Below are 113,355 nucleotides of genomic sequence, written 5' to 3'. Positions count from 1 at the left end.
GAGGCGCCGTTGAGGTGCAGGCCGTAGCCGCCGCCCGCGGTGAGGACGGCCCGCGGCGAACCGGTCAGGACGATGCGCGCGGAGGCGGTGGCGGGGACCGTCGCCTTGAAGTTGCCGGTGTACGTGCCGTCGGCGAGCCGGATCGTGTCGCCCGGCCGCGCGGCGGCGAGGGCCGCCTTGAGCTGCGCGGCCGTCGAGACGTCGACGACGGCGGCGGCCCGCCCGGCGGAGGGGGCCTTCGCGGTCGCGGTGGCGGACGCGGTCGTGGACGTGGTGGCGGTGGCGGTCAGGGCGAGGGCGGCGGAGAGCAGGGCGGGGAGCAGCGTGCTGGTGCGCATGGTGGGGGTGCCTTCCCGTGGAGTTCTCGTACCTGGACGCCGGGCGGGATGCTGAACGCGCGCTGCCCCGAGACGGTAGGGACAGGGTGTGGGCATGTCAAGGTCTGTACCAAAGGGTGCGTGTCGCCCGTGACATGGCGCGCTCGGGAATGCCGGGGGCCCGTCCGACGTTCTTCCGTGGGAAGACGAGAAGGAGCGGTAATCGTGCTTGATCCGCAGGATTTGTACGCATGGGATCCGAAGGGCCTGGCGGTCGCCGACATGGCGCTCGCGCAGGAGTCGGCCGGCCTGATCATGCTCTATCACTTCGACGGATACATCGACGCGGGAGAGGCCGGCGAGCAGATCGTCGACCGCCTGCTGGAGACCCTCCCGCACCAGGTGGTGGCCCGCTTCGACCACGACCGCCTGGTCGACTACCGGGCGCGCCGCCCGCTGCTCACCTTCCGCCGCGACCGCTGGACCGGGTACGACACCCCGGCCATCGAGCTCCGGATCGTCCAGGACGCCACCGGCGCCCCCTTCCTGCTGCTGTCCGGGCCCGAGCCCGACGTGGAGTGGGAGCGCTTCGCCGCGGCCGTGCGGCAGATCGTGGAGCGGCTCGGCGTGCGCCTCGCCGTCAACTTCCACGGCATCCCGATGGGCGTCCCGCACACCCGCCCCGTCGGCCTCACCCCGCACGGCAACCGCACCGACCTCGTACCGGGGCACCGCAGCCCGTTCGACGAGGCGCAGGTCCCCGGCAGCGCCGTCGCGCTCGTCGAGTACCGGCTGATCGAGGCCGGGCACGACGTGCTCGGCATCGCCGCGCACGTCCCGCACTACGTGGCGCGCTCCGCCTACCCCGACGCGGCGCTCACCGCCCTCGAGGCGATCACGGCGGCGACGGGCCTGGTCCTGCCGGCCGTGGCGCACCACCTGCGCACCGCGGCGCAGCGCACGCAGACCGAGATCGACCGCCAGATCGGCGAGGGCGACGAGGAACTGGTCGCCCTGGTCAAGGGGTTGGAGCACCAGTACGACGCGCTGGCCGGCGCCGAGACCCGCGGGAGCCTCGTCGCGGAGCCCGTGGAGCTGCCGTCCGCCGACGAGATCGGCCGCGAGTTCGAGCGCTTCCTCGCCGAGCGCGAGGGCGACACGCCGTAGCGAGCGGACGCCGGCCGCCGCCAGGGGCGGCCGACGTCCGCCCCGCCCCGGCGTCTAGGCTTCCGCTCATGCTGACCGTAGGTCTCACCGGAGGAATCGGCGCCGGCAAAAGCGAGGTCTCCCGCCTCCTCGTCTCGTACGGCGCCGTCCTCGTCGACGCCGACAGGGTCGCCCGCGAGGTCGTCGAGCCCGGCACGCCGGGGCTCGCCGCCGTCGTGGAGGCGTTCGGACCCGGTGTCCTGACGCCCGAGGGCGCCCTGGACCGGCCCAAGCTGGGCTCCCTCGTCTTCGGTGACGCCGAGCGCCTCGCCACCCTCAACGGCATCGTCCACCCCCTCGTCCGCGCCCGCTCCGCCGAACTGCAGGCCGCCGCCGCGCCCGACGCCGTCGTCGTCCACGACGTGCCCCTCCTCACCGAGAACGGGCTCGCCCCCCTCTACGACGTCGTCGTGGTCGTCGACGCGTCCGCCGAGACCCGCCTCGACCGCCTCGTACGGCTCCGCGGCATGACCGGGGCCGAGGCCCGCGCCCGCATGGCCGCCCAGGCCACCGCCGAGCAGCGGCGCGCCATCGCCGACTACGTCATCGACAACGACGGCCCCATCGAGGCCCTGGAACCGCAGGTCCGCGAGGTGTGGGAGCGACTGGAGGCCCGCGCGGCCCGCACCGGGCCGGAATAGGCCGGCCGCCGGGGATGTTGAAGGGCCGCAGCGAGGGGAAGGATCCGACCGTGCCCGACAGCAACCCGGAAACCCATGTCATCGACTACCGGGCGGCCGAGCAGCTGCTCGCCGCGCGGGACCCGCGCGGCGCCGTCAAGCTGCTCGACTCGGTGATCGCGGCCCACCCGGAGAACACCGCCGCGCGCCTCCTGCGCGCCCGCGCCTTCTTCGCGGCCGCCCAGTTGCGCCCCGCCGAGCTCGAGTTCGAGCTGGTCCTGGAGCGCGAGCCGGACAACGCGTTCGCCCACTTCGGGCTGGCCCGCACCCTGCAGCGCGCCGGCCGCCCGCAGCACGCCAAGCGGCACTTCCGGCTGGCCGCCGCCCTCGACCCGAAGCCCGAGTACGTCGAGGCTGCGCGCTTCGACGCCACCGACTGACGCCGCGCCCGGGAGGCACCGCGGCCCGCGGCGTCCCTGCGGCACGCCCCTACGGCGCGCCCGGGCCGCCGCGCCGCCGGTCCGGGCGGCCCGGCCGGTACGGCTCGTACGGCTCGTACGGGGGCACGTCCGGGCCCGGCTGGTAGTGGGCGCCCTGCCTCATGTGGCGCAGGACCAGCGCCACGTCGACCGCCACCACCAACAGCAGCACCCCGCAGGCGACCGCCCAGCCCGTCCGCCCCACCAGCGCGAACGCGACGGTGCCGCCGAGGGCCCACAGCAGGCCCCACACACCCAGCCCGAGCCGCAGCCGGAGGGGGCTGCGCGCGGTGACCGGTTCGTTTCCACTGCGCATGGCCATCGTCCTCCCGTCCGGCGGGTACCCCGAACCGCCCTTCGATCCCGGCGGCCGGGTCCGTTGTCAGACCCCCGCCGTAAGGTCGGTGAGCGCAGGACCCCGACCGCCGGGGGGACACGTCAGGGGAGGTGAACGGCTCATGGGCGACGACACGCCGCAGGTGGACGCGGTGCACGGGAGCGCCGCCGTGTTCCTGCCCGCCGCCCTGCCCCGCGACGGCCGCGTCGCCTTCTGGTCCCCGGACGGCGGCCCCCTCCCGGCCGTTCCGGCGGGACGGGCCGGGACGCTCACCGTCGTGCGGCGCCACGGCGACGGAGCCCGCAGACGGCAGGTCCCCGCCCTCCTCCTGCCCGTCGCCGACGCCCTGCCCCTGCTCGCCACCGCCCGCCACGCCCCGCGCGCCCACCCCGCGACCGCCTGCTGGGGCGCCGCCGCCCTGCACGGGCTGCACCTCGTCGCGCGCGGGCGCCTCCTGCCCGGGCTCACCGCCGACGACCTCGACACCTGGCGGGCCGGCCCCCTGGACGCCGACGACATCGCCCACCTGCGCGCCGTCGCCGCCGCCATGCCGTACGAGGCGCACGCCGTGCCCGTACCGGGCCTGCGGCCGCTGCGGCTGCCCGAGCCCGAGGCGCTCGTCCGCGCCTTCCTCGACGCCGTCGCGGACAGCCTGCCGCGCACGCCCGCGGCCCCGTACGCCGCCGGGGCGCCGTTCGCCGCCCGGGAGCCGCAGCGGCTGCCCCACGCGCGGGCCTGGGCCGCCGAGGTCGCCGCCGGGACGGACGCGGGCGTCCGCGTCTCGCTGCGGCTCGACCTCTCCTCGTACGAGCTGTTCGACACGGACCGCGAAGGCGGCGGCGAGCGGCGGGCCGCCGCCGCGGTCGTCCAGGTGCACGGCCTCGCCGACCCCGCCCTCGTCGTCGACGCCGTCGCCCTGTGGGCCGGCGACGAGCACCTGGGCCCCCGCGCGCGCGTCGACGCCCTCCTGGCCCTGCGCCGCGCCGCCCGCGTCTGGCCCCCGCTCGGCCGGCTCCTGGAGCGTCCCGTGCCCGACGTCCTCGCGCTCACCGAGGACGAGCTGTACGAGCTGCTGGGCCCCGCGGCGGCCCGCCTGGACGCGGCGGGTGTCACGGTGCACTGGCCCCGCGAACTGGCCCGCTCCCTCACCGCCACCGCCGTCGTCCGGCCCGCGCCCGGCTCCGCCACGGACGGGACGGCGTTCTTCGACAGCGCCGAGCTGCTCCGCTTCGACTGGCAGCTCGCCCTCGACGGCGACCCCCTCACCGAGCGCGAGATGGACGCCCTCGCCGAGGCCCACCGGCCCGTCGTGCGGCTGCGCGACCGCTGGGTCGTCGTCGACCCCGCCCTCGTCCGCAAGGCCCGCAAACGACAGCTCGGCCTGCTCGAACCGGTCGACGCGCTCGCCGCCGCCCTCACCGGCACCGCCGAAGTCGACGGCGAGACCGTCCCCGCCGTCCCGGTCGGCGCGCTCGCCGACCTGCGCGACCGGCTGACCGCCGGACCCGCCCGGACCGCACCGCCGCCCGGCCTCGACACGACCCTGCGCGACTACCAGCTGCGCGGCCTGGCCTGGCTCGACCTGATGACCTCGCTCGGCCTCGGCGGCTGCCTCGCCGACGACATGGGCCTCGGCAAGACCGTCACGCTGATCGCCCTCCACCTGCGCCGCGCCCGCCGCGAGCCCACCCTCGTCGTCTGCCCCGCCTCCCTCCTCGGCAACTGGCAGCGCGAGATCCGCCGCTTCGCCCCCGGCGTGCCCGTGCGCCGCTTCCACGGCGCCGCCCGCACCCTCGACGGCACCGGCGGCGGCTTCGTCCTCACCACGTACGGCACGATGCGCGCCGGTGCCGCACAGCTCGCCGCCCACCCCTGGGGGATGGTCGTCGCGGACGAGGCCCAGCACGTGAAGAACCCGTTCTCCGCCACGGCCAAGGCACTGCGCACCATCCCCGCCCCGGCGAGGGTCGCGCTCACCGGGACGCCCGTCGAGAACAACCTCTCCGAGCTGTGGGCCCTGCTGGACTGGACCACGCCCGGGCTCCTCGGCCCGCTCAAGGCGTTCCGCGCCCGGCACGCGCGCGCCGTCGAGAACAGCGAGGAGATCGAGAACGCCGAGGCGGTCGAGCGGCTCTCCCGGCTCGTCCGCCCCTTCCTGCTGCGCCGCCGCAAGACCGACCCCGGCATCGTCCCGGAGCTGCCGCCCAAGACCGAGTCGGACCACCCCGTGCCCCTCACCCGCGAGCAGGCATCCCTCTACGAGGCGGTCGTCCGCGAGACGATGGCCGCCGTGGAGGGCGCCCGGGGCATCGCCCGCCGCGGCCTGGTCATGAAGCTGCTCACCTCCCTCAAGCAGATCTGCAACCACCCGGCGCAGTACCTGAAGGAGGACACGCGCCGGCTCGCCGGCCGCTCCGGGAAGCTGGCCCTCCTCGACGAACTGCTGGACACGATCCTCGCCGAGGACGGCTCGGTCCTCGTCTTCACCCAGTACGTGTCGATGGCCCGGCTCCTCACCGCCCACCTGGCCGCCCGCGCCGTCCCCGCCCAGCTGCTGCACGGCGGCACACCGGTCGCGGAGCGCGAGCGGATGGTGGACCGCTTCCAGTCCGGCGGCGTCCCCGTCTTCGTCCTGTCCCTGAAGGCCGCGGGCACGGGCCTCAACCTCACCCGCGCCGGACACGTCGTCCACTACGACCGCTGGTGGAACCCGGCCGTCGAGGAACAGGCCACCGACCGCGCCCACCGCATCGGCCAGACCCAGCCCGTCCAGGTCCACCGGCTGATCGCCGAAGGCACCGTCGAGGACCGCATCGCCGAACTGCTCGCCGCCAAGCGCGCCCTCGCCGACGCGGTCCTCGGCTCCGGCGAGGCCGCCCTCACCGAGCTGACCGACCGGGAACTGGCCGACCTGGTGTCCCTGAGGAGGCCGTCATGACCCCCCGGCCCGGCCCGCGCCGCCCCGCCCCCGGCGGCACCGGCGCCCCGGCGCCCGCCCCCGACGACCGGCGCCGCACGTTCCCGAGGCTCCCGCCCGTCCCCGGCGGCGACGGCGCGCCCGCCGCCACCTGGTGGGGCGGTGCCTGGGCGGCCGCCCTGGAGGAGACCGCCCTCGACCCGGCCCGCCTCGCCCGGGGCCGCGCCTACGCGGGCCGCGGACTCGTCGACGCGATCACCATCACGCCCGGCCGCGTGACGGCGTACGTCCACGGCAGCCGGGCCCGCCCGTACCGCGCGCAGATCCGGCTCGGGGTCCTCGGCGACGACGACTGGGAGAGGTTCCTCGACGCCGCCGCGGCCCGCCCCGACCACATGGCGGCCCTCCTCGACGGGGACGTCCCGCACGCCCTGGCCGACCTCACCGACCTCCTCCCGCGCGCCGGGGACCTGGCCCCCGACTGCTCCTGCCCCGACGACGGCCACCCCTGCAAGCACGCCGCCGCGCTCTGCTACCAGGCGGCCCGGATCCTCGACGAGGACCCCTTCGCGCTGCTCCTGATGCGCGGTCGCGGAGAGCAGGAGATCCTCGCCGCGCTCGGCCGCCGCAGCGCCGCCCGCGCGGCCGCCGAGGCCGCCGCCGCGCCGCCCCCGCCCGTACCGGGCGTGCCGGCCCGCGACGCCGTCACCGCCGCACCCGCCGCGCTGCCCCCGCCGCTGCCGCCCCCGCCCCATCCCGGCCGCCCGCCCGCGTACCCGGAGGCGCCCGGCGCGCCCGACCCCCTCGCCCTGGAACTCCTCGCCGGCGAGGCCGCCGCCCGCGCCCACGCGCACCTGACCACCGGCCGCGACCCGGTCGCCGGCCTCACGCCCTGGCAGGACGCCGTCCGGCTCGCCGCCGCCCACCCCGGGTCCGGCCTCACCGCCTCCACCCGGGCCCTGTACCGGGACCTCGCCGCCGCCGTGGACCGCACCCCGGCCGACCTGGCGCGCGCCGTCGCCGCCTGGCGGCAGGGCGGCCCGGCCGGCCTCGTCGTGCTCGAGGAGCCCTGGGACCCGCCCGCGGGCCCCTTCGACCGCGCCCGGCCCGCCCTGACCGCCGCCGGCTTCCCGCACTTCCGGCCGTGGCGCAACCGGCTCTCCACGGACGCGCTCCAACTCCGCCACGGCCGCGACGGCCTCTGGTACGGCTACGAGTCCGACGCGGGCCGCGAGGACTGGTGGCCGCGGGGCACCCCGGATCCCGATCCGGTCGGCGTACTCACCGGACTGCTCGGCACCTGAGCGCTACGCTGCTGGCCTGTCGTCGATCGACCCCGAAGGGGGCTTTGTGGAAGCGGAGTTGGTGGCACTGGCGTCGGCGGGGGCGGCGGCCCTCGTGCAGCAGATGGTCGGTGAGGCGTGGGAGCAGGCCCGGGGCCGGGTCACCGCGTTCCTCGCCCGCCGCTCGGGCCAGGACGCGGCGGTGATCGGCGAGGAGCTGGACGAGGCGAGGGACGAACTCGTCGAGGCCGAGCGGTCCGGCGACGAGGAGGCCAGGACCGAGGCGCTCGCCGAGTGGAGGGGCCGCATGCGCCGCGCCCTGCGCAACGACCCGGAGGGCGCGGCCGAACTGCGCGCGTGGCTGGACGAGCTGGAAGACGCTTCGGCCGCACCCCGACAGGTCGTCCGGACCCACAACACGATCAGCGGGGGAACGCAGAACGGCACGGTGATCCGGACCGGCACGGTCGGCCGCATCGACCTCGGCGGCACCCCGACCGGGTGACGTGACCACCCGGGAGGATGAAAACAGGAGAGATGATGTGAGAGAACGATTGAAACGTCCCTCGATGGGGTGATTGCGGGATCTGTCATAACCCGCCCGGGATCAGCGCGTTAACCGGAGTGCGGGCGAGCGCCCGTGAACATCTCCGGAAGGCAGGAAGCCATGAGGCACATTCGCCGAAATGGTCTGATCACTCTGATGGCCACGGGCGGCATGCTCGCCCTGGCCGCCGGCTCGGCACAGGCCGACGCCGACGTGTTCGACTCGGCGTTCGACCCGGCCGGGCTGGTCAGCGGCGACGAGACGCGGTCGGCGCACTCCCCGGCCGGCGCCTGCGGCGACACGATGAACACCGAGGGCCTGCTCAGCCCCGCGGCCGGGGGCACCTGTGCCGACGAGGGTGAGAGGCACGGCTCGCACAAGGACGAGCACGGCAACTCCCACCGAGGCGACGAGGGCGGTAAGAACCCCGTCACCGGTGTGGTCGACTCGCTCGGCCTCTCCGGCGACGACCTCCGCCTCCCCGTCGACCTGCCGGGGAAGGACTCCAGCGGCGCGGTCAGCATCGTCGGCACCGACGACCCGGCCCCCGAGGGCGGTGGCGAGGCGCAGGGGCAGCCCGTGACGCCGCCGAAGTCCGCCGAGGCGGTCGCGACGGCCGAGGTCGTCGAGCCGGTCGAGGAAGCGCCCGCGCCGACGGAGGCCCCGGCCCTCGCCGTCACGGGCAGCGGCGACCTCGTCGGCATGGGCCTGCCCGCCGCCGGCCTGGTCCTCGCCGGGACGCTGCTCTACCGCCGCTCCCGCGCGTCGGCCACGCGCGCCTGACCGGACCGGGCCCCGCGAGGTGCCCGTCACCGCCGCCAGGCCGCCAGCACGGCCTCGACGGCCGGGGCCACCCGGACGCGCGCCTGGCGGCGCGGCACCCCGCTCGTCAGCAGCGCGTCGTACGGGGTGTCGCGGTGCCGTACCGACGCCCGGACCGCCGCCGCGACCGCGCCCTCGTCCAGGGCCCGCCCGGCCGCCGTACGCCCCACGCGTCCGCTTCCGCGCACCGAGGCGTGCGCGGCGATCTCGGCGGCCCGGTCGGCCGGGCACCCCGGGAACAGGCGCCGTATCCGCGCCTCCAGCGCGGCCGTGAACCGGACGTCCTCGGCCGCGCGCCGCTCCGCGTCCCTGGCCCGGCGGCGGGCCCGTGCCCCGGCGTCGGCCCGGCACGCCGCCTCCGCCCGGGCCAGGGCCGCCTCCTCGACGAGGATGCCCTGGCGCTCGTACCGGGTGCGGCGCCTGTCGTGCCGTACGACCACGGCCCACCGGCCGCTCGCCTCCCGGGCGCGCCGGGTGAGCGCCGCGTCGCCGCGCGGCAGGTAGACCAGGTGCCCCAGGCCGGCGCAGTCCAGGCAGCGCGGCGCGGAGAGCTCCAGCACCATCCGCCGCAGCGGGCCCCGGCGGCACTGCGCGCAGCGGGCGCGCGGCCGGAGCGGCTCGACGACCACGACCGGGTCTCGCTGCACCGCGCCCCACCACCCCGTCACGCGTACGTCGGTGGGGTTCTCCCCGCGCCGCGCCCACCCCGAAACCGCGCCGGAGCGGCCCGGTACCGCGCCGCCCTACTGCCGGTAGCCGCTGAGGAACCGTCCGATCCGGCTGATCGCCGCGTCGAGGTCGTCGACGTACGGCAGCGTGAGGATGCGGAAGTGGTCCGGGCGCGGCCAGTTGAACCCGGTGCCCTGCACGACCTGGATCTTCTCCCGCAGCAGCAGGTCCAGGACGAACTTCTCGTCGTCGTGGATCGGGTGCACCTTCGGGTCGAGGCGCGGGAACGCGTACAGCGCGCCGCGCGGCTTCACACAGGACACGCCCGGGATCTCGTTCAGCTTCTCCCACGCCCGGTCGCGCTGCTCGTACAGCCTGCCGCCGGGCGCGGTCAGCTCCTCGATGGACTGGCGCCCGCCGAGCGCCGCCTGGATCGCGTACTGGGCGGGGGCGTTGGGGCACAGCCGCATGGAGGCGAGCATCGTCAACCCCTCCAGGTAGTCGCGGGCGTGCTGCTTGGGTCCGCTGACGACGAGCCAGCCGGAGCGGAAGCCGGCCACGCGGTACGTCTTGGACAGCCCGCCGAAGGTGAGGACGACCAGGTCGGGGGCGAGGACGCCCGCCGGGTGGTGGACGGCGTCGTCGTAGACGATCTGGTCGTAGATCTCGTCGGCGAAGACCATCAACTGGTGACGGCGGGCCAGATCGAGGATGCCCTCGACGACTTCGCGCGGGTAGACCGCGCCCGTGGGGTTGTTGGGGTTGATGATGACCACGGCCCGGGTGCGGTCGGTGATCTTCGCGGCCATGTCGTCGAGGTCCGGGTACCAGTCGGAGGACTCGTCGCACAGGTAGTGCACGGGTCGTCCGCCGGAGAGGGTGGTGACCGCCGTCCAGAGCGGGAAGTCGGGGGCCGGGATGAGGACTTCGTCGCCGTCCTCGACCAGCGCCTGGACCGCCATGGAGACCAGTTCGGAGACGCCGTTGCCGAGGAAGACGTCGTCGACGCCGACCCCGGTGAGCCCCATGGCCTGGTAGCGCTGGGCGACGGCGCGCCGGGCGGAGAGGATGCCGCGCGAGTCGGTGTAGCCGTGCGCCCGCGGCAGCATCCGGATCATGTCCTGGAGGATCTCCTCCGGCGCCTCGAACCCGAACAGGGCCGGATTGCCGGTGTTGAGGCGCAGGACGCTGTGGCCCGCCTCCTCCAGGGCGTTGGCGTGCTCGATCACCGGGCCGCGGATCTCGTAGCAGACCTCGCTCAACTTGCTCGACTGCCGGAACTCCATACGGCGACCTCCACGGAAAGGGTGTTGCTTGGTTTTACCAAGTGGGAGCTTGGAAAGTCCAACAAGACGTCTAGACTGCGTCGCATGCCACGTCCGAGCACGCGTTCCGCCGACCGCCGCCGCAGCTACGACCAGTACTGCGCCGCTGCCCGCGCCCTCGACGCCGTCGGCGACCGCTGGACCCTGCTGATCGTCCGCGAACTCCTCGCCGGCCCCCGCCGCTACACCGACCTCCACGCCGACCTGCCCGGTGTCAGCACCGACATGCTCGCCACGCGCCTGAGGGACATGGAGCGCGACGGCCTCGCCACCCGCCGCCGCCTGCCGCCCCCCTCGTCCGCGTACGTGTACGAGCTCACCGGCCGCGGCCGCGAACTGCTGCCCGTGCTGCGCGCCCTCGCGCGCTGGGGCGCCCCCGCGCTGGACGGGCCCCGCCCCACGGACGCCGTGCGGGCGCACTGGTGCGCGGTGCCGCTGCTCGACGCGCTGGAGGCGGTCGGCGAGTCCGGGACGGTGGAGGTCCGCCTGGACGAGGGCGTGTTCCACGTCCGCCTCGGCGACGACGGCGGGCCCGCCTACGGGGACGGGCCCGCCGAGGCGCCGGACGCGCGGCTGCGCATGGACGCAGCGACCTGCGTGGCGGTGGGCGGCGGCGAACTGACGCTGGCGGCGGGGGTGAAGGCCGGGCGCGTCGAGGTGGCGGGGGAGAGCCCGCTGGCCGCCGCGCTCCGGGGCGAGACCGGCCGGGGCTGACCGGCCGCCGCCCGCTGTCGTTCGCTTTCCGCCGTCGGCCGTCCGCCGTCCGCTGTCGTCCGCCGTCCGCGGTGCCGGCCCTCCTTGGCAGGATGGGGGCGTGCGACTGGAACCGATCACCTGGGAACGGCTCACCGACGCGCTCGCCGAACGCCTGGACGGCCTGAGCCCCGCCGACGGGGGCCCCTGGCTGAAGGTCGCCGTGGACGGCGCCCCCGCCGCCCGGCCCGGCGACCTGGCGGACGGCGTGGCGCAGGAACTGCGGCTGCGCGGGCGGGAGGTGATCCGGGTCGGCACGTCCGGGTTCCTGCGCCCGGCGTCGCTGCGGTTCGAGTACGGCAAGGAGGACCCCGACGCGTACTACGACGGGTGGTTCGACACCGGCGCGCTGTGGCGGGAGGTGTTCGGACCGCTGGAGCCGGGCGGCAGCGGACGCGTCCTGCCCGACCTGTGGGACCCGGTCACCGACCGCGCCACCCGCAGCCCGTACCGGGAGCTCGCGCCCGGCGGCGTCCTGCTGCTGCACGGGCCGTTCCTGCTCGGGCACTGGTTCCCGTTCGACCTCACCGTGCACCTGCGGCTCTCGCGCGCCGCGCTGGCCCGCCGCACGCCCGAACGCTGGACGCTACCGGCCTTCGAGCGGTACGAGGAGGAGGTCGCCCCGGCGGACGCCGCCGACGTGGTCGTACGCGCCGACGACCCGCGCCACCCGGCCTGGACCGGCCTGCCGTGACCGGCCGCGCGGCCACCGCGCCGCGACCGGCCCGCCCGGCGTCTTGCCGTCACCGCGCCGGGCGCCCGCCCACCACCGTCACCGCCTCCGCGCCCGCCCGGCACCCCGCCGCCGCGGCCTCCGCCACCGTCGCGCCGGCCAGCCGGGCCGCCAGGAAACCGCCCGCGAAGGCGTCGCCCGCGCCCGTGGTGTCGACCGGCCGCACCCGCGGCGCCGGCACCCGCGCGACCACCGCGCCGGCCTCCGCGACCAGCGCGCCCTCCGGGCCGAGGGTGACCGCGACCAGCCGGTGGCGGCGGCTCAGCGCGGCGGCCGCCGCCTCCGGAGCGGGCAGGCCCGTCAGCAGCGCCGCCTCGTCGGCGTTCGGGAACAGCACGTCCGCACCGGCCACGGCCCCCAGGAACCGGTCGACGCCCAACGCGCCGACGAACCCGGTGGACGCCGGGTCCACGCTCACCGGAACGCCCCGCTCCCGCGCCGCGGCCGTCGCGAGCACCGCCGTGTCCCGGCTGGTCGCGGCGAAGAACAGATAGCCCGACAGGTGCAGGTGGGCCACCCCGTCCAGCAGCCGCGGCGAGAAGTCGGCGGGGGCGAGCCGCAGCACCGCGCCGCTGTCCGTGAGGAAGGTCCGCTCCCCGCCGGCCTGCCCGTCGACCAGCGCCACCACCGTCCCGGTCGGCGCCACCGCGTCCCGGACGAGCAGCGGGCGCACCCCGGCGCGGCGCAGCGCGGCCTCGTGCCAGGCCGCCTCGTCCACGCCGACCCGCCCCAGCAGCCGTACGTCGGAGCAGCCGGAACGGGCCGCCCAGCACGCCGCGTTCGCCGCCGCCCCGCCCGGCAGGATCCGGATCCGGGCGGCGGTGTCGGTGCCCGGGGCGAGGGGCTCGGCGTGCCGGGCCACCACATCGGTGACCACGTCCCCCACGAGCAGCAGACCGCTCACCGCGCCTCCGCCGCCCCGGTGCCCCCGCTCGTCCCGGGCGTCTCTTCTGTCCCGGGCCCTTCTCCTGCCCCGGCCGTCCACGCCGACGCGATCCGCGCCGCCAGCCGTACGTTGCCCCGTACCGCCGCCAGGTTCGCCTCCAGTGACGCCCCGTCCGTGTGCCGCACCAGGTACTCCAGGAGGAACGGCGTCACCGCCTGGCCGGTGATGCCCCGTTCCCGGCACTCCGCCAGGCCCTCCGCCAGCACCCGGTCGTGCAGTCGGGGGTCCAGTTGCTCGTCCTCCGGCACCGGGTTGGCGACGACCAGCGCCGCCCCGGGCCCGCCGAGCAGGTCCTGTGCCCGCATGACCGCCGCCACCTCCTCCGGCGACCCCACCGTCCAGTCGACCGGCTCGCCCGACGACGCGAGGTAGAAGCCGGGGAAGCGGTCCGTCCCGTACCCGGCCACGCCCACGCCGAGCGTCTCCAGCCGCTGGAGCGTCGCCGGCAGGTCGAGGATCGACTTCACACCGGCGCAGACCACCGTCATCCGCGTCCGGGCCAGCAGCCGCAGGTCCGCCGACTCGTCCTGCGTGCGCGCCCACTCCCGGTGCACCCCGCCGAGCCCGCCCGTCGCGAACACCCGCAGGCCCGCCCGCGCCGCCAGGAACGCCGTCGCCGACACCGTCGTCGCCCCGCTCGCACCCGCCGCCACCGCGAGCGCCAGGTCCCGGTGGCCCAGCTTCCGCAACGAAGCGTCCGCTGCGACCCGTTCCAGTTGGTCCCCGTCCAGGCCGATCCGGGGCACCCCGTCCAGCACGGCGATCGTGGCCGGGACGGCGTCCTCGGACCGTACGAGCGCCTCCAGCTCCTCGGCGACGGCCAGGTTGCGCGGGCGCGGCAGCCCGTGCGCGATGATCGTCGACTCCAGGGCGACCACGGGGCGGCGCGCCTCCAGCGCCTCCCGCACCTCTTCCGACAACACCACTGCGGTCTGGGACATGCCCCCATCCCTGGCGCGCCGGCCACACCCCCAAACATCGGCGGCCCCGCCGCTCCCCGCCCGTACGCCCCTTTCCCGCGCCCCCTCACGCCCCCGGTACTCCCACGGCGCCCCGGCAGCCGACCGCGACCTGCTCCACGCGGACCGGGACGCGAGCGTCGCCCGGCAGGGCACGGCCCCGGACGACCGGGTCACGCGCGCGCCGGTCCCCGGCACGTACGACGTGCCGGACCGCGCCCGCGACACCGGCCACCCAGGCCCTCGACCTCGCCGCCCGCAGACACCGGGCCACCGGTACGGGCCACCGGTACGGGCCACCGGGTCACCGGTGGGGACGCCGGCCCCGTCGCCGCCGCCCGCGCCCGGCCACCCGCGCCGACCGCCCGCGCCGACCGCCCGCGCCCGGCCGCTCCGCCCGCCGGAACAGCCGTCAGAACAGCGGCTCCGGAAGAACCCCCTCCAGCACCAGCAGCCGCCGCTTGGTCTCCAGCCCGCCGCCGAACCCGCCGAGCCCGCCGCCCGCCTCCACCACGCGGTGGCACGGCACGACGACCGGCAGGGGGTTGGCGCCCATCGCCGCGCCCACGGCCTGCGCGGCACCGGGCTGCCCGACCCGGGCGGCCAGCTCCCCGTACCCGACGAGCGTCCCGTACGGCACCCCGGACGCCAGCTCACGCAGCACCTGTCGGTTGAACCCGCTGGTCAGCGACCAGTCCAGGGGCAGCCGGAACTCCCGGAGGCGGCCCGCGAAGTAGGCGTCCAGCATCCGTATCGGCTCGGCGAGGCGTCCCGCAGCAGTCTCCACCGGCTCCGCCCCCAGCCGCGCCGCGAGCCGGGTCGGCGTCTCGCGCCGGACCCCCTCGCCCGCGTGGAAGACCACGCCGACCAACCCGTCGGCGGTGGCCGCCAGCAGCAGCGGCCCGATGCCACTGCCGACGACCGCCCACTCCACGGTCCGCCCCTCACCCCGCGTGCCGCTGTCCATGCCGCCACGGTACGCGCCGCCACCGACAACGCGGTCGGCGAGACCGCCCACCCCCCGCCGCCCGGCCGCGCGGGCGCCGCCCGGGTGGACTACCCTCCACGCTCAGGTTCGCGGCGGAAGGCCGAGGGGTGAGGGGCGCACGGGTATGCGGGGCACAGTCGACGGATTCAGCCACGGGCTGATCACGCCCGTGGTGGCCTACCTCATGGCCTGCCTGGGCGGGGCCCTCGGCCTGCGCTGCACGACCAGGTCCCTGCGCGCCTCCGGAGCCCCCCACCCCGGCTGGCTCGCCCTCGGCGCCGTGTCCATCGGCGCCGGAGTGTGGACCATGCACTTCGTCGCGATGACGGGCTTCCGCATCGAGGGGGTGCCCATCGGCTACGACCGCCCGATCACCTTCGCCAGCCTCGCCGTCGCGATCCTCATGGCCGGCGTCGGGATCCTCGTCGTGGGGCTGCGCGGCCGGACCGCGATGGCCCTGGTCACCGGCGGCACCATCACCGGCCTGGGCATCGCCACCATGCACTACCTCGGCATGGCCGGCATGCGCCTCCCCGGCCGCGTCGAGTACCACACCCCCACCGTCGCCCTCTCCGTGGTGATCGCCGTGGCGGCGGCCACCGCGGCACTGTGGGCCACCGTCAGCGTCCGGGGGTTCGCGGCGAGCGTCGGCGCGAGCCTCGTCCTGGGCCTCGCGGTGACCGGCATGCACTACACCGGCATGGCCGCCGCCACCGTCCACCTCCACGGCGGCGCCACCGCGGCGTCCGGTCGCTCCGGCCCGGCGGACCCGGCCGGAGCGGCGGGCGCGGCCAAAGCGGCGGGCGCGGCCGGAGCCGCCGGGACCGCGGACGCGGCGGGCGCGGGAGCCGCCGGCGCCGCGGGCGGCGCGCCCGACGTGACCGTGGCGGCCGACGGCGGTACGGCGCCCCTCGTCCCGCTCCTCGCCGGACCGGCCGCGTTCCTGGTCCTCGCGGGTGTCGTCGTGCTGTTCGACCCGACCCTGGTCGGCGGCGACGGGCCCGGGCGGCACCCCGCCGACCCGCGCGCGCACCGCCCCGGCGTCCCCGCCCCGCGCCACCGCGACCACGACGCCGGCCGCTGACCGGGGGCCGTGCGCCGCGGGCCCGGCGGACGACCCCCGGCTGTCAGTGCGGGGTCGTACGGTGGAGTCATGCGGCCCGTAACCCAGATCGAACGCTCGGTGGCGCCCTTCGAGGTCGTCAGCCCGTACCAGCCCAGCGGTGACCAGCCCACGGCCATCGCCGACCTCGAACGGCGCATCCGCGCAGGTGAGAAGGATGTCGTCCTGCTCGGTGCGACCGGCACCGGCAAGTCGGCGACCACGGCCTGGATGATCGAGCGGCTCCAGCGGCCCACGCTCGTCATGGCGCCGAACAAGACCCTGGCCGCGCAGCTGGCGAACGAGTTCCGCGAGCTGCTGCCGAACAACGCCGTCGAGTACTTCGTGTCGTACTACGACTACTACCAGCCCGAGGCGTACGTCCCGCAGTCGGACACGTACATCGAGAAGGACTCCTCGATCAACGAGGAGGTGGAGCGCCTGCGCCACTCCGCCACGAACTCCCTTCTCACCCGGCGGGACGTGGTCGTCGTCGCCTCCGTCTCCTGCATCTACGGCCTGGGCACGCCCCAGGAGTACGTCGACCGGATGGTCTCCCTCAAGGTCGGCGACGAGATCGACCGGGACGAGCTGCTGCGCCGCTTCGTCGACATCCAGTACACGCGCAACGACCTCGCCTTCACGCGCGGCACGTTCCGGGTGCGCGGCGACACGATCGAGATCTTCCCCGTCTACGAGGAGCTCGCCGTCCGCATCGAGATGTTCGGCGACGAGATCGAGGCCCTCTCCACGCTGCACCCGCTCACCGGCGAGGTCATCAGCGACGACCGGCACCTGTACGTCTTCCCCGCCAGCCACTACGTGGCGGGCCCCGAGCGCATGGAGCGCGCCGTCAACGGCATCGAGCGCGAGCTGGAGGGGCGCCTCGCCGAGCTGGAGCGGCAGGGCAAGCTGCTGGAGGCCCAGCGGCTGCGCATGCGCACCACGTACGACATCGAGATGATGCGCCAGATCGGTTCCTGCTCCGGCATCGAGAACTACTCGCTGCACTTCGACCAGCGCGAGCCCGGCTCCCCGCCCAACACCCTCCTCGACTACTTCCCCGAGGACTTCCTGCTGGTCATCGACGAGTCCCATGTCACCGTGCCGCAGATCGGCGCCATGTACGAGGGCGACGCCTCCCGCAAGCGGACCCTCGTCGACCACGGCTTCCGGCTGCCGTCCGCGCTGGACAACCGGCCCCTGAAGTGGGAGGAGTTCCAGGAGCGCATCGGCCAGGCCGTCTACCTGTCGGCCACGCCCGGGCCGTACGAGCTGTCCCGCTCCGACGGGTTCGTCGAGCAGATCATCCGCCCCACGGGCCTGGTCGACCCGGAGGTCGTCGTCAAGCCCACCGAGGGCCAGATCGACGACCTGGTCCACGAGATCCGCCTCCGCACCGAGCGTGACGAGCGCGTCCTGGTCACCACGCTCACCAAGAAGATGGCCGAGGACCTCACGGACTACTTCCTGGAGCTGGGCATCCAGGTCCGCTACCTGCACAGCGACGTCGACACGCTGCGCCGGATCGAGCTGCTGCGCGAGCTGCGCGCCGGCGAGTACGACGTCCTGGTCGGCATCAACCTCCTGAGGGAGGGCCTCGACCTGCCCGAGGTGTCCCTGGTCGCCATCCTCGACGCCGACAAGCAGGGCTTCCTGCGCTCCGGCACGTCCCTCATCCAGACCATCGGCCGCGCCGCGCGCAACGTCTCGGGCCAGGTCCACATGTACGCGGACACGATCACACCGGCGATGGCGCAGGCCATCGACGAGACCAACCGCCGCCGAGAGAAGCAGGTCGCGTACAACAAGGCCCACGGCATCGATCCGCAGCCGCTCCGCAAGAAGATCAACGACATCGTCGTCACCCTCGCGCGCGAGGAGGTCGACACGGAGCAACTGCTGGGCACGGGCTACCGCCAGTCGAAGGACGGCAAGGGCGCCAAGGCCCCCGTCCCCTCCCTGGGGTCGGCGGCGAAGGCGGCCAAGGACGGCGGCAGGGCCGGCAGGGGCGGGACGGCCCGCGCGGGCGCCGTGACCAGCGACCGCCCCGCCGCCGAGCTGGCCGGGATCATCGAGGAGATGACCGAGCGGATGCGGGCCGCCGCCGCGGACCTCCAGTTCGAGGTCGCCGCCCGGCTGCGCGACGAGGTGGGCGAGCTGAAGAAGGAGCTGCGCCAGATGAAGGAGGCGGGCATCGCCTGACGGGCCTCCCGGCCCGCCGGGGCGCGCCGCCGCGGACGCGGCCGGGGACGCCGCGTCCGCTGTGTTGCAACACCGACACAAAGGGGGTCTTGCCGTGATGCCGGTGCCGCGCCCCCGCATAGGGTGCTCGCAACCGCGCCCCCACCACAGGGCGGCCGCGGGGAACGCTGAAGAGAGGGGACAGCGCGTGTCGGTCAACTTGACCAAGGGCCAGGCCATCAGCCTGCAGAAGAGCGACGGGGGGTCCCTGTCCGCGGTGCGGATGGGGCTCGGTTGGCAGGCGGCGCCGCGCCGCGGTCTGTTCGGCTCGCGCACCCGGGAGGTCGACCTCGACGCGTCGGCGGTGCTGTTCGCCGGCGGGGACCCCGTCGACGTCGTCTTCTTCCGCCACCTGGTGAGCGACGACGGCTCCGTCCGCCACACCGGCGACAACCTGGTGGGCGGCGCGGGCCAGGGCGGCGACGACGAGGCGGTCCTCGTGGACCTCCAGCGGGTCCCGGTCCACATCGACCAGATCGTCTTCACCGTCAACTCGTTCACCGGCCAGACGTTCCAGGAGGTGCAGAACGCGTTCTGTCGCCTCGTCGACGAGACGAACGGCCAGGAGCTCGCCCGCTACACCCTGAACGGCGGTGGCCAGTACACCGCGCAGATCATGGCGAAGGTGCACCGCACCGGCGGCGGCTGGACCATGACGGCCATCGGCGCCCCGTCCAACGGCCGGACGTTCCAGGACCTGATGCCGGCGATCCTGCCGCACCTGTAGCCGCACCCCGGCGTTACGCACCGCAGCTCCCGGAGGCCCGGCCGCCGGGAGCTGCCACGCGTGCGCCACCGACGCGTTCCGCGACGCACGCCACCCAGCCGCAACCACCGAGGGGACGACAGGCGATGACGGCCGAGCTGGTCCGGGGGCAGAACCACCCGCTGCCCGACACCCGACTCGAGATCCGGGTGTCGTCCGGTGTGCCGGTGGCGGTGGGGGCCGTGCTCTCCGACGCCGCCGGGACCGTCGCCGGAGCGGAGGGGGTCGCCCACCCCGGCGCGCCGGCCCTGCCCGGCGTCGAGGTGTCCCGCCGGGCGGCCACCGAGCACCGGCTCACCGTGGACCTGGAGGCCCTGGCCGCGCGTGTGCACCGCGTCGCCGTCCTGCTGGCCCTGCCCGCGGACACGGGCGGGCCCGGCCGCTTCGGCGCCGTCGCCGCGCCCTTCGTCGCGGTCGCCGCGCCCGGCGGCGCCGAGGTCGCCACGTACACCCTCACCGGCTTGGAAGCCGAGTCCGCCGTCGTCGCCCTGGAGCTGTACCGCCGACAGGGCGCCTGGAAGGTCCGCGCCGTCGGCCAGGGGTACGCGGACGGCCTCGCCGCGCTGTTCCGGGACCAGGGGGTGCCCGGCGCGGCCGAACTCGCCGCGGCCGTCCAGGACGCCGTGGCGCGCGGCCTGGACCGCGCCGCCGCCGCGCCCCCGCCCCGTACCGGGGAGGGCGACCGGACCCGCCACCCCGCCCCGCCCGTTCCGGCTCCGTCCACGCCTGCCCCGCCCGCGCCCGCCTCGCCCGTTCCGGCTCCGTCCACGCCTGCCCCGCCCGCGCCCGCCTCGCCCGTTCCGGCCCCGTCCACGCCTGCCCCGTCCACGCCTGCCCCGCCCGCGCCCACCCCGTCCGTTCCGGTCCGGCCCGCCCCGCCCGTCGGCCCCGTCGACTACACGCACCCCCGCCGCCGGACCGCCCCACCCCCGCCGGCCGCGTCCGCGCCACCCGTGCCGCCCGGCGCCCCCGCCGCCCCGGTCGCCGGCGACGCCGCCGGCTGGTCCATGGAGGAGCGCCTCTACAACCAGGTCTGGGGCATGTTCGAGGACCTGGCCCGTACGACCGCCGCCTACCGGGGCGCCGTCGACTTCGCGGAGTCCCGGATGGAGCGGGAGCTGGACAGCGCCCTGTCCGACCCGCGCAGCCGCCTCGGCGCGGGCGACGCCGCCCGCGCCGAGGCCGACGCCAGGTGCCGGGAGCTCACCGGCCGGGCGCGCGAGGCCCTCGACCGCGACCTCGCCCAGCTCACCGCCGAGTCCGACGTCGTCGAGCCCGCGCTCCCGCCCGCCTTCGCCCGCTGGGACCATCCGGTGTGGCACGCCTACCGTGTCCCCACACAGGCCCCGATGGCGCTGCGCCTCGGCGACCTCCACCTCCCGGAACGGCCCGAGCTGCGCATTCCCCTGCTGGTCAGGCTTCCCCTGGAGCGCGGCCTGTGGGTGGACAGCGGTCGCCGCGGCTCGGAGCGGGCCCTGCTCACGGACGAGGACCGGCTGCGCCGCCTCGCCCTCGACACGGCCGTCGCACACGTCGCGCGCCTCCTCGCCGTCCACCCGCCGGGCGACTTCACCGTCCACGTGATCGACCCGGCCGGCTCGGGCGCCGCCGCGTTCGCCCCGCTCACCGGCTCGGGCGTGCTGGCCGAGCCCCCGGCGGCGGGGCCCGGGGGAGTGGCGACGGTCCTGGCGCGGCTCACCCGGCGCGTGGACCTGGTGCAGATGGCGGTGCGCGGCGGCGCCGGCGCGGACGCGCTCCCGCCGGACCTGGACACGGCCGAGCAACTGCTCGTCGTCCACGACTTCCCGCACGGCTTCGACGACCGGGCCGTCACCCAGTTGCGGTACCTCGCCGACGAGGGCCCGGCCGTGGGCGTGCACCTGATGATGGTCGCCGACCGCGAGGACGCCCGTGCGTACGGGCCGGTGCTGGACCCGCTGTGGCGTTCGCTGCTGCGCGTCCCCCCGGTGCCGGACGACCACCTGGCGGACCCGTGGGTGGGGCACGCCTGGACGTACGAGCCGCCGCGGACACCGCAGGGCGGCCGGGTGCTGCACCAGGTCCTCGCGAGTGTCGCAGAGGCCCGCCGCACCCGGCGCCACTGACCGCCCCGCGCCCCCCTCCCGTCCCCGTACAACCTCGCTGAACTGGGCTTTTGGTCTCTCCTTTGCCAGGCACTTTACCTCTCCTTGGTATTTCGTGTACGGTTCCTTTACGCGGAGGGGAGTACTCCCACACAGCGGCGTGCCCGTCAGTACGGACCGGTCGGACGGAGACCTGTCCCGGGGCGCCGGCCCCCGCGCCGCCCGCACCACGGGCGGTGCCCGGGTGGAAGAGACCTCCGGCAGCGACGACGCTGATCAGTAGCCGTACGACGCCGGAGGCGCAATGGACGTTTCTATGACCTTGTGGGCGGTGACCGTTCTCGGTCTCATCGCCCTGATCGCGGTCGACTTCCTCATCGGGCGCAAGCCCCATGACGTGTCGATCAAAGAAGCCGGGATCTGGACGGCCGTATGGATCGTCCTCGCCGTGCTGTTCGGCCTCGGCCTGCTCTTCTTCGGCGAGAGCAAGGCGTCCGGCGAGTTCTTCGCCGGCTTCATCACCGAGAAGTCGCTGAGCGTCGACAACCTCTTCGTCTTCGTCCTGATCATGGCGAAGTTCTCCGTGCCGTCCCACCTCCAGCAGCGGGTGCTGCTGATCGGCGTGCTCATCGCGCTCGTCCTGCGGGCCGTGTTCATCGCCGCCGGCGCCGCGATCATCGCCAGCTTCTCGTGGGTCTTCTACATCTTCGGCGCGTTCCTGATCTACACCGCCTGGAAGCTGATCAAGGAGGCATCCTCCGACGAGCCCGACGAGGAGTACGAGGAGAATCGTCTCCTCAAGTCGATCGAGCAGCGCTTCGGCGTCGCCGACCGCTACCACGGCACGAAGCTGTTCCTCCAGGTCAACGGCAAGCGGGTGCTGACCCCGCTGATGGTGGTCATGCTCGCCATCGGCACCACGGACGTGCTGTTCGCGTTGGACTCGATCCCCGCGATCTTCGGCCTGACCCAGGACCCGTACATCGTCTTCACCGCGAACGCCTTCGCCCTGATGGGTCTGCGGCAGCTGTACTTCCTCATCGGCGGCCTGCTCAAGAAGCTGGTCCACCTCAGCTACGGCCTCTCCGTCATCCTCGGCTTCATCGGCGTGAAGCTGGTGCTGCACGCCCTGCACGAGTCGGGGGTGCACGTCCCGGAGATCTCCATCCCGTTCTCGCTGGCGGTCATCTGCGGTGTCCTGATCATCACCACGATCACCAGCCTCATCGCCTCCCGCCGGCAGTCCGCCGAGGGCGAGAAGGAGACCGACTCCACGAAGGTCTGACACAACCGGAAACGCACAGCACCGGCCGGGTCGTTCGACGACCCGGCCGGTGCCGTGCGTTCACCGGCGGGAGCCCCGGGCGGGCCGTCCCGCCCCGACCCTCACGCGGTCGCCGGCTCCCCCGCCCGGCCGCGCCTCCCCGCGCCCGCCGCCGGCACGGTCTCCGGGAGCAGCGCGAAGCAGCCCAGGCTCACCACCGCGACCCCCACCAGATACGCCGCCACGCCCCACGGCGGCCCGGAACCGCCCGCGGCGGCCGTCGCCACCACCGGCGTCAGCGCCCCGCCGAGCACCCCCGCCAGGTTGTAGCCCACCGCCGCCCCCGTGCACCGCACCCGCGGCTCGTACAGCTCCGGCAGGTACGCGCCGATGACCGCGAACATCGTGATGAACGCCAGCAGCGCCACCAGGATCGCCAGGAACATCAGCACCGGCCGCCCCGTGTGCAGCAGCCCCACCATCGGGAACATCCACAGCGCGCACACCGTGCACCCCGCCAGGCACATCGGCCGCCGGCCGTACCGGTCGCCCAGCATCGCCGCGAACGGCGTCACCGCGCCCTGCACGGCCACCGCCGCCATCACGCACCCCAGCATGACCGTGCGGCTCACGCCGAGCCGCTCCGTGCCGTACGCCAGCGCCCAGGTGGACACCGCGTAGAACACGGCGTACCCCACGGCCAGCGCCCCCGCCGTGAGCAGCAGCAGCCGCCAGTGCCCGCGCACCACCTCCAGGAACGGGGCGCCCGCCCGCCGCCCCGTCTCCGCCAGCTCCCGGAACTGGGGCGTCTCCGCCAGGGACGACCGCAGCAGCAGCCCGCCCAGCGCGAGCAGGCCCGCCGCCCAGAACGGCACCCGCCACCCCCACGACCGGAACGCCGCGTCGCTCAACCCCGCCGAGAGCGCCAGCATCACCCCGTTCGCCAGCAGGAACCCCACGGACGGGCCGACCTGCGGAAAGCTCGCCCACAGCGCCCGTCGCCGCCGCGGGGCGTGCTCCCCGGCCAGCAGCACCGCCCCGCCCCACTCGCCGCCCAGCCCCAGCCCCTGGAGGAAGCGCAGCACCAGGAGCAGCACCGGGGCCGCCGGCCCGATCACCGCGTACGACGGGACGCAGCCCACCGCGACCGTCGCCGCGCCGGTCAGCGCCAGGGACGCGAAGAGCACCGGCCGCCGCCCGCGCCGGTCGCCGACGTGGCCGAAGACCACCGCTCCCAGGGGGCGCGAGACGAAGCCCACCGCGAAGGTCCCGAAGGCGGCGAGCGTCCCCGCCAGCGGCGAGAACGTGGGGAAGAACAAGGGCCCCAGGACCAGCGCGGCGGCGGTCCCGTAGACGTAGAAGTCATAGAACTCGACGGCGGTCCCGGCGAGGGAGGCCGCCGCCAGCCGCCCCATGGGCGGCCCGGCCGGGGACCGCCCCGGCGGTTGCCCCGACGGCCGCCGGGGCGGCTCCGCGGACGCGGGCGTGTGACTGTGGCGCATGCCGCGCCAACCGTCCGGGCCGCGCCCCGGTCACGGGGCGCACGGGCGCGCGGGGGACGGTACCGGGCGCGCGGGGGCGGTATCCGGGCGCGTCACCAGCCCCGCGCGCGCCACTCCGGGAGCTGCGGGCGCTCGTCGCCCAGCGTCGTGTCCCGGCCGTGGCCCGGGTAGACCCACGTCTCGTCCGGCAGGGCGTCGAACAGCTTGGTCTCCACGTCGTGGAGCAGGCTCGCGAACGCCTCCGGGTCCTTGTGGGTGTTCCCGACGCCCCCGGGGAACAGGCAGTCGCCGGTGAAGGCGTGCGGGTGGCCGTGCGGGTCGTCGTAGATCAGCGTGATCGAGCCGGGCGTGTGCCCGGTCATGCGGCGCGCCGTCAGCTCCACCCGGCCCACCCGGACCGTGTCGCCGTCCTCGACGAGGACGTCCGTCGGCACGTCGATCCCCTCGGCGTCGTACCGCCCCGCGTACGTGCGGGCCCCGGTGGCCGCCACCACCTCGCGCAGCGCGTACCAGTGGTCGTGGTGGCGGTGGGTGGTGACGACGGCCGCGATGCCGTCGTCACCGATCAGCCGGAGCAGGGTCCGCGGCTCGTTGGCCGCGTCGATCAGCAACTGCTCGCCGGTGGCCCGGCAGCGCAGCAGGTACGCGTTGTTGTCCATCGGTCCGACGGCGACCTTCGAGATGATCAGGTCCGCCAGTTCGTGCACGTCCGCGGGTCCGCCGACCTTCACCGCTCCGCTGTACGTCATGGGGCCAGCCTATAGCGGGGGCAGCGCCGGGAGGGAGCCGTTCGAGACGTTCAGCGCGGAGCCGTCGCGGCGGCCCGCGAGCCAGCCGAGCAGGTCGGCCGCGGGGCCCCGGACGACGACCGGGCCGCCGGCCGCGCCGCCGCCCGTCGTCCACGTCCGGCCGTCGTCAGCGGTGACCGTGGTGGCGGGGACGTCCCGGTGGCCGGCGAACCGCTCCGTCAGGAAGACGATCTCCCGCTCGGTGAACTCCTCCGGCAGGTCCTCCAGCTCGTAGCCGACGCCCAGGTCGACGTGGTGGAGCTCGACCTCGACGAGACGGCGGAAGGGGACGCGGGCGGCCCGGTCGGTCACCCCGTTGCGGAGCTCCACGGTGCGGCCCCAGTCCGCCGGCGCGTCGCCCTCCGCCAGGAAGCGGGCGGCGCTGGACCGCAGGTCGTCGAGGTGGGCGGCGAGCGGGCGCCGGGCGTCGCGCTCGATGTCGGCGTCGCGGGCCTCGGCGCTCGTGTACATGGGCAGGCCGCGCAGGACGTTCACCAGGGCGTCCGCGTTGCGGGCGAGGTGGGCCAGGACGTGGCCGCGGGTCCAGCCGGGGAGGCGGGACGGCTCCGCGGCGGCGGTGTCGTCGAGCGCGGAGGCCGCCGAGAGCAGCCGATCGGTCGCCTCGCGTACGGAGGCCAGGTCATGGGCGTGATCGATCATGGTGCTGACAGTAGCGTCGCCACTCGTTCGGGTGAAGGCGGCGGAACGCGACCTGAAATCGAATGCACGTGCTATACGCTCGATGGAGGCATCCTTGAAAGTCAGGCAGTCATCCATCTGGCGGCCCCCATAGGCTGGGGCGGTCGGGGGCAGGGGCTGTACTACCCCCCGCTTCTCTCAAGAAAGGTGCGGACCCGGCGTGGCCGACCGTCTCATCGTCCGTGGCGCGCGCGAGCACAACCTGAAGAACGTCTCGCTCGACCTGCCACGCGACTCCCTCATCGTCTTCACCGGGCTCTCGGGGTCGGGCAAGTCGTCCCTCGCGTTCGACACGATCTTCGCCGAGGGGCAGCGCCGCTACGTCGAGTCGCTCTCGTCGTACGCCCGGCAGTTCCTCGGCCAGATGGACAAGCCGGACGTCGACTTCATCGAGGGGCTCTCCCCGGCGGTCTCCATCGACCAGAAGTCGACCTCGCGCAACCCGCGCTCCACGGTCGGAACGATCACGGAGGTCTACGACTACCTCCGGCTCCTCTTCGCGCGCATCGGCAAGCCGCACTGCCCCGAGTGCCGCCGGCCGATCTCCCGCCAGTCGCCGCAGGCGATCGTCGACAGGGTGCTGGAGCTGCCCGAGGGCAGCCGCTTCCAGGTCCTGTCGCCGCTGGTGCGCGAGCGCAAGGGCGAGTTCGCCGACCTCTTCGCCGACCTCCAGACCAAGGGCTTCAGCCGCGCCCGGGTGGACGGGCAGACCGTCCCGCTGACCGACCCGCCGAAGCTGAAGAAGCAGGAGAAGCACACGATCGAGGTGGTCGTCGACCGCCTCACGGTCAAGGAGAGCGCCAAGCGGCGGCTCACCGACTCCGTGGAGACCGCGCTCGGCCTCTCCGGCGGCATGGTCGTGCTCGACTTCGTCGACCTCCCCGAGGACGACCCCGAACGCGAGCGGATGTACTCGGAGCACCTGTACTGCCCGTACGACGACCTGTCCTTCGAGGAGCTGGAGCCCCGCTCCTTCTCCTTCAACTCGCCCTTCGGCGCCTGCCCCGACTGCACCGGCATCGGCACGCGCATGGAGGTCGACCCGGAGCTCGTCGTCCCCGACGAGGACCGCTCCCTCGACGAGGGGGCCATCCACCCCTGGTCGCACGGCCACACCAAGGAGTACTTCGGCCGCCTGGTCGACGCGCTCGCCCAGGCGCTCGGCTTCCGCACCGACATCCCGTGGGCCGGGCTGCCCCAGCGGGCCAAGAAGGCCCTGCTGCACGGCCACAAGACCCAGGTCGAGGTGCGGTACCGCAACCGGTACGGCAGGGAGCGGGCCTACACGACGGCCTTCGAGGGCGTCCTCCCCTTCGTCAAGCGCCGCCACAGCGAGGCCGAGAGCGACTCCAGCCGCGAGCGCTTCGAGGGCTACATGCGCGAGGTGCCCTGCCCCACCTGTGAGGGCACGCGCCTGAAGCCGATCGTCCTCGCCGTAACGATCATGGACAAGTCCATCGCGGACGTCTCCGCCATGTCCATCAGCGAGTGCGCCGACTTCCTCGGCCGGCTCACGCTCAACGCCCGCGACAAGAAGATCGCCGAGCGGGTCCTGAAGGAGGTCAACGAGCGCCTGAGGTTCCTGGTCGACGTCGGCCTCGACTACCTCTCGCTCAACCGCGCGGCCGGCACGCTCTCCGGCGGCGAGGCCCAGCGCATCCGGCTCGCCACCCAGATCGGCTCCGGCCTGGTGGGCGTGCTGTACGTGCTCGACGAACCGTCCATCGGCCTCCACCAGCGCGACAACCACCGCCTGATCGAGACCCTCGTCCGGCTCCGCGACATGGGCAACACCCTCATCGTCGTCGAGCACGACGAGGACACCATCAAGGTCGCCGACTGGGTCGTCGACATCGGCCCCGGCGCCGGTGAGCACGGCGGGAAGGTCGTCCACTCCGGGCCGCTGGAGCAGCTCCTCGGCAACGAGAAGTCGGTGACCGGGCAGTACCTGTCCGGCAGGAGGTCCATCCCCGTCCCCGACGCCCGCCGCCCCGTCGACCCCGCCCGGCAGCTGACCGTGCACGGCGCCCGCGAGAACAACCTCCGCGACATCGACGTGTCGTTCCCCCTCGGCGTGCTCACGGCGGTCACCGGAGTCTCCGGCTCCGGCAAGTCGACGCTGGTCAACGACATCCTCTACACCCATCTGGCGCGCGAGCTGAACGGCGCCAGGTCCGTGCCCGGACGGCACACGCGCGTGGACGGCGACGACCTCGTCGACAAGGTCGTCCACGTCGACCAGTCGCCGATCGGCCGCACCCCGCGGTCCAACCCGGCCACGTACACCGGTGTCTTCGACCACATCCGCAAGCTGTTCGCCGAGACGACGGAGGCGAAGGTCCGCGGCTACCTGCCGGGCCGGTTCTCCTTCAACGTCAAGGGCGGTCGCTGCGAGAACTGCTCCGGCGACGGCACCATCAAGATCGAGATGAACTTCCTCCCGGACGTGTACGTGCCGTGCGAGGTCTGTCACGGCGCGCGCTACAACCGGGAGACCCTGGAGGTCCACTACAAGGGCAAGTCCATCGCCGAGGTGCTGGACATGCCCATCGAGGAGGCCCTGGACTTCTTCGAGGCCGTCCCCACGATCTCCCGCCACCTCAAGACCCTCAACGAGGTCGGCCTGGGGTACGTGCGGCTCGGCCAGTCCGCGCCGACCCTGTCGGGCGGCGAGGCGCAGCGCGTCAAGCTCGCCAGCGAGCTCCAGAAGCGCTCCACGGGCCGCACGGTCTACGTCCTCGACGAGCCGACGACCGGCCTGCACTTCGAGGACATCGCCAAGTTGATCAAGGTGCTGTCGGACCTGGTCGACAAGGGCAACACGGTGATCGTCATCGAGCACAACCTCGACGTGATCAAGACGGCGGACTGGCTGGTCGACATGGGTCCCGAGGGCGGCAGCGGCGGCGGCCTGGTCGTCGCCGAGGGCACGCCGGAGACGGTCGCGGGCGTGCCCGCGAGCCACACCGGCAAGTTCCTCCGCGACATCCTGGACCCGAGCCGGATCAGCGACGCCACGCCGGTGAAGGCGAAGACGCAGGGGAAGGCGAAGGCCAAGCGCCCGGCGCGCAAGGCCGCCTCGACCGCCCGCTGAGCCGACCCCGGCCCCCCGCCGGCCGGCCGGCCCCCGCCACCCCGTGGCCGGCCCTCCGCCACCCCTGGCCCGGTCCCCGCCGCTCCGAGCGGCGGGGACCGGGTCGCGCGGGCGTCCGCACGGCCGCCGTTCCGGTCCGCCCGCCCCGGCCCCGGGGCGGGACCCGGACCCGGGGGCGGTGATCTGCGTCGGTATCGTCGGGTCCGTACCCGTCGTACCGACGCGTCCCCTGTTCCCGCACGCCCTGGAGCGCCCATGTCCGGCCAGCCCGCCACCCGCCGAACCGTGCTGAAAGGCGCCGCCCTCGCCGGTGCCGCGGGACTGGGGGCCGCCGCCTGCTCCACCGAATCCAAGCTGGGCCACGCCCGGACGCCGACCCCGACCGCGCCCGTCGACCTCGGCACGGCCGCCGAGGTGCCCGTCGGCGGCGCCCGGCTCTACCGCGAACAGCGCCTCCTCGTGCACTGCCCCGCCCGGGGCGAGTACAAGGCGTTCAGCGCCCAGTGCACCCACGCGGGCTGTGTCCTCGACAAGATCGAGGAGAACGAGGGCAACTGCCCCTGCCACGGCAGCCGCTTCGACGTCACCACCGGCAAGGTCCTCAGGGGCCCCGCGACCGTCCCGCTGCCCGAGGTGCCCGTCACGGTCAGGGACGGCAAGCTCATCGCCGGCCCGCAGGACTGACCGCCCCGCCGCCGGGCCCCGGCGGCCCCGACCGCCCGCCGAGGCCGCTCCCGCGCCCGCCCGGCCCGCTCCCGACCGCCCGCCCCGCCCCTGCCGGCCGCCGGGCCGGCCGACCGCCTGCCGGGGCTGCTCCCGCGTCCGCGCCCGGCCGTCCACCCGGGCTGCTCCCGCCCCGCTCCCGCCGGCCGCCGGACCGGCCGACCGCACCGGTCCGCCCCCCGGCCCGGCCCCGGACGACCCGGCTGGTCTGTCGGTGTGCGCCAGTAGGGTGTGAGGCATGGCAGACCCCTCCACCTACCGCCCCGAACCGGGACAGATCCCCGACTCGCCGGGGGTCTACAAGTTCCGTGACGAGCACGGCCGCGTGATCTACGTCGGCAAGGCCAAGTCCCTGCGCCAGCGCCTCGCCAACTACTTCCAGGACCTGGCGGGCCTGCACCCGCGCACGCGGACCATGGTCACCACGGCCGCGTCCGTGGAGTGGACGGTGGTCTCCACGGAGGTGGAGGCGCTCCAGCTGGAGTACTCCTGGATCAAGGAGTTCGACCCCCGCTTCAACGTCAAGTACCGCGACGACAAGAGCTACCCCTACCTCGCCGTCACCCTCGGCGACGAGTTCCCCCGCGTCCAGGTCATGCGCGGCCACAAGCAGAAGGGCGTGCGCTACTTCGGGCCGTACGCGCACGCGTGGGCCATCCGCGAGACCGTCGACCTGCTCCTGCGCGTCTTCCCCGTCCGCACCTGCACGTCCGGAGTGTTCCGGAACGCGAACCGCACGGGCCGCCCCTGCCTCCTCGGCTACATCGGCAAGTGCTCGGCGCCCTGCGTCGGCCGGATCGACCCCGAGGAGCACCGCGAACTGGCCCAGGAATTCTGCGACTTCATGGCCGGCCGGACGGGCACGTACATCCGCCGCCTGGAGAAGGAGATGACGGCGGCCGCCGAGGAGATGGAGTACGAGCGGGCCGCCCGCCTCCGCGACGACATCGAGGCCCTGCGCCGGGCCATGGAGAAGAACGCCGTCGTCCTCGCCGACGCCACCGACGCCGACCTGATCGCGGTCGCGGAGGACGAGCTGGAGGCCGCCGTCCAGATCTTCCACGTCCGCGGGGGCCGGGTCCGCGGCCAGCGCGGCTGGGTCACCGACAAGGTCGAGGCCGTCGACACGGCCGGCCTCGTGGAGCACGCCCTCCAGCAGCTGTACGGCGAGGAGAGCGGCGACGCGGTGCCGAAGGAGGTCCTGGTCCCCGCCCTGCCCGAGGACCCCGAGGCGGTCACGCAGTGGCTGAGCGACCGCCGCGGTTCCCAGGTGTCCCTGCGCGTCCCGCGGCGCGGCGACAAGAAGGACCTGATGGAGACCGTCGGGCGCAACGCCCGGCAGGCCCTCGTCCTCCACAGGACCAAGCGCGCCAGCGACCTCACCACCCGCTCCCGCGCCCTGGAGGAGATCGCCGACGCCCTCGGCCTGGACGCGGCCCCGCTGCGCATCGAGTGCTTCGACATCTCCCACCTCCACGGCGAGGACGTCGTCGCCTCCATGGTCGTCTTCGAGGACGGGCTGCCCCGCAAGAGCGAGTACCGCCGCTTCGAGATCAAGGGCCGCGTCGGGGACACGCAGGTCTGGCACGGCCAGGGGCAGGACGACGTCCGCTCCATGCACGAGGTGGTCAGCCGCCGCTTCCGCCGCTACCTCGCGGAGAAGGAGCGGACGGGGGAGTGGCTCGCCGAGGGCGGCGAGGTCCCCGCCGACGCCGCGGACCCCGCCTCCGCCGAGGAGAACGGCCGGCCGAGGAAGTTCGCCTACCCGCCCCAGCTCGTCGTCGTCGACGGCGGGAAGCCGCAGGTCGCCGCCGCCCGCCGGGCCCTCGACGAGCTGGGCGTCGACGACGTCGCCGTGTGCGGGCTGGCCAAGCGGCTCGAAGAGGTCTGGCTGCCCGACGAGGACGACCCGGTGGTCCTGCCCCGCACCAGCGAGGGCCTGTACCTCCTCCAGCGGATCCGCGACACGGCCCACGACTTCGCCATCCGCTACCAGCGCGGCAAGCGCGGCAAACGGCTGCGCACCAGCCCCCTGGACGACGTCCCGGGCCTCGGTGACGCGCGCAAACGGGCGTTGGTCAAGCATTTCGGTTCGGTGAAACGGCTCCGGCAGGCGACAATCGAGCAGATCTGCGAGGTGCCCGGCTTCGGGCGCAAGACCGCCGAAGCCGTCGCCGTCGCCCTCGCCCAGGCGGCCCCGGCCGCTCCCGCCGTGAACACGGCGACAGGAGAGATCATTGAAGACGACGACGGGGGAATCGCACATGGACGGGCATCCGGGCATGAATGACCACACCGCGCAGGACGACCGAGAAGACGGAGCAGCAGACGTGAGTACGGGCACGACGATCGAGGCCGGCGAGGCCGCCGAGGCGGCCATCCCCGAGCTGGTGATCATCTCCGGCATGTCCGGCGCCGGGCGCAGCACGGCCGCGAAGTGCCTGGAGGACCTCGGCTGGTTCGTCGTGGACAACCTGCCGCCCGCCCTGATCCCGACCATGGTCGAGCTCGGTGCCCGCTCGCAGGGCAACGTCGCCCGCATCGCCGTCGTCGTCGACGTCCGCGGCCGCCAGTTCTTCGACAACCTCCGCGAGTCCCTCGCCGACCTCGACGCCAAGCAGGTGACGCGCCGCATCGTCTTCCTGGAGTCGTCCGACGACGCGCTCGTGCGCCGCTTCGAGTCCGTGCGCCGCCCCCACCCGCTCCAGGGTGACGGCCGCATCGTCGACGGCATCGCCGCCGAGCGCGACCTGCTGCGCGAGCTGCGCGGCGACGCCGACCTGGTGATCGACACCTCCAGCCTCAACGTGCACGAGCTGCGCGCCAAGATGGACGCCCAGTTCGCCGGCGACGAGGAGCCCGAGCTGCGGGCCACGGTCATGTCGTTCGGCTACAAGTACGGCCTGCCCGTCGACGCCGACCTCGTCGTCGACTGCCGCTTCCTGCCCAACCCGCACTGGGTGCCCGAGCTGCGCCCCTTCACCGGGCTCAACGAGGAGGTGTCCGGTTACGTCTTCAACCAGCCGGGCGCCAAGGAGTTCCTCGACCGGTACACGGAGCTGCTCCAGCTGATCGCCGCCGGGTACCGCCGCGAGGGCAAGCGGTACGTCACCGTCGCCGTCGGCTGTACGGGTGGCAAGCACCGCTCCGTCGCCATGTCCGAGAAGCTCGCCGCCCGGCTCGCCTCGGAAGGGGTCGAGACCGTCGTCGTGCACCGGGACATGGGGCGCGAGTGATGCGCCCGTACCGGCGGCGCGCGAGCACCCTGTCCGCTCGCACGCTGCGCAGACGCGGCGCTCAGCCGAAGGTCGTCGCGCTCGGCGGGGGCATGGGCCTGTCCGCGTCCCTCGCCGCCCTGCGCCGGATCACCGGCGACCTGACCGCGGTGGTCACCGTCGCCGACGACGGCGGGTCCAGCGGCCGGCTCCGCGAGGAGCTGGGCGTCCTGCCCCCCGGGGACCTGCGCAAGGCCCTCGCCGCCCTGTGCGGCGACGACGAGTGGGGCCAGACCTGGGCGCGGGTCATCCAGCACCGCTTCCAGTCCAAGGGCGACCTGCACGAGCACGCCGTCGGCAACCTGCTGATCGTCGCCCTGTGGGAACAGCTCGGCGACCACGTGCAGGCGCTGGACCTGGTCGGCAGGCTGCTCGGCGCGCAGGGCAGGGTGCTGCCCATGTCCGCCGTGCCGCTGGAGCTCCAGGCCCTCGTCAAGGGCCACGACCCGGCCCGGCCGGACGACGTGGACACCGTGCGCGGCCAGGCGACCGTGGCGCTCACGCCCGGCGAGGTCCAGTCGGTGCACCTGGTGCCCCACGACCCGCCGGCCGTCCCGGAGGCCGTCGCCGCGGTCCTGGACGCCGACTGGGTGGTCCTCGGACCGGGCTCGTGGTTCTCCTCGGTGATCCCGCACCTCCTGGTGCCGGAGCTGCTGGACGCGCTCGTGGAGACGAAGGCCCGCAGGGTCCTGTCGTTGAACCTCGCGCCGCAACCCGGTGAAACCGCCGGGTTCTCTCCGCAGCGTCATTTGGAGGTTTTGGCCCGACACGCCCCTAAACTCGCCCTGGACGTGGTGCTGGCCGACGAGGCCGCCGTGCCCGACCGCGAGTCGCTGGCGGACGCCGCGAAGCGGCTCGGCGCAGCGGTCGAGCTGGCCCCGGTGGCCAGGAAGGACGGCCTGCCCAAGCACGACCCGGAGCTGCTGGCCGCCGCGTACGACCGTATTTTTCGGATGCATGGAAGGATCGGCCCATGGCGATGACGGCAGCGGTGAAGGACGAGATCTCCCGGCTCCCCGTCACCCGCACCTGCTGCAGAAAGGCCGAGGTCTCGTCGATCCTGCGGTTCGCCGGCGGCCTGCACCTGGTGAGCGGCCGGATCGTGATCGAGGCGGAGCTGGACACGGCGATGGCGGCGCGCCGCCTGAAGCGGGACATCGCGGAGATCTTCGGGCACGGTTCGGAGCTGATCGTCATGGCCCCGGGCGGGCTGCGGCGCGGCTCCCGCTTCGTGGTGCGCGTGGTGGCGGGCGGCGACCAGCTGGCCCGCCAGACGGGCCTCGTCGACGGCCGGGGCAGACCGATCCGGGGCCTGCCCCCGCAGGTCGTCTCCGGCGCGACCTGTGACGCCGAGGCCGCCTGGCGCGGTGCCTTCCTGGCGCACGGCTCGCTCACCGAGCCCGGCCGGTCCTCCTCCCTGGAGGTCACCTGCCCCGGCCCGGAGGCCGCGCTCGCCCTGGTCGGCGCCGCCCGCCGGCTCTCCATCGCCGCCAAGGCCCGCGAGGTGCGGGGCGTGGACCGGGTCGTCGTCCGCGACGGCGACGCGATCGGCGCCCTGCTGACCCGGCTCGGCGCCCACGAGTCCGTACTGGCCTGGGAGGAGCGGCGGATGCGCCGCGAGGTCCGCGCCACGGCCAACCGGCTCGCCAACTTCGACGACGCCAACCTGCGCCGCTCGGCCCGCGCCGCCGTGGCCGCCGGCGCCCGGGTCCAGCGCGCCCTGGAGATCCTCGGCGAGGACGTGCCGGAGCACCTCGCGGCGGCCGGGCGGCTGCGCATGGAGCACAAGCAGGCGTCGCTGGAGGAGTTGGGCGCCCTCGCCGACCCGCCGCTCACCAAGGACGCCGTCGCGGGCCGCATCCGCCGCCTCCTCGCCATGGCCGACAAGCGCGCCCAGGACCTGGGCATCCCGGGCACGGAGTCGAACCTGACGGAGGAGATGGCCGACGGCCTCGTCGGCTGACCCCGCCCTCCCGCAACCCCCGCCGTACGCGTACGGCGGGGGTTGTCGTATGCACATATGGGCGGATGTACCGCACGTTTGACTACCCGGCGGTAGGTTCCCACGATCCGGTCGTCCCGGTGCGCTCGATGTCACTCCGGAGGCCCGGGAGAGGTAGGGTCGGAGGCGGTCGGGGACATCCCAAACAAAGCTCGCCGGGCGTCGAACCCCGGCGTACCTAACGAGGAGATCGGTTCGTGACGATCCGCGTAGGCATCAACGGCTTCGGCCGCATCGGTCGTAACTACTTCCGCGCGCTGCTGGAGCAGGGTGCAGACATCGAGATCGTGGCTGTCAACGACCTGGGTGACACCGCGACCACCGCTCACCTGCTGAAGTACGACACGATCCTGGGCCGCCTCAAGGCCGAGGTGTCCCACACCGCCGACACGATCACCGTCGACGGCCACACCATCAAGGTCCTCTCCGAGCGCAACCCGGCCGACATCCCCTGGGGCGAGCTGGGCGTCGACATCGTCATCGAGTCGACCGGCATCTTCACCAAGAAGGCCGACGCCGAGAAGCACATCGCCGGCGGCGCCAAGAAGGTCCTCATCTCGGCTCCGGCCAGCGACGAGGACATCACCATCGTCATGGGCGTCAACCAGGACAAGTACGACGCGGCCAACCACCACGTCATCTCCAACGCCTCCTGCACCACCAACTGCGTGGCCCCGATGGCCAAGGTCCTCGACGAGAACTTCGGCATCGTCAAGGGCATGATGACCACGGTCCACGCGTACACCAACGACCAGCGCATCCTGGACTTCCCGCACAAGGACCTGCGCCGCGCCCGGGCCGCCGCGGAGAACATCATCCCGACGTCCACCGGCGCCGCCAAGGCCACCGCGCTCGTCCTCCCGCAGCTCAAGGGCAAGCTGGACGGCATCGCCATGCGCGTCCCGGTCCCGACCGGCTCGGTCACCGACCTCGTCCTGGAGCTCGACCGCGAGGTCACCAAGGACGAGATCAACACCGCCTTCCAGAAGGCCGCCGAGGGCCAGCTGAAGGGCATCCTCGAGTACACCGAGGACCCGATCGTCTCCTCCGACATCGTCAACTGGCCGGCCTCCTGCACCTTCGACTCGTTGCTGACGATGGTGCAGGGCAAGCAGGTCAAGGTCGTCGGTTGGTACGACAACGAGTGGGGCTACTCGAACCGCCTCGTCGACCTGACCGTCTTCGTCGGCGGCCAGCTCTGATAAACAGCAGGGCGGGCACCTCGATGTGAGCACAGGGTCCGGGCAGCGCAACGCCGCGCTGTACGGGCCCTGTGGCTTGCCCCGGCCACGAGTTCTCCAAGGAGCACCAACCGATGAAGACGATCGACACACTTCTCGAGCAGGGGGTCGACGGCAAGCGGGTCTTCGTCCGCGCCGACCTCAACGTGCCGCTCGACGGCACCGCCATCACCGACGACGGCCGGATCCGCGCGGTCCTGCCCACGATCAAGGCCCTCACCGAGGCCGGTGCCAAGGTCGTCGTGGCCTCCCACCTCGGCCGCCCCAAGGGCGCTCCGGACCCGGCCTTCTCGCTCCGCCCCGCCGCCGCCCGCCTCGCCGAGCTGCTCGGCGCGCCCGTCGCGTTCGCCGGTGACACGATCGGCAGCGAGGCCCACGACGCGGTGGGCGGCCTCCAGGCCGGCCAGGTCGCGGTCATCGAGAACCTCCGCTTCAACCCGGGCGAGACCTCCAAGGACGACGCCGCCCGCGCCGAGTTCGCCGCCCGCCTCGCCGCCCTCGCCGACGTGTACGTGGGCGACGGCTTCGGCGCCGTGCACCGCAGGCACGCCTCGGTGTTCGACCTGCCGAAGCTGCTGCCCTCCTACGCCGGCCACCTCATCGCGACCGAAGTCGGCGTCCTGAAGAAGCTCACCGACGACGTCCGGCGGCCGTACGTGGTCGTCCTCGGCGGCGCGAAGGTCTCCGACAAGCTGGGCGTCATCGACCACCTGCTGGAGAAGGCCGACCGCATCCTGATCGGCGGCGGCATGGCGTACACCTTCCTCAAGGCCAAGGGCCACGAGGTCGGCATCTCGCTGCTCCAGGAGGACCAGATCCCGGCCGTCCTGGACTACCTGGACCGCGCCGAGAAGCGCGGCGTGGAGTTCGTCCTCCCCGTCGACGTCCTGGTCTCCACCGAGTTCCCGGACCTGAAGACGAAGGCTCCCGCCAACCCCACCACGGTCGCCGCGGACGCCATCCCCGCCGACCAGGAGGGCCTCGACATCGGCCCGAAGACCCGCGAGCTGTACGCCTCGAAGCTCGCCGACGCCGCCACCGTCTTCTGGAACGGCCCGATGGGCGTCTTCGAGCACCCCGACTACGCCCAGGGCACCAAGGCCGTCGCCCAGGCGCTCGTCGACTCCCCGGCGTTCACCGTCGTCGGCGGCGGTGACTCCGCCGCCGCCGTCCGAACCCTGGGCTTCGACGAGAACGCATTCGGCCACATCTCGACCGGCGGCGGCGCCAGCCTCGAATACCTCGAGGGCAAGACGCTTCCCGGCCTCGCCGCACTGGAGGACTGAACACCGTGACCACCCGCACCCCGCTGATGGCGGGCAACTGGAAGATGAACCTCAACCACCTCGAGGCCATCGCCCACGTCCAGAAGCTCGCCTTCGCCCTCACCGACAAGGACTACGAGGCCGTCGAGGTCGCCGTCCTGACGCCCTTCACCGACCTGCGCTCCGTGCAGACCCTGGTCGACGGCGACAAGCTGAAGATCAAGTACGGCGCCCAGGACCTGTCGGCGCACGACTCCGGGGCGTACACCGGTGAGATCTCCGGTGCCATGCTCGCCAAGCTGAAGTGCGCCTACGTCGCCGTGGGCCACTCCGAGCGCCGCCAGTACCACGGCGAGACCGACACCCTCTGCAACGAGAAGGTGAAGGCCGCGTTCAAGCACGGCCTGACCCCGATCCTCTGCGTCGGCGAGGGGCTCGACGTCCGCAAGGCCGGCGACCAGGTCGACTACACCCTCGCCCAGCTCGACGGCGGGCTCAAGAGCATCCCCGCCGAGCAGGCCGAGACCATCGTCATCGCCTACGAGCCGGTGTGGGCCATCGGCACCGGCGAGGTCGCCACCCCCGAGGACGCGCAGGAGGTGTGCGGCGCCATCCGCGGCCGCCTCGCCGAGCTGTACTCGCAGGACCTGGCCGACAAGGTCCGCATCCAGTACGGCGGCTCCGTGAAGGCCGGCAACATCGCCGCGATCATGGCGCAGCCCGATGTCGACGGCGCCCTGGTCGGCGGTGCCTCGCTGGACCCCGAGGAGTTCGTCAAGATCGTCCGCTTCCGCGACCAGTGAGTATGCGGTAGGGCCGAATCGTCGTACCCTTGCGGGGGCCCGGGGCTTTCAGTGAGCCTGGGCCCCCGTCGTCCATCCAGTCCGAGAGAATTGCCAGGAAGTAGGGTCCAGCCGTGATTATGGGGTTCTCGATCGCCCTGATCGTGTTCAGCCTGCTGCTGATGCTGCTGGTGCTGATGCACAAGGGGAAGGGCGGCGGTCTCTCCGACATGTTCGGTGGCGGTATGCAGTCCTCCGTGGGTGGTTCCTCGGTCGCCGAGCGCAACCTCGACCGCATCACCGTCGTCGTCGGCCTGCTCTGGGTCGCCTGCATCGTCGTCGTGGGCCTGCTCATCAAGCTGGAGGGCTGACCGCGCCGTCCCGCGTCCCACGTCCCGCGCCCTGAGAACGGGGTAACTCCCGTCACTGGACGCGCGTTGGGCCTTACGTAGACTGGGGCATCCTCGAGCACCATCACGCAGGGAGTGACGACCGTGGCAAGTGGCAACGCGATCCGGGGAAGCCGGGTCGGGGCGGGGCCGATGGGGGAGGCCGAGCGCGGCGAGTCCGCACCCCGGCTCCGCATTTCCTTCTGGTGCTCCAACGGGCACGAGACACAGCCGAGCTTCGCCAGCGACGCACAGGTCCCGGACACTTGGGACTGCCCCCGGTGCGGCTTCCCGGCAGGTCAGGACCGGGACAACCCGCCGGACCCGCCGCGCACCGAGCCCTACAAGACGCACCTGGCGTACGTCAGGGAGCGGCGCAGCGACGCGGACGGCGAGGCGATCCTGGCCGAGGCGCTGGCCAAACTGCGCGGCGAGATCTGAATCCTGGCACCCCGCGACACGGGCCCTGCCCGCGAAACCCCACCGGTTTCCGCGAGCAGGGCCCTTTTCGTACCCGTGGACGACTCCGACCTGTGGACAAGTCGGTGGGAGGGGGTCAGATCAATTAGGTTGGAGGGGCAGCGGGGCAAGCAGGCAGGTACGAGAAGAAGTGGGCCGATGTCCAACATGAACGCAGAAAGCAGCCGCCCGAGGCTGACCCGGATGCCGGAGTGGGCCGCCCTGGCGGAGCACCGCGAGCGGTTCGGCACGACGCATCTGCGCGAGCTGTTCGCCGCCGAGCCGACGCGCGGCACCGACTACACCCTGCGGGTCGGTGACCTGTATCTCGACTACTCCAAGCAGCTCGTCACGGAGGAGACCCTGACGCTGCTGCGCCGGCTGGCCGAGGCCACCGGGGTCGCGGAGCTGAGGGACGCCATGTTCCGCGGCGAGAAGATCAACACCACGGAGAACCGCGCCGTCCTCCACACCGCGCTGCGCGCCCCGCGCGACGCCGTGATCGAGGTCGACGGGGAGAACGTGGTGCCGGGCGTGCACGCCGTCCTGGACCGGATGGCCGACTTCTCCGAGCGCGTCCGCTCCGGTGCGTGGACCGGCCACACCGGAAAGCCCATCAGGAACATCGTCAACATCGGCATCGGCGGTTCCGACCTGGGCCCGGCGATGGCCTACGAGGCGCTGCGGTCCTACACGCGCCGGGACCTGACGTTCCGTTTCGTCTCCAACGTCGACGGCGCCGACCTGCACGAGGCGATCCGCGACCTGGACGCGGAGGAGACCCTCTTCATCATCGCGTCCAAGACGTTCACCACCATCGAGACCATCACCAACGCGACCTCCGCCCGCGCGTGGCTGCTCGACGAGCTGAAGGCGGGCCAGGAGGCCGTCGCCCGGCACTTCGTGGCCCTGTCGACCAATGCCGAGAAGGTCCAGGACTTCGGCATCGACACGGCGAACATGTTCGAGTTCTGGGACTGGGTCGGCGGCCGCTACTCGTACGACTCCGCCATCGGCCTCTCCCTGATGATCGCCATCGGTCCGGACCGGTTCCGCGAGATGCTCGACGGCTTCCGGCTGATGGACGACCACTTCCGCACGGCGCCGCCGGAGGAGAACGCCCCGCTGCTGCTGGGCCTCCTCGGTGTCTGGTACGGCGCGTTCTTCGACGCCCAGTCCCACGCGGTGCTGCCGTACTCGCACTACCTGTCCAAGTTCACGGCGTACCTCCAGCAGCTCGACATGGAGTCGAACGGCAAGTCCGTGGACCGCGACGGCCGAGAGGTCGACTGGCAGACCGGCCCGGTCGTCTGGGGCACGCCCGGCACGAACGGCCAGCACGCCTACTTCCAGCTGATCCACCAGGGCACGAAGACGATCCCGGCCGACTTCATCGGCTTCGCCAAGCCCGTCGACGACCTGCCGCCCCGCCTCGCCGCCCAGCACGACCTGCTGATGGCCAACTTCTTCGCCCAGACGCAGGCGCTGGCCTTCGGCAAGACCTCCGACGAGGTGCGGGCGGAGGGGGTCCCCGAGGAGCTCGTGCCGCACAAGACGTTCCGCGGCAACCACCCGACGACCACGATCCTCGCCGACGAGCTGACCCCGTCCGTGCTGGGCCAGCTCATCGCCCTGTACGAGCACAAGGTCTTCGTCCAGGGCGCGGTCTGGAACATCGACTCCTTCGACCAGTGGGGCGTCGAGCTGGGCAAGGTCCTCGCCAAGCGGATCGAGCCGGTGCTGACCCAGGGCGTCGGCGGCGAGGGCCTCGACGGCTCCACGGCGGCCCTGGCCGCCGCCTACCGGGCGTTGCGGGCGGGGTGACGCGGTGCGGGGGGAGGGCGCGGTGCGGCTGCGGCCGCCGCGGAACACGCTGGACGAGCGTGCGGTCGCCTGGTGGCGCACGCAGTGGCTGCTGGCGACGGCCGTGCCGACGGTCGTCCTGGCCGTGCTGGGCGGGCTCCTGGAACCCGCCCGGACCTGGCTGCTCGCCGCCGCGGGGGCGGTGGCCGCAGCCGGGCTCGTGTGCACCGCGTTCTTCCCCCGCTGGTGGTTCCGGGTCCACCGGTGGGAGGTGACGGACGAGGCGGTCTACGTCCGCACCGGCTTCTTCTGGCAGGAGTGGCGGATCGCCCCCATGTCCCGCATCCAGACCGTGGACACCGTCCGCGGACCCCTGGAACAGGCGTTCCGGCTGGCCACGGTCACGGTCACCACGGCGTCCGCCAAGGGCGCGGTCACCCTCGCGGGGCTCGACCACCGGCTGGCCGCCGACCTCGCCGAGCGGCTGACGCTGATCACCCGCGACACGCCGGGGGACGCGACATGAGCGCGGCCCCCGGCGGCGGTGGGGACTGGCGGCGCCCCGACCGGCGCACGGCGCTGGTCACCGGTGCCGCCGGGGCCGGGGTCGCGGCCGGCGGCGCCGTGCCGGCGTTCCTCGCCCTGTCCGGCCCGATGGGCGCGGGAGGCGCGCTGCTCCTGGTGGCCGCCGGGTTCCTGCTGCTGGTCGTCGGCGGCGCGGCGATCGAGACCGTCCGGTGCCGCCGGACCCGCTACCGCGTCGGGGACGAGCGGGTCGAGCTGCACGCGCGGCTGTTCGTCCTGGAGCGGCGCCGCTCCCTGCCCCGCGAGCGCATCCGCACCGTCGACCTGACGGCCCCCCTGCCGCTGCGCCTCCTCGGCCTGGTGAAGGTGCGCATCGGGACGGGGGAGAGCACCGGTGGCGGCGAGTCCACGCTGGAGCTGCACGCCGTGAGCCGCGCCGAGGGCGAACGGCTGCGGCGGGAACTGCTGCGCCGCGCCCCCGGCCCGGAGGCGACGGCCCGTCACGACGGAGAGCTGGCCGCCCTGGACCCGTCCTGGATCCGGTACGCGCCGGTGTCCTTCGTCGCGCCGCTCCTCGGCGGCGCGGCGGTCGGCGGTGTGATGCAGGTCAGCGAGTGGTTCGGGGCGCAGGGCGAGGTCATCGACCGGATAGGCGGCCTCTTCCGGGAGACGCCGGTCGTGTGGATCGTCGTCACGCTCACCGCGGTCGCGCTGTGCGCGGGAGTCGTCGGCGCGCTCGCCCTGTGGGTCGAGATGTGGTGGAACTTCCGGCTGGAGCGCGAGCCCGGCGGCACGCTGCGGGTGCGGCGCGGTCTGCTCACCGCCCGCTCCCTGACCATCGAGGAGCGGCGGCTGCGCGGCGTCGAGCTCGTCGAGCCGCTCGGCGTCCGGCTGTTCGGGGCCGCGCGGATAGACGCCGTCGCCACGGGCCTGTCGCAGGGCGCCGACGACAAGCACGACACCCACAAGTCGCTGCTGCCCGCCGTGCCCCGCGCCGTCGCCGACGGGGTCGCCGCCCGTGTCCTGCGCGAGCCCGTACCGCCCACGGCCGCGCCGCTCACCCCGCATCCCCGGGCGGCCCGCGCGCGGCGGTTGCGCTGGGCGGTGGGCGCCGCGCTGGCACCCGCCCTGCCGCTCGCCGTGCTCGGCGCCGCACTGGACGTCCGCGCCCTGCTGTACGCCGCCGGGGCGACCGCCCTGGTGCTGGTGGTGTGCGCCACGGCCCTCGCCCTCGACGCGTACCGGGCCCTGGGGCACGGCACGGCCGGCGGCTACCTGGTGGCGCGTTCCGGGACGGTGCGCCGGTCGACCGTCGCCCTCCAGCGCGGCGGCGTCATCGGATGGACGCTCAAGCAGTCGTACGCCCAGCGGCGCGCCGGGCTGCTCACGCTCACCGCGACCACGGCGGCCGGCGTCGGCGCCTACGACGTGTACGACGCCGACGAGAGCGAGGGCCTGCGCTTCGCCGCCGCCGCCGTCCCCGGACTCCTGGAGCCGTTCCTCGAACCGGCGGAGTGACGCACGGCACAAGGACGGAGCGGCCGTCTCCGGCCGTCAGCGGTGATCATGAACGGATGACCCACACCAGCCGACGCACCGTCCTCACCGCGCTCGCCACCGCCGCCGTCACCGGGCCGCTGCTGGGCGCCGTGACCGCGACCCCGGCCCACGCCACCGACGAGTTCGACCTCTACACCTCCAACACCGACCTCTACACGAAGCTGGCCGGCCAGGAGGGAGCCGAGTTCGCACGCCGCTACAAGCGGCACGGGTTCCTCGACCACGACTACGCGGAGAGACACCCCTACAACCGCACCACCGTCCTCGCCATGCACGGCGGCGGCATCGAGACGGGCACGTCCGAGCTGTGCTTCGGCATAGCCGGCTACCACCCGGCCACCCTCCAGCCCGTCGACGACGGCCTCGACGTCCACGACTACTGGATGTTCGAGGGGCTGCGCAGCTCCGGCAACCGCGATCTCCACGTCACCGCCAAGAACAACGACGACCACGTCTGCCTCTCGATGGTCCGCTCCAGCCTCAACGTGCTGAGCCTGCACGGCTGCACGGCCGCCCAGGCGCACACCGCCGACCCGCGAGCCGTGGTCGTCGGCGGGCTCAACGAGCGGTTCAAGACCCTCCTGAAGGCCGAGTTCGACGAGGTGGGCATCGCCTGGAAGGACGGCAACGACCCCGAGGTCCGCGACCTCGCCGGAATCAACCCCGACAACCCCTGCAACCGCACCATGCTCGGCAAGGGCGGCCAACTGGAGCTCACCACCGAGCTGCGCGCCGCGATGTTCTCCGTGAACACCCGCGCCGGACGCGCCGGCAGCACCACGGCCGTGTACTGGGACTTCGTCCGCGCCTGCCGCACCGCCATCGCCCGGCTGCACCAGGACCCCGACCAGGTCATCCTCTGACCTGCGGGAACGACACAGGCCCGGCCCGCGCACCTTCCGCGAGCCGGGCCTGTGCCCGTGCCGGACGACGGCCGGTCAGGCCGGTGCCGCCGGGGAGAGCGTGCCCGGCAGCCGCGCCGCCGCGGCCGCGTCGAGCAGCCACAGCGTCCGCTTCCGCCCGTACGCGCCCGCCGCCGGGGCCTGCACCTCACCGGCGCCGGACAGGGCGACGGCCGCGGCCTGCGCCTTGTCCTCACCCGCCGCCAGCAGCCACACCTCGCGCGCCGAGCGGATCGCCGGGAGGGTGAGGGAGATCCGGGTGGGCGGCGGCTTCGGCGCGCCGTGCACGCCCACCACCGTCCGCTCGGTCTCCCGCACCGCCGGGTGCTCCGGGAACAGCGACGCGACGTGGGTGTCCGGGCCGACGCCCAGCATGAGCACGTCGAACCGGGGGACCGGGCCGAGGTCCTCCGGGCGGGCCGCGGCGGCGAGCTCCTCCGCGTACGCGGCGGCGGCGGCGTCCGCGTCCGCGCCGTACGCGCCGCCCGCCGCGGGCATCGGATGCACCCGCGCCGGGTCCAGCGGCACGTCGTCGAGGAGCGCGGCCCGCGCCTGCGTGTCGTTCCGATCGGGGTCGCCCTCCGGCAGGAACCGCTCGTCGCCCCACCACAGGTCGAGCCGCGACCAGTCGATCGCGTCCCGCGCGGGAGCCGAGCGCAGCGCGGCGAGCAGGCCGTTGCCGTTGCGGCCACCGGTGAGGACCACCGACGCGGAGCCGCGGGCGGCCTGCGCGTCGACGATCCGGGTGATGAGCCGGGCGGCGGCGGCCTGCGCCATCAGCTCCTTGTCGCGGTGGACGACCAGCTGGGGGGTGCTCACTTGGCGGCCGCCTTCTTCGCCGGGGCCTTCTTCGTACCGGCCTTGCCCGCCGGCGCGGGAGCGGCCGTACCGGCACCGCCGGCGGCGTCACCCGCGTCCGACGAAGCCGCGTCCGACGGCGCCTGAGCCGGGGAATCCTGGGCCGAGGAGGGAGCCGGAGCCCCGGCCGAGCCGTTCGCCGTCTCACCCAGCCGCTCGACCCCGTACCGCAGCGCCGACGCGTACGTGTCGTCCGGATCCAGCCGCCGCAACTCCTCCGCGATCAGCTCGGCCGTGTCGCGCCGCTTGAGCGCGACCGCCCGGTCCGGCTGCCCCTGCACGCACAGCGTGGCGAGCGACCCGTCCGGCCGGTCCAGCACGATCGGTCCGCAGTCGGTCTCCAGCCGCACGGCGGTGAGACCGGGTCCCGCGGAGGTCGTACGGCGCACCGCGATCCCGAGCCGGTCCGCCAGCCACATGGCCAGCAGCTCGACGCTCGGGTTGAACTCCTCGCCCTCCACCTCGGCGGAGACCACCTGGCAGGCGACCTGGTCCAGCGCGGCGGCCAGCATCGAACGCCACGGCGTGATGCGCGTCCAGGACAGGTCCGTGTCGCCCGGCGTGTACGCCTCGGCGCGCTCCACCAGCTCGCGGACCGGGTCCTCGGCGTTGTACGTGTCGGTCACCCGCCGCTGGGCGAGGGCGCCCAGCGGGTCCTTGGCGGGGTTGGTCGGTGCGTTGACCGGCCACCACACCACGACGGGCGCGTCGGGCAGCAGCAGCGGCAGCACGACCGACTGGGCGTGGTCGATGACCTCGCCGTGCAGCCGCAGGATGACCGTTTCACCGGTACCCGCGTCGGCGCCGACCCGGACCTCCGCGTCCAGCCGTGCCTTCGCCCGGTCGCGCGGGGAGCGGGAGACCCGCTTGATGACGACGAGCTTGCGCGACGGGTGCTCGCGGGAGGCCTCGTTGGCCGCGCGGAGCGCGTCGTACGCGTTCTCCTCGTCGGTGACGATGACCAGGGTCAGCACCATGCCGACGGCGGGGGTGCCGATGGCGCGCCGCCCCTGGACCAGCGCCTTGTTGATCTTGCTGGAGGTGGTGTCCGTAAGGTCGATCTTCATGGCCGGCGCCAGCTCCGTCCGTCTCGTGCGAGCATTTCGTCCGCCTCGACCGGACCCCACGTGCCCGCCCGGTACTGCGCGGGCCTGCCGTGCTTGTCCCAGTAGTCCTCGATCGGGTCGAGGATCCGCCACGACAGCTCGACCTCCTCCACGCGCGGGAAGAGGTTGGCGTCGCCGAGGAGGACGTCGAGGATCAGCCGCTCGTACGCCTCCGGGCTGGACTCGGTGAACGACTCGCCGTACGCGAAGTCCATCGAGACGTCCCGCACCTCCATCGAGGTGCCCGGCACCTTCGAGCCGAACCGCATGGTCACGCCCTCGTCCGGCTGGACGCGGATCACCAGCGCGTTGTGGCCCAGCTCCTCCGTCGCCGTGTGGTCGAACGGGGAGTGCGGGGCCCGCTGGAAGACGACCGCGATCTCCGTCACCCGGCGGCCCAGGCGCTTGCCGGTCCGCAGGTAGAAGGGGACGCCCGCCCAGCGGCGGTTGTCGATCTCCAGCTTGATCGCGGCGTACGTGTCGGTCTTGGAAGCGGGGTCGATGCCCTCCTCCTCCAGGTAGCCGACGGCCTTCTCGCCGCCCTGCCACCCGGCCGCGTACTGGCCGCGCACCGTCGAGGCGCCCAGGTCCTTGGGGAGCCGCACGGCCCCCAGCACCTTGGTCTTCTCGGCGGCGAGCGCGTCCGCGCCGAAGGAGGCGGGCTCCTCCATCGCGGTCAGCGCGAGCAGCTGGAGCAGGTGGTTCTGGATCACGTCGCGGGCGGCGCCGATGCCGTCGTAGTAGCCGGCCCGGCCGCCGATGCCGATGTCCTCGGCCATGGTGATCTGCACGTGGTCGACGTACGACCGGTTCCAGATCGGCTCGAAGAGGGTGTTGGCGAACCGCAGCGCCAGGATGTTCTGGACGGTCTCCTTGCCCAGGTAGTGGTCGATCCGGAACACCTGGTCCGGGGTGAACACCTCGTGGACGATCGCGTTCAGCTCCTGGGCCGAGGCCAGGTCGTGCCCGAACGGCTTCTCGATGACCGCGCGCCGCCAGCACCCCTCCCGCTGCGAGGCCAGCCCGTGGTGCTTCAGCTGCTGGACCACCACCGGGAAGAACTTGGGCGGCACGGAGAGGTAGAAGGCGAAGTTGCCGCCGGTGCCCTGCGCCTTGTCCAGCTCGTCCATGGTGGCCTTGAGCTGCTCGAACGCCGTGTCGTCGTCGAAGTCGCCCTGGACGAACCGCATGCCCTGGATGAGCTGCTGCCACACCTCCTCGCGGAAGGGGGTGCGCGCGTGCTGCTTCACGGCGTCGTGGACGACCTGCGCGAAGTCCTCGTCCTGCCACTCGCGGCGGGCGAAGCCGATCAGCGCGAAGCCCGGCGGCAGCAGCCCCCGGTTCGCCAGATCGTAGACGGCGGGCATCAGCTTTTTACGTGACAAATCGCCCGTGACGCCGAAGATGACCAGGCCCGACGGCCCCGCGATGCGCGGGAGCCGTCGGTCCGCGGCGTCACGCAGCGGATTGCTGCTGTGCAAGGTCCTATGCCTCCGAAGGGGCGAGGCGCTTGAGCTCCGCCTCGGTCGACGCCAGTAGGTCGCTCCAGGACGCCTCGAACTTCTGGACGCCCTCGTCCTCCAGAAGCTGGACCACCTCGTCGTAGCCGATGCCCAGCTTCGCGAGCGCGTCCAGGTCCGCACGGGCCTGCTCGTACGTACCGGCGATGGTGTTGCCGCGGATCTCGCCGCGCGCGGCGGTGGCCTCCAGCGTCGCCTCGGGCATCGTGTTCACCGTGCCCGGGGCGACCAGCTCGTCCACGTACAGCGTGTCCTTGTAGGCCGGGTCCTTCACCCCCGTCGACGCCCACAGCGGACGCTGCTTGTTGGCCTGCGCCCGGTCCAGCGCCGCCCAGCGCTCGGAGCCGAACACCTCCTCGTACGCCTGGTAGGCGAGGCGCGCGTTGGCCAGGGCGGCCTTGCCGCGCAGCGCCTTCGCCTCGGGCGTGCCGAGGCCGTCCAGCCGCTTGTCGATCTCGGTGTCCACCCGGGACACGAAGAACGACGCCACCGAGTGGATCTTCGACAGGTCCAGGCCGCGCTCCTTGGCCTTCTCCAGGCCGGAGAGGTACGCGTCCATGACGGCGCGGTAGCGCTCCAGCGAGAAGATCAGCGTGACGTTGACGCTGATGCCCAGGCCGATGGTCTCCGTGATCGCCGGGAGGCCCGCCTCGGTGGCGGGGATCTTGATGAGCGTGTTCGGCCGGTCGACCAGCCACGCCAGCTGCTTCGCCTCGGCGACCGTCGCCCGCGTGTCGTGCGCGAGTCGCGGGTCCACCTCGATCGACACCCGGCCGTCCTGGCCCTGCGTCGCGTCGAAGACGGGGCGGAGGATGTCGGCGGCGTCCCGGACGTCCGCCGTCGTGATCATGCGGATGGCCTCTTCGACGGTCACCCGGCGGGCCGCGAGGTCGGCCAGCTGGCCGTCGTAGCCGTGGCCCTCGGAGATCGCCTTCTGGAAGATCGACGGGTTGGTGGTGACACCCACCACGTGCTGCTCGTCGATCAGCTCCGCCAGGTTGCCGGAGGTGATCCGCTTGCGGGACAGGTCGTCGAGCCAGATCGCGACGCCTTCGTCGGAGAGGCGCTTGAGTGCGTCTGTCATGAGGATTGCATCTCCTACTCGTGCTTGTGTTGGCGTCAGCGCGTCGCGGCCGCGAGCGATTCCCGTGCGGCGGCGGCGATGGCCTCCGGGGTGAAGCCGTACTCCCGGAACAGCAGCTTGCCGTCGGCCGACGCACCGAAGTGCTCCAGCGACACGATCCGGCCCGCGTCGCCCACGTACCGGTGCCAGGTCAGACCGATGCCGGCCTCCACCGCCACCCGCGCCTTCACCGACGGCGGCAGCACGGAATCCCGGTACCCCCGGTCCTGCTCCTCGAACCACTCGACGCACGGCATCGACACGACACGCGTCGGCACGCCCGCCGCCTGGAGCTGCTCGCGCGCCTCCACGGCCAGGTGCACCTCGGAACCCGTGGCGATCAGGACGACCTGCGGCTCGCCGCCCTCGGCGTCCGCCAGCACGTAGCCGCCCCTGGCCGTTCCCTCGTTCGGCTCGTACGTCGGCACGCCCTGACGGGTCAGCGCGAGGCCGTGCGGGGCGCCCTTGCCGAACTCCTTCGTCCAGCGCCGCAGGATCTCGCGCCAGGCGATCGCCGTCTCGTTCGCGTCGGCCGGGCGGACCACGTTCAGGCCCGGGATGGCGCGCAGCGACGCCAGGTGCTCCACCGGCTGGTGGGTCGGGCCGTCCTCGCCGAGGCCGATCGAGTCGTGCGTCCACACGTACGTCACCGGCAGGTGCATCAGCGCCGAGAGCCGGACCGCGTTGCGCATGTAGTCGGAGAACACGAGGAAGGTGCCGCCGAAGATCCGCGTGTTGCCGTGCAGCGCGATGCCGTTCATCTCGGCGGCCATCGCGTGCTCGCGGATGCCGAAGTGGATCGTGCGGCCGTACGGGTCGGCCTCCGGCAGCGGGTTGCCCTCCGGCAGGAACGACGACGTCTTGTCGATCGTCGTGTTGTTCGAGCCCGCCAGGTCGGCGGAGCCGCCCCACAGCTCGGGGACGACCGCGCCGAGCGCCTGGAGGACCTTGCCGGACGCGGCGCGCGTGGCGACCGCCTTGCCCGCTTCAAAGACCGGGAGCTTCTCCTCCCAGCCCGTGGGCAGCTCGCCCGCGGAGATCCGGTCGAACTCGGCCGCGCGCTCCGGGTTGGCGGCACGCCACGCCTGGAAGTCCTTCTCCCAGGCGGCGCGGGCCTCGCGGCCCCGGTCCAGGGCCTTGCGGGTGTGCGCGATGACCTCGTCGGAGACCTCGAACGACTTCTCCGGGTCGAAGCCCAGCACGCGCTTGGTGGCCGCGACCTCCTCGTCGCCCAGCGCGGAGCCGTGCGCCGCCTCGGTGTTCTGCGCGTTCGGCGCGGGCCAGGCGATGATCGAGCGCATCGCGATGAACGAGGGGCGCCCGGTCTCCGCCTTCGCCGCCTGGATCGCCGCGTACAGGGCCGCCGGGTCGAGGTCGCCGTTCTCCTGCTGCTCGACGCGCTGCACGTGCCAGCCGTACGCCTCGTACCGCTTCAGGGTGTCCTCGGACACGGCGGTCTCGGTGTCGCCCTCGATCGAGATGTGGTTGTCGTCCCACAGCATGATCAGGTTGCCGAGCCTCTGGTGCCCGGCCATCGAGGACGCCTCCGCGGAGATGCCCTCCTGGAGGCAGCCGTCACCGGCGATGACGTACACGAAGTGGTCGAACGGCGAGGTGCCGGGCGCCGCCTCCGGGTCGAACAGGCCGCGCTCGTAGCGGGCGGCCATCGCCATGCCCACGGCGTTGGCGACGCCCTGGCCCAGCGGGCCGGTCGTCGTCTCCACGCCCCTGGTGTGGCCGTACTCCGGGTGGCCCGGGGTCTTCGACCCCCAGGTGCGGAACGCCTTCAGGTCGTCCAGCTCCAGGCCGAACCCGGCCAGGTAGAGCTGGGTGTACAGGGTCAGCGAGGAGTGGCCCGCGGACAGCACGAAGCGGTCGCGCCCGGTCCAGTCCGGGTCCGCGGGGTCGTGGCGCATCACCTTCTGGAAGAGCGTGTACGCCGCGGGGGCCAGGCTCATGGCCGTACCAGGATGGCCGTTGCCGACCTTCTGTACGGCGTCCGCGGCCAGGACACGGGCGGTGTCGACGGCACGCTGGTCCAATGCGGTCCACTCGAGGTCTGTGGTGGTCGGCTTGGTGCTCACCCTCGGTCAGGGCTCCTCTCCACATGTCGCATGCCGATGACGTCGGTGCACCGGCCGCTGCCGAGCCTATCCCGTCACCAGGCCCGATTTTCCGGCTCTCCACGGGGTCCCGCCACCCGCAACCACCCTGGTGCACCACGTGTATGCGGGCCCGCTCATCCGATCGCTCATCCGTGGCCCACCCGCCGCGAGGGCGCTCATCGGAGCGCTCGGACGAGAGGGGGACCCGCCCGTCCGAGCCCACGCCCTCCCGTTCCCCCTCCCGGTCCGGCCGGGGAGGGCGGACGGGAAGGTGACGAGGAGGGGGCGGCGAGGGGGCGGGGAGGGGGAACACGACCCCACCCCCGCGAAGGGCGGAGTAGGGGCAACGTCTACAGTGGCGTGGTACGCGCGAGTCTTCACCGGCCCATCACGTCAAGGGGCGGGCTCGCAGGGATGTCTCTGTCAGGGGTGTGCGTGACGGCCGTCGAATCCCGTCCAGCGAGTGCTCTCGGGACGAGCCCAGCCCATCGGCCATTCGGGGCCCGCGCCAAGGCGTTCGTGGCGCTGACCAAGCCGCGGATCATCGAGCTGCTGTTGATCACCACGGTTCCGGTCATGTTCCTCGCGGAACAGGGCGTACCGGATCTGCTGCTGGTCCTCCACACGTGTTTCGCCGGCTACCTCTCGGCGGGCGGCGCCAACGCGCTGAACATGTACATCGACCGGGACATCGACGCGCTCATGGAGCGCACGGCGCGGCGTCCCCTCGTCACCGGCATGGTCTCGCCCCGCGAGGGCCTGGTGTTCGGTCTCGGGCTCGGTGTCGTGTCCACGCTCTGGTTCGGCCTGTTCGTCAACTGGCTGTCGGCGTGGCTCGCCCTCGGCGCGCTCCTCTTCTACGTCGTCGTCTACACGATGATCCTCAAGCGCCGCACGGCGCAGAACATCGTGTGGGGCGGCGTCGCCGGCTGCATGCCGGTCCTCATCGGCTGGTCGTCGGTCACGAACTCCATGTCGTGGGCCGCGGTCATCCTCTTCCTCGTCATCTTCTTCTGGACCCCGCCGCACTACTGGCCGCTGTCCATGAAGGTGAAGGAGGACTACGCGCGCGCGGGCGTGCCGATGCTCCCGGTCCTCGTCTCCAACAAGGTCGTGGCCCGACAGGTCGTCCTCTACAGCTGGGTGATGGTCCTCGTCTCGCTGCTGCTCCAGCCCCTCGGCTACACCGGCTGGTTCTACACGGCCGTGGCGCTGGTCACCGGCGGCTGGTGGCTGTGGGAGGCGCACGCCCTCCAGCACCGCGCCCGGGCCGGCGAGACCGGGGCGAAGCTGAAGGAGATGCGGCTCTTCCACTGGTCCATCACGTACGTGTCGCTGCTGTTCGTGGCGGTCGCCGTGGACCCGTTCCTGCGCTGAGCGCGCAACCGGACCGCCCGACGGGCGGGTCGCGTGGCCAAGGCCACGTGGCCCGCCCGTCGCACGTTGATCTACCCGGCAGTAGCATCCTGTCCATGGCAGACACCACCAAGCAGGCAGAGCGCACGGCGGCGAAGCTCGCCCGGCAGATCCAGGCGTTCGCCAAGGAGCACGGCGGCGCCCAGGGCCAGCTCGCCTACATCGGGCAGGCGGGCACGCGCATCGTGCTGGTCGGCGAGGACGGCGGCTGGGGCGACCTGGTCGCGCCGGACCGGGAGACCGCGCAGGGCGCCGCCGAGAGGGCCGGCCTCACCCTGCACGAGTCCTTCGACGGCGAGCTCGCCGCGAAGGTCCGCACGGGCCCGTACGAGTGGAGCCGCATGGCCGGCATCCAGATCGGTGGCGAGAAGGCTCCCGGGCAGACCGCCGAGTGACGCGGCGCGCCCGCCGCGACCACGACGTACCGCAACGCCCGGGGCGTCGCCGGAACGATTCCGTTCCGGCGACGCCCCGGGCGTCTTTCCGTACCGCTGCCGACCGCTGCCGGCGTCACGCCGCCGTGAGCGCCGCGCCGCTGGACGGGGCGGGCGCCGGCGCCGCGTCCAGCGGCCGCTCGCGCAGGCTCAGGACCAGGCGCAGCACGGCGATCCACAGCAGCGCCGAGCCCAGCATGTGGGCGCCCACCAGGACCTCCGGGACGCCGGTGAAGTACTGCACGTAGCCGATGCCGCCCTGGAGCAGCAGCACCAGCAGCAGGTCGCGGGCGCGCGCCCGGACGTCGTCCGGGGCGTCGACGACCCGCAGCACGAAGAACATGGCGACCGCGCCCACGCAGACGATCCACGCGAACGCCGCGTGCACCTGCGCGGCCGTCGTGTAGTCGAACGGCATGCGCGGCACGTCGCTGCTGTCGCCCGCGTGCTTGCCGCTGCCCGTCACGCCCGTGCCCGCCACGATCAGCACGGCCGACACGAGGACCAGCGCCCAGCCGAGCTTGCGCACCGGGCCGGGGACGCGCGGACGGGGCGCGGTGTCGCCCTCTCCGGTGCGCACCCAGGTGACGACCGCGACGGTCAGCAGCGCGTTCGCGGCGATGAAGTGACCCGCCACGCTCCACGGGTTCAGGCCCGTCCAGACGGTGATGCCGCCGATCACGGCGTTGCTCGCGACGATCCAGAACTGCGCCCAGCCCAGCCGGGACAGCCCGCGGCGCCACGGCTTCGTGGACCGCGCCGCGACGATCGCCCAGCCGACGGCCGCCGACAGGACGTACGTCAGCATGCGGTTGCCGAACTCGATCGCGCCGTGGATGCCCTGCTCGGGCGTGGCGAACAGGCTGTCGTCGGTGCACTTGGGCCAGGTGTCGCAGCCGAGGCCGGAGCCGGTCAGCCGGACCGCGCCGCCCGTGACGATGATGACGACGGTCATGACGACCGCGGAGAGGGCGGCCCGCCGGAGCGTCCGGGGGGACGGGGTCCAGCGCTGGGCGATGGAGGCGAGGGGGGTCAACACGGACCTATCGTAAGTCGGCGCTTGTGCACGCTTTCACGAGGGGGTGCCGCGGCGGGCCGCGCGCCTACTCCCAGCGGAAGAGGCGCGCCGCCGCGCCCAGCCCCGCCACCGCCCACGCGGCGAGGACGCCCAGGTGCCCCCACGGCACGCCGGCGCCGTGCTGGAGCACGTCCCGCAGCCCGTCGGAGAGCGCCGAGATGGGCAGCCACTCCAGTGCCGCGCGCGCCGCGTCCGGGAACCTGTCGAGCGGGACGATCACCCCGCCGCCCACCAGGAGCAGCAGGAAGACCAGGTTCGCCGCCGCCAGGGTCGCCTCGGCCCGCAGCGTGCCGGCCATCAGCAGGCCGAGCCCGGAGAACGCCGCCGTCCCGGCGGCCAGCAGCAGGAGCACCGCGAGGGGGCCGCCCTGCGGCGACCAGCCGAGCGCCAGGGCGATGGCGGTCAGGAGCAGGATCTGGAGCACCTCGGTGACCAGCACGGACAGCGTCTTGGCGACCATCAGCGCCCAGCGGGGGAGCGGGGACGCGCCGAGCCGCTTGAGCACCCCGTACCGCCGCTCGAAGCCGGTGGCGATGGCCTGCCCGGTGAAGGCGGTGGACATCACGGCGAGGGCGAGGACGCCGGGGGCGAGGAAGTCCACGGCCTCGCCGGCTCCGGTGTCGACGACGTCGACGGTGGAGAACAGCACCAGCAGCAAGGACGGGATGACGACGGTGAGCAGGAGCTGCTCGCCGTTGCGCAGCAGCATCCGCGTCTCCAGCGCCGCCTGCGCGGCGATCATCCGCCCGACCGGCGCGGCCCCCGGCCTCGGGGTGTACGTACCGCTGTTCATCCGCGCAGCTCCTTGCCGGTCAGCTCCAGGAAGACGTCTTCGAGGGTGCGGCGCTCGACCGCGATGCCGTCCGGCATCACCCCGTTCTGGGCGCACCAGCTGGTGACCGTGGCGAGGAGTTGCGGGTCGACCGCGCCGGTGATCCGGTACGCGCCCGGGGCGGCCTCGGCGGCGGCCGTGCCGTCGGGCAGGGCCTTCAGCAGGGAGCCCAGGTCGAGGCCGGGGCGGCCGGTGAAGCGCAGGGAGTTCTCGGCGCCGCCGCGGCACAGCCGCTCGGGGCTGTCCTGCGTGACGAGCCGCCCGGCGTCGACGATCGCCACGTCGTCGGCGAGCTGCTCGGCCTCGTCCATGAAGTGGGTGGTGAGCACCACGGTCACGCCGTCCGCGCGCAGCTCGCGCACCAGGTCCCAGGTGGAGCGGCGGGCCTGCGGGTCGAGGCCGGCGGTCGGCTCGTCCAGGAAGACCAGCTCGGGCCGGCCGACGACGGCCATGGCGAGGGCGAGCCGCTGCTGCTGCCCGCCGGACAGGCGCCGGTACGTCGTACGGCCGCAGGAGCCGAGGCCCAGGCGGTCGATCAGGGCGTCCACGTCGAGGGGGTGGGCGTGCAGCCTCGCCATGTGGCGGAGCATCTCGTCGGCGCGGGCGCCCGAGTAGACGCCGCCCGACTGGAGCATCACGCCGACGCGGGGCCGCAGCCGGGCCGCGTCGGCGACCGGGTCGAGACCGAGGACGCGGACGGTGCCCGCGTCGGGTCGGCGGTAGCCCTCGCAGGTCTCGACGGTGGTGGTCTTGCCGGCGCCGTTGGGGCCGAGGACGGCGGTGACGGTACCCGTGCGGACGTCGAGGTCGAGCCCGTCCACCGCGGTCTTGGTCCCGTACCGCTTCACCAGGCCCCGTACCCGGACGGCGGACTCGTTTCGCATGGCAGCCAAGTCTAGGCAGCCGCCGGGCGCCTGCGGGCCGCGGGGCCCCGGCGGGTCCCGGCGGGCGGCGCGGACGAGCATCGATGATCGTTTCCGCAGGTCAGGTTAGGTTTCCCTAAGTGACGCACGGCACCGCCGGGCCGTGTCGGCGCGGCTTGTCACTCTCTTCGGAATTACGCAACAATGGCGTTGTGAAAAACGTCGGTGCGGCTTCCACGACCTCCGGGGAGGAACTCGCGACCGGGGAGCGGTCCACCCGCAACCGGGTCGCGCGGTCCATCCTGGACCACGGTCCGTCCACCGTCGCGGAACTCGCCCAGCGGCTCGGCCTCACCCAGGCGGCCGTGCGCCGGCACCTCGACGCCCTCGTCGCGGACGACGTGGTCGCCCCCCGCGAGCAGCGCGTCTACGGCGCCCGCACCCGGGGCCGCCCCGCCAAGGTCTTCGCGCTGACGGACTGCGGCCGGGACGCCTTCGACCAGTCGTACGACAGCCTCGCGGTCGACGCGCTGCGCTGGATCGAGCAGAACGCCGGGGGAGAGGCCGCCGTCGCGGCCTTCGCCCGGGACCGGATCGAGGCGCAGGCGGAGGCGTACCGCGAGGCCGTCGAGTCGGCGCCGCCACGGGAGCGGGCCGAGGCGCTGGCCAAGGCGCTCAGCGCCGACGGGTACGCTGCGACGGCACGCGAGGCGCCGGTCGGGCAGGCCGGACAGCAACTGTGCCAGCACCACTGCCCGGTCGCCCATGTCGCGGAGCGCTATCCGCAGCTCTGCGAGGCGGAGACGGAGATCTTCTCCCGTCTGCTGGGGACGCACGTGCAACGCCTGGCCACCATCGCGCACGGCGACGGGGTCTGCACGACGTTCATCCCGCACGGCGACCCGAAACACCCCAAGACCCCTTCATCACCATCCGCAAGCACGGCCGGGAGGAACCCCGCATGACCACCGAGATCAGCCACCCCGAGCTCGAGGGCCTGGGTCGGTACGAATATGGCTGGGCCGACTCCGACGCGGCCGGTTCCGCCGCCAAGCGGGGCCTCAACGAGGACGTCGTCCGCGACATCTCCGCGAAGAAGAACGAGCCGGAGTGGATGCTGAAGCTGCGGCTGAAGGGTCTGCGCCTGTTCGAGAAGAAGCCCATGCCGACCTGGGGCTCCGACCTCTCCGGCATCGACTTCGACAACATCAAGTACTTCGTCCGGTCCACCGAGAAGCAGGCCGAGTCCTGGGAGGACCTGCCGGAGGACATCAAGAACACGTACGACAAGCTCGGCATCCCCGAGGCGGAGAAGCAGCGCCTCGTCGCCGGCGTCGCGGCCCAGTACGAGTCCGAGGTCGTGTACCACCAGATCCGCGAGGACCTGGAGAAGCAGGGCGTCATCTTCCTGGACACGGACACGGCGCTCAAGGAGCACCCGGAGCTGTTCCAGGAGTACTTCGGCACGGTCATCCCGGTCGGCGACAACAAGTTCGCCTCGCTGAACACGGCCGTGTGGTCCGGCGGCTCCTTCATCTACGTGCCGAAGGGCGTGCACGTCGACATCCCGCTCCAGGCCTACTTCCGGATCAACACGGAGAACATGGGCCAGTTCGAGCGGACGCTGATCATCGTCGACGAGGACGCCTACGTCCACTACGTCGAGGGCTGCACCGCCCCGATCTACTCCTCCGACTCGCTGCACAGCGCCGTCGTCGAGATCATCGTGAAGAAGGGCGCGCGCTGCCGCTACACGACGATCCAGAACTGGTCGAACAACGTCTACAACCTGGTCACCAAGCGTGCCGTGGCGTACGAGGGCGCGACCATGGAGTGGGTCGACGGCAACATCGGCTCCAAGGTCACCATGAAGTACCCGGCCGTCTACCTGATGGGCGAGCACGCCAAGGGCGAGACCCTGTCCATCGCCTTCGCCGGCGAGGGCCAGCACCAGGACGCCGGCGCCAAGATGGTCCACATGGCGCCGAACACCTCCTCCAACATCGTCTCCAAGTCGGTGGCGCGGGGCGGTGGCCGCACCTCCTACCGCGGCCTCATCGAGATCGGCGAGGGCGCCCCGGGCTCCAAGTCCAACGTGCTCTGCGACGCCCTCCTCGTCGACACGATCTCCCGCTCCGACACGTACCCGTACGTCGACGTGCGCGAGGACGACGTGTCCATGGGCCACGAGGCCACGGTCTCGAAGGTCTCCGAGGACCAGCTCTTCTACCTGATGAGCCGCGGCCTCTCCGAGGACGAGGCCATGGCGATGATCGTGCGCGGCTTCGTCGAGCCGATCGCCAAGGAGCTGCCGATGGAGTACGCGCTGGAGCTCAACCGGCTGATCGAGCTGCAGATGGAGGGCGCGGTCGGCTGACCCGCCCGCCCCGCCCGAACGACTTGACGACGTACGCACGTAGGAAGAGAAACCACGACAGCCATGGCTGAGAACATCCCGGTGGGCTCGACCACCGCCGGCTCCATCGCGGTGGCGGCGGAGTCGACCGTCGCCACGCGCATGAGCGCCCCCCCGTCCTTCGACGTCGCGGACTTCCCCGTCCCGCACGGCCGCGAGGAGGAGTGGCGGTTCACGCCGCTGGAGCGTCTGCGCGGTCTGCACGACGGCACCGCCGCCGCCACCGGTGAGGGGGTGCGCGTCGAGGTGACCGCGCCCGACGCCGTCACCGTCGAGACCGTCGGCCGCGACGACGCGCGCCTCGGCAGGGCGGGCACGCCGGTGGACCGGGTCGCCGCCCAGGCGTACTCCTCGTTCGAGAAGGCCACGGTCGTGACCGTGCCCAAGGAGACCGTGCTCTCCGAGCCCGTCCGCATCGCCGTGCACGGCGACGGCGGCACCTCCTTCGGCCACCTCACCGTCGAGGTCGGGGCCTTCGCCGAGGCCGTCGTGGTCATCGACCACACGGGCGAGGCCGTCCTCGCCGCCAACGTCGACTACGTCCTCGGCGACGGCGCCAAGCTGACCGTCGTCTCCGTCCAGGACTGGGACGACAAGGCCGTCCACGTGGCGCAGCACAACGCGCTCGTCGGCCGCGACGCCTCCTTCAAGTCCGTCGTCGTCACCTTCGGCGGGGACCTCGTCCGCATCCACCCGCGCGTCGAGTACGCCGGGACGGGCGGCGGAGCCGAGCTGTTCGGCCTGTACTTCACCAACGCCGGCCAGCACCAGGAGCACCGCCTCCTCGTCACCCACAACGCCCCGCACTGCACGTCGAACGTCGTCTACAAGGGCGCCCTCCAGGGCGAGGAGGCGCACGCCGTGTGGATCGGCGACGTCCTCATCCAGGCGTCGGCCGAGGGCACCGACACGTACGAGATGAACCGCAACCTCGTCCTCACGGACGGTGCCCGGGTCGACTCGGTGCCGAACCTGGAGATCGAGACCGGTGAGATCGCCGGTGCCGGCCACGCCTCGGCGACCGGCCGCTTCGACGACGAGCAGCTCTTCTACCTGATGGCCCGCGGCATCCCGGAGGTCGAGGCCCGCCGCCTCGTCGTCCGCGGCTTCTTCGCCGAGCTGGTCCAGCAGATCGGCCTGCCCGACGTCGAGCAGCGGCTCATCGAGAAGATCGAGGCGGAGCTGGAGGCGTCCGTCTGATGGCCTTCGTCCGCGCCTGTGGCCTGAGCGAGCTGACGGAGGACACCCCGACGCGGGTGGAGATCGACGGCACGCCGGTCTCCGTGGTCCTCACCGAGGGGGAGGTGTTCGCGATCAACGACATCTGCTCGCACGCGAACGTGTCCCTCTCGGAGGGCGAGGTCGAGGACTGCGCCATCGAGTGCTGGCTGCACGGCTCCAGCTTCGACCTCCGCACCGGCAAGCCGTCCGGCCTTCCCGCGACGCGCCCCGTCCCCGTATACCCCGTAAAGATCGAAGGGGACGATGTGCTCGTCTCCGTCACCCAGGAGTCCTGAGACACCCATGGCAACGCTTGAAATCCGCGACCTGCACGTCTCCGTCGAGGCCGACAACGCCACGAAGGAGATCCTCAAGGGCGTCGACCTGACCGTGAAGCAGGGCGAGACCCACGCCATCATGGGCCCCAACGGCTCCGGCAAGTCCACCCTCGCCTACTCCCTCGCCGGCCACCCGAAGTACACGATCACCGGCGGCACCGTCACCCTCGACGGTGAGGACGTCCTGGAGATGTCCGTCGACGAGCGCGCCCGCGCCGGCGTCTTCCTCGCCATGCAGTACCCGGTCGAGGTCCCCGGTGTCTCCGTCTCCAACTTCCTGCGCACCTCCGCCACCGCCATCCGCGGCGAGGCCCCCAAGCTGCGCACCTGGGTGAAGGAGGTCAAGGAGGCCATGGAGCGCCTCAACATGGACCCGTCCTTCGCCGAGCGGAACGTCAACGAGGGCTTCTCCGGCGGTGAGAAGAAGCGCCACGAGATCCTCCAGCTCGAACTGCTCAAGCCGAAGATCGCGATCCTCGACGAGACCGACTCCGGCCTCGACGTCGACGCGCTGCGCATCGTCTCCGAGGGCGTCAACCGGGTCCGCGAGAGCGGCGAGGTCGGCACCATGCTGATCACGCACTACACGCGCATCCTCCGCTACATCAAGCCGGACCACGTCCACGTCTTCGCCGGCGGCCGGATCGTCGAGTCGGGCGGCCCCGAGCTGGCCGACAAGCTGGAGGCCGAGGGGTACGAGTCCTACACGAAGGGTGGCGCATCCGCGTGACACAGCTTCCGGGCCTCCTCGACACCGAGGCGATCCGCAAGGACTTCCCGATCCTGGACCGCGTCCTCCACGACGGCAAGAAGCTCGTCTACCTGGACAACGCGGCGACGTCCCAGACGCCGCGCCAGGTGCTCGACGTGCTCAACGAGTACTACGAGCAGCACAACGCCAACGTCCACCGTGGTGTGCACGTCCTCGCCGAGGAGGCCACGGAGCTGTACGAGGGCGCCCGCGACAAGGTGGCGGCCTTCATCAACGCGCCCAGCCGCAACGAGGTGATCTTCACCAAGAACGCCTCGGAGTCGCTGAACCTCGTCGCCAACATGCTGGGCTGGGCCGACGAGCCCTACCGCGTGGACGCCGACACCGAGATCGTCATCACGGAGATGGAGCACCACTCCAACATCGTCCCGTGGCAGCTGCTCGCGCAGCGCACCGGCGCGAAGCTGAAGTGGTTCGGGCTGACCGACGACGGCCGGCTCGACCTCTCCCGGATCGACGAGGTCATCACGCCGAAGACGAAGATCGTCTCCTTCGTGCTGGTCTCCAACATCCTCGGCACGTTCAACCCGGTCGAGGCGATCATCCGCCGCGCCCAGGAGGTCGGCGCGCTCGTCCTCGTCGACGCGTCGCAGGCCGCCCCGCACATGCCGCTGGACGTGCAGGCCCTCCAGGCCGACTTCGTGGCCTTCACCGGCCACAAGATGTGCGGCCCGACCGGCATCGGCGTGCTGTGGGGCCGCCAGGAGCTGCTGGAGGACCTCCCGCCGTTCCTCGGCGGCGGCGAGATGATCGAGACCGTCTCGATGAGCTCGTCGACGTACGCCCCCGCGCCCCACAAGTTCGAGGCGGGCACGCCGCCGATCGCCCAGGCCGTCGGCCTCGGCGCGGCCGTGGACTACCTCACCTCGATCGGCATGGACAAGATCGCCGCTCATGAGCACGCGCTCACCGAGTACGCGGTCCGGCGCCTCCGCGAGGTCCCCGACCTGCGGATCATCGGCCCCACCACGGCCGAGGACCGAGGCGCGGCCATCTCCTTCACGCTCGGCGACATCCACCCCCACGACGTGGGCCAGGTCCTCGACGAGCAGGGCATCGCGGTCCGGGTCGGCCACCACTGCGCACGGCCCGTCTGCCTCCGGTACGGAATTCCCGCGACCACACGAGCGTCGTTCTATCTGTACTCCACGCCCGCCGAGGTCGACGCCCTGGTGGACGGCTTGGAGCACGTCCGTAACTTCTTCGGATGAGGGGCTGACTCGTGAAGCTGGATTCGATGTACCAGGACGTCATCCTGGACCACTACAAGCACCCGCACGGGCGGGGCTTGCGGCCGGGCGACGCCGAGGTGCACCACGTCAACCCGACGTGCGGTGACGAGATCACGCTCCGTGTGAAGTACGACGGCTCGCGCGTCGCGGACGTGTCGTACGAGGGGCAGGGCTGCTCCATCAGCCAGGCCTCCGCCTCCGTGCTGAACGAGCTCCTCGTCGGCAGGGAGCTGGAGGAGGCGCGGCGGATCCAGGACACGTTCCTGGAGCTGATGCAGTCCAAGGGCCGGATCGAGCCCGACGACGCGATGGAGGAGCTGCTGGAGGACGCGGTCGCGTTCGCCGGCGTCTCCAAGTACCCGGCCCGGGTGAAGTGCGCGCTGCTGAGCTGGATGGCGTGGAAGGACGCGACCGCCCAGGCCCTGGGCGACGAGCCCGCGAAGGCGGATAGGAAGACGGCATGAGCGAGAACGAGACGGCAACGGTGAAGCCCGCCTCCGAGGACGAGATCCGCGAGGCCCTGTACGACGTCGTCGACCCCGAGCTGGGCATCGACGTCGTCAACCTCGGCCTGATCTACGGCATCCACGTCGACGACTCCAACGTCGCGACGCTGGACATGACGCTGACGTCGGCGGCCTGCCCGCTGACGGACGTGATCGAGGACCAGGCGAAGGCGGCGACGGACGGCATCGTCAACGAGCTGAAGATCAACTGGGTCTGGATGCCGCCGTGGGGCCCCGACAAGATCACGGACGACGGGCGCGAGCAGCTGCGCGCGCTCGGCTTCAACGTCTGATCCGCCGTCTGTTCGACGCCTGATTCGACGCCCGAGGCACCCGCCCGCGGTCCGAGGCCCCTCGGACCGCGGCGGACGGCCGGACCCGCCGGACCGACCCGGCGGGCCCGGCCGTTCGTCGTTCTCCGCCGCCGTACGCCGTACGCCGTACGCCGTCGCTGTTGCCGCTGTCCGCTGTCCGCCGTTCGGCGTCGTCCGCCGTCCGTCGCCGTCCCCAGTCCACATCCCCTGTCCACCGCCGTCGTCCGTCCCCGTGCGGGACTCCGCGCGGCCGTCCGGGGGGCAGGCGGGCCGGGAGGTGAGACCGGTTAGCACCCGGGCGGGCCGGGCGGTTAGGTTCAGGGCATGACTTCTGCACCTCGTACCACCGGAGCCGTGGCCGCCGGCCTCGCCACCATCGCCGGTGACGGCACCGTTCTCGACACCTGGTTCCCCGCGCCCGAGCTCACCGAGGAGGCCGGGCCCGCCGGGACCGAGCGGCTCACCCCCGACCAGGCCGTGAACCTCCTCGGGGAGGGCGCCGCCAAGGCCGTCGGCGTCGACGCCCGCCGCGGCGTCGAGGTCGTCGCCGTACGCACCGTGATCGCCTCCCTGGACGAGAAGCCGCTCGACGCGCACGACGCCTACCTGCGGCTGCACCTGCTCAGCCACCGGCTCGTCAAGCCGCACGGCCAGAACCTCGACGGCATCTTCGGCCTCCTCGCCAACGTGGCCTGGACGAGCCTCGGGCCCGTCGCCGTCGACGACATCGAGAAGGTCCGCCTCAACGCCCGCGCCGAGGGCCTGCACCTCCAGGTGACCGGCGTCGACAAGTTCCCGCGGATGACGGACTACGTCGCCCCGAAGGGCGTGCGCATCGCGGACGCCGACCGCGTCCGGCTCGGCGCGCACCTCGCGGCCGGCACGACCGTCATGCACGAGGGCTTCGTCAACTTCAACGCGGGCACGCTCGGCACGTCCATGGTCGAGGGTCGGATCTCCGCCGGCGTCGTCATCGGCGACGGCTCCGACATCGGCGGCGGCGCCTCCACCATGGGCACCCTGTCCGGCGGCGGTAACGTCGTGATCTCCATCGGCGAGCGCTGCCTGATCGGCGCCGAGGCGGGCGTCGGCATCGCGCTGGGCGACGAGTGCGTCGTCGAGGCCGGCCTGTACGTCACCGCCGGCACGCGCGTCACCATGCCCGACGGGCAGGTCGTCAAGGCCCGCGAGCTGTCCGGCGCCTCGAACATCCTGTTCCGCCGCAACTCGGTCACCGGCACCGTCGAGGCCCGCCCGAACAACGCGGTCTGGGGCGGCCTGAACGACATCCTGCACAGCCACAACTGACCACGGGCGGCCGCGACCTGCGGCCGCCTTATCAATCAACGCCGTGACCTGCTGCTGAGCTGTCGGTAGCTGTCGACGTTGGTCACCATTGAGCGCCCTTCCACGGCCCGAGGACGGCCCGGGAGGGCACTCGTGCATGAGCCGGGGTTTGACCTGGCCTCGGATGCGTCCGCACGGAGCTCCCGGCGCTGGTGGTCACTTCGGCCGAGCAGGCGGCAGCGAGCACGTAGCCCACCTGGCGCTCTTCCAGCGCGGACCGCAGCTTGGGGTTGCCGCCGTAGACCTCGTCACCCGCGACCCGGCTCACGCGGTGCCCGGTGTCAAGGAACCGGCCGATCATGCGGGCGGCCAGCTCCGATTTGGTAGCGAAGGCGGTGTCCTCGGCCAGGCCCGCGGCCCGGCAGCGGTCCGGGTCGCACGTCCACGAGCGCGGAATGTACAGCTCCCGGTCCACCGCCGCGTGCCCGCGGCGGCCCGCCTAGACGAGGTAGACGGCGACCTGCGCGTATTTCGATCCTCCCGGCGGTGCCGGTGTACTGGCGCTGGACACCGACGGTGTGCGTGCCCTTCTTCACGTCCCCGGTCTCGTCGACCATCAGCACCGCATCCTCGTCGCCCAGATGCTCCGGCACATACTCACGCACGTCATCACGCACGCGGTCGGCATCCCACCCGGCCCGGGCGAGCAGGTGCCGCATGCCGTCCGGACTCGCCTCCCCGGCCAACTCGGCGATCGACCAGCAGTTCTTGCGCGGCAGGTCCGACAGCAGCCCCAGCACCAAGTCTCTCACCCGGCGCCGGGGCTCCGCCCGCGCGAACCGGCCCGCTATCCGGCCCATCAGGACCTCGAACACCTCCTGCCAGCGGGCAGGGCCTACGCTGTGACCCGCGGCCACCGCACGATCGTTCGTCTTCACACACCGATGATCAACGGGTGGCCGCAGCCTTCCCGCAGCCGGTCCACCAGCAAGACCACGGTCTACCGCTGCAGTACCAAGTCGCGCTGATACCAGGGGCCTGACTTACCACCGGGGTCGGCCGGGCCGGCCGGGTCAACCAGGACAAACCCAGCCTTGATCAGCACCCTCTGGGACGCGACGTTCTCGCGGGAGGTGCCCGCCCGCAGGGTGCGCAGCCCGTGCCGCGCCACCGCCAGCCGACACAGCTCCCGGACGGCCTCGGTCGCCACGCCGCGTCCGGCGACGTGCTGCGCGACCCGGTAACCGAGCTCAGCAGTGCCGTTCTCGAGGTCGTACAGGTTGAACCGGCCCAGAACCGAGCCGTCCTCGGCAACGAGCAGGTAGAAGGCGCAGATGCCGGCCTCCTGCTCGGCCAGCAGGGCGCCGTACCGGTCGGTGAACTTGTCGAAGAAGTCGTCGCCGCGGTCGGGGACCGAGGCAGCGAAGTAGGCGCGGTTCTCCAGCTCGAAGGCCAGGACCGCCGGGGCATGGCCAGCATGCAGCCGCTTCAGCTTGGGCACCGCCCGACCCTAACCGGATGGTGGGCTCAGATCATCTGAGTTCCCGCCAGCGGCAGACAACCCCAAGACCAGGGCGCATAACGATCCACGGCTGGAGTATTAGTGCCCGATCTTGGGCCATGATCTTCGAGGCTCGTCCCAAAGTGGCTGCCTGAAGCCGTGGAGTCGACTGTCCAGCCACAGAGGGTTTCTCCCACCTCGTGCCCGTAGCCGCCGGATGCGGGTAGCCGGGGCGCAGACAGGAGGCAGGCCGCGCTGCTGAGGCGGCGCGTGTCCGCGTCGTGCGCGGGCCTTGATGGAGTAGGGGAAGTCTTACCGCGCCCATGAGCGTGTGGCCGCTTGCTCCTGGCCTGTCGGCTCGCTGTTCGACTCGGCTACCGTCCCGTCCATGCCTTCTGCGCTGGACACGCCCCAGGGCGCGGCCGAACTCGCTGAGTCCCTGCTTCCTCCGCTCGGGGACCTCTGGCTGCGTACTCAGGCCGTGGCCGCTCGGGCGCGGGAGGCTGCCGCGGCTGTCCCCGAGGCGGACCGGGATCTCCTCGTCGCCGCCGCCTGGCTGCACGACATCGGCTACGCGTCCGAGCTGCGCGACACCGGGTTCCATCCCCTTGACGGTGCTCGTCACCTCGAATCGCTGGGTGCCCCGGCGCGCCTGGTGCGGCTGGTCGCCCACCACTCCGGGGCCGTGTACGAGGCGGAACAGCGTGGGCTGTCGGCGGAGCTGGCCGTCTACGAGCGGGAGGACTCCCCGGCCCTGGACGCCCTGACCTTCGCCGACATGACGACCGGCCCCGCCGGGCAGTCCTTCGACTTCGACACCCGCATCGACGAGATCCTCGTCCGCTACGAGCCGGGCAGTGAAGTGCACACCGCGATCAGCAAGGCGCGGCCGTACCTGGGTGCTGCCGTGGAACGCACTCGGCGGCGCATCGCGGCGTTCACCTCGCTGCCGCCCAGCCAACGGGCGATCATCGACGGAAGCGGCTGGTGGCCACCGACGCTCTTCACCGTGGAGCACCAGGACGTGGAACTGCTGGCCCGGTTGCTCGATGCCGGCGCGGACCCCGACGAAGGCAGTGGTGCGACACCACTGACGCACGCGATCGACACCGAAGGTGACGGGGCGTTGCAGAGCGGCGGTCCGCTCACTGCGGCAACGACCGCGGTGCTCCTCGCATATGGCGCAGACCCGGAACTGCCGGATGCGTCCGGCAGGACGCCCCTTCAGGTAGCCGAGCACTATGACCACGCCCCGGCGATCCGGTTGCTGCGCCGGCACCTGTCAGGCGATCGGGTTCGAGGCCCTCAGTCGATGTAGGGCTCCGCTCGGCTGGCCGGGCCGAGCCCGATCCGCAGGCGCATCGGCGGATGGACGTTCGGCCCGTTCCGCTTGCTCGGGTCGGCGAAGGTCACGTCCTCGCTCTCACTGCTCGTCCGCAGTCGGCAGCCGACGATGCGGGTGCGGAAGCAGAGGGAGAACAACCGCCCCCGGCGGCCGTGTTCCGCTGCTACCAGTGGCCAGCGCGCCGCTCCTCCGTCGGACAGCAGACAGGAGGGAGGTCGTGCGCCTCGACCGAGGCGGGGCGGGGGCGGACGGGTGTGACACAGACATACCGCACGAAGGTGTGAATTCGCGTGACTCCCGCCCCCGTCGGGCCGATGGACAGGGCGGCGCAAGGGACGCACGGGACGGCAAACCACACGAGACGGCAAGGTGAGGAACGCACATGAGGACCACCAGGAGGGTCGTGGTCGCGGGGCTCCTCGTCGTGGCGGGCGTGTTGCCCGCCGCAGGGGCCGCCCACGCGGACGAGACGCACACCCACGCGCACAACGGTCCCCGCTTCGCCCTGGTCGACGTCGGCCAGATCGACGACCCCATGGAGGACGTGCTGGAACACGTCGCCCTCCTGGGCCGGAACACGATCAGCGGCTGACCAGCTCCGCGTACGCCCTTCGCAGCCCGTCGACCGCCTCGCGGCCGGCGGGCTGCAACGGCTCGCGCACCGGCCCCGCGTCCAGCAGCGCCTTCACGGTCACCGTCCCCGGCAGCCCGGACGCCATCATCAGCTCGGCCAGCGGCAGCAGGCGCCGGTTCAGCCGGGCCGCCTCCGCCGTGTCGCCCGCGTCGAAGGCGTCCAGCACGGCCCGTACCGCGCCGGGCGCCACGTTCGCCACCGTGCTGACGAAGCCCGCGCCGCCCACCGCGTACAGCGGCAGGTTCAGCTCCTCGCAGCCCGAGTAGACGGCCAGCGCCGTACGGGAGAGCACCTTCGTCGTGCCCAGCAGGTCGTAGGCGCAGTCCTTCACGGCCACGATCCGCGGGTGCTCCGCGAGCCGCACCATCGTGTCCGGCTCGATCCGGGTGCCGGTCCGGCCCGGGATGTCGTACAGCGCCACGGGCAGGCCCGTCGCGTCGGCGACCCGGCGGAAGTGCGCCTCGACGGCGGCCTGCGGCGGGCGGCTGTAGTACGGCGGGACGACCAGCAGGCCGTCGGCGCCCGCGGCCTCCGCCTGGCGGGCCAGCTCGACCGTGTGCGCCGTGTCCGCCGTGCCGACGCCCGCGACGAGCGGCACCGAGGGGCCGACCGCTTCCCTGACGACGCTGATCAGCTCCCTCTTCTCGGCGTCGGAGGTGGTCGGGGACTCGCCGGACGTGCCGTTCAGGACGAGCCCGTCGCAGCCGCCGGAGACCAGGTCCGCCGCCAGCTTCGCGGCCCGGTCCGCATCCAGGGCGGCGCCGGACGGGGTGAAGGGCGTGACCATGGCGCACAGGGCGCGGCCGAAGGGAGGGGGCGTGGTGCCGTCGTACGTCATGCCCGCAGTCTCCGGGGCAGAATGTCGTAGGTCCACTTAGTTCTTCTCCGGACCATTGTGAAGACGCGCTTAAGCGTGGCATGGCGGCGGTGCTCACGGGTACCCGGAGCGTTCCCGTACGCGCACAGAAGGGAGCGACCGCCGTGGCCATCAGAACCGCGGAACCGTCGGTCGGCGAGCTGGTCAAGCGGGCCTCGGAGCAGCTCACCGACCTGGTGAAGGCCGAGCTGCGCACCGCCCAGGCGGAACTGGCGCAGAAGGGCAAGCGCGCCGGAGTCGGCGGCGGGCTCATCGGAGGCGCCACCGCCGTCGCCTACGTCGGGCTCATGGCCCTGGCCGGGACCTGCGTGGCGCTCCTCGCCCTGGTCCTGGAGGTGTGGGCCGCCGCCCTGATCGTGACCGGCGTGCTGTTCCTCATCGCCGCCGTCCTGGCCCTCGCCGGACGCGCGCAGATGCGCCGTGCCGTGCCGCCGCTGCCCGAGCGGGCCATCGACGGCGTGCGCTCGGACTTCGACGAGATCAAGGAGAGGGTCCATCGATGAGCGGACCGGACGAACTGCGCCTCGAAGCGGCGCACAAACGGCAGGAGCTGGTCGAGACGATCGACCAGCTCGTGGCGAAGACGGACCTGCGGGCGCGCGCCGCCCGCATGGACCGCCGCCCGCTGGTGGCGGCGGCCGCGGCCGCCGCGGCGTTGGCCGTGCTGGCCGTGGTGCTGACGAGCCGGACCCGGCGCGGAGGGGGGTCGCGGTGAGCGCGCGCAGGCCCCCGAAGCCCCGGTCGAAGTCCAAGCGGAAGCAGAAGATCCTCTACCGGCCCGTCGGACTGCTCCTCGGCATCGCGAGCGGTGCCGCCGCGAGCGCGCTGTTCACCCAGGCGTGGAAGGTCGTCGGCCGGGGCGACGACGCGCCCGACGCGCTGGACGAGGACCGCTCGTGGCGGGAGGTCCTGATCGCCGCCGCCCTCCAGGGCGCCATCTTCGCGGCGGTCCGGGCGGCCGTGGACCGGGGCGGCGCCGCCGGGGTGAGGCGGATCACCGGGACCTGGCCGGGAGGCTCTTGACCTCAAGTTCGCTTGAGCTTCCAGGATGGGAGGTGCCCGGTCCGGACCACGGGGTGCGGCCGGGCGCCCGTCCGAGGAGGCAGCACATGACCGTGTACGTCCAGCCCCACGCCCGGCCCGACCTCACCCGCCCGGGGGTCGGCCTCGTCAAGGCCAGCACCTGGCGCGTCGGCACCCCGGAGCGGCAGCGGGCGGCCGTCGACGCCATCGCCCGCACCTGGGAGAAGCGGGAGTGGCCCAACGAGGGGCTGCTCTCGTACACCGTCCACATCGGCGCGGACGGGGACACGCTGTTCCACTACTCGCAGTGGCGCGCCGAGGAGGACTACCAGGAGCTCGTGCGCACCGAGCGCGCCGAGCGGAACGCGGAGATCGACGCCGCGGTGCCCGGCATCGAGCGGGTCGCCCTCCACTCGTACGAGCTGTACCGCAGCGGCACGCCCGCGGAGGGGGACGCCCGGGTGCCGGGGTGCGTGGTCACCGTGGAGGCGGAGTTCGACGGGCCGGACCCGGCGCGGCAGCGGGGCTGGGTGGACGCGGTGTTCGAGGCGCTCGGCGGCGCTCCGGCGCCGCATCCGGGCGGGATGTCCGCCCACTTCCACCTCGGCCTGGACGGCACCCGCGTCCTCAACTACGCCGAGTGGGAGAGCGCCGCCGCCCACGAGGAGGCCCTGGCCGCGACCGGCGACGGCGTCGGGGCGCCGACGCCGCAGTGGCGCAGGGTGCAGGCGTACCCGGGGCTGGTGCGCGGCACGGTGCGCCGCCACACGCCCGCGCTGAGCCTCGCCCCGGGCGTGTGACGGCGGCGCGCCGCTACGGGCGGAAGCGCAGGACCTGCGGGTCGTGGTCGCTGTTCTGGTCGGCGAACTCCGCGTTGATGTGGACGCTGTCGTACGCGAAGCGGCGGATGCCCGGGCTGATCAGGATCTGGTCCAGCACCTGGCTGTTGCCCTGGAAGACGTACGAGTAGCGCTCGCTGCGCGGCAGGCTCGTGACGGCCGCGCGCAGGGCGCCGCCGTCGGTGAGGGCCCGGGTCGTGGCGGAGAACTCGAAGTCGTTGATGTCGCCGAGGACCACGACGTCGGCGTTGCGCTGGACGGCGAGGACGTCCTTGACGAAGGCGTTGACGACCTTCGCCTGCTGGACGCGCTTCACTTCGGAGGAACGGTTCGGCGGCTGGCGGTGCGAGGTGATCGACTCGTCGCCGCCCTTCGAGCCGAAGTGGTTCGCGACGACGATGACCGTACGGCCGCGGAAGACGAACTCGCCGGCCAGCGGCTTGCGGCTGTTCTCCCAGGCGGCGTCCGCCGGCGCGATCCGGCCGGGGGAGACGGTCAGCGCCGCCTTGCCGCGCTCCTTGACGACCCCGGTCGCGGTCGTGGCGTCGCCGCCCGCGCGGTCGGTGAACGACACGCGCGCGGGGTTGAAGAGGAAGACCTGGCGGATGTTGCCGCCGGGCTCGCCGCCGTCCTTGTTGTTCTCCGGGTCGACGGAACGCCACGCGTAGGCCGGGCCGCCCGCGGCGGCGATCGCGTCCGTGAACCTCCTCAGCGTCTCGTCGGCGGCGACCGTGCCGTCGTTCGCGGCGCCGTTGTTGTCCTGGATCTCCTCCAGCGCGACGACGTCGGGCGAGGCCAGGTTCTCCACGACCGCCTTCGCCAGCGCGTCGAACTTCTCCTGCGGGTCGGTCGGGTCGAGGTTCTCCACGTTGTAGGTGGCGACGGCGAGTTCGCTCCGGTGCTGCGGGCGGGTCCTCTCGCGCTCGAGGCCGCGGTCCTCCACGGTGCCGAGGGTGCGCGCGGTGAGGGTGTAGCCGCCGTACTGGTCGAAGTCGAGCGGGCCCTCGGTGGTGCCGGTCAGCACGTCGCCGACGTTCGCCGTCGGGAAGGGCTGCTGGGCGAGCGGGACCAGCGACTGGACCTTGAGGCGGCCGGAGTTCTGGGACGCGTACGAGCCGTAGACCGTGCCGCCCCGCCGGCTGGGGTTCTCGCCGGGCTTGACGGTCACCCACAGTTCGGCGTGCTCGGTGCTGGGGCCCACGACGCGCGAGGAGCCGATGCGGACGTTGGCGCCCTCCAGCGACTCGTAGTAGTCCAGCGCGTAGGAGCCGGGCCTGAGGGGGAGGCCGTTGACGGAGCCGCCCTGCGCCGGGTCGCCCTCGGGCGCGTACGCGTCGGGGACGGACCCGGCGGTGACGGTCACCGGGGCGGGCACCGGGTTGCCGGAGGAGACGACGGTGACGGTCGGCTTCGAGATCTGGGTGAGCGACTGGTTGCCGGAGGCGAGGCCGCCGGGGACGTACTCGGTGACCGTGCCCGACACCGTGACGGCGTCACCGACGGAGACGGTCGGCTTCGAACTCGTGAAGACGAAGACGCCCTCGCTGGTCGCCGCGTCCCCGTCCGCCTCCGGGTCCTGGAACCAGAAGCCGCGGGAGCCGTACGTCCGCACGCCGGTGACGACGCCGGGCACGTCCGTGACGCGCTGGCCGACGAGCGGGGATATGCGCGTGGAGCCCTGGACGTCGTGGATGCGGACGGCGCCGGCCGTGTCCGCGGCCGAGGTGGGGGCGCCGGCGAGCAGTCCGGCGGCCAGGGCGGCGGCGACGACGGCCGAGACGGCAGCGGTCCTCGGCAGGGAGGAAGCCATGGATGGACTCCAAGGGGTGGTGGGAGGTGGGCGTGTGCGGAGTGGCTGAAAAGGAGGGGTGGCCGCTCTACGCGCGTCAATCTCTTGGGTGAGCAGGGCACTTGTCAAGGGGTCCCGGGTGGACGCCACCTGTCAGGTGCATGAACGCGGAACGCGTCCCCGCATGCGTCTACGCTGGGGGACGGTTCGGACCCGCACCGCCGCTCGTCCCGAGGAGATACCGCCGATGCCCTCAGACCGCCCGACCCTGCCGCCGGTACGGCTCCGCCCGGACGCCGAGCTGGCGCGGGCCGCGCTGGCCGCGCCCGTGCTGGCGCGTGCCGTCCGGCTCGCCCGCTGGGCGGGACCGGAGACCCGGGTCGGCGCGGGCGGCGAACTCGTCGACGCGCAACTGGGCGCGGCGGCCGAGGCGCTGGGCCTCGCGGGCGACGAGGACGGCGAGGCGTACGCGAGCGAGGCGTGGCGGGTCGCGGTCGACACGGGCCTCGTCGAGGTCCGCGACCCCGGGGACGGCGCCGACGGTACGGGCACCGTCACGGCCGGGGACGCCCTGCCGCTGGTGACCGGCGGCGGCCCGCAGGACGTGCTCGCCCTCTGGTTGGACGGCCTGGAGACCGTGTTCGCCGACGCCACCGCGCCCGTCGTGGACGACGCCGAGGTGCTGGAGGCCCTGGCCGGGGCGGAGGGCGGCGTCGACTTCGACGCGCTGGGCTGGGACCCGGAGGCGGAGGCGGAGTTCCTGGACGAGGTGCTCGCCAACCTCTACCTGCTGACCGTGGCCGAGGGCGGGCCCGGCGACGGGCCGGTGCCGCTGCCCGCGCTCGCCGCCTCCGTCATCGTCCCCGACGACATGGGCGAGCCGACGGACGACGTGCTGGAGCAGGTCTCCCAGGCGATGATGCGGCTCGACGACCAGTTCCGGGTCCTGGAGCCGATGGGGCTCGTCGAGTACCGGCCCGTCGACGAGGCCCTGATGACGGAGGAGGCCCCCGACGAGCCGTCGCCCGCCGACCTCGACGAGGACGACGTCGCCCGGTACGGCATGGTGCGGCTCACGCCGCTCGGCCTGTACGGCGTCCGCAGCCGGCTGCTGGAGGCCGGTGTGGCCGCCCCGGCGGTCGGGGACCTCGCGGAGCGGGGCGCGGACGAACTGCTCGGCGCGGTCGGCGGCTTCCCGCAGGCGGCGGCGCGGGCCGAGACGGAGCAGTGGCTCGCCGGGCGCGAACCGGTCGCGGCGGCCCGCGAGCTGCTCGCCGCGGCGAAGGGCGCCGACGCCGGGGCGCCGCTGCGCCGGCTCCACTGCCAGCAGGCGCTGGCCCTGGTGGGCGCCGGGGCGGAGCCCGCCGTGCGGGAGGTCCTCGACGACCCGGAGCTGGGCGGGCTCGCCCGGGTGTGGCTCGCCGAGCGGGGCGCGGCGGACGTGCCGCCGCCGCCCGAGACGATGATCTTCTGGCTGGCCGTCGACACGATCGCCGCCCAGCTCGACGCCGAAGGCGACCTGGACGAGCTCCAGGACCTCGTGGAGGGGCTGACGGGCCGCCACAGCGGGTTCTTCGACGAGGCGTGGCGGGTCGAACACCCCTCGACCCCGGAGGTACTGGAGGCGATGGGGCGCCTGCACCGCGACAAGCGGATCGCCAAGGAGGCCCGGAAGGCGGCGTTCAAGGCCCGGTCCCGCGCCGGCTCCTGACGGACCGCCGGCGGCCCCGCCCCCGTACGGCCGCTGCGGGGAACGCCTTCCGGTGGTTCCCGGCCACACGGACGTCCCGGCCGGGACGCGCGGGGTTCAGCCCGCGTTCAGCTGCGGGGGCCAGCGTGGGACGCCACCGTCCGGCCGATCAGGAGCCCAGATGCCGCTCAGCCGCAGAGAGTTCGCCGCCGCCACCGGCACCGCCCTCGCCCTCACCGGCACCGTCGGTGCCCTCGCCACCGCCCCCGGCGCCGTCGCCGCACCCCCGCAGCGGGGCGGCGGGCACGGGTACGGTCCGCTGCTCGACGACCCGGCCGGAGTGCTCGCCCTGCCCGCCGGGTTCGCGTACCGGATCCTCACCCGCAGCGGCGTCACCCGTCTGGAGAGCGGCGAGTTCACGCCCGAGCGGCACGACGGCACGGCCGCCTTCCCCGGGCCGCGCGGGGTCACCCTGCTGGTCAACAACCACGAGCTGAAGGGCCCGCGCGACGGCTGGGACCACCCGGTCCCGCTCGCCGAGGGCCTGGTCTACGACCCCGCCGCGGCCGGCGGCTGCACGGTCGTCGAGGTGCGCCGCGACGGCTCCACCGCCGAGTGGGTCGGCATCGCGGGCACCTCCACCAACTGCGCCGGCGGCGCCACCCCCTGGGACACCTGGCTCACCTGCGAGGAGAACTCCGACCGCGCGGGCGAGAACGGCATGACCAAGGACCACGGCTACGTCTTCGAGGTCGACCCCCACGACCGCCGCGCCAACCGCGACCCGAAGCCCGTCAAGGCGTTCGGCCGGTTCGACCACGAGGCGGTGGTCATCGACCCGCGGCGCGGGCACGCCTACCTGACCGAGGACGACTCCTCGCCCAACGGGCTGTTCTACCGCTGGGTCCCGCCGGAGGGCTTCCGGCACGGCCGCGGCCGGCTGCGCACCCTCGCCGACGACGCCGGCGTCCTCCAGGCGCCGCGCTGCTTCGACGCGGGCGGCCGGTTCGTCGACGACCTGTCCCGAGCCACCCGCACCGGCACCGTGTACGGCGTCGACTGGGTGGACGTGCCCGACCGGGACGCCCGCACGGTCGCCGTGCGCGAGCAGTTCGGGGCCGGCGGCGTCACCCGCGGCCGGAAGCTGGAGGGCATGTGGTGGGCGGACGGCGGCGCGTACATCGTCTCCTCGTACGCCCGCGGGGAGAGCCCCGGCGCCCCGCACGACGGGCAGGTCTGGTTCTACGACCCGAAGCGCCGCACCCTCACCCTGAAGGTGCTCCTCGGCGTCAACACCGCCCCGGACGAGGACGGCGCCCTCGACGGGCCGGACAACATCACCGTCTCGCCGTACGGCGGGCTCGTCGTCGCGGAGGACGGCGAGGGCGTCCAGCACCTCTTCGGCGCGACGGACTCCGGGCGCACGTACCCGATCGCCCGCAACGACCTGAACGACTCCGAGTTCGCCGGCGTCGTCTTCTCGCCGGACGGGCGGACGCTGTACGCCAGCATCCAGAACCCCGGCCTGCTGCTCGCCGTCACCGGGCCCTGGCACCGCGCCCCGAGGCGCTGACGCGCGGGGCCCCGCCCGGCACTCCGGGCGGGGCCCCGGCCGGTCAGAGGGCCTCGGCCGCGGGGCGCACCATGTTGCGCACCGTGCGGGCCTTCACGAACGTGCCCAGCGCGGTCATCTCCCACTCGCCGGAGAACTGCCGGATCAGCTTGCACATCAGGACGCCCGTCTGCGGCTCGGCGGTCGTCAGGTCGAAGCGGACCAGCTCCTCGCCGGTCGCCGCGTCGAGCAGTCTGCAGTACGCCTTCGCGACCTCGGTGAACTTCTGGCCGGAGAACGAGTTCACCGTGAAGACCAGGCCCGTCGCCTCGGCGGGCAGCCGGCCCAGGTCGACCGTGATGACCTCGTCGTCGCCCGCGCCCTCGCCCGTCAGGTTGTCGCCGGAGTGGCGGACCGCGCCGCCCAGGATGGTCAGCTTGCCGAAGTAGCAGCTGTCCAGGTGGTCGCGCCGCGGGCCGTACGCGATGACGGAGGCGTCCAGGTCGATGTCCTTGCCGCGGTAGGCGGGCTCCCAGCCGAGGCCCATCTTGACCTGGGACAGCAGCGGACGGCCGCCCTTGACCAGGGACACCGTCTGGTTCTTCTGGAGGTTCACCCGGCCCTTGTCCAGGTTGATCTTCCCGGTCGCCGGGGGAGCGGTCGTCGGCACCGGGGGAGCGGCGGCCGGGGCGGGCGCGGAGCCGGCCCGGGACCGCGCGGCCGGGGCGGGAGCGGCCGGGGCGGGTGCGGCGGCCGGAGCCGCCGGGGCGGGCGCGGCGGGGGCCTCCTCGACGGTCACGCCGAAGTCGGTCGCGATGCCCGCCAGCCCGTTCGCGTACCCCTGGCCCACCGCGCGGGCCTTCCACGCGCCGCCCCGCCGGTACACCTCGACGACGACCAGCGCCGTCTCCGCGCCGAGCCGGGGCGGGGTGAACGTCGCGAGGACGGCGCCGGACGCGGCGTCGCGGATCGTCGCGGTCGGCTCGACGCCCTGGAACGTCCGGCCCGCGGCGTCCGGACTCGCCGTGACGACGATCCGCTCGACGTCCGCGGGCACCGCGGCCGTGTCGATCGTGATCGCGTCGGGCGCCGTGCCGCCGCCGGACCGGTAGGTGACGCCGGGACCCGACGGCTGGTTGTAGAAGACGAAGTCGTCGTCGGAGCGGACCTTGCCGTGGGCGGTCAGCAGCAGGCCCGATACGTCGAGCCGCACCGGGGCGGCGACGTCCACCGCCACGCGCGCGGCGGACAGGGGGATGTTCGAGCCGGGGGTCATAGCTGTCATGACTGCCGTAACGACCGAGTCCGCTTCGCCGTTCCCCCGCCCGCCGCCGTTCCGGTCACGGGGCGGCGGCGGGCGGCACGGCCGTGCGGGCGCATATCCTCTCGCTCCGTGACAGCAGGGACCGTTTTTCGCACGGGGAAGGTGGAGGAGGCGCGCCGGGAGATCGGTGAGCGCTTCTACGCCACCTCCATGGACCTCATCGAGGAGCGCGGGCGCCGTTTCGCCGCCCGCTTCGAGACGGTCCGCCTGGGGCCGCTCGTCGTGGGGGACATGCGGTGCGGCGCCGACGTGCGGTTGCGCTTCGGGGAACTGGGCGCCTACCACGTGAACGTGCCGCTGAGCGGGCGGCTGGAGCTGCGGCAGGGGGCGGGGGACGCCCTCACCGGGACGCCCGAGCGCGGCACGGTGCTGAACCCGGCCGGGCGGGTCGTGGTCGACCGGTGGGCGGGGGACTGCCGGGTGGTCGCCGTCAAGGTGGAGACGGCCGCGCTGCGGCGCAGGCTGGAGGAGCTGCTGGGCCGCACCCCGCCGCGCGCGCTCGTCCTGGCGCCGACGCTGGACCTGGTGCGCGGGGCGGGCCGGGACTGGGCGGCGCTGGTGCGGCGCCTCGCGCGCGAGGCGGCCGACCCCACCGGGCTCGCCCAGCACCCGCTGGTCGCCGAGCCGCTGAAGGACGCGCTGCTCACGGGGTTGCTGCTGGCCGCCTCGCACCCCTACCGCGCGGAGGTGGCCGAGCCGGCCCGCGCCCTGCGCCCGGCACCGGTCAAGCGGGTCATGGACGCGGTGCGGGAGCGGCCCGAGCACCCGTTCACCGTGACGGAGCTGGCCGCCCTCGCGCGCGTGAGCACCCGGCGGCTCCAGGAGTCGTTCCGCGCCCACGTGGGGACGACGCCGATGGGGTACGTCCGCGACGTGCGGCTGGCGCGGGTCCGCGACGAGCTGCGGGACGCCGAGCCGGGCGCCGGGCTGACGGTCGGCGAGGTGGCCTGGCGCTGGGGCTTCACCCACCTGGGGCGGTTCGCGGCGCGCTACCGGGAGCGGTTCGGCGAGGCGCCGTCGCAGACCCTGCACGCGCCGCCGCCGAGGCGGGTGTGACCCGTGCGTCCGCGTGCCGCGGTGCGCCGCGTTCGGCGGACAGGTCGCCGCGTTCGGCGGATCGCCGACCGTTTCGGTGGCCCTTAGGGTCGCTTGGTGACGCCGACGCACCCGTCCCCCGTGGGTGCGCGCGTCCCCGCGCGGGCCCGTCCCGGGTCGCCCCCCGTGAGACCGGGCCGGGCCCGCGCGCCCCGCGCCGGCGCCTTCGGCCCGGTGCCGCGTGCGCGGACGCCGCCCTCCCGGCGCGGCCCCGTCAGTGCGGCCACTGCGGCGGGTGGGTGCAGAAGTGCCCGCCCAGGTGGGCGTGGTCCGGGTTCGCGTCGTCCAGTTCGCCCTGCTCCGCGACGAGCTTCTGCGCGTACGGCTCCGAGTCGTCCTGCGGCTCGTAGCCCAGCGCGCGGGCCGACGACAGGTCCCACCACAGCCGGGTGTTGGCGGAGGAGCCGTAGACCACCGTGTGGCCGACCCCCTCGGCGGTGAGCGCCGCGTGGAAGAGGCGGGCGGCGTCGTCGGGGCTGAGCCACACCGACAGCATCCGCACGGAGGTGGGCTCGGGGAAGCAGGAGCCGATCCGCACGGAGACGGTCTCCAGGCCGTGCAGGTCCCAGTACAGCTGGGCCAGGTCCTCGCCGAAGCACTTCGACAGGCCGTAGAACGTGTCGGGGCGGCGCGGGGTGTGGACCGGGATGAGCGGGTCGCCGGTGCGGGGCCGGGGGGTGAAGCCGACGGCGTGGTTGCTGGAGGCGAAGACGATCCGGCGGACGCCCTCCTCGCGCGCGGCCTCGTACAGGTTGTACGTGCCCTCGATGTTGGCGCGCAGGATCTTGTCGAAGGGGGCTTCCAGGGAGATGCCCGCCAGGTGGATGATCGCGTCGACGCCCCGGACGGCCTCCCGCAGGGCGTCCTTGTCGGCGAGGTCGGCGGTGATCGCGTCGGGGGCGCCCTCGACGGGGGCCACGTCGAGCAGGCGCAGCTCGTATCCGTAGTCGGGCAGCAGACCGCGCATCAGGGTGCCGAGGCCGCCGGCGGCGCCGGTCAGCAGGATGGTGCGGGCAGCGGGCATCAGCGGTGCTCCTTGCGGATACGTAGACGTCATTCACATGCGTGGACACGCTATTGAGGGTGCTCTGTACCGTCAAGTACTGCCGCCGTCTGCGGTTTTCCTCCTTGACCGGCCCCTTTGGGCTGCCCTAGCGTGGTCGGAGTTCATAGATATGGACGACGATCAGAAGTGTGTACCACTGAATCATTCGACGGCTTCGCCCAGGGAGCTCCCGTGACCCCACCTCCGCTCGCCGACCGCCTCGACGGCCTGCTGTTCTTCCCCGTCACCGCCTACGGGCCGGACGGCGCACTCGACCTCGATGCCTTCCGCGCGCACGTGCGCGCCGGCGTGGAGCACGGGGCCGCCGCCGTCTTCGCGTGCTGCGGCACGGGCGAGTTCCACGCCCTCACCCCCGACGAGTACCGCGCGTGCGTCGCCGCCGCCGTGGAGGAGGTCGCCGGGCGCGTGCCCGTCGTCGCCGGCACCGGGTACGGCACCGCGCTCGCCGTCCGGTACGCCCGGCTGGCCGAGGAGGCCGGCGCCGACGGGCTGCTCGCCCTGCCGCCCTACCTCGTCGTCGCCGACCAGGCCGGACTCCTGCGCCACTACGCGGCGCTGGCCGCCGCCACCTCCCTCGACCTCGTCGTCTACCAGCGCGACAACGCCGTCTTCACCCCCGAGACGGCCGCCGACCTCGCCCGGCTCGACCGGGTCATCGGCTTCAAGGACGGCCTGGGCGACCTGGACCTGATGCAGCGCATCGTCAGCGCCGTCCGCGCCGAGGGCCTGGACCTGCTGTACTTCAACGGCCTGCCCACCGCCGAACTCACCGGCTCCGCCTACCGCGGCATCGGCGTCACGCTCTACTCGTCGGCCGTCTTCTGCTTCGTGCCCGAGGTCGCCCTCGCCTTCCACCGCGCCATCGGCGCCGGCGACCAGGCGACCGTCGACCGGCTCGTCGACGGCTTCTACCGTCCCTTCGCCGACCTGCGCGCCAAGGGCCGCGGATACGCGGTCTCCCTGGTCAAGGCCGGTGTGCGGCTCCGGGGCCTGGACGTCGGAGAGGTCCGTCCGCCGCTCACCGAGCCCGCCCCCGCCCACGTCGAGGAGCTGGCCGAGCTCATCGACCGGGGCCTCGCCCTCGTCGGCGCGGAGACCGGCCGGTGAGAGCCTCCGCCTTCCTCTACCCCTGGGACGTCAACGGCGACCCCGGCGCCGCCGACCGCGTCGCCGCGCTCGGCGTCCAGCAGGTCACCCTCGCCTCCGCGTACCACTCCACCCGCGCCCTGACGCCCCGCCACCCGCGCCACCGGTTCGTCACCGCCGAGCACGCCGCGGTGCTCTACCCGCCCGCCCCCGACCGCTGGGCCGGGCGCGCCCTGCGCCCGTACGAGGCCGGCGACTGGGCCCCGGGCGACGCGTACGGTGCGGCGGCCGGGGCGCTGGAGGCCGCCGGGCTGGAGGTGCACAGCTGGGTCGTCCTCGCCCACAACTCCCGCCTCGGCGCCGAGCACCCCGGCACGTCCGTCGTCAACGCCTACGGCGACCGCTACCCCTGGGCCCCCTGCATCGCCCGCCCCGAGGTGCGCGCCCTCCTCACCGACCTGGCCGCCGAGGCCGCCGTGCGCCCCGGCGCCCGCGGCACCGAACTGGAGTCGTGCGGCTGGTACGGCATGGCCCACCTGCACGCCCACGACAAGATCGGCGGCGTCGCCCTCGGGGACGCCGCGCAGTACCTGATGTCGCTCTGCTTCTGCGGCACCTGCCGCGACGGGTACGCCGAGGCGGGCGCCGACCCCGAGGTGGTCGCCGCGGCCGTGCGCCAGGCCCTGGAGCCCGTCTGGGACGGCCGGGCCGACGGGCGGGAGGCGGGCTGGTCCGGCGTCGAGAAGCTGCTGGGCACCCCCCTCGCCGCGGCCACCCTCGCCTGGCGCACCCGCGCCGCCCGCACCCTCCAGGAGGACGCCGTGGCGGCGGTCCGGGCGGTCGCGCCGCCGGGCTTCCGGGTCCTGCTGCACGCCGACCCCGCCCCGTACCGCACGGGCGCCAACCCGGGCGTGGACCCCGCACACATCCTGGGCGTCGCCGACGGGGTCGTCCTGCCCTGCACGGGCGGCGGAGCCGGGGCCGTGCTGCCGCCGTTCGCCCCGCACGCGCGCGCGGACACCACCTTGGCGGCCAACTTCACCGTCGTCACGGGCATGGGCGGCGCCCCCGGACGGCTCGCCGAGGACGCCGCGCACGCCGCCGCGCTCGGCGCCACCGAACTGCGCCTGTACCACGCGGGCCTGGCCTCTGGCCCCGACCTGGAGGAGGTCGCCGCCGCGCTGCGCGCCCTGTCCTGACGGGCCCTGCGGCCCGCCCGCCCCCCGCCCCGGATCCCCAGCGACCCGGGGCGGTCAGGCATGCCCGGACGGCGCCGGCGGGCCCGTTTCCCCACGGCTCCGGGCCCGTTGGGCCGGGACCCCGCCCGCGTGTCCCCGCGGACCCGCGCCCGAAACCCGTGGCGACGAGTTTTGTCAGAAGCGTTGACGAATGGAAAACCCCGCTTTACGTTCGTCGCCGTCGTACTTCGTACGTCATATATGAGACGCGATACGCGAGATATGAGACCCGTATGGCCTTCGCCCCCAGCCCTGTCCCCTCCCGCACCCAGTACGTGCTGGAGGAGGTCAAGCACGCCATCCTCACCGGCCAGCTGCCGCCCGGCCGCGCCCTGGTGGAGGCCGAACTGGCGGCGCGCTTCGGGGTGTCGAAGACGCCCGTGCGGGAAGCGCTCAAGACCCTCGCCGGCACCGGCCTCGTCGTCATGAGCCAGTACAAGGGCGCCACGGTCCGCACCGTCGACGCCGCCATGGCGCGCGAGGTCTACGACGTACGGCTGCTGCTGGAGCCCGAGGCGCTGCGCCGCACCATCGCCCGCCGCGCGTCGCTGGAGGTCGCCGGGCAGGCGCTCGTCCGGGCGGACGGCGCGACCGACCAGGCCGAACGCTCCCTCGCCAACCGCGAGTTCCACCGCGCGCTGTACCTGCCCTGCGGCAACCCGCTGCTGGCGCGGATGCTCGACGAGGTCCGCGACCAGGCCGCCCTCGTGTCCACCGTCGCCTGGAGCGCCGACCCGTCGTGGCAGCGCGAGGCCGACGAGCACCGCGAGATCCTCCGCCTCGCCCTGGCCGGCGACGCCGAGGGGGCCGCCGGCGCCCTGCGCGAGCACATCGCCCGGTTCCTCCGGCGGGCCTTCCCCGGCGACCCGGGCATCGAGGTGCCGGGCATGGAGGTGCCGGGCGTCGAGGTGCCGCACCACCCGTAGGACCACCCCAAGGCACGGCCCGGGCGCCGCCAGGCGAAGGACCCGCACCGAGAACCGCGGTGAACCCGGCTCCCCCGTGCACCCGTGACAGTCAGAGAAAGGCCGGTACGCATGGACCACTCATCGCTGAGGGCGGCGCTCGCAGACGTCGTCGCGATCCCCGTGACCCCGTTCGACGCCGACGGCGGTGTCGACCGGGACACGTATCGCGCCCTGCTGCGCAGGCTGCTCGACAGCGGCGTACGGGCCGTGACCCCCAACGGCAACACCGGTGAGTTCTACACGCTCACGCCCGACGAACGCCGCCTGGTCACGGAGCTCACCGTGGCGGAGGCCGGTGACCGCGCCGCCGTCCTCGTCGGCGTCGGTCACGACGTGCCGACCGCCACGGACGCCGCCCGCCACGCCCGCGACGCCGGCGCCGGCATGGTCATGGTCCACCAGCCGGTCCACCCGTACGTCTCCCGCGACGGCTGGGTCGACTACCACCGCGAGATCGCCGACGCCGTGCCCGAACTCGGCGTCGTCCCCTACGTCCGCAACCCGCTCCTCGACGGCGCGACCATCGCCCGCCTCGGCGAGCTGTGCCCCAACGTCATCGGCGTCAAGTACGCCGTCCCCGACGCGGCCCGCTTCGCCGCCGTCGCCCGCGACGCGGGCCTCGACCGGTTCGTGTGGATCGCCGGCCTCGCGGAGCTGTACGCCCCCTCGTACTGGGCCATGGGCGCCACCGGCTTCACCTCCGGGCTGGTCAACGTCTCCCCGGCCGTCTCCCTCACGATGCTCAGGGCGCTGCGCGGCGGCGACTACCCGGCCGCCCTGGAGGTGTGGGAGCAGATCCGCCGCTTCGAGGACCTGCGCGCGGCCGACCAGGCGGCGAACAACGTCACCGTCGTCAAGGAGGCCCTGGCCGCCCTCGGCCTGTGCCGCCGCGACGTGCGCCCGCCCAGCCGGCTGCTGCCCGAGCCGCGCCGCGCCGAAATCGCCGAGATGGTCAAGGAATGGGACGTATGAGCACCGACGGAACCCCGCCCGGGAACGGCGGCCCCGCCGCAGGGCAGGGCCGGACCCTCCGCAGCCACCAGTGGTACGGCACGGACGGACTGCGCTCGTTCAGCCACCGCGCCCGCACCCGGCAGCTCGGCTACCTCCCCGAGGAGCACCTGGGCAAGCCGGTCATCGCGATCCTCAACACCTGGTCCGACATCAACCCCTGCCACGTCCACCTCCGCGACCGCGCGCAGGCCGTGAAGCGCGGGGTGTGGCAGGCAGGCGGATTCCCGCTGGAGTTCCCGGTCTCCACGCTGTCGGAGACCTTCCAGAAGCCCACCCCGATGCTCTACCGCAACATGCTCGCGATGGAGACGGAGGAGCTGCTGCGGTCCTACCCCGTGGACGGCGCCGTGCTGCTGGGCGGCTGCGACAAGTCCACGCCCGCGCTGCTCATGGGCGCCGCCACGGTGGACCTGCCGACCGTGTTCGTCCCGGCCGGGCCGATGCTGCCGGGCCACTGGCGCAACGAGGTCCTCGGCTCCGGCACGGACATGTGGAAGTACTGGGACGACAAGCGGGCCGGGCTCATCGGCGACTGCGAGATGGCCGAACTGGAGAGCGGGCTCGCCCGGTCGCCGGGCCACTGCATGACCATGGGCACCGCCTCCACTCTGACGGCCGCCGCCGAGGCGCTCGGCGTCACCCTGCCCGGCGCGTCCTCCATCCCGGCCGTCGACTCGGGGCACGACCGGATGGCCGCCGCCGCCGGCCTGCGGATCGTCGAGCTCGTACGGCAGGACCTGCGGCTGTCGCGCATCCTCACCCGCGAGGCGTACGAGGACGCCGTCACGACCGTCCTCGGCCTGGGCGGCTCCACCAACGCGGTCATCCACCTGATCGCCATGGCGGGCCGCTCCGGGGTCCGGCTCACCCTGGACGACTTCGACCGGATCGCCCGCACGGTGCCGGTCCTGGCGAACCTCCGCCCCGGAGGGCAGTACCTCATGGAGGACTTCCACTTCGCCGGCGGACTGCCCGGGTTCCTCGCCCAGTTGACGGACCTGCTGCACCTGGACCGGCCGACCGTCGCCCACGCCACCCTGCGCGAGCAGCTCGCCGGCGCCCTGGTCCACAACACCGAGGTCATCCGCACCCGCGAGAAGCCGCTGGCCGACGAGGGCGGACTCGCCGTCCTGCGCGGCAACCTCTGCCCGGACGGCGCCGTCATCAAGCACATCGCCGCCGAGCAGCACCTGCTCCGGCACACCGGCCCCGCGGTCGTCTTCGACGACTACCGCACGATGCAGCGGACCATCAACGACCCGGCCCTCGGCATCACCCCCGACCACGTCCTGGTCCTGCGCAACGCGGGCCCCAAGGGCGGCCCGGGCATGCCGGAGTACGGGATGCTGCCCATCCCCGACTACCTGCTCAAGCAGGGCGTGAGGGACATGGTGCGGATCTCCGACGCCCGGATGAGCGGCACCAGCTACGGCATGTGCGTGCTGCACGTCGCGCCCGAGTCGTACGTCGGCGGGCCGCTCGCCCTCGTGCGGACCGGCGACCTCATCACGCTCGACGTCGAGGCCCGCTCGCTCCACCTCCACGTGAGCGACGAGGAGCTGGCGGAGCGCCGGGCGGCGTGGACACCGCCGCCCAACCCGTACGAGCGCGGCTACGGCGCGCTGTACCAGGAGCAGATCACCCAGGCCGACACCGGCTGCGACTTCGAGTTCCTGGCCAGGCCGGGGAACGTACCGGAGCCGTACGCGGGCTGAGCCCCGGCCGGGGGCACCACCGGCCCTCATGTCCGGAATCTCGAACGTGATCCGGAAAGCGCTTCACGCGCGACCCGCACGACCGCACCGCACCGCAATGCACCGCACGATGAACGGAGACATGTCATGGCCCAAGCCGCAGCCGTGGCGAAACAACCCAGGGCCGGTCGGCGCCGCACGGGAGCCGAGCCACGTCGCCTGCCGTATCTGCTGATCGCGCCCGCCGGTCTGCTGATGCTCGGCTTCATCGCCTACCCCGTGCTCAGCGTCTTCTACTACAGCCTCCAGCACTACAACGTCACCAAGCCGTGGAAGAACGGCTACGCGGGCTTCGAGAACTTCACCCGCATCTTCACCGAGGACCCCCTCTTCTGGTCCACGCTCGGCTTCAGCGCCAAGTGGGTCGTCGTCGAGGTCACCCTCCAGCTCGCCCTCGGACTCGTCCTCGCCCTGCTGGTCAACCAGACCTTCGTCGGCCGCGGCATCGCCCGCGCCCTGGTCTTCTCGCCCTGGGCCGTCTCCGGCGTGCTCACCACGACCATCTGGATGCTGCTCTACAACCCGTCCACGGGCATGAGCCGCTACCTCGCGGACATCGGCATCGGCACGTACGGCACGTCCGTCCTCTCCGACACCGGCACCGTCTTCTGGGCGGCCGTCCTCGCCGAACTCTGGCGCGGCGTCCCCTTCTTCGCCATCCTCATCCTCGCCGACCTCCAGTCCATCCCGAAGGACCTCTACGAGGCGGCGTCGGTCGACGGCGCGAGCCGGATGCGGCAGTTCTTCCACATCACGCTGCCGCACCTCAAGGACGCCATCATCCTCTCCACGCTGCTGCGCGCCGTGTGGGAGTTCAACAACGTCGACCTGCTCTACACCCTCACCGGCGGTGGCCCGGCCGGCGTCACCACCACCCTGCCCCTCATGATCGCGAACACCGGCATCGAAGGCCACGACTTCGGCTACGCCTCGGCGCTGACCACCGTCGCGTTCGTGATCCTCCTCTTCTGCTCGATCCTCTATCTGCGCCTGAGCAAGTTCGGAGGCGACCGCTGATGACCGCAGCACTCGCGGAGAAGGGCACCCACGCGCGCGTGCCCGCCCACGACAACCCGGCGCCTCCCGCCGCCCCGCGCCGCCGGAAGCGCGAACGAGCCTTCGACGACGTGCCGCGCTGGCAGATATACGTGCCGCTCGCGCTGTACCTGCTGTTCACGCTCGTCCCGTTCTACTGGATGCTGCTGTTCGCCGTACGGCCCGCCGGCTCCACCTCGCTCGTGCCCTGGCCCATCACCTTCGAGCACTTCGAGAAGGTCTGGAACGAGCGCAGCTTCGGGGTCTTCTTCCAGAACAGCATGCTCGTCGGCGTCGCCACGCTGATCGCCACCACCCTCGTCGCGCTCGCCGGCGGCTACGCGCTCGCCCGGTTCGACTTCCGCATCAAGAACGGCTTCATGCTGGCGCTGCTGTGCTCCCAGTTCATCCCGGGCGCGCTCATGCTGGTCCCGCTGTTCGAGATCTTCCGCAACCTGCAGATGATCAACTCGCTGGGCAGCGTCGTCATCGCCGAGACGGTCTTCCAGCTCCCCCTGTCGATCATCCTCATCAGCGGCTTCATCAAGAACGTCCCCGTCTCCCTGGAGGAGGCCGCCTGGGTCGACGGCTGCTCCCGCTTCCGCGCCTTCCGCGCGGTCGTCCTGCCGCTGCTGCGCCCCGGCCTCATCGCCGTCGGCTCCTTCGCCTTCGTGCACAGCTGGAACCACTTCCTGTTCGCCCTGATGTTCCTCAGCGAGCAGGACAAGCAGACGATCCCCGTCGGCCTCAACACCCTGATCGGCGCCGACAGCGTCGACCTGGGCGCCCTCGCCGCGGGCGGCGTCATCGCCGCCGTGCCCGTCGTGATCGTCTTCGCGTTCATCCAGAAGTGGCTCATCACCGGTTTCAGCGCCGGCGCGGTGAAGGGCTGACGCCGGATGAACCACGGACCGCTGCCCCTCCCCGTCGTCCTCGCCGGCGCCCGCGGCCACGGCCGCTGGCACCTGCACAACATCCGGCGCCTCGCCGGGGCCGGGCTCGTGCGGCTCGCCGGGGTGTGCGAACTGCGCCCGCTCGACGCCGAGGAGCTCGACGGGTTCGGCACCCCCGCGCAGTCCGACGACTTCGGCGCCCTCCTCGACACGACCGGCGCCCGGATCGCCGTCGTCTGCACGCCCATCGACACCCACACCGACCTCGCGCTCACCGCGGCGCGGCGCGGCGTCCACCTCCTCCTGGAGAAGCCGCCCGCCCCGTCCTTCGCGGAGTTCCGGCGCATGGCCGACGGGGTGCGCCTGGCGGGCACCGCCTGCCAGATCGGCTTCCAGTCGCTCGGCTCGCACGCCCTGCCCGCCATCGCCGAACTCGTCGCGCAGGGCGCCATCGGCGAGGTCACCGGCATCGGCGCCGCGGGGGCGTGGGCCCGCGACGAGGCGTACTTCCGGCGCTCCCCGTGGGCCGGGAAGCGCCGCCTGGGCGGCACCGACGTGGTCGACGGGGTGCTCACCAATCCGCTCGCCCACGCCGTCGCCACCGCCCTGGCGCTCGACGGCAGCCCGTACGCCGAGGACGTCGCCGACATCGAACTGGAGCTGGCCCGCGCCAACGACATCGAGGCCGACGACACCTCCTGCCTGCGCGTCACCACCGCGCGCGGCACCCGCGTCACCACCGCCGTCACCCTCTGCGCCGAGGAGCCCGGCGAGCCGTACGTCCTCGTCCACGGCCGGCACGGCCGCATCACCTTCTGGTACAAGCAGGACCGCGTCCTGGTGCAGCGCGCCGGACACGGCCCCGTCGAGACGGTGCACGGCCGGACCGACCTCCTGGAGAACCTGGTCCGCCACGTCGTCGACGGCGACGAGCTCCTCGTACCGCCCGACCGGACCGGCGCGTTCATGCGCGTCGTCGAAGCCGTCCGCACCGCCCCCGAGCCCCGCGCCCTGCCCGCCGCGGACTGGTACGTGGACGAGACGGTCGACGGGGTCCGGCGGCGGGTCGTGAAGGGCGTCGACGGCCTCGTCCACGCGAGCGCGGACACCCTCTCCCTCTTCTCCGAGCTGGAGGCGAAAGCCCCATGACGCACTCGCTGGTCCTGCGCTGCGCGGGACGGGCCGTCGGCCACTACGTCCACCCGGACGACCTGCCCGCCCGGCTCTCGCCCCGGCCCTACCTCCACCCCGTCACCACCCTCCACGGCACGCCGGTCACCGAGGAGCGGCCGGCCGACCACCTCCACCACCTCGGGGTGTCGGTCGCCGTCCCCGACGTGGCGGGGCGCAACTTCTGGGGCGGTCGCACCTTCGTCCGCGACCAGGGCCCCACCGAGCTGGACAACCACGGCGAGCAGCGCCACGACGGCTGGAAGCTGCGCGATCCGGACGGCTTCGTGGAGGACCTCGTCTGGTTCTCCGGCGGTACGGACCTCCTGCGGGAGCGCCGCACCGTCGCCGCCACCGCGCTCACGCCCGACGCCTGGGCGCTGGACTTCACCTTCTCGCTCACCAACCCCGGCGACGAGGACCTGTCCATCGGCTCCCCGGCCACCAACGGCCGCCCCGGCGCCGGCTACGGCGGCTTCTTCTGGCGCGCCCCCAAGGAGCCCGCCGGCGCCGCGGCCCCCGACGTGTTCACCGCCGACGCCGAGGGCGAGGAGGCCGTCCACGGCCGCACCGCCGACTGGCTGGCGCTGCGCGGGGCGGACTGGACGCTCGTCTTCGCCGGAGCCACCGGGGACACCCGGCGGGACCCCTGGTTCGTCCGCACCGGGGAGTACCCCGGCGTCGGCTCGTCCCTCGCCTGGGACGCGCGCCTGCCCGTCCCGGCGGGCGGCACCGTCGTCCGCCGCCTCGTCACCGTCGTCGCCGACGGGCGCCTCGACCGGCCGGCGGCGGCCGGGCTCGTACGGAAGGCCCTGTCATGACGCTCGTCCACCGCGCCGACCTCGGCGACGGCACCTACCGCAACCCGGTCCTCGCCGCCGACTGGTCCGACCCCGACGTCGTCGCGGTCGGCGAGGACTTCTACCTCACCGCGTCCAGCTTCGGCCGCGCCCCCGGCCTGCCGCTGCTGCACTCCCGCGACCTGGTCAACTGGTCCCTCGTCGGCCACGCCCTCGAACGCCTCGAACCCGCCGGGGACTTCGCCGCGCCCCGCCACGACAAGGGCGTGTGGGCACCGAGCCTGCGCCACGCCGACGGCCGGTTCTGGATCTTCTGGGGCGACCCCGACCACGGGATCTACCAGATCAACGCCGAGCACGTCCGGGGCCCGTGGACCGCACCGCACCTGCTGAAGGCCGGCAAGGGACTGATCGACGCCTGCCCGCTGTGGGACGACGAGACCGGCGAGGCGTACCTCGTGCACGCCTGGGCCAAGTCCCGGTCCGGGGTGAAGAACCGGCTCACCGGCCACCGGATGAGCCGCGACGGCCGCACCCTCCTCGACGAGGGCGAGGTCATCGTCGACGGTGACCGCATCCCCGGCTGGTTCACCCTCGAAGGCCCCAAGCTGTACCGGCACGGCGGCTGGTTCTGGATCTTCGCGCCCGCCGGGGGAGTGGAGACCGGCTGGCAGGGCGCCTTCCGGGCGCGGGACTTCTTCGGCCCGTACGAGGAGCGGATCGTCCTCGCCCAGGGCCGCACCGAGGTCAACGGCCCCCACCAGGGCGGCTGGGTGCGCACCCCGGCCGGCGAGGACTGGTTCCTGCACTTCCAGGCGCGCGGCGCGTACGGCAGGGTCGTCCACCTCCAGCCCATGGCGTGGGACGACGAGGGCTGGCCGGTCATGGGCGACCGGGGCGAGCCGGTCCTGCGGCACCGCAAGCCGGCCGCCCCCGAGCAGCCCGTCGAGGCGCCCGCCACCGACGACTCCTTCCCCGGCGGCCGGTTCGGGCGGCAGTGGCAGTGGACCGCCAACCCCCGCCCCGGCTGGACCGTCGAGCACGGCGGGGACGGGCTGCGCATGAGCTGCGTCCGCACCGGCGACGCGCACGACCTGCGGCTGCTGCCGCACGTCCTCACCCAGCGGCTGCCCGCCGAGACGTTCACCGCCGAGGTCGCCCTCGCCCTGGAGGGCACCGAGCCGGGCGCCCGGGCCGGGCTCGCCGTCCTGGGCGACGCGTTCTCCTGGATCGGCCTGGAGCGCGGCGGCGACGGGGCCGTCCGCCTCGTGCACCGGTTCGCCGAGCCCGTGGCGGAGGCCGAACGGGACGCCGCGCCGCCGCGGCCGGCGCCGGAGGGGCGCGTACGGCTGCGGGTCGAGGTGTCGGCCGGGGCGCGCTGCCGGTTCCAGGCGGACACCGGGGACGGCTGGCGGCCGTCCGGGCCGGTCTTCGCCGCCACGCCGTGGCGCTGGGTCGGCGCGCTGCTCGGCCTGTTCGCGGCCGCGCCCCCGGGACAGGGCGACGCCGGGACCGCCGCGTTCACCGACTTCCGGGTCGTCTGACGCTGCGCGGCGCCGCCCGCGCAGGAACCCTTCACCACCAGCCTGTTGGGAGCCGCAATGACGCACTTCCGTAGCAAGCGCTTGCCGCAGTCGGGGACCGGCCCCGCCAGGGCCCTGGCCGCCGGCGCGCTGGCCGCCGCCCTCGGCCTGGGGACGCTCACCCCGGCCGCGGCGGCCCCCGCGCCGGCCCCGCCCGCCGGGGCCGGCGACCGGCCCGCCGCGGGCCCCGCCACGCGGTCGCCGCACGCCGAGGAGCCGCACGGCTTCGCGTCGCTCGCGGGCGGCACCACCGGCGGCCGCGGCGGCAAGGTGGTCACCGTCCGCACCCAGGCCGACCTCGCCCGGTACGCCGGGGCCGCCGAGCCCTACGTCATCCGCGTCGCGGGCGCGATCGACGTCGCCCCGTTCGGCACCGCCATCGACGTGGCCTCCGACAAGACGATCATCGGGGTCGGCACCAGCGGCGAGATCGTCCACGGCGAGCTGCGGCTGAACCCCGGCACCCGCAACGTCATCATCCGCAACCTCACCATCCGCGACTCGTTCGTGGAGGGCGACTGGGACGGCAAGACCAACGACTTCGACGGCATCCAGATGGACTCCGTCTCCCACGTCTGGATCGACCACAACCGCTTCAGCCGCCTCGGCGACGGCATGCTCGACATCCGCAAGGACAGCACGTACGTCACCGTCTCGTACAACCGCTTCGAGGACCACAACAAGGCGCTCGGGATCGGCTGGACGAGCAACGTCGCCACGCAGGTGACCATCGACCACAACTGGTTCAAGGGCACCAAACAGCGCAACCCGTCCGCCGACAACTGCGCCTACGCCCACTTGTACAACAACTACCTCTCGGCGCAGGTCGACGACGGCGACCCCGTGTGGACCTACGGCAACTGGGCGCGCGGACGCACCCGCATGGTCATCGAGAACAGCTACTACGACGGCGTCCAGCACCCCTACCAGGCCGACGCCACCGCCGAGCTGGTGCAGCGCGGCTCGGTCCTGCGCGGCACCACGGGCCGCACCGACAGCTGGGGCACCGCCTTCGACCCGCGGGACCACTACGCCTACCGGCTCGACCCGGCGGCGGCCGTGCCCGCCCTCGTGAGCCGCTTCTCCGGGCCGCAGCGCACCCTCGGCACGGACACCGTCCTCGACGTGCCCGCCGCCTACCCGACCGTGCAGTCCGCCGTGGACGCCGTGCCCTCCGGCAACGACGGGCGCGTCACGCTCCGCATCGCGCCCGGGACGTACCGTGAGAAAGTACGTATTTCAGCCGACAAGCCGAAAATCTCTCTTCAGGGGACTGGACAGAACCGGTCGGACACCGTGATCGTGTACGACACCCCGGCCGCACACGGAGGATCCACGGGCAGCGCCACCGTCCTGATCGCCGCCTCCGACGTCTCGGCCCGCAACCTGACCTTCGTCAACGACTTCGACGAGGCGGCGGTGGAGCTGAACGGGGAGCAGGCCCTGGCGATGAAGACGACCGGCGACCGGATCGTCTTCGAAGACACGGCCTTCAAGGGCAACCAGGACACCCTGATGACCGACAGCCCCAAGCTGGACGTCGTCAGCCGGGTCTACATCCGCGACTCGTACCTCGAGGGGGATGTGGACTTCCTCTACGGACGGGCCACCACCGTCGTGGAGAACTCGCTCATCAGGGCGCTCAGCCGCGGCTCCGCCACCAACAACGGCTACATCACCGCGGCGAGCACCTGGAAGGGCAACCCGTACGGCTTCCTGATCACCCGGTCCCGGATCGTCAGCGACGCCCCCGCGGGCACCTTCCACCTCGGACGCCCCTGGCACCCCGGCGGCAACCCGGACGCCGTCGGCCAGGTCCTGATCAGGGAGACGGAGCTGCCGGCCGCGATCAAGGCGGCGCCGTGGACGGACATGAGCGGCTTCTCCTGGCGGGACGCCCGCTTCGCGGAGTACCGCACGTACGGACCGGGGGCGGCCGTCTCCCCGGACCGCCCGCGGATGAGCGACGCGGAGGCCGCGGCCCACGAGGTCGCCGACTACCTCGCGGGCCGGGACGGCTGGGCGCCCCACCTGTCGTGACCCCCCACACGACCGGAGGGACCCCGCACGACCGGAAAGACCTCGCACCACCCGCACTACTCGCACCACCGCACCACCGAAGGGCACCCGACCCTCCCCGCACGACCCGCACTCGAAAGAGAGAAGCCGACATGACCATCTCGAGAAGCCTCAGAGGACGCACGGCCTCGGCCGTCGCCCTGACCGTCACGCTCGCGCTCACCACCACCGCCTGCGGTGACGACGGCACCGGCAGCAGCGGGACCGAGGGCTCGGGCAAGGGCACCATCACCTTCTGGGACAACAACGGCGGTGTGCGGACCGCCGTCTGGCAGGAGATCATCAAGGACTTCGAGTCCAAGAACCCCGACATCAAGGTCAAGTACGTCCCGATCCCGAGCGAGGACGTCCAGTCCAAGTACGACACGGCCATCGCGGGCGGCGGCCTGCCCGACGTCGGCGGCGTGGGCGCGGCCTACCTGGCCAACATGGTCGCCCAGAACGCCCTCGACCCGGTCGGCGACCGCATCAAGGAGTCGTCCCTCAACGGCAAGCTCGTCCCCAACATGGTCGAGTCCGTGAAGTCGGCCGGCGGGCGCGGCGACGAGATGTACTCGGTCCCGACCTCCGCGAGCAACGGCGTCCTGTACTACCGGACCGACCTGTTCAAGGCGGCCGGCCTCCAGGCGCCCACCACCTGGGACGCGTTCTACACGGCGGCCCAGAAGCTGACCGACGCCAAGAAGAACAAGTTCGGCTACACGATCCGCGGCGGCTCCGGCTCCATCGCCCAGGCCCTGGACTCGATGTACGGCCAGTCCGGCATCACCGAGTTCTGGAAGGGCGACAAGACCACCGTCAACGACCCGAAGAACGTCGCGGCGCTGGAGAAGTACGTCGGCCTGTACAAGAAGACGACGCCCGAGGCCGACGTCAACAACGACTTCAAGAAGATGAACGCCCAGTTCGACTCGGGCTCCATCGCCATGATGAACCACAACCTGGGCTCGTACACGGACCACGTGAAGGCCCTCGGCACGGACAAGTTCGCCGGCATCCCGAACCCGACCGGCCCGGGCGGCGTCCGCGTCCAGGTGTCCAACCCGGTCGACGGCCTCGGCCTCTTCCGCACCAGCAAGAACAAGGCCGCGGCCTGGAAGTTCATCGAGTTCGCCGTCTCCCACGAGTCGAACAGCAAGTGGAACGAGTCGGCCGGCGCCATCCCGTCCAACACGGAGGCCGCGGGCGACGCGTGGCTGGACAAGGCCCAGGCCACCAAGCTCGGCGCGCAGGCCCTCTCCGACGGCTCCACCAAGATCGTCCAGCTGCCGTACTACCTGCCCGACTGGAACAAGATCAGCAAGTCGGAGAACGAGCCGAACTTCCAGAAGGTCCTGCTCGGCGCGATGACCGCCAAGGACTTCCTGGACACCCTCGCCAAGCAGCTCAACGAGGCCCAGGCCGAGTGGAACGAGCAGCTCAAGAAGAGCTAGCCCGTCCCTCCCAGAACCGGCCGGCGGCGGTCCGGGTCGCGCCCCGCCGCCGGCCGTACTCCTCCTCATCCGGTACGAGAGCGAGGCACGACGACGTGTCCCTGAGCCGTAGGCAGACCGTGGCGGCACTCGCCGCCTTCCCCGTGGCGGGCGCGGTCGCCGCCCGCCCGGCCGCCGCCGCCGAGCAGGCCGCGGCCCCCGCCCCCCGGACCCTCTTCATCGCGGGCGACTCGACGGCGGCGCAGAAGTACGCCCCCGCCGCGCCGGAGACCGGCTGGGGCATGGCCCTGCCGTTCTTCCTCACCCCGCACCTGAGCGTCTCCAACCACGCGGTCAACGGCCGCAGTTCCAAGAGCTTCGTCGACGAGGGCCGACTCGACCCGATCCTGGCGGCCATCCGCCCGGGCGACCTCCTCCTCGTCCAGTTCGGGCACAACGACCAGAAGTCCGAGGACCCGGCCCGCTACACCGAGCCCTGGACCACCTACCGGGAGCACCTCCTCCGCTACGTCACCGGGGCGCGCCGCCGCGGCGCCCGGCCGGTGCTGCTCACCTCCGTGGAGCGGCGCAGGTTCGACGCGGCGGGCCGGGCCGTCACCTCCCACGGGGAGTACCCGGCCGCCGTGCGCGCCCTCGCCGCCGAGCACGACGTGCCCCTCGTCGACGTCCAGGCCGCGTCGCTCGCCGAGTGGCAGCGGCTGGGTCCCGAGGGCTCCAAGGCGTACTTCAACTGGCTGGCGCCCGACGAGTCGCCCAACTACCCGGACGGGCGGCAGGACAACACCCACTTCCGGCCCCTCGGGGCGATCGAGGTCGCCCGCATGGTGGCCCGGGGCCTGCTCGCCGAGCGGGTGCTCCGGCCCCGGGACGTGCGCCGCGTCGAGGACGAGGTGCCGGCCGACCGGATCACCTGGCCCCCCGCCTGACCACCCCCCTCCCTTCCCCCTCAGGAGCCGCAATGCGCACCCTCAGATGTCATGCTCGGGTCATGGGAACGGCCGCGTCGCTGGCCGGTTGCACCGCGCTGGTGCTGTCCCTCACGGCCCCCCCGGCCGCCGCCGGGACCGGCGGCCGGGACCTCGGCCGCCACGCGCTGCCCGCCGGTGACGGCTGGGCCTCCGCCGACGGCGGCACCACCGGCGGCGCCGCCGCCGACGCGGCCCACGTGTACACCGTCACCACCTGGGCCGAGTTCCGGTCCGCGCTCGCCGCCGGCGGCGACGCACCGAAGATCATCCGCGTGGTCGGCACGCTCAACGCCACCGAGGGCGGCTGCGAGACCTTCGAGGCGCCCGGCTACGACTTCGACCAGTACCTCGCCGACTACGACCCGGCCGTCTGGGGCTACGAGAAGGAGGTCAGCGGCCCCCAGGAGGACCTCCGCGCCGCCTCCGCCAAGAACCAGGACCGGGCCATCAAGGCGTTCGTCCCGTCCAACACGACCATCGTCGGCGTCGGCCGCGGCGCCGGGATCACCGGCGGCAGCCTCCAGATCAAGGACGCCGACAACGTCATCGTCCGCAACCTCACCCTGGAGAGCCCCCTCGACTGCTTCCCGCAGTGGGACCCCACGGACGGGGCGACGGGCGCCTGGAACTCCGAGTACGACTCGATGGTCGTGTACGGCTCCACCCACGTGTGGATCGACCACAACACGTTCACCGACGGCCGCTACCCGGACAGCTCCCTGCCCCGCTACTTCGGCGAGCTGTACCAGCAGCACGACGGCGAGCTGGACGTCGTGCGCGGCGCGGACCTGGTGACGGCGTCCTGGAACGTGTTCGCCGACCACGACAAGACCCTGATGATCGGCAACAGCGACAGCGCGGGCGCCACCGACCGCGGCAAGCTGCGCGTCACCCTCCACCACAACGTCTTCAAGAACGTCGTCGAGCGCGCGCCGCGCGTCCGCTTCGGCAAGGTCGACGCCTACAACAACCACTACGTGGTGCCGAAGGACGGGTACGCGTACAGCTTCGGCATCGGCGCCGAGTCGCAGCTGGTGGCGGAGAAGAACTCCTTCCGGCTGCCCGAGGGCGTACCGGCCGGGAAGATCCTCAAGAAGTGGAAGGAGGCCCCGGTCACGGTCGGGGACAACTACGTCAACGGGCGCCCGGTGGACCTCCTGGCGGTCCACAACGCGGAGGTCCCCGGCGAGGTCCTCCAGTCCGGCGCGGGCTGGACGCCCACGCTGCGGACCCGCGTCGACCACCCGCGCGTGCTGCCGTGGATCCTCGCCCACCGCGCCGGCGCGGGACGCCTCCGCTGACCGGTCCCCGAGGCTGAGCCGGTCTCCGAGGCCGACCGGCCATCGAGGCTGAGCCGACCCGAGGCTGAACCGGCCCCGGGGTCGACCGGCCACCGAGGCTGAGCCGGCCCCAGAGGCTGAACCGGCCCTCGGGGCTGAACCGGCCCCGGGGTCGACCAGCCATCGAGGCCGAACCGGCCCCCGAACAGGGCGGGAGCGCCCGCACAGCGTCCCGGACCGGGGCGTCGACGCTCCCGCCCCACCCCGCGCGCCGCCCCGGGCCCCCGGCGCCCGGGCCCGGCCCCGCACCGCCCCGCCCCGCCGCGCGTCCCGGTCCGCCCCGGCCGGACGCGCGGCGCGGCGGCCCCCGGTCGACCGGCCCTCACCACCCGGTCCTCACCGCAAGGAGCAGCCACATGCCGTCAACGCCCAGCCGCAGGAGCCTCCTGCGGGCCGGAGCCCTGGGTCTCGGGGTCCTCCTCGGGGCCGCCGCCCCCGGGACCGCCCTGGCCACCGGGAACCCCTCGCCCTTCGGCCCCTACGGCGGTCCCCGCCGCCGCCTCACCCCGCGCACGCTGTACGTCGACCCCGCGGGCCGCGGCGACCACACGACCGTCCAGGCGGCCGTCACCGCCGCCGGGCCCGGCCACACCCTGGTCCTCGCCCCCGCCACGTACCGCGAGACCGTCGTCGTCCCCGCCACCCACACCGGCCTGACCCTCCTCGGCGCGAGCGGCGACCCCCGCGACACGGTCATCGTGTACGGCAACGCCGCCGGCACCCCCAAGCCCGACGGCTCGGGCACGTACGGCACCTCCGGCTCCGCCACCACCAGCGTCCTCGCGGACGGCTTCACCGCGTACCGGGTCACCTTCGCCAACGACTTCCTGCGCGCCGACCACCCGGGGATCACCGCCACGCAGGCCGTCGCCCTCAAGGCCACGGGCGACCGGTCGGCGTTCCTCCACTGCCGGTTCCTCGGCCACCAGGACACCCTGTACGCCGACTCGTCCGCCCTGTCCGCCTTCGCGCGGCAGTACTTCGCGCACTGCTACGCCGAGGGCGACGTCGACTTCGTCTTCGGGCGCGCCACCGCCGTGTTCGAGCACTGCCGGTTCCACACCCTCGCCCGGGACGTCGACTTCACGCCCAAGGGCATGGTCTTCGCGCCGTCCACGGCCGTCGCCAACCCGTACGGCTACCTCGCCGTGCGGTGCCGGATCACCAGCGGCGCGGAGGACGGCGCGTACAAGCTGGCCCGGCCGTGGGTGCCGAGCTCCGACCCGACCGCCCGGCCCTCGCTGGTGGTCCGCGACAGCTGGCTGGGCCCGGGCATCGACGCGGCCGCGCCGTACACGAACATGCGCGACCAGTACCCCTGGCAGGCGCAGCGGTTCGCCGAGTACCGCAACTCCGGGCCCGGCGCGCGGATCCTGGACCCCGCCGAGCGGCCCCAGCTGACCCGGGCCGAGGCGGCGGCGGCCACCCGCGCGGCGTACCTGGGCGACTGGCGGCCGTGGGCCGCGCGGGGCGCCGCGGAACACCGCCTCCCGTAGACCCGCCGCGGGGCGGCCGTCCGCCGCGCATGACCGCACATGCCCCCCACCGGGCCGGCGGCCCCCCGCGGCGTCCCGACCACTGCTCGCGCGTCTGCGGGCACGCACCGGCCCTCCGCCGCGCGGTACGCGGCGGAGGGCCGCGTGCTTTGCGGCGGCGCGCGTCCCCGTACCGGACCCGACCGTCCCCGGCGGGCCCGCGGGGCGCACCCGCCGCGGGCGACGGCCGCGCCGTTCGCCGTGCGGCCCGCCGCCGGCCCGGCCCAGCCGCTTCTCGGCGCGAAGTGGCCCCCCGCGCCCCGGCCCTGCGCTACCGTGCTGGTCCTCTGGACGTCCCGCCGCGGGGGAGGACCCGCCCGGCGGGCCCGCACCGGGAGGGGGTTCGAGCCGACGTGGGACAGCCCGAGGCTCCGGACATCGCGCTGGGGCGAGCCATCGTGGCGCGCGTCGCCCCCGAGGAGCTGCCGTACTTCGACGAGACCGCCGCGAGCCTGGCGGGGCGCCCGCTCCGGCAGGCGAGGCGGCGCCCCAAGGACGACCCGCTGGCCTTCGGCGGCGCCGCCGAACTCGTCGTCACCAGCATCGCCTGCGGGGTCGCCTTCGAAGTCGTCAAGATGATGGGCGAGACGCTCGGCGGCAGCCTCGCCGGTCGCTTCCGCCGCCTCGTCGGCAGGCGCCGCGCCCGCCGGGAGGAGGCGGAGGCGGAAGGCCCGGGGGAGCGGCGGCCGACCCCGCCCGAGGAGCAGGGCCCCGCCCTGACCGAGGAGCGGATCGCCGAACTCGGCGCCGCCGCCCGCCGCACGGCGATCCTGCTCGGGCTGCCGCCCGACCGGTCCGACCTGCTCGCCGCCGCGGTCCGCGACCACCTGAGGGCGGCCGGCGGGCCCGGGGCATGACCGCCGCCCCGGCCGGCGGGCCCCCGGTCGGGGCCGCGCCCCCGCCGCGCCGCCCCCTGCCCTCCGGGACGCTCGTCGCGTTCGTCCTGTTGATCTGCGCGGTGCTGGCGTCGATGACCATCCTGCACCCCGGGTACGCCGACCTCCTCGCCGGTTCCCGGGGCCGCGCCGGGGAGCTCAACGACTGCCTCCGCGACGCGATGCGGGACGCCGGGGGGACGGGCGCCTTCCTGAACGGCCCGCGGCACGGGAGGTGCGACTCCAGCGACGACCGCACGTCGCAGGGCATCCTCGTCTCGTACGCGATCCTCGCCGCCGCCACCGCCGCGCACTACTGGTTCCGCTCCACCCGCCGCGCCCGCCGGCGCGGGGTCCGCCCGCTCGACCCGGCCCGCCTCCCCGCCCTGCACGCCGAGGTCGCCCGGCTCGTCGCCGGTGTCGACCGGGCCCGCGGCGTCACCGTCCTCGTCGACTACCTCGACTCCGGGGTGAACGGCGTCACCTTCGGCCGCGTCGGCCGCCGCCACGTCATCCTCAGCCGCGGCCTGGTCCAACTGCACGACGGGACCGACGCCGACCGCGCCGCGTTCCGGGCCGTCGTCCTCCACGAACTGGCCCACCTGCGCAACCGCGACGTCGACATCACCATGATCACGCTCGGGATGCTCCGCTGCTACGTCGCGCTGATCCTGGTCCCGAGGATGCTCGGCGACCTGCTGGGCCTGCTCTTCCTGCCCAAGGGCGCCCCCTTCCACGCGGCCACCCTCCTCGACGCCGCCGTCCTCGGCGCCGTCGTCCTCGCCGCCCGCTCCATCGTCCTGCGGACCAGGGAGTTCCTGGCGGACGCCCGCACGGCCGAGTGGCTGGGCGACCCCGCGCCGCTCCTGCGCGCCTTCGACCTCGCCGCGGCGCGGCCCGGCGGCCCGCCCCGGCGGGCGCTCAGCGGCTGGTGGGCCCGGCTGACCCGCACGCACCCGTCGTTCGCGGAGCGCCGGGCCTGCCTGGCGGACCGGAAGCAGTTGATGCACCAGGGGTTCGGGCTCGCCTTCGTGATCGGCTTCTGCCTGCCGGCCGCCTGGGACCCCGTCTCCTCCGTCACCGCCCAAGTCCGCGAGGGCGGCGGCATCCGCGGCTGGTGGCCGACCGAGCTGATCACCCTGCTGGTCGTCCTCATCCTCTTCCTGACCGTCGCCCGCGCCTCCCTCCACCGCCTGCAGAACCCCGCGGACGCGCCCCCGCGGACGCCGTTCCGGGCCGGGCTCGCCCTCGGCGTCCTCGCGGGTTTCGCGCTCGCGCCCAGCGCCGTCGTCGACCACCTGATGCTGCCCGGGCTGCGGATCTCCTCGCAGGTCTCCGGCTGGGCCGCCGTGGCGCTGCTGGTACTGCTGTTCACCGTGTGGTGCCAGTTCCTCGCGGACTGCTGGGCCCGTTCCCTGGACCACGCGCGGCGGCCGCTCCTGGGCGTCACGGCGCTCGGGCTGCTGGTGGCCGCCGCCGCGGTGGGCAACGCCGACACGGTCTTCGAGCTCCCGTGGCAGGTCGAATTCGGCCAGTTCATGGACGCCCGGCTCGCCGCCCTCCCCGGGCCCCTGCACGCGGCGGTGTGGACGCAGTACGTCCTCGCGACCCGGTTCATCGACCCCGTGTGGCTCGCCGCCGCGCTGGTCGTCCTGCTGGGCGCGCCCCTCGCCGGGGTGGTGCGCGACCGGCGCCCGGCCCGCCGCACGGTCCCGGCGCCGCCCCGGCCGCCCCGGCGCGGCGCCGTCCCCGTGCTGGGCGTCGCCGCCCTGGTGACCGCCCTCTTCCCGCCCGTCTACACCTGGTGGGCGCACCAGCGGGGGCTGGAATCCCTGGCGCACCCGCTGTTCCTCGTCCCCATGACGGTCCTCGTGGCCGTGGGGACGACGGTCGGCGGGCTGGCCCGGACGCACCGGCTGGTGTGGGCGGCGGCGGCCGTCCTGGCGGCGGGGCTGGTCGTGGCGGTGCCCGTGTCGGTGCTCGCCGCGGACCCGCGGCTGTGGAGCTCCCAGGTGGGCATCGGCCTCGAAGGCGCCGCGCTGGGCACCCTGGTGACGGCGGCGATACCGCGCGACCGACCCGGTCCGCCGACCGGGTACGGACCGCCCGCCGGGTACGGTCCGCCGACCGGATACGGGCCTCCTCCGGGGTACGGTCCACCGGCCGGGTACGGCCCTCCTCCGGGTTACGGCCCTCCTCCGGGGTACGGGCCGCCCCCGCCGCCCGGTTGACTCACCCCGCCGACGCGGGCGCGGCCGTCCGGCGCTCGTACCGCAGCGCCGCCCAGGTCGCCGCCGCGCCCGCGCCCTCCCACAGGCCCACGCCCAGGAAGCCGGCCGGGGCCCGCCCCGCGACGACGGCGGCGGTGAACACCGCACAGGTCAGCAGCCGGAAGGGCACCGTCCAGCCGAAGAACGCCCGCCAGTCGGAGAGCGCCGCCAGCACGTAGTACACGCCCATGTTCACCGCCGCCATCGACGACGCCGTCAGGAACACCAGGGTGTGGTCGCCCGCCGCCCGCGCCCCGTCCGGTACGGGCTCGAAGCCCATTACCGCCAGCAGCGCGTCCGGAGCGGCCAGGCCGACCGCGCCGAGCGCCGCGGCCAGCAGCCCGAAGACGGCCATGGTCCAGCCGGACAGGGAACGGGGGCGGGACGACAGGCGGCGCACGGATCCTCCAAGTGCCGGGAGCGGTCAGCGGGTCGATGCTCGCAGGCCCCCGCCCGCCGCCCGCCGCCGGGCCCTCACTCCAGCCCCACGCACCCCGTGCGTTCCGCGCGCCCTGCACGCCCCACGCGCCGGTCCCGTACGCCACCCCGCGCCCGGCGCCCGGCCGCCCCGTACCCGGCGGCGTGCCCAAAGGGCCCGGCGCTCCCGGTGTCAGAGCCGGCGGGTGGCGAGGGTGAGCCGGTCGCGGGCGTCGAACAGCGCGTCCTTGATCATCTGCTCGTGGGCGGGGGTGAGCCGGGCGACCGGCACCGAGCAGCTGATCGCGTCGCGCGCGGGGGTGCGGTACGGGATGGCGATGCCGAAGCAGCGCAGGCCGAGGGTGTTCTCCTCGCGGTCCACGGCGTACCCCTGGTCGCGGATGACGTGCAGCTCCTCGATGAGTCTCTCGCGGTCGGTGATCGTGTGCTCGGTGAGCGCCGGCAGGGTCTCCGGCAGCAGCTTGCGCACCTGCTCGTCGTCGTACGTGGCGAGCAGCGCCTTGCCGAGGGAGGTGGAGTGGGCGGGCAGCCGCCGTCCGACGCGGGCGAAGGGGCGCAGGTAGTGCGGGGATTGCCGGGTCGCCAGGTAGACCACGTTGGTGCCGTCGAGGCGGGCCAGGTGGATGGTCTCGCTCGTGTCGTCGGAGAGCCGGTCGAGGGTGGGGCGGGCGGCGGCGACGACCTCGTCGCCGTCGATGTACGACGTGCCGACGAGCAGCGCGCGGACGCCGATGCCGTACCGGGTGCCGGTCGCGTCCGTCTCCACCCAGCCCAGCTCGACGAGGGTCCGCAGCAGCATGTACAGGCTCGACTTGGGGTAGCCGACCGCCTCCTGGACGGCCGCCAGCGAGTGCATGCCGGGGCTTTTGGCGAAGTACTCGAGCAGTTCCACGGTCCGTACCGCGGACTTGACCTGCGCTCCGCCGGATTCGGTAGCAGACATCGCCCTTGACCCCTTCAGACGCCCGTTAATAGAGTCCCAGCATATTCATCATCAGGAACGCCGTTCAGAATACCGAACGGATGGGAAGCGCACAGTCGGAGAGGACGTTCGCGGTGTCAGCAGCACAAGTCTGGAGTGTCGACCCCCGAACCGGGAAGCAGCGGGAGCAGGTCGCGTCGGAGGCGACGGCGCAGGACGTGGACCGCGCGGTACGCGCCGCGCACGGCGTCCGTGCCGCACTGGCCGACCGCGCCGTGCGCTCCGCGTTCCTGCGGACGGCGGCCGACCGGCTCGAAGCGGCGAAGGACCGGCTCGTCGAGGCCGCCGACGCCGAGACCGCCCTCGGCGTGCCCCGCCTCACCGGCGAACTCGCCCGCAGCTGCTACCAGCTGCGGGCCTTCGCCGACATCGTGGACGAGGGCGCGTTCCTGGACGTGATCATCAATCACCCGGACGACTCGGCGACGCCGCCGATCCCGGACCTGCGCCGCTACAAGGTGCCGCTGGGCGTCGTCGCCGTGTACGCCGCCTCCAACTTCCCCTTCGCCTTCTCGGTGCCCGGCGGCGACACGGCCAGCGCCCTGGCCGCGGGCTGCCCCGTCGTGGTCAAGGCCCACCCCGACCACCCGGCCACCTCCGAGCTGGCCGCCGCCGCGCTGCGCGAGGCCGCCGCCGAGCACGGCATCCCCGAGGAGGTCGTCGGCCTGGTCCACGGCTTCGACGCGGGCGTCGAACTGGTCCGCCACCCGCTGATCACCGCGGCCGGCTTCACCGGTTCGGTACGGGGCGGGCGGGCGCTGTTCGACGCGGCGGCCGCCCGGCCGGTGCCGATCCCGTTCCACGGCGAACTGGGCTCCCTCAACCCGGTCGTGGTGACCGCGGACGCCGCGGCGGAGCGGGCCGACGAGATCGGCACGGGCCTGGCCGGCTCCATGACGCTGGGCACCGGCCAGTTCTGCGTGAAGCCCGGGCTGGTGCTCGCCCCGGCGGGCCCGGCCGGCGACCAGATGGTCAAGTCCCTGGCCGACGCGGTGGCGCGCGTCCCCGAGGGCGTCCTCCTCGACGGGCGGATGCGCGACAACTTCGTCGCGGGCGTCAGCGAGCGGGCGGCCCTGCCGGACGTCGAGGCGCCGGTCACCCCCGGCGCGGCCGGCGAGCACGAGGTGGCGGCGGGCTTCCTGACCGTGCCGGCCGCCCGCCTGGCCGAGGAGGGGCCGCACGACCTGCTCCTGGAGGAGTGCTTCGGCCCGGTCACCGTCGTCGCCCGGTACGAGACGGACGAGGAGGTCACCCGCGTCCTGTCCCGCCTGCCCGGCAACCTCACGGCGACGCTGCACGTCTCCTCGGAGGAGGCGGCCGGCGAGGGCTCCGGCGCCGCGCTCCTCGCCGAGGTCACCCCGCTCGCGGGCCGCGTCGTCGTCAACGGCTGGCCCACCGGTGTCGCCGTCGCCTACGCCCAGCAGCACGGCGGCCCGTACCCGGCGACCACGTCCACGTCCACGTCGGTCGGCGGCACCGCCGTCGAACGCTGGATGCGCCCGGTCGCCTACCAGTCCACCCCCCACTCCCTCCTCCCGCCGGAGCTGCGCGACGACAACCCGCTGAACCTGCCGCGGCGGGTCGACGGCCGCCTGGAGGTCTGACCCGCCGGCCGCGGGCCGGGACGCGTTCCCGGCCCGCGGCGGCCCCGGCCGGCCCGCGCCCCGCCGGGGGCACCGCGGTCGCCCGCGGCCACGGCGGGGCGACCGCCCGCTCCGGGAACCCGCCCCGCCCCGACCGCCCCTGGCGCCCGCCGGGGTCCGGGAATGCGCCGGGGCGCGGCGGTGTTGGGACGCGGTGGTGCGGAGGCGCTCTCCGTATCGATCCGCCGACCGTGCCGCCACGACCTGGAGAGACCCACCATGCGCGTCGAGATCTGGAGCGACATCGCCTGCCCCTGGTGCTACATAGGGAAGGCCCGCTTCGAGGAGGGGCTCGCGGCGTTCGCGCACCGCGACCGGGTCGAGGTGGTGTACCGGTCCTTCGAGCTCGACCCGGGCCGCGCCAGGGGCGACGTCGCGCCCGTCGTCGACATGCTGGCCGCCAAGTACGGCCGCACCCCCGAGGAGGCACGGGCCATGGAGGAGCACGTCGCCTCCGTCGCGCACGGGCAGGGGCTGGCGTACCGGGTGGAGGGGCGCCTGCACGGCAGCACCTTCGACGTCCACCGGCTCCTCCACCTCGCCAAGGCCCGCGGTCGCCAGGAGGCCCTGCTCGACCTGGCCTACCGGGCCAACTTCGCCGAGGAGCGGTCCGTGTACGACCCCGAGGTGCTCGTCCGGCTCGCCGTCGAGGCGGGGCTCGACGAGGCCGAGGCGCGGGCCGTGCTCGCCGACGGGGCGGCGTACGCGGACGACGTGCGCGCCGACGAGCGCGAGGCCGCCGAACTCGGCGCGACCGGTGTGCCGTTCTTCGTCCTCGACCGCCGGTACGGCGTCTCCGGCGGCCAGCCCGCCGAGGTCTTCACGCAGGCGCTGGAGCAGGCGTGGCAGGGCCGCGCCCTCCAGCCGGCGGCCACCGCCGGCCCGGCGCCCGCCTGCGACGCGGACGGTGCCTGCGCGGTGTGACGACGGCGAGGGCCCGCCGCCGCACACCGCGGCGGCGGGCCCGGGCCCCGGTGGGGGCGGGGCACCGCACGGGGTGAGGTCCCGTGCCCCGGGAACGTCCGGTGCGCCCCCGGCCCGACGACCGACCGCTCGTCGGTCCGTACGGCCGGGTCGGCGACCAGCCGCTCCAGCTCCGCCCGGCAGACCGCGACCTCCTCGTCCGTCGGCAGCTCCCCGACGGGGAGGAAGCCGTCCCGGTCGAACGCCTCCGGCTCCGCGTCGAGCGGCCCCGCACGACCGGGTCGCGGCGGGGCGCGACCGCCTCGGTCGCGCCCCGCGGGGGACACGGGTCCTCCACCGGTCGGCCCTCCTCGGCCCCGGCCGGCGCCGGACGGGCACCGTTCTCGTCGTGGTCCTCCCGGCCCGTCACGGGCGGGTCGAAGACGCACCCGCGGCGGAAGTCGGCCTCAGGGCGCGGGGTGTGGCGCTCGTGTCCGTCGAGGAGCCCCTCGCGCCCCCGCGCGACCGGTTCCCCGGGCCCGGCGCGCGTCGTGTTCGCGCTTCGCCGCCGATCACCCGTACACATGGGGGAAGAGGCCGTTCCCGGCCGGTCGTCGACCGGTTCGGGCGGATGGGGCAGCGAACAGTGAGGGGCGGGTGGGCGCGGCTGTGGAACTGCGTCAGCTGGAGTACTTCGTCGCCGTGGCAGAGGAACTCGGCCTCGGGCGCGCCGCCGAACGGCTGGGGACCGCTGAGGCGGAGGTGGGCCGCCGGATCGACGACCTGGAAAGGGAGTGGGGCCTGCGGCTGTTCGACCGTGAGGCACCGCCCCGGCACGTGCGCCTCACCGCTGCCGGTGAGCGCCTGCTGCCCGAGGCGCGGGCCGCGCTCGCCGCCGCCGGGCGCGTGCGGGAGACCGCCGCGGGCATCGTCGGCGGCACCGAGGGGCTGCTCCGCCTCGGCAGCAGCCGGGCCTTCGCCGACCGCGTGTACCGCGCGCTGGGCGCCCTCGCCGAGCGGCGGCCCCGGCTGCGGGTGCGGCTGGAACGCGCGCCCCAGGAGGGGCGGCTCGCCGCCGTCCGCTCCGGCACGTTCGACGCGGCGCTCGTACGGACGGTGCGCCGCGCCGAGGGCGTGGACCTGCACCCGGTGTGGACCGAGCCGCTGCTGGCCGCCCTGCCGGCCGGGCACCCGCTCGCCGCGCTGGAGGAGCCGCACCCGGGCCAGTTGGCGCGGCTGCCGCTGCGGCTGGCCCCGCGCGAGGCGAACCCGGCGCTGCACGACCTGGTCGCGTCGGCCCTCCCCGACTGGACGCCGGGCCCGCCGTTCACCACCCTCCAGGCGACCCTCGACGCCCTGGCCGCCGCCGCCGAACCGTCCTGGACGGTGCTGCACCCGGCGGGCGCCCTCCCGCGCGACCGCCGCCTGGCCTTCCGCCCGCTCAGGGCGCCCCGCGTGCCCGTCTCCCTGGCGGTCCGGCCGGGCCGCCTCACCCCGGCCGTCCAGGCGCTGCTGGAGGCGCTCGCCGCCACCGCCGACCCCCCGGGTCCGGCGGCCCGCCCCGGGGCCGCACCGCCCGTACCGGCCCCGCGCACGGCGGGGGCCGCCTCCGGGTCCGGGACCCGGCGCGCGCCCCGGTGACCGCCCGCCTCCGGGCAGCGGGTTCCGGCGACCGCCCGCCTCCGGGTGGGTGGCCGGGACCGGTGCGCGGGCCCCGGCGACCGCTCGCCTAGCGCCAGGTCTCCGCGACGGCCGCCCACGCCGCCTCCGGGTCCGCCGGGCGGCCCAGGCCCGCCAGGGCGGCGCCCAGGGCGGTCAGGCTCGCCCGCACCGCCTCCGGGGTGGCGGCGGGGCCGTAGTGGTTCACGCGGACCATCTCGCGGGCCAGCGCCCCGCCGCCCGCCGCCAGCGGCGCCGACGGGTCCACGGCCAGCGCCCCCGCCACCAGCTCGGCGGCGTCCACCCCGGCCGGGGTGCGCAGCGTCGTCGCCACCGGCGCGGCCTGCGCCGCCTCGTACACGTACGGCTCCAGGCCCCCGCCCAGCGCCACCGCCCCGGCCCGGGTAGCCGCCGCGGCCGACGCGTGACGGGCCGTCAGCACCGGCAGGCCGCCCTCCGCGTCGATCCGCTCCAGGCACGCCTCCAGCGCCAGCATCTCCAGTTGCGCGGGGGCGTGCAGCAGCGCCTTCCGCCCGCCGTCGATCCAGCGCTCCTTCCAGTCGAGGAGCGACAGGTACGAGCGGCGCGGCGCCCGCGGGTTGGCGGCGAACCGCTCCCACGCCCGGTCGCTCACCGACACCGCCGAGACGCCGGCCGGGCCGCCCAGCGCCTTCTGCGCGCCGATCACGCACAGGTCCACGCCCCACGCGTCGGGCAGCAGCGGCTCCGCGCCCACCGACGCCACCGCGTCCAGCATGAACAGCGCGCCGTGCGCCCGGACCACCTCGCCGATCTCCGCGACCGGGTTGGTGTTGCCGGTCGCCGCCTCCGCGTGCACCAGCGACACGAAGTCGATCTCCGGGTGCGCGGCCAGCGCCCGCTCCACGTCCTCGGCGGTCACCGCCGTGTGGAAGGGCACCTCCAGGTCGACCACCGTCGCCCCGCAGTCGCGCAGCCAGCCGCCGAACGTCTGCCCGTACGGGCCGGTCACGACGTTCAGGGCGGTCGAGCCGGGCCGCGCGCCGCCGCGGATGCACCCCTCCAGCGGCAGCAGCGCCTCGCCCTGCGTGATCACCACGTCGTGCTCGGTGGCGAGGAGGGCGGCCACGCGCCGCTCGATGGCGGCGAAGCGGTCCGCGGTCAGCGGGGGCAGGTCCAGGAAGGGGTGGGAGTGGGTCACGTCGGCTGCTCTCTTCACGTCTCGTGCGCTCGTCTGTTCGGTCAGGGGTACGGGGCGCCCCGCCGAGCCTACCCAGCCCCTCGTACAGTGCGGGACATGAGCGATCGCGCGGTGGTACTGCATGTGAAGGGGCGGGTGCTCGCCGGCCCGGAGGACGTCCGGGACGAGCTGTGGGTCGTGGACGGCCGGGTCACCTACGCCCGGCCCACCGGCCGCCCCGCGGCCGACGTCCGCACGGTGACCGGCTGGGCGCTGCCCGGCCTGGTCGACGCGCACTGCCACGTCGGCCTCGACGCGCACGGCGCCGTGCCCGCCGAGGTCAGCGAGGAGCAGGCCCTGACCGACCGCGACGCGGGCGCGCTCCTCCTGCGCGACGCCGGGTCCGCCGCCGACACCCGGTGGATCGACGACCGAGACGACCTGCCGAAGATCATCCGCGCGGGCCGGCACATCGCCCGCACCCGCCGCTACCTCCGCAACTACGCGCACGAGATCGAGCCCGCCGACCTCGTCGCGTACGTGGCGCGCGAGGCCCGGCGCGGCGACGGCTGGGTGAAGCTCGTCGGCGACTGGATCGACCGCGACGCGGGCGACCTCACCGCCTGCTGGCCGCGCGCCGAGGTCGAGGCGGCCATCGCGGAGGCCCACCGGCTCGGTGCCCGCGTCACCGCCCACTGCTTCGCCGAGGAGTCCCTGCGCGACCTGGTCGAGGCGGGCATCGACTGCGTGGAGCACGCCACGGGCCTCACCGAGGACACGATCCCGCTGTTCGCGGAGCGCGGGGTCGCCATCGTGCCGACGCTGGTCAACATCGCCACGTTCCCGCGCCTCGCCGCCGGGGGAGAGGCGAAGTTCCCGCGCTGGGCGGACCACATGCGCCGGCTGCACGAGCGCCGTTACGACACGGTCCGCGCCGCGTACGACGCCGGCATCCCGGTCTTCGTCGGCACCGACGCGGGCGGCTCCCTCGCGCACGGGCTGGTGGCGTCCGAGGTGGCCGAGCTGGTGAGGGCCGGCATCCCCGCGCGGGACGCGCTGTCCGCGACGACCTGGGGCGCCCGCGCCTGGCTGGGGCGCCCGGCCCTGGAGGAGGGCGCCCCGGCGGACCTGGTCGTCTACGACGAGGACCCCCGCGCCGACGTCCGCGTCCTGGCGGCGCCCCGGCGGGTGGTCCTCAACGGCCGCGTCGTCGTCTGAGGCAGCCGGGCCCGCCGGGCCTGCCGTACCCGCCGGGCCGCCGGGCCGTCGGGCTGCCGGGCCGTCGGGTCATCTGCCGGTCGGGCCCGCCGGGTTCGCCGGACCCGCCGGGTCACCGGTCGGCCGGGCCCGGCGCGTCCGCGGAGGTTCAGCGGCTGAGGAACGCCAGCCGCGCCCGCTTCTCCACGAGGTGGACCTCCGGGAGCACGACCTCCGGGAGGACCACCTCGGGGCCGAGCTCGAAGCCGTTGCGCACCATCAGCGCGACGGCCTTGTCGTTCGCCGCGTCCGGCTCCACCACGATCCGCTCGTGGGTGCTCAGGCAGTACGCGACGAGCGCCTCCAGCAGGTGCGCGGAGAAGCCGCGCTCGGGTGCGGCGGTGGGGGCGAGCAGCAGGTGGGCGCCGATGTCGCCGGGCCGCACCTCGTAGCACTCGGAGACCCGGTCGGCCTGCGGGTCGTACGTCTGGAACAGCGCGACCGGCACGTCGTCGCGGTGCACCAGGTACGCGTGGTGGGTGGTGAGCGAGTCCAGGTGCGCGTAGATCTCCCGCACCTCCTGGAGGCTCGCGTCCCGCATGCCCCAGAAGCGGGCGCGGTCCTCGCTCACCCAGGAGTGCAGCAGCGCCGCGTCCCGGTCCGGGTCCACGGGGACGATGCGGATCGTGCCGAAGCCCTCGACGACGTGCTCGTACACGGCGGGGCGCGGGTCGGTGCCGGTGGTCATGAGGGGTGCTCCTTGCTGAGCCGGTTCCAGTCGGTGATCACGGGGGCGAGTTCGCCGCGCAGCCACAGCGGCAGTTGGTCCGCCTCGTGCGGGTCGCCGGGGACGCCCGACGCCCCGAACGGCACGACCCACAGGCTGTCCTCGCGGCGGGCCAGGTCCCACACGTAGCGGGCGGCCGGGCCGCGCGCGCTGCGGTCGGTGACGCCGGGCACGCTCGACGTGGACAGCACGCAGTCGTGGTCGCCGTCCAGTCCGGGCCACCGCGCGTCGTCCCCGTCCGGCAGCGCCGCCCACGGGGCGAGCCGGTGCGTGGCGCCCCACGGCTCGTCCGGCGGCGCGGCGGCGACCTCCTCCAGGGCGGCCCGCACGGCGGCCTCCCGGTCGGCGGGGGGCACGGGGCCGGACGTCAGCAGCGTCTCCAGCGCGTACGCGACGCGCGGCACGAGCGCCAGCCACGGCCGGAACACCGCCGGGTACGCGGGGGGTTCGGCCAGCGGCGCGAACACCGGGTGCGCGGCGAGCCGGCGGACGACACCGCCGCGCACGGCGGCGTACAGCGCGGCGTCCACGCTGTCGGCGTCCATGCGCCGGTTCCAGCGCAGCAGCCGGTCGCGCAGGGCCGCCGCGTCCGCGGAGAGTCCGTCCAGGCGGGCGGCGAGGGCCAGCAGCGGGCGCGCCGAGGCGAGGTGGGTGTCGGTGTGCACGGACGCCATGCGGGGCGCCGTCCACTCCCGTGACGCCTCCAGGAGGCCGGTGATGCGGTCGGCCCGGTGCGGCGGCGCGAACTCGACGCCCAGCGGCGCCGCGAGCCCGCGCGCGTTCGCCATGACCGCGACGCCGTCGACGGGGGCGCGCGGCAGCGGTTCGTGGCGTCCGCGCCACTCGTGCGCCGGCTCCCACGCCGGTACGACCCGCAGCATGTTCTCCCGCGGCCGTACGGGGACGTGGCCGGCGACCCGGTGGAGCGTGCCGCCCCCGGTGTCGGCGGCCTGCACGACGTTCACGGGCTCGACCCACCGGTCGAAGGCCCGGCCGACGTCGCCGGCCGTCCGCGCGGCGAGCAGCGCGGGCAGCGCCGCGAACCCCAGCTCGCCGGTGACGCGCGGCGGGTGGCGCAGGCTGATCGCGCCGCCCTCGCCGTCGTCCGGGACGACGACCGGGCCGCGCTCGGTCTCGACGACCTCGACGGTGACCGGCTCGGCGCCCTTCACCTCGACGGTCTCGGTGTGGGCGCGGGCGGGCCGCCACCCGTCCGGCCCGAGCGCCTCCGGGGTGCCGTCGGCGCGGCGCCGCAGCCGTTCCCGGTAGAGGTCCTGGTAGTCGGCCATGGCGTTGGTGATGGCCCAGGCGACCGTGCCGGTGTGGCCGAAGTGCGCGAGGCCGGGGACGCCGGGCACGGCCAGGCCGACCACGTCGTACTCGGGGCAGGCGAGCCGGATCTGCTGGTAGACGCCGGGCGCCTCGATGAACCGGTGCGGGTCGCCCGCGATCAGGGCGGCACCGGTGGCGGTCCGGCCGGCGTCGACCAGCCAGCCGTTGCTGCCGGAGGTCCCGGGGCCGTCCGTCGCGAACAGCTCGACCGCGTCGTCGCCCAGGGTGCGGGCGACGTGCTCGCGCCACAGCTTGGTGGGGAACCCGGCGAAGAGGACGTGCGTCGACAGCCAGACGCCCAGCGGCACCCAGGGCTCCCAGACGCCCGGTTCGAGTCCGGTGTCCGCGAACTCGCGGCTGCGGCGGGCGCCTTCGCCGAGGCCCGCGTTGACCCCGTCCGTGTACGCCGTGACCCAGGCGCGGGTCGGGGCGTCCAGCCGGTCGAAGCAGCGCCGGGCGGTGTCGGCGAGCCGGACGCGGCGGGCGAAGACGTCCCACTCGACGGCGTCCGGACCGAGGAACGCGGCCGTCGTGCCCTGGGCGCGGTGCCGCTCGACCTCCAACTGCCACGCCCGGTCGCGGGCCGTGACGCGGCCCTGGGCGCGGGCGAGTTCGCGCGGGTCGTCGGCGCGCAGATGCGGGATGCCCCAGGGGTCCCGGTAGACCTCGATGCTCACTCTTGTCCTGATCTCTTTAGGTAAGGCTGGCCTAACTTAAGCCACGGCTGGCGGAGAAGCAATCCGGCACGGTTCGAATCGAATGCGCGACCGGAAACCCCTCGTTGGGGTGAACTCACCGGGGGTGCCGGTGCGTTCACCCTCCGTACGCCAGGATTCCGGTGTCCCGGGTCGCCACCGCACACATGTCCCTGTGTGCGGCCGTTCGGCGGCCCCTGTCCTCCCGTGGGGGTCCCACCACCGTGAACAGCACCACCTTCCGCACCCGCGCCACCGCCGCCGCGGCGACCACCGTCGCGGCGTCCGCCCTGGCGGCGCTGACCGCCGCGGCGGCACCGGCGGCGACCGCCGCGCCCGCCGCCCCCGGAGCGCCGACCGCCCACGCCGCGGTCCTGCGGACCGACCTGGACGTCTCGCTCCTCGACGGCGGCGTACGCGTCCCCGTGGACGCCGCCCTCAACGAGGTGCGGGCCCCGGCGGCGGCCGACCGGACCGCGCTCACCGTCCGGCTGGACGGCGTCGACCGGGGCAGGCCCGTTTCCCTCCTGCGGGCCGACGCGGCATCGGCGAGGGCCACCGCGGACGCGGCGCGCGCGGAGGGCTCCGTGAAGCTCGTCCGCGCCCGGGTGCACCTGCCCGGCCTGCCCCTGCTCTCCGTCGTCCGGGTCGACCAGGTGACCGCCCGCGCCGTCTGCGAGACCGGCGCCCCGCCCACCGCCGAGGCGAACCTGCTCGGCACCGTGACCGTCCTCGGCAAGCGCGTCACGCTCACCCCGGGCGGACGCAGCACGGTCCGCGTCCCGGGCGTCGGCGAGGTCGTCCTGGACCTGTCGCACCGCACCACCACGTCGACCACGGCCGCGGCGACGGCCCTCGACCTCCGGGTCGCCGTGAACCCGCTGGACCTGAACGTCGCCAAGGTCGAGGGCACGGTCACCCTCGCCGAAGCCGGCTGCGCCACACCCGGGCCGTCCTCGACGTCCCCGGCGCCCGCCCCGTCGACGGCCGCCCCCGCCCCCTCCCCGGCCGGGGCGGCCGGGCCCCGGGCGACCGACGGGAACCTGGCCGAGACGGGCGGCGACTCCCGCACGCCCTACCTCGCCGGAGGGGCGGCGGTCCTCCTCGTGGCGGGGGCCGCGGCCCTGAAGTTCGCCCGCCGCGCCCGCGCCTGACGCACACCGGTCCCGGCCGGCCCGCGAAGGGCCCGGCCGGGACCGGTGGTCACGCCCGGTCCGGCCGGCCGCAGCCCGCCATGACCAGGGCCTGGTCCAGGGCCTGGAGGAATCGATTCGTCGTCACCCGGTCCCGCACCGCCAGCCGCAGCCACTGCGGCCCCAGCCCCGGGAACGTGTCACCGCGCCGCGCCGCGAACCCCAGCGCCCGCAGCCGCTCCCGCACCACGTCCGCCCCCTCCACCCGGATCAGGACGAACGGTCCCTCCGCGGCCTCCACGGCCCGCACCTCGTCGAACTCCGCGAGCCCCGCCAGCAGGTGCGCCCGCTCCACGGCCACCCGCCGCGCCGCCTCCTCCGCCTCCGCCAGCGCCTCCCGCGACATGCACGCCTCGGCCGCCACCAACGCGGGCGTCGACACCGGCCACAGCGGCTGCGCGCGCTCCAGCGCCGCCACGGTGTCCGGCGCCGCCAGCACGTACCCGACCCGCAGGCCCGCGAGCCCCCACGTCTTCGTGAGGCTCCGCAGCACCACCAGCCCCGGCACGTCCGTCCGCCCGGCCAGCGCCTCCCGCTCACCCGGAACGGCGTCCATGAACGCCTCGTCCACGACCAGGGTCCGCCCCGGCCGCGCCAGCGCCGCGACCGCCTCCGCCGGGTGCAGGACCGACGTCGGGTTCGTCGGGTTGCCGACCACCACCAGGTCCGCGTCCTCGGGCACCCGCGCCGGGTCCAGCCGGAAGCCGTCCTCCTCGCGCAGCAGCACCCGGCGCACCTGGTGCCCCGCGTCCCGCAGCGCCGCCTCCGGCTCCGTGAACTGCGGGTGCACCACGACCGGTCGCCGCACCGGCAGCGCCCGCGCCAGCAGGACGAACGCCTCCGCCGCGCCCGCCGTCAGCAGCACCCGCCGCGCGGGCAGCCCGTGCCGCTCGGCGACCGCCGCGCGCGCCGCCCGCCCGTCGGGGTAGGCGGCCAGCCCCCAGAGGGACTGCGCGAGCCGCTCCCGCAGCCACGCGGGCGGGGTGTCCGTACGGACGTTGACGGCGAGGTCGGTCAGCTTCTCGTCCCGGACCTCCGCGTCACCGTGGTGCCGCAGGTCGTACGCGTCCGCGTCGCGGGGGCCGGGGAACGGTCTGTCGCTGTCTGTGTGGGTATACATGGCCGCCAGCCGGGGTGGGGGGACAGTGGGGGGTAGCGGCGGGCCGACGGCGTCGGCGGCCCGCCGGGTGACTCTCGGTGGCCGGACGGGGATCCGGCGCGGGGGATCAGCGGTTCAACGCCGCGTCCGTAACTCGAACACCGCGTCCCCACGGGTGTACCCCAGCCCCCCGGCGGGCAACCGCCCGTTCCCCCGCGCCACCGCCAACGCGCAGGTCACACGCGCCGCGCCGGAGGCGGACTTCCGCTTCGGCACGAGGAGTTCGCTCCCCGCCGCACCGAACACCCCGCACCGCGCCGCCTCCACCAGGGCCGCGGCCTCCGCCACCGACGGCGTGCCCGCCGCCGCCAGCGCCGCGCCCGACGGATGGGGCACCCCGACCCGGGCCAGCACGTCCGCCGGGTGGGCGCGCAGCGGGACCCCCAGGAGGGAGGCGGCCTCCACGAGGCCCGGCTCGCCGGCCTTCGCCCCCACCGTCGCCAGCGCCACCACCTCCTGCGGGCCCCGGCCCGCCTCCCGCAGGACCGCCGCGACCAGGTCGCACACCTCCCGCGCGGTCACCCCCCGCCGGGCGCCCACGCCCACCACCAGGCTCACGGCCGGCAGTGCCCGACGAACCGCCGTGCCGTCTCCGGCACCGCCGCCCAGTGCGTGTGCACGTAACTCGCGTGCACCCCGCC

At 73.9% G+C, this 113,355-nt stretch carries 103 protein-coding genes and 2 pseudogenes (2 of these 105 running past the window's edge); 71 read left to right on the top strand and 34 right to left on the bottom strand.

Annotated elements, in window-relative coordinates:
* Positions 1-338, bottom strand: partial view of a right-handed parallel beta-helix repeat-containing protein gene (locus AC07D6_RS22200; protein ID WP_479046823.1) — the 5' portion only. 664 nt of this gene lie to the left of the window's left edge; 338 of the gene's 1,002 nt are visible here — the first part of the coding sequence; it begins with the start codon at positions 336-338; its stop codon lies off the left edge, out of view.
* A gap of 204 nt (positions 339-542) precedes the next feature.
* On the opposite strand from AC07D6_RS22200, the gene AC07D6_RS22195 reads away from it, so the two are divergent.
* The 3 genes from AC07D6_RS22195 (at position 543) to AC07D6_RS22185 (ending at position 2,583) form a co-directional block, all read left to right on the top strand.
* Complete coding sequence (locus tag AC07D6_RS22195) at positions 543-1,484, top strand: PAC2 family protein (RefSeq protein WP_315876467.1); 942 nt, start codon at positions 543-545, stop codon at positions 1,482-1,484.
* A 68-nt stretch (positions 1,485-1,552) separates the two neighbouring features.
* Positions 1,553-2,164, top strand: coding sequence for a dephospho-CoA kinase (gene coaE, locus AC07D6_RS22190; RefSeq protein ID WP_315876466.1), 612 nt, complete (start codon positions 1,553-1,555; stop codon positions 2,162-2,164).
* Between the two features lie 50 nt (positions 2,165-2,214).
* Positions 2,215-2,583 (top strand): tetratricopeptide repeat protein, encoded by a 369-nt coding sequence (locus tag AC07D6_RS22185; protein ID WP_315876465.1) that lies wholly within the window; start codon positions 2,215-2,217, stop codon positions 2,581-2,583.
* A 49-nt stretch (positions 2,584-2,632) separates the two neighbouring features.
* Here AC07D6_RS22185 and AC07D6_RS22180 read toward each other — a convergent pair whose 3' ends face one another.
* Positions 2,633-2,938, bottom strand: a complete 306-nt coding sequence (locus AC07D6_RS22180; protein ID WP_479046819.1) for a DUF6343 family protein — start codon at positions 2,936-2,938, stop codon at positions 2,633-2,635.
* Positions 2,939-3,080: 142 nt separating this feature from the next.
* Here AC07D6_RS22180 and AC07D6_RS22175 point away from each other — a divergent pair, with 142 nt between their 5' ends.
* From AC07D6_RS22175 to AC07D6_RS22160, 4 genes are all read left to right on the top strand, one after another.
* Positions 3,081-5,897 (top strand): DEAD/DEAH box helicase, encoded by a 2,817-nt coding sequence (locus AC07D6_RS22175; RefSeq protein ID WP_315876463.1) that lies wholly within the window; start codon positions 3,081-3,083, stop codon positions 5,895-5,897.
* A complete protein-coding gene (locus AC07D6_RS22170) occupies positions 5,894-7,180 on the top strand; it encodes an SWIM zinc finger family protein (protein WP_315876462.1) in 1,287 nt (428 codons plus the stop codon). Before AC07D6_RS22175 ends, AC07D6_RS22170 begins: the two co-directional genes overlap by 4 nt.
* Before the next feature lie 46 nt (positions 7,181-7,226).
* On the top strand, positions 7,227-7,664 hold the full coding sequence (locus tag AC07D6_RS22165; protein WP_479046815.1) for a hypothetical protein: 438 nt from the start codon (positions 7,227-7,229) through the stop codon (positions 7,662-7,664).
* A gap of 162 nt (positions 7,665-7,826) precedes the next feature.
* Entirely contained in the window at positions 7,827-8,489 is a 663-nt protein-coding gene (locus AC07D6_RS22160; protein ID WP_315876460.1) for a chaplin family protein, read from the top strand.
* Positions 8,490-8,515: 26 nt separating this feature from the next.
* On the opposite strand, the gene AC07D6_RS22155 is transcribed toward AC07D6_RS22160, so the two are convergent.
* Positions 8,516-9,175, bottom strand: coding sequence for a DUF2293 domain-containing protein (locus tag AC07D6_RS22155; RefSeq protein ID WP_479046813.1), 660 nt, complete (start codon positions 9,173-9,175; stop codon positions 8,516-8,518).
* A gap of 96 nt (positions 9,176-9,271) precedes the next feature.
* Complete coding sequence (locus AC07D6_RS22150; RefSeq protein WP_479046811.1) at positions 9,272-10,483, bottom strand: pyridoxal phosphate-dependent aminotransferase; 1,212 nt, start codon at positions 10,481-10,483, stop codon at positions 9,272-9,274.
* 84 nt (positions 10,484-10,567) lie between these two features.
* On the opposite strand from AC07D6_RS22150, the gene AC07D6_RS22145 reads away from it, so the two are divergent.
* Complete coding sequence (locus AC07D6_RS22145) at positions 10,568-11,236, top strand: winged helix-turn-helix transcriptional regulator (RefSeq protein ID WP_479046808.1); 669 nt, start codon at positions 10,568-10,570, stop codon at positions 11,234-11,236.
* Between the two features lie 100 nt (positions 11,237-11,336).
* On the top strand, positions 11,337-11,969 hold the full coding sequence (locus tag AC07D6_RS22140) for a nucleoside/nucleotide kinase family protein (protein WP_315876456.1): 633 nt from the start codon (positions 11,337-11,339) through the stop codon (positions 11,967-11,969).
* Between the two features lie 49 nt (positions 11,970-12,018).
* On the opposite strand, the gene AC07D6_RS22135 is transcribed toward AC07D6_RS22140, so the two are convergent.
* From AC07D6_RS22135 to AC07D6_RS22125, 3 genes are all read right to left on the bottom strand, one after another.
* The gene (locus tag AC07D6_RS22135) at positions 12,019-12,912 is read right to left on the bottom strand and encodes a carbohydrate kinase family protein (protein ID WP_479046805.1); all 894 of its coding nucleotides are present in this window, start codon (positions 12,910-12,912) and stop codon (positions 12,019-12,021) included.
* Complete coding sequence (locus AC07D6_RS22130; protein WP_479046802.1) at positions 12,909-13,895, bottom strand: pseudouridine-5'-phosphate glycosidase; 987 nt, start codon at positions 13,893-13,895, stop codon at positions 12,909-12,911. Before AC07D6_RS22130 ends, AC07D6_RS22135 begins: the two co-directional genes overlap by 4 nt.
* A gap of 430 nt (positions 13,896-14,325) precedes the next feature.
* Positions 14,326-14,880 (bottom strand): methylated-DNA--[protein]-cysteine S-methyltransferase, encoded by a 555-nt coding sequence (locus AC07D6_RS22125; RefSeq protein ID WP_479046799.1) that lies wholly within the window; start codon positions 14,878-14,880, stop codon positions 14,326-14,328.
* A 145-nt stretch (positions 14,881-15,025) separates the two neighbouring features.
* On the opposite strand from AC07D6_RS22125, the gene AC07D6_RS22120 reads away from it, so the two are divergent.
* From AC07D6_RS22120 to AC07D6_RS22100, 5 genes are all read left to right on the top strand, one after another.
* Positions 15,026-15,985 carry an MHYT domain-containing protein gene (locus tag AC07D6_RS22120; protein ID WP_479046797.1) on the top strand — a complete coding sequence of 320 codons (960 nt, stop codon included), beginning with the start codon at positions 15,026-15,028 and terminating at the stop codon, positions 15,983-15,985.
* 69 nt (positions 15,986-16,054) lie between these two features.
* The gene (gene uvrB / locus AC07D6_RS22115; protein WP_479046795.1) at positions 16,055-18,208 is read left to right on the top strand and encodes an excinuclease ABC subunit UvrB; all 2,154 of its coding nucleotides are present in this window, start codon (positions 16,055-16,057) and stop codon (positions 18,206-18,208) included.
* 187 nt (positions 18,209-18,395) lie between these two features.
* Positions 18,396-18,974, top strand: a complete 579-nt coding sequence (locus AC07D6_RS22110) for a TerD family protein (RefSeq protein WP_315876451.1) — start codon at positions 18,396-18,398, stop codon at positions 18,972-18,974.
* A gap of 125 nt (positions 18,975-19,099) precedes the next feature.
* Positions 19,100-21,118, top strand: coding sequence for a TerD family protein (locus AC07D6_RS22105; RefSeq protein WP_479046792.1), 2,019 nt, complete (start codon positions 19,100-19,102; stop codon positions 21,116-21,118).
* Positions 21,119-21,401: 283 nt separating this feature from the next.
* The gene (locus AC07D6_RS22100; protein WP_315876449.1) at positions 21,402-22,382 is read left to right on the top strand and encodes a TerC family protein; all 981 of its coding nucleotides are present in this window, start codon (positions 21,402-21,404) and stop codon (positions 22,380-22,382) included.
* Between the two features lie 101 nt (positions 22,383-22,483).
* Here the strand turns inward: AC07D6_RS22100 and AC07D6_RS22095 are convergent, their stop codons facing one another.
* The 3 genes from AC07D6_RS22095 to AC07D6_RS22085 form a co-directional block, all read right to left on the bottom strand.
* Positions 22,484-23,776, bottom strand: coding sequence for an MFS transporter (locus tag AC07D6_RS22095; RefSeq protein WP_479046949.1), 1,293 nt, complete (start codon positions 23,774-23,776; stop codon positions 22,484-22,486).
* Between the two features lie 179 nt (positions 23,777-23,955).
* On the bottom strand, positions 23,956-24,612 hold the full coding sequence (locus tag AC07D6_RS22090; RefSeq protein ID WP_315876448.1) for an MBL fold metallo-hydrolase: 657 nt from the start codon (positions 24,610-24,612) through the stop codon (positions 23,956-23,958).
* A 9-nt stretch (positions 24,613-24,621) separates the two neighbouring features.
* The gene (locus AC07D6_RS22085) at positions 24,622-25,311 is read right to left on the bottom strand and encodes a maleylpyruvate isomerase family mycothiol-dependent enzyme (RefSeq protein ID WP_315876446.1); all 690 of its coding nucleotides are present in this window, start codon (positions 25,309-25,311) and stop codon (positions 24,622-24,624) included.
* A 199-nt stretch (positions 25,312-25,510) separates the two neighbouring features.
* Here AC07D6_RS22085 and uvrA point away from each other — a divergent pair, with 199 nt between their 5' ends.
* The 15 genes from uvrA (at position 25,511) to AC07D6_RS22010 (ending at position 43,331) form a co-directional block, all read left to right on the top strand.
* On the top strand, positions 25,511-28,444 hold the full coding sequence (uvrA, locus tag AC07D6_RS22080; RefSeq protein WP_479046788.1) for an excinuclease ABC subunit UvrA: 2,934 nt from the start codon (positions 25,511-25,513) through the stop codon (positions 28,442-28,444).
* Positions 28,445-28,699: 255 nt separating this feature from the next.
* Complete coding sequence (locus AC07D6_RS22075; protein ID WP_479046786.1) at positions 28,700-29,128, top strand: Rieske (2Fe-2S) protein; 429 nt, start codon at positions 28,700-28,702, stop codon at positions 29,126-29,128.
* Positions 29,129-29,405: 277 nt separating this feature from the next.
* A complete protein-coding gene (gene uvrC, locus AC07D6_RS22070; protein ID WP_479046784.1) occupies positions 29,406-31,457 on the top strand; it encodes an excinuclease ABC subunit UvrC in 2,052 nt (683 codons plus the stop codon).
* A complete protein-coding gene (gene rapZ, locus AC07D6_RS22065) occupies positions 31,432-32,403 on the top strand; it encodes an RNase adapter RapZ (RefSeq protein ID WP_315876444.1) in 972 nt (323 codons plus the stop codon). Before uvrC ends, rapZ begins: the two co-directional genes overlap by 26 nt.
* Positions 32,403-33,425 (top strand): gluconeogenesis factor YvcK family protein, encoded by a 1,023-nt coding sequence (locus AC07D6_RS22060; protein ID WP_315876443.1) that lies wholly within the window; start codon positions 32,403-32,405, stop codon positions 33,423-33,425. The genes rapZ and AC07D6_RS22060 overlap by 1 nt, the downstream gene beginning before the upstream one ends.
* Positions 33,416-34,405, top strand: coding sequence for a DNA-binding protein WhiA (whiA, locus tag AC07D6_RS22055; protein ID WP_010472975.1), 990 nt, complete (start codon positions 33,416-33,418; stop codon positions 34,403-34,405). The genes AC07D6_RS22060 and whiA overlap by 10 nt, the downstream gene beginning before the upstream one ends.
* Positions 34,406-34,641: 236 nt before the next feature.
* Positions 34,642-35,646, top strand: a complete 1,005-nt coding sequence (gene gap, locus AC07D6_RS22050; RefSeq protein WP_315876442.1) for a type I glyceraldehyde-3-phosphate dehydrogenase — start codon at positions 34,642-34,644, stop codon at positions 35,644-35,646.
* A gap of 113 nt (positions 35,647-35,759) precedes the next feature.
* Complete coding sequence (locus AC07D6_RS22045) at positions 35,760-36,971, top strand: phosphoglycerate kinase (protein ID WP_315876441.1); 1,212 nt, start codon at positions 35,760-35,762, stop codon at positions 36,969-36,971.
* Between the two features lie 5 nt (positions 36,972-36,976).
* Positions 36,977-37,753, top strand: a complete 777-nt coding sequence (gene tpiA / locus AC07D6_RS22040) for a triose-phosphate isomerase (protein WP_315876440.1) — start codon at positions 36,977-36,979, stop codon at positions 37,751-37,753.
* A gap of 119 nt (positions 37,754-37,872) precedes the next feature.
* A complete protein-coding gene (gene secG, locus AC07D6_RS22035; protein ID WP_189537488.1) occupies positions 37,873-38,103 on the top strand; it encodes a preprotein translocase subunit SecG in 231 nt (76 codons plus the stop codon).
* Between the two features lie 123 nt (positions 38,104-38,226).
* A complete protein-coding gene (locus tag AC07D6_RS22030) occupies positions 38,227-38,562 on the top strand; it encodes an RNA polymerase-binding protein RbpA (protein WP_003957010.1) in 336 nt (111 codons plus the stop codon).
* A 186-nt stretch (positions 38,563-38,748) separates the two neighbouring features.
* Positions 38,749-40,404, top strand: coding sequence for a glucose-6-phosphate isomerase (gene pgi / locus AC07D6_RS22025; RefSeq protein WP_479046947.1), 1,656 nt, complete (start codon positions 38,749-38,751; stop codon positions 40,402-40,404).
* Between the two features lie 22 nt (positions 40,405-40,426).
* Positions 40,427-40,909, top strand: coding sequence for a PH domain-containing protein (locus tag AC07D6_RS22020; RefSeq protein ID WP_315876432.1), 483 nt, complete (start codon positions 40,427-40,429; stop codon positions 40,907-40,909).
* Positions 40,906-42,426, top strand: a complete 1,521-nt coding sequence (locus AC07D6_RS22015; RefSeq protein ID WP_479046776.1) for a PH domain-containing protein — start codon at positions 40,906-40,908, stop codon at positions 42,424-42,426. The genes AC07D6_RS22020 and AC07D6_RS22015 overlap by 4 nt, the downstream gene beginning before the upstream one ends.
* Before the next feature lie 56 nt (positions 42,427-42,482).
* Complete coding sequence (locus AC07D6_RS22010) at positions 42,483-43,331, top strand: poly-gamma-glutamate hydrolase family protein (RefSeq protein WP_479046774.1); 849 nt, start codon at positions 42,483-42,485, stop codon at positions 43,329-43,331.
* Positions 43,332-43,406: 75 nt separating this feature from the next.
* Here AC07D6_RS22010 and pgl read toward each other — a convergent pair whose 3' ends face one another.
* The 5 genes from pgl to tkt are packed head-to-tail and all read right to left on the bottom strand — an operon-like array spanning position 43,407 to position 50,061.
* On the bottom strand, positions 43,407-44,189 hold the full coding sequence (gene pgl / locus AC07D6_RS22005) for a 6-phosphogluconolactonase (protein WP_479046772.1): 783 nt from the start codon (positions 44,187-44,189) through the stop codon (positions 43,407-43,409).
* A complete protein-coding gene (opcA, locus tag AC07D6_RS22000) occupies positions 44,186-45,295 on the bottom strand; it encodes a glucose-6-phosphate dehydrogenase assembly protein OpcA (RefSeq protein ID WP_315876428.1) in 1,110 nt (369 codons plus the stop codon). The genes pgl and opcA overlap by 4 nt, the downstream gene beginning before the upstream one ends.
* On the bottom strand, positions 45,292-46,815 hold the full coding sequence (gene zwf, locus AC07D6_RS21995; RefSeq protein WP_315876427.1) for a glucose-6-phosphate dehydrogenase: 1,524 nt from the start codon (positions 46,813-46,815) through the stop codon (positions 45,292-45,294). Before zwf ends, opcA begins: the two co-directional genes overlap by 4 nt.
* Positions 46,816-46,819: 4 nt before the next feature.
* Positions 46,820-47,938, bottom strand: a complete 1,119-nt coding sequence (tal, locus tag AC07D6_RS21990; RefSeq protein ID WP_315876425.1) for a transaldolase — start codon at positions 47,936-47,938, stop codon at positions 46,820-46,822.
* 35 nt (positions 47,939-47,973) lie between these two features.
* Positions 47,974-50,061 (bottom strand): transketolase, encoded by a 2,088-nt coding sequence (gene tkt, locus AC07D6_RS21985; RefSeq protein WP_315876424.1) that lies wholly within the window; start codon positions 50,059-50,061, stop codon positions 47,974-47,976.
* 456 nt (positions 50,062-50,517) lie between these two features.
* Between tkt and AC07D6_RS21980 the strand changes: the two genes are divergently transcribed.
* A complete protein-coding gene (locus AC07D6_RS21980) occupies positions 50,518-51,459 on the top strand; it encodes a heme o synthase (protein WP_315876423.1) in 942 nt (313 codons plus the stop codon).
* Between the two features lie 95 nt (positions 51,460-51,554).
* Positions 51,555-51,893 (top strand): hypothetical protein, encoded by a 339-nt coding sequence (locus AC07D6_RS21975; RefSeq protein WP_315876421.1) that lies wholly within the window; start codon positions 51,555-51,557, stop codon positions 51,891-51,893.
* Positions 51,894-52,008: 115 nt separating this feature from the next.
* Here AC07D6_RS21975 and AC07D6_RS21970 read toward each other — a convergent pair whose 3' ends face one another.
* The 3 genes from AC07D6_RS21970 to AC07D6_RS21960 form a co-directional block, all read right to left on the bottom strand.
* Positions 52,009-52,971: a COX15/CtaA family protein gene (locus tag AC07D6_RS21970; RefSeq protein WP_479046768.1), complete on the bottom strand. Its 963-nt coding sequence runs from the start codon at positions 52,969-52,971 to the stop codon at positions 52,009-52,011.
* 64 nt (positions 52,972-53,035) lie between these two features.
* A complete protein-coding gene (locus AC07D6_RS21965) occupies positions 53,036-53,803 on the bottom strand; it encodes an ABC transporter permease (protein WP_479046766.1) in 768 nt (255 codons plus the stop codon).
* Positions 53,800-54,726: an ABC transporter ATP-binding protein gene (locus AC07D6_RS21960; RefSeq protein ID WP_479046763.1), complete on the bottom strand. Its 927-nt coding sequence runs from the start codon at positions 54,724-54,726 to the stop codon at positions 53,800-53,802. Before AC07D6_RS21960 ends, AC07D6_RS21965 begins: the two co-directional genes overlap by 4 nt.
* Positions 54,727-54,917: 191 nt before the next feature.
* Here AC07D6_RS21960 and AC07D6_RS21955 point away from each other — a divergent pair, with 191 nt between their 5' ends.
* The 9 genes from AC07D6_RS21955 (at position 54,918) to dapD (ending at position 62,812) form a co-directional block, all read left to right on the top strand.
* On the top strand, positions 54,918-55,670 hold the full coding sequence (locus AC07D6_RS21955) for a helix-turn-helix transcriptional regulator (protein ID WP_315876416.1): 753 nt from the start codon (positions 54,918-54,920) through the stop codon (positions 55,668-55,670).
* Entirely contained in the window at positions 55,667-57,082 is a 1,416-nt protein-coding gene (gene sufB, locus AC07D6_RS21950; RefSeq protein ID WP_315876415.1) for a Fe-S cluster assembly protein SufB, read from the top strand. The genes AC07D6_RS21955 and sufB overlap by 4 nt, the downstream gene beginning before the upstream one ends.
* 63 nt (positions 57,083-57,145) lie before the next feature.
* A complete protein-coding gene (gene sufD / locus AC07D6_RS21945) occupies positions 57,146-58,321 on the top strand; it encodes a Fe-S cluster assembly protein SufD (protein WP_479046759.1) in 1,176 nt (391 codons plus the stop codon).
* Complete coding sequence (locus AC07D6_RS21940) at positions 58,321-58,638, top strand: bifunctional 3-phenylpropionate/cinnamic acid dioxygenase ferredoxin subunit (protein ID WP_479046758.1); 318 nt, start codon at positions 58,321-58,323, stop codon at positions 58,636-58,638. The genes sufD and AC07D6_RS21940 overlap by 1 nt, the downstream gene beginning before the upstream one ends.
* Positions 58,639-58,645: 7 nt before the next feature.
* On the top strand, positions 58,646-59,410 hold the full coding sequence (sufC, locus tag AC07D6_RS21935; RefSeq protein ID WP_315876412.1) for a Fe-S cluster assembly ATPase SufC: 765 nt from the start codon (positions 58,646-58,648) through the stop codon (positions 59,408-59,410).
* Entirely contained in the window at positions 59,407-60,663 is a 1,257-nt protein-coding gene (locus tag AC07D6_RS21930) for a cysteine desulfurase (RefSeq protein ID WP_315876411.1), read from the top strand. The genes sufC and AC07D6_RS21930 overlap by 4 nt, the downstream gene beginning before the upstream one ends.
* An 11-nt stretch (positions 60,664-60,674) precedes the next feature.
* A complete protein-coding gene (gene sufU / locus AC07D6_RS21925) occupies positions 60,675-61,148 on the top strand; it encodes a Fe-S cluster assembly sulfur transfer protein SufU (protein ID WP_315876410.1) in 474 nt (157 codons plus the stop codon).
* The gene (locus AC07D6_RS21920; protein ID WP_315876409.1) at positions 61,145-61,483 is read left to right on the top strand and encodes a metal-sulfur cluster assembly factor; all 339 of its coding nucleotides are present in this window, start codon (positions 61,145-61,147) and stop codon (positions 61,481-61,483) included. Before sufU ends, AC07D6_RS21920 begins: the two co-directional genes overlap by 4 nt.
* 345 nt (positions 61,484-61,828) lie before the next feature.
* Positions 61,829-62,812: a 2,3,4,5-tetrahydropyridine-2,6-dicarboxylate N-succinyltransferase gene (gene dapD, locus AC07D6_RS21915; protein WP_315876408.1), complete on the top strand. Its 984-nt coding sequence runs from the start codon at positions 61,829-61,831 to the stop codon at positions 62,810-62,812.
* A 181-nt stretch (positions 62,813-62,993) separates the two neighbouring features.
* Here dapD and AC07D6_RS21910 read toward each other — a convergent pair.
* Together AC07D6_RS21910 and AC07D6_RS21905 are read right to left on the bottom strand one after the other, a co-directional pair.
* Positions 62,994-63,651: pseudogene (locus AC07D6_RS21910) on the bottom strand (IS701 family transposase); the annotation flags it as partial.
* A 140-nt stretch (positions 63,652-63,791) separates the two neighbouring features.
* Complete coding sequence (locus AC07D6_RS21905) at positions 63,792-64,292, bottom strand: GNAT family N-acetyltransferase (RefSeq protein ID WP_479046752.1); 501 nt, start codon at positions 64,290-64,292, stop codon at positions 63,792-63,794.
* 388 nt (positions 64,293-64,680) lie between these two features.
* Between AC07D6_RS21905 and AC07D6_RS21900 the strand changes: the two genes are divergently transcribed.
* The gene (locus AC07D6_RS21900) at positions 64,681-65,610 is read left to right on the top strand and encodes an HDIG domain-containing metalloprotein (RefSeq protein ID WP_479046749.1); all 930 of its coding nucleotides are present in this window, start codon (positions 64,681-64,683) and stop codon (positions 65,608-65,610) included.
* On the opposite strand, the gene AC07D6_RS21895 is transcribed toward AC07D6_RS21900, so the two are convergent.
* Positions 65,598-65,774 (bottom strand): hypothetical protein, encoded by a 177-nt coding sequence (locus AC07D6_RS21895; RefSeq protein WP_479046746.1) that lies wholly within the window; start codon positions 65,772-65,774, stop codon positions 65,598-65,600. The genes AC07D6_RS21900 and AC07D6_RS21895 overlap by 13 nt on opposite strands.
* Positions 65,775-66,019: 245 nt before the next feature.
* Here AC07D6_RS21895 and AC07D6_RS21890 point away from each other — a divergent pair, with 245 nt between their 5' ends.
* The gene (locus tag AC07D6_RS21890) at positions 66,020-66,229 is read left to right on the top strand and encodes a hypothetical protein (RefSeq protein ID WP_479046744.1); all 210 of its coding nucleotides are present in this window, start codon (positions 66,020-66,022) and stop codon (positions 66,227-66,229) included.
* On the opposite strand, the gene dapA is transcribed toward AC07D6_RS21890, so the two are convergent.
* Complete coding sequence (dapA, locus tag AC07D6_RS21885; RefSeq protein WP_479046742.1) at positions 66,219-67,109, bottom strand: 4-hydroxy-tetrahydrodipicolinate synthase; 891 nt, start codon at positions 67,107-67,109, stop codon at positions 66,219-66,221. The genes AC07D6_RS21890 and dapA overlap by 11 nt on opposite strands.
* 143 nt (positions 67,110-67,252) lie before the next feature.
* On the opposite strand from dapA, the gene AC07D6_RS21880 reads away from it, so the two are divergent.
* The 4 genes from AC07D6_RS21880 (at position 67,253) to AC07D6_RS21865 (ending at position 68,971) form a co-directional block, all read left to right on the top strand.
* Complete coding sequence (locus AC07D6_RS21880; RefSeq protein WP_315876402.1) at positions 67,253-67,651, top strand: phage holin family protein; 399 nt, start codon at positions 67,253-67,255, stop codon at positions 67,649-67,651.
* Positions 67,648-67,863, top strand: a complete 216-nt coding sequence (locus AC07D6_RS21875; RefSeq protein WP_479046739.1) for a hypothetical protein — start codon at positions 67,648-67,650, stop codon at positions 67,861-67,863. Before AC07D6_RS21880 ends, AC07D6_RS21875 begins: the two co-directional genes overlap by 4 nt.
* A complete protein-coding gene (locus tag AC07D6_RS21870) occupies positions 67,860-68,171 on the top strand; it encodes a DUF4235 domain-containing protein (RefSeq protein WP_315876400.1) in 312 nt (103 codons plus the stop codon). The genes AC07D6_RS21875 and AC07D6_RS21870 overlap by 4 nt, the downstream gene beginning before the upstream one ends.
* Before the next feature lie 86 nt (positions 68,172-68,257).
* Positions 68,258-68,971, top strand: a complete 714-nt coding sequence (locus AC07D6_RS21865) for an antibiotic biosynthesis monooxygenase (protein ID WP_479046737.1) — start codon at positions 68,258-68,260, stop codon at positions 68,969-68,971.
* A gap of 13 nt (positions 68,972-68,984) precedes the next feature.
* Here the strand turns inward: AC07D6_RS21865 and AC07D6_RS21860 are convergent, their stop codons facing one another.
* Positions 68,985-70,820, bottom strand: a complete 1,836-nt coding sequence (locus AC07D6_RS21860) for an endonuclease/exonuclease/phosphatase family protein (RefSeq protein ID WP_479046735.1) — start codon at positions 70,818-70,820, stop codon at positions 68,985-68,987.
* Between the two features lie 226 nt (positions 70,821-71,046).
* Here AC07D6_RS21860 and AC07D6_RS21855 point away from each other — a divergent pair, with 226 nt between their 5' ends.
* Entirely contained in the window at positions 71,047-72,510 is a 1,464-nt protein-coding gene (locus tag AC07D6_RS21855) for a hypothetical protein (RefSeq protein WP_479046733.1), read from the top strand.
* Positions 72,511-72,670: 160 nt separating this feature from the next.
* Positions 72,671-74,062 (top strand): alkaline phosphatase PhoX, encoded by a 1,392-nt coding sequence (locus AC07D6_RS21850; RefSeq protein WP_479046731.1) that lies wholly within the window; start codon positions 72,671-72,673, stop codon positions 74,060-74,062.
* A 43-nt stretch (positions 74,063-74,105) separates the two neighbouring features.
* On the opposite strand, the gene AC07D6_RS21845 is transcribed toward AC07D6_RS21850, so the two are convergent.
* The gene (locus AC07D6_RS21845; RefSeq protein WP_479046945.1) at positions 74,106-75,317 is read right to left on the bottom strand and encodes a TerD family protein; all 1,212 of its coding nucleotides are present in this window, start codon (positions 75,315-75,317) and stop codon (positions 74,106-74,108) included.
* Between the two features lie 117 nt (positions 75,318-75,434).
* On the opposite strand from AC07D6_RS21845, the gene AC07D6_RS21840 reads away from it, so the two are divergent.
* Positions 75,435-76,421 (top strand): AraC family transcriptional regulator, encoded by a 987-nt coding sequence (locus tag AC07D6_RS21840; RefSeq protein ID WP_315876395.1) that lies wholly within the window; start codon positions 75,435-75,437, stop codon positions 76,419-76,421.
* Between the two features lie 253 nt (positions 76,422-76,674).
* Here AC07D6_RS21840 and AC07D6_RS21835 read toward each other — a convergent pair whose 3' ends face one another.
* The gene (locus AC07D6_RS21835) at positions 76,675-77,484 is read right to left on the bottom strand and encodes an NAD-dependent epimerase/dehydratase family protein (protein WP_479046729.1); all 810 of its coding nucleotides are present in this window, start codon (positions 77,482-77,484) and stop codon (positions 76,675-76,677) included.
* A gap of 213 nt (positions 77,485-77,697) precedes the next feature.
* Between AC07D6_RS21835 and AC07D6_RS21830 the strand changes: the two genes are divergently transcribed.
* From AC07D6_RS21830 to AC07D6_RS21750, 17 genes are all read left to right on the top strand, one after another.
* Complete coding sequence (locus AC07D6_RS21830) at positions 77,698-78,633, top strand: 5-dehydro-4-deoxyglucarate dehydratase (RefSeq protein ID WP_315876393.1); 936 nt, start codon at positions 77,698-77,700, stop codon at positions 78,631-78,633.
* Positions 78,630-79,811, top strand: a complete 1,182-nt coding sequence (locus AC07D6_RS21825; RefSeq protein ID WP_479046725.1) for a hypothetical protein — start codon at positions 78,630-78,632, stop codon at positions 79,809-79,811. The genes AC07D6_RS21830 and AC07D6_RS21825 overlap by 4 nt, the downstream gene beginning before the upstream one ends.
* A 272-nt stretch (positions 79,812-80,083) precedes the next feature.
* On the top strand, positions 80,084-80,776 hold the full coding sequence (locus AC07D6_RS21820) for a GntR family transcriptional regulator (RefSeq protein ID WP_315876391.1): 693 nt from the start codon (positions 80,084-80,086) through the stop codon (positions 80,774-80,776).
* 111 nt (positions 80,777-80,887) lie between these two features.
* Complete coding sequence (locus tag AC07D6_RS21815; RefSeq protein WP_315876390.1) at positions 80,888-81,790, top strand: dihydrodipicolinate synthase family protein; 903 nt, start codon at positions 80,888-80,890, stop codon at positions 81,788-81,790.
* The gene (gene araD / locus AC07D6_RS21810; protein ID WP_315876389.1) at positions 81,787-83,547 is read left to right on the top strand and encodes an L-arabinonate dehydratase; all 1,761 of its coding nucleotides are present in this window, start codon (positions 81,787-81,789) and stop codon (positions 83,545-83,547) included. Before AC07D6_RS21815 ends, araD begins: the two co-directional genes overlap by 4 nt.
* Before the next feature lie 126 nt (positions 83,548-83,673).
* On the top strand, positions 83,674-84,603 hold the full coding sequence (locus AC07D6_RS21805; RefSeq protein WP_315876388.1) for a carbohydrate ABC transporter permease: 930 nt from the start codon (positions 83,674-83,676) through the stop codon (positions 84,601-84,603).
* Positions 84,603-85,514 carry a carbohydrate ABC transporter permease gene (locus AC07D6_RS21800; RefSeq protein WP_479046721.1) on the top strand — a complete coding sequence of 304 codons (912 nt, stop codon included), beginning with the start codon at positions 84,603-84,605 and terminating at the stop codon, positions 85,512-85,514. The genes AC07D6_RS21805 and AC07D6_RS21800 overlap by 1 nt, the downstream gene beginning before the upstream one ends.
* 6 nt (positions 85,515-85,520) lie before the next feature.
* A complete protein-coding gene (locus AC07D6_RS21795) occupies positions 85,521-86,663 on the top strand; it encodes a Gfo/Idh/MocA family protein (RefSeq protein WP_315876386.1) in 1,143 nt (380 codons plus the stop codon).
* Entirely contained in the window at positions 86,660-87,505 is an 846-nt protein-coding gene (locus tag AC07D6_RS21790; RefSeq protein WP_479046719.1) for a DUF6807 domain-containing protein, read from the top strand. Before AC07D6_RS21795 ends, AC07D6_RS21790 begins: the two co-directional genes overlap by 4 nt.
* Entirely contained in the window at positions 87,502-89,028 is a 1,527-nt protein-coding gene (locus AC07D6_RS21785; protein ID WP_315876384.1) for a glycoside hydrolase family 43 protein, read from the top strand. The genes AC07D6_RS21790 and AC07D6_RS21785 overlap by 4 nt, the downstream gene beginning before the upstream one ends.
* A 57-nt stretch (positions 89,029-89,085) precedes the next feature.
* The gene (locus AC07D6_RS21780) at positions 89,086-91,107 is read left to right on the top strand and encodes a pectinesterase family protein (protein WP_479046716.1); all 2,022 of its coding nucleotides are present in this window, start codon (positions 89,086-89,088) and stop codon (positions 91,105-91,107) included.
* 131 nt (positions 91,108-91,238) lie between these two features.
* On the top strand, positions 91,239-92,579 hold the full coding sequence (locus AC07D6_RS21775; protein ID WP_479046713.1) for an ABC transporter substrate-binding protein: 1,341 nt from the start codon (positions 91,239-91,241) through the stop codon (positions 92,577-92,579).
* Positions 92,580-92,674: 95 nt separating this feature from the next.
* On the top strand, positions 92,675-93,505 hold the full coding sequence (locus tag AC07D6_RS21770) for a rhamnogalacturonan acetylesterase (protein ID WP_479046711.1): 831 nt from the start codon (positions 92,675-92,677) through the stop codon (positions 93,503-93,505).
* Positions 93,506-93,537: 32 nt separating this feature from the next.
* Positions 93,538-94,848 carry a pectate lyase family protein gene (locus AC07D6_RS21765; RefSeq protein WP_391652855.1) on the top strand — a complete coding sequence of 437 codons (1,311 nt, stop codon included), beginning with the start codon at positions 93,538-93,540 and terminating at the stop codon, positions 94,846-94,848.
* A 395-nt stretch (positions 94,849-95,243) separates the two neighbouring features.
* On the top strand, positions 95,244-96,383 hold the full coding sequence (locus AC07D6_RS21760) for a pectinesterase family protein (protein WP_315876379.1): 1,140 nt from the start codon (positions 95,244-95,246) through the stop codon (positions 96,381-96,383).
* 392 nt (positions 96,384-96,775) lie between these two features.
* On the top strand, positions 96,776-97,279 hold the full coding sequence (locus tag AC07D6_RS21755) for a hypothetical protein (protein ID WP_479046707.1): 504 nt from the start codon (positions 96,776-96,778) through the stop codon (positions 97,277-97,279).
* Positions 97,276-99,528, top strand: a complete 2,253-nt coding sequence (locus AC07D6_RS21750; RefSeq protein ID WP_479046705.1) for a M48 family metalloprotease — start codon at positions 97,276-97,278, stop codon at positions 99,526-99,528. The genes AC07D6_RS21755 and AC07D6_RS21750 overlap by 4 nt, the downstream gene beginning before the upstream one ends.
* Position 99,529: 1 nt before the next feature.
* On the opposite strand, the gene AC07D6_RS21745 is transcribed toward AC07D6_RS21750, so the two are convergent.
* Both AC07D6_RS21745 and AC07D6_RS21740 read right to left on the bottom strand, forming a co-directional pair.
* On the bottom strand, positions 99,530-99,922 hold the full coding sequence (locus tag AC07D6_RS21745) for a hypothetical protein (RefSeq protein WP_315876611.1): 393 nt from the start codon (positions 99,920-99,922) through the stop codon (positions 99,530-99,532).
* 255 nt (positions 99,923-100,177) lie between these two features.
* Positions 100,178-100,948, bottom strand: a complete 771-nt coding sequence (locus tag AC07D6_RS21740; RefSeq protein ID WP_315876375.1) for an IclR family transcriptional regulator — start codon at positions 100,946-100,948, stop codon at positions 100,178-100,180.
* 113 nt (positions 100,949-101,061) lie between these two features.
* On the opposite strand from AC07D6_RS21740, the gene AC07D6_RS21735 reads away from it, so the two are divergent.
* Both AC07D6_RS21735 and AC07D6_RS21730 read left to right on the top strand, forming a co-directional pair.
* A complete protein-coding gene (locus tag AC07D6_RS21735) occupies positions 101,062-102,591 on the top strand; it encodes an aldehyde dehydrogenase (NADP(+)) (RefSeq protein WP_315876374.1) in 1,530 nt (509 codons plus the stop codon).
* 258 nt (positions 102,592-102,849) lie between these two features.
* Positions 102,850-103,554 (top strand): DsbA family oxidoreductase, encoded by a 705-nt coding sequence (locus AC07D6_RS21730; RefSeq protein ID WP_315880560.1) that lies wholly within the window; start codon positions 102,850-102,852, stop codon positions 103,552-103,554.
* A gap of 367 nt (positions 103,555-103,921) precedes the next feature.
* Here AC07D6_RS21730 and AC07D6_RS21725 read toward each other — a convergent pair.
* Positions 103,922-104,059, bottom strand: a pseudogene (locus AC07D6_RS21725) (ectoine synthase); the annotation flags it as partial.
* Positions 104,060-104,202: 143 nt separating this feature from the next.
* On the opposite strand from AC07D6_RS21725, the gene AC07D6_RS21720 reads away from it, so the two are divergent.
* Positions 104,203-105,174, top strand: coding sequence for a LysR family transcriptional regulator (locus tag AC07D6_RS21720; protein WP_479046702.1), 972 nt, complete (start codon positions 104,203-104,205; stop codon positions 105,172-105,174).
* 88 nt (positions 105,175-105,262) lie between these two features.
* On the opposite strand, the gene AC07D6_RS21715 is transcribed toward AC07D6_RS21720, so the two are convergent.
* Positions 105,263-106,372, bottom strand: coding sequence for a pyridoxal-phosphate-dependent aminotransferase family protein (locus AC07D6_RS21715; protein ID WP_479046941.1), 1,110 nt, complete (start codon positions 106,370-106,372; stop codon positions 105,263-105,265).
* Positions 106,373-106,468: 96 nt separating this feature from the next.
* Between AC07D6_RS21715 and AC07D6_RS21710 the strand changes: the two genes are divergently transcribed.
* Positions 106,469-107,569 carry an amidohydrolase family protein gene (locus tag AC07D6_RS21710; RefSeq protein WP_315880558.1) on the top strand — a complete coding sequence of 367 codons (1,101 nt, stop codon included), beginning with the start codon at positions 106,469-106,471 and terminating at the stop codon, positions 107,567-107,569.
* A gap of 148 nt (positions 107,570-107,717) precedes the next feature.
* On the opposite strand, the gene AC07D6_RS21705 is transcribed toward AC07D6_RS21710, so the two are convergent.
* Together AC07D6_RS21705 and AC07D6_RS21700 are read right to left on the bottom strand one after the other, a co-directional pair.
* Complete coding sequence (locus tag AC07D6_RS21705) at positions 107,718-108,296, bottom strand: GNAT family N-acetyltransferase (protein ID WP_315880557.1); 579 nt, start codon at positions 108,294-108,296, stop codon at positions 107,718-107,720.
* Positions 108,293-110,344: a penicillin acylase family protein gene (locus AC07D6_RS21700; RefSeq protein ID WP_479046699.1), complete on the bottom strand. Its 2,052-nt coding sequence runs from the start codon at positions 110,342-110,344 to the stop codon at positions 108,293-108,295. The genes AC07D6_RS21705 and AC07D6_RS21700 overlap by 4 nt, the downstream gene beginning before the upstream one ends.
* 242 nt (positions 110,345-110,586) lie before the next feature.
* On the opposite strand from AC07D6_RS21700, the gene AC07D6_RS21695 reads away from it, so the two are divergent.
* A complete protein-coding gene (locus AC07D6_RS21695) occupies positions 110,587-111,516 on the top strand; it encodes an SCO1860 family LAETG-anchored protein (protein ID WP_315880555.1) in 930 nt (309 codons plus the stop codon).
* 49 nt (positions 111,517-111,565) lie between these two features.
* Here AC07D6_RS21695 and cobC read toward each other — a convergent pair whose 3' ends face one another.
* The 3 genes from cobC to AC07D6_RS21680 form a co-directional block, all read right to left on the bottom strand.
* A complete protein-coding gene (cobC, locus tag AC07D6_RS21690; RefSeq protein WP_315880554.1) occupies positions 111,566-112,675 on the bottom strand; it encodes an Rv2231c family histidinol phosphate aminotransferase CobC in 1,110 nt (369 codons plus the stop codon).
* A gap of 114 nt (positions 112,676-112,789) precedes the next feature.
* A complete protein-coding gene (locus AC07D6_RS21685) occupies positions 112,790-113,272 on the bottom strand; it encodes a cobalamin biosynthesis protein (protein ID WP_391654168.1) in 483 nt (160 codons plus the stop codon).
* Positions 113,269-113,355, bottom strand: partial view of a cobyrinate a,c-diamide synthase gene (locus tag AC07D6_RS21680; protein ID WP_479046695.1) — the 3' end only. The gene runs 1,278 nt beyond the window's last position; the window shows 87 of its 1,365 coding nt (coding positions 1,279-1,365); its start codon lies beyond the right edge, outside the window — the gene reads right to left on this strand; the stop codon is at positions 113,269-113,271. Before AC07D6_RS21680 ends, AC07D6_RS21685 begins: the two co-directional genes overlap by 4 nt.

The sequence above is a fragment of the Streptomyces sp. NPDC045287 genome, assembly GCF_056432325.1.
This window is presented reverse-complemented; position numbering and strand designations above follow the sequence as displayed.

Bases quoted from the DNA above. Each gene is read 5' to 3' on its own strand.
- AC07D6_RS21850 (WP_479046731.1), top strand. From the start codon at position 72,671: ATGCCGCTCAGCCGCAGAGAGTTCGCCGCCGCCACCGGCACCGCCCTC.
- AC07D6_RS21900 (WP_479046749.1), top strand. From the start codon at position 64,681: ATGCCTTCTGCGCTGGACACGCCCCAGGGCGCGGCCGAACTCGCTGAG.
- AC07D6_RS21805 (WP_315876388.1), top strand. From the start codon at position 83,674: ATGGCCCAAGCCGCAGCCGTGGCGAAACAACCCAGGGCCGGTCGGCGC.
- AC07D6_RS22130 (WP_479046802.1), bottom strand. From the start codon at position 13,895: ATGTCCCAGACCGCAGTGGTGTTGTCGGAAGAGGTGCGGGAGGCGCTG.
- uvrB (WP_479046795.1), top strand. From the start codon at position 16,055: ATGCGGCCCGTAACCCAGATCGAACGCTCGGTGGCGCCCTTCGAGGTC.
- AC07D6_RS21975 (WP_315876421.1), top strand. From the start codon at position 51,555: ATGGCAGACACCACCAAGCAGGCAGAGCGCACGGCGGCGAAGCTCGCC.
- AC07D6_RS22120 (WP_479046797.1), top strand. From the start codon at position 15,026: ATGCGGGGCACAGTCGACGGATTCAGCCACGGGCTGATCACGCCCGTG.
- AC07D6_RS21940 (WP_479046758.1), top strand. From the start codon at position 58,321: ATGGCCTTCGTCCGCGCCTGTGGCCTGAGCGAGCTGACGGAGGACACC.
- AC07D6_RS21795 (WP_315876386.1), top strand. From the start codon at position 85,521: ATGAACCACGGACCGCTGCCCCTCCCCGTCGTCCTCGCCGGCGCCCGC.
- AC07D6_RS22045 (WP_315876441.1), top strand. From the start codon at position 35,760: ATGAAGACGATCGACACACTTCTCGAGCAGGGGGTCGACGGCAAGCGG.
- AC07D6_RS21730 (WP_315880560.1), top strand. From the start codon at position 102,850: ATGCGCGTCGAGATCTGGAGCGACATCGCCTGCCCCTGGTGCTACATA.
- pgi (WP_479046947.1), top strand. From the start codon at position 38,749: ATGAACGCAGAAAGCAGCCGCCCGAGGCTGACCCGGATGCCGGAGTGG.
- AC07D6_RS22150 (WP_479046811.1), bottom strand. From the start codon at position 10,483: ATGGAGTTCCGGCAGTCGAGCAAGTTGAGCGAGGTCTGCTACGAGATC.
- secG (WP_189537488.1), top strand. From the start codon at position 37,873: ATGGGGTTCTCGATCGCCCTGATCGTGTTCAGCCTGCTGCTGATGCTG.
- AC07D6_RS22100 (WP_315876449.1), top strand. From the start codon at position 21,402: ATGGACGTTTCTATGACCTTGTGGGCGGTGACCGTTCTCGGTCTCATC.
- AC07D6_RS22170 (WP_315876462.1), top strand. From the start codon at position 5,894: ATGACCCCCCGGCCCGGCCCGCGCCGCCCCGCCCCCGGCGGCACCGGC.
- AC07D6_RS21790 (WP_479046719.1), top strand. From the start codon at position 86,660: ATGACGCACTCGCTGGTCCTGCGCTGCGCGGGACGGGCCGTCGGCCAC.
- opcA (WP_315876428.1), bottom strand. From the start codon at position 45,295: ATGAAGATCGACCTTACGGACACCACCTCCAGCAAGATCAACAAGGCG.
- AC07D6_RS21750 (WP_479046705.1), top strand. From the start codon at position 97,276: ATGACCGCCGCCCCGGCCGGCGGGCCCCCGGTCGGGGCCGCGCCCCCG.
- whiA (WP_010472975.1), top strand. From the start codon at position 33,416: ATGGCGATGACGGCAGCGGTGAAGGACGAGATCTCCCGGCTCCCCGTC.
- tal (WP_315876425.1), bottom strand. From the start codon at position 47,938: ATGACAGACGCACTCAAGCGCCTCTCCGACGAAGGCGTCGCGATCTGG.
- AC07D6_RS21875 (WP_479046739.1), top strand. From the start codon at position 67,648: ATGAGCGGACCGGACGAACTGCGCCTCGAAGCGGCGCACAAACGGCAG.
- sufB (WP_315876415.1), top strand. From the start codon at position 55,667: ATGACCACCGAGATCAGCCACCCCGAGCTCGAGGGCCTGGGTCGGTAC.
- AC07D6_RS21780 (WP_479046716.1), top strand. From the start codon at position 89,086: ATGACGCACTTCCGTAGCAAGCGCTTGCCGCAGTCGGGGACCGGCCCC.
- AC07D6_RS21710 (WP_315880558.1), top strand. From the start codon at position 106,469: ATGAGCGATCGCGCGGTGGTACTGCATGTGAAGGGGCGGGTGCTCGCC.
- AC07D6_RS22060 (WP_315876443.1), top strand. From the start codon at position 32,403: ATGCGCCCGTACCGGCGGCGCGCGAGCACCCTGTCCGCTCGCACGCTG.
- AC07D6_RS21835 (WP_479046729.1), bottom strand. From the start codon at position 77,484: ATGCCCGCTGCCCGCACCATCCTGCTGACCGGCGCCGCCGGCGGCCTC.
- AC07D6_RS21890 (WP_479046744.1), top strand. From the start codon at position 66,020: ATGAGGACCACCAGGAGGGTCGTGGTCGCGGGGCTCCTCGTCGTGGCG.
- AC07D6_RS21965 (WP_479046766.1), bottom strand. From the start codon at position 53,803: ATGAACAGCGGTACGTACACCCCGAGGCCGGGGGCCGCGCCGGTCGGG.
- dapD (WP_315876408.1), top strand. From the start codon at position 61,829: ATGACTTCTGCACCTCGTACCACCGGAGCCGTGGCCGCCGGCCTCGCC.
- AC07D6_RS22175 (WP_315876463.1), top strand. From the start codon at position 3,081: ATGGGCGACGACACGCCGCAGGTGGACGCGGTGCACGGGAGCGCCGCC.
- AC07D6_RS21765 (WP_391652855.1), top strand. From the start codon at position 93,538: ATGCGCACCCTCAGATGTCATGCTCGGGTCATGGGAACGGCCGCGTCG.
- AC07D6_RS22145 (WP_479046808.1), top strand. From the start codon at position 10,568: ATGCCACGTCCGAGCACGCGTTCCGCCGACCGCCGCCGCAGCTACGAC.
- AC07D6_RS22010 (WP_479046774.1), top strand. From the start codon at position 42,483: ATGACCCACACCAGCCGACGCACCGTCCTCACCGCGCTCGCCACCGCC.
- cobC (WP_315880554.1), bottom strand. From the start codon at position 112,675: ATGTATACCCACACAGACAGCGACAGACCGTTCCCCGGCCCCCGCGAC.
- AC07D6_RS22105 (WP_479046792.1), top strand. From the start codon at position 19,100: ATGACGGCCGAGCTGGTCCGGGGGCAGAACCACCCGCTGCCCGACACC.
- AC07D6_RS21920 (WP_315876409.1), top strand. From the start codon at position 61,145: ATGAGCGAGAACGAGACGGCAACGGTGAAGCCCGCCTCCGAGGACGAG.
- AC07D6_RS21705 (WP_315880557.1), bottom strand. From the start codon at position 108,296: ATGACCACCGGCACCGACCCGCGCCCCGCCGTGTACGAGCACGTCGTC.
- AC07D6_RS21855 (WP_479046733.1), top strand. From the start codon at position 71,047: ATGCCCTCAGACCGCCCGACCCTGCCGCCGGTACGGCTCCGCCCGGAC.
- AC07D6_RS22015 (WP_479046776.1), top strand. From the start codon at position 40,906: ATGAGCGCGGCCCCCGGCGGCGGTGGGGACTGGCGGCGCCCCGACCGG.
- coaE (WP_315876466.1), top strand. From the start codon at position 1,553: ATGCTGACCGTAGGTCTCACCGGAGGAATCGGCGCCGGCAAAAGCGAG.
- AC07D6_RS22160 (WP_315876460.1), top strand. From the start codon at position 7,827: ATGAGGCACATTCGCCGAAATGGTCTGATCACTCTGATGGCCACGGGC.
- rapZ (WP_315876444.1), top strand. From the start codon at position 31,432: ATGGACGGGCATCCGGGCATGAATGACCACACCGCGCAGGACGACCGA.
- AC07D6_RS21860 (WP_479046735.1), bottom strand. From the start codon at position 70,820: ATGGCTTCCTCCCTGCCGAGGACCGCTGCCGTCTCGGCCGTCGTCGCC.
- AC07D6_RS22075 (WP_479046786.1), top strand. From the start codon at position 28,700: ATGTCCGGCCAGCCCGCCACCCGCCGAACCGTGCTGAAAGGCGCCGCC.
- AC07D6_RS21760 (WP_315876379.1), top strand. From the start codon at position 95,244: ATGCCGTCAACGCCCAGCCGCAGGAGCCTCCTGCGGGCCGGAGCCCTG.
- AC07D6_RS22180 (WP_479046819.1), bottom strand. From the start codon at position 2,938: ATGCGCAGTGGAAACGAACCGGTCACCGCGCGCAGCCCCCTCCGGCTG.
- AC07D6_RS21960 (WP_479046763.1), bottom strand. From the start codon at position 54,726: ATGCGAAACGAGTCCGCCGTCCGGGTACGGGGCCTGGTGAAGCGGTAC.
- uvrC (WP_479046784.1), top strand. From the start codon at position 29,406: ATGGCAGACCCCTCCACCTACCGCCCCGAACCGGGACAGATCCCCGAC.
- dapA (WP_479046742.1), bottom strand. From the start codon at position 67,109: ATGACGTACGACGGCACCACGCCCCCTCCCTTCGGCCGCGCCCTGTGC.
- AC07D6_RS21745 (WP_315876611.1), bottom strand. From the start codon at position 99,922: ATGGCCGTCTTCGGGCTGCTGGCCGCGGCGCTCGGCGCGGTCGGCCTG.
- sufC (WP_315876412.1), top strand. From the start codon at position 58,646: ATGGCAACGCTTGAAATCCGCGACCTGCACGTCTCCGTCGAGGCCGAC.
- AC07D6_RS21740 (WP_315876375.1), bottom strand. From the start codon at position 100,948: ATGTCTGCTACCGAATCCGGCGGAGCGCAGGTCAAGTCCGCGGTACGG.
- AC07D6_RS22085 (WP_315876446.1), bottom strand. From the start codon at position 25,311: ATGATCGATCACGCCCATGACCTGGCCTCCGTACGCGAGGCGACCGAT.
- AC07D6_RS22125 (WP_479046799.1), bottom strand. From the start codon at position 14,880: ATGGACAGCGGCACGCGGGGTGAGGGGCGGACCGTGGAGTGGGCGGTC.
- AC07D6_RS22090 (WP_315876448.1), bottom strand. From the start codon at position 24,612: ATGACGTACAGCGGAGCGGTGAAGGTCGGCGGACCCGCGGACGTGCAC.
- AC07D6_RS21820 (WP_315876391.1), top strand. From the start codon at position 80,084: ATGGCCTTCGCCCCCAGCCCTGTCCCCTCCCGCACCCAGTACGTGCTG.
- araD (WP_315876389.1), top strand. From the start codon at position 81,787: ATGAGCACCGACGGAACCCCGCCCGGGAACGGCGGCCCCGCCGCAGGG.
- AC07D6_RS21845 (WP_479046945.1), bottom strand. From the start codon at position 75,317: ATGACCCCCGGCTCGAACATCCCCCTGTCCGCCGCGCGCGTGGCGGTG.
- AC07D6_RS21800 (WP_479046721.1), top strand. From the start codon at position 84,603: ATGACCGCAGCACTCGCGGAGAAGGGCACCCACGCGCGCGTGCCCGCC.
- sufD (WP_479046759.1), top strand. From the start codon at position 57,146: ATGGCTGAGAACATCCCGGTGGGCTCGACCACCGCCGGCTCCATCGCG.
- AC07D6_RS21815 (WP_315876390.1), top strand. From the start codon at position 80,888: ATGGACCACTCATCGCTGAGGGCGGCGCTCGCAGACGTCGTCGCGATC.
- AC07D6_RS21785 (WP_315876384.1), top strand. From the start codon at position 87,502: ATGACGCTCGTCCACCGCGCCGACCTCGGCGACGGCACCTACCGCAAC.
- AC07D6_RS21775 (WP_479046713.1), top strand. From the start codon at position 91,239: ATGACCATCTCGAGAAGCCTCAGAGGACGCACGGCCTCGGCCGTCGCC.
- AC07D6_RS21865 (WP_479046737.1), top strand. From the start codon at position 68,258: ATGACCGTGTACGTCCAGCCCCACGCCCGGCCCGACCTCACCCGCCCG.
- AC07D6_RS22095 (WP_479046949.1), bottom strand. From the start codon at position 23,776: ATGGGGCGGCTGGCGGCGGCCTCCCTCGCCGGGACCGCCGTCGAGTTC.